This is a genomic window from Demequina sp. NBRC 110055 (genome assembly GCF_002090135.1).
GTDB lineage: Bacteria > Actinomycetota > Actinomycetes > Actinomycetales > Demequinaceae > Demequina.
The window spans coordinates 1-113,284 of the sequence record NZ_BBRL01000006.1; the positions used below are offsets into that span (position 1 = coordinate 1).

The window sequence follows — 113,284 nt, forward strand, 5'->3', positions numbered from 1 at the left end:
CCCCTCTGGTGTGATGTGAGCATGGCATCAACGCCCGCCCCGATCGCCGCTCCCGGCGCAGCCCAGGAGCGCGAACAGAGGCGTGCACAGATTCGCCAGCACGTGTGCGAGGCGCTGCTGCGAGGTGACTCACTTACGAGCGCGATGATCGACCCGATGGATGATGTCGCGTTGTCTGACCTCGTGTGGGCGATCGGCGCGGTTTGCCAGGACAGTCAGCGGATGATGGCCGTGGCCGCGGCGGCTGAAGCGGAGCGCTCTCGCGCGAAGGCACGCGACCTCGGTCTGGCCCGCCGCCAGGGGCACAAGGACGCGACGGAACTGATTGAGAAGCAAGGCGGTGTTTCCGGCCCGGAGGCACGCCGACTCATCGAGTTGGGCGAAACGCTCGCCAATGCGGAAAGGGCGCGCAAGCCTCCGCAGGAGCCGGCGGCGCGACCTGACGGACACGACGCCGCGCCAGCGCCAACGCCAGCCGAGTTGCCGGTGTTCGGGCATGTGGCCGATGCCGTCAATGCCGGCCACCTGGGCACCGACGCCGCGACCGCCATCACGAGAATGCTGCGCCGCGTGGCGGACCGATGTGAGCCCACGGAACTCGAGGCTGCCGAGAAGGACTTGGTCTTCTCGGCTCGACACATGCGCTCCCAGCGATTGCGCCAGTTGATCAACCGCTATGAGGCACGGCTTGACGCGGCGCACATCGAAGAGCTCGCGCAATCGCGTCGTGAACGGCGCTACCTGCACATCGGCGAGAACGCCGACGGCATGATCCGGATCAACGGCCAGCTCGACCCAGAAAATGGTGCCCCGCTGGTGACGGTCATGGATGCGATGGTGAATCAGCATTTCCGGCTCCGCAAGAGGGCAGAGGACGCCAGGAAGGCCGGGAAGGTCGTCAGCATTGACGAGCGCACGCCCGAGCAGGTGCGGGCCGACGCGATGGGCGACTTCGCGCGCCATCTCGCCGGATGCGACGTCGACATCCTTCCCCAGACCGGTGTCAAGGTCATCGTGCGCATGGACGTGGACACGCCCAAGGGCATGGCGAATGAGGCCTCGATCGATGGGCTGTCGACGACGCCGGACGCCGGAGAACTGCGGCGCTTTGTCGCCCGCGCCGGGCTGATCCCACAGGTGTTGGGAGGAGGTTCGTGCACGCTCGACTTCGGTCACGAGCGGCCCGGCTTCACACCACAGCAGAAGCTTGCTCTGCTGGCCCGCGACGGCGGTTGCGCAAAGTGCGGTGCCCCGCCGGCCTGGTGCGACGCCCACCACGTCGTCCCCGTCGAATTCGGCGGGAAGACCGATATCGCCAACGGAGTCATGCTCTGTGTGCGTTGCCACCACGACGTCCACCGCGACGGCTGGGTCATCGAGACCACCTCGACTGAGGTGTGGTTCATCCCACCGGAGCATCTCGACCCCACGCGAACACCTCAACCGGGAGGCCGGGGCCTGTTTGATGCCGTTGCGACGCCGACGGAACTGCCCGGGCCATCCGAGATTCTCACTGAAACTCCAGTAGCGGCCACCAAGGTAGGCGACCATCGGCGACGGTCATCGGCACGACCGGGAGAGTCGTCGCGACGAGGTTCGCCGCCGCGTCATAAGACCCTGTCGTGTGCCAAGCCCGGAACTCCCTCGATCAGGTCGGCCCCCATGGAACCCGAAGAGCTACGCCAGGCCGTGCCTGATGTCGCCTGGAACGGGGCGCACTCGACGGCAAAGCATGACCGGCCACCCCGCTACCGCAACGTGACAGCACGCTTCCGAGCCCGACGCGTGAAGATCCATCCGTCCACCTTCAGCCACGCCCCACCGTGACCGGAGGTGGCGAGGTGAAGGACACCAACGTGTGCCGCCGGTTGCCTCGTTGCGTTGCGACGCGGCGCGGCCGATCTTCGGTCCGCGCCACCCCGCCCGACCGGGTACGCTAACCAGCGAACATCGACATCCTTTAAGGACCGTCCAGAGAGGCGGGGAAGGAGGTCGCCAGGATGACTGGGACCATTCTCGGTGCGTCTGATATCGGACGCGCCCTCACACGCATCGCGCACGAGATCCTCGAGCGCAACGAAGGCCACGAGGACATCGTCCTCCTCGGCATCCCGACCAGGGGAGTGCCGCTGGCCCATCGCCTCGCCGCGAACATCGCCGAGGTCGAGCCCGGGTTCGACGCCAAGGAGCGCACCGGCTCCCTCGACATCACCATGTATCGGGACGACCTACGTCACCAGCCCACGCGGACCCTTGGCGCCACCACGCTGCCGGCCACCGGCATCGACGGCAAGGTTGTGGTCTTGGTGGACGACGTCTTCCACACCGGCCGCACCATTCGCGCCGCCCTCGACGCCATCAAGGACGAGGGCCGCCCCGCCGCGGTCCAGCTCGCCGTCCTCGTAGACCGCGGTCACCGCGAGCTGCCTATCCGCGCCGACTTCGTGGGCAAGAACATCCCCACCTCGCGCACCGAGCGCGTCGACGTGCACCTAACCGAAACCGGCGACGGCGAAGACGCCGTGATCCTGACGGGAGGCCGCGCATGAAGCACCTGCTCGGCACCCAGAACCTCTCGCGCGAGGACGCCGTCCTCATCCTCGACACCGCCGGCCAGATGGCCGCCACGCAGGAACGAGAGATCCGCAAGTTGCCCACCCTGCGCGGCCGCACCGTCGTGAACCTCTTCTTCGAGGACTCCACCCGCACGCGCATCTCGTTCGAGGCCGCGGCCAAGCGCCTGAGCGCCGACGTCATCAACTTCTCCGCCAAGGGTTCGAGCCTGTCCAAGGGCGAGTCCCTCAAGGACACTGCCCTCACCCTGCAGGCCATGGGGGCCGATGCCGTTGTGGTCCGCCACTGGGCCTCCGGAGCCGCCCAGCGCCTGGCCGAGTCCGGCTGGCTGCACGGCTCCGTGTCCGTCCTCAACGCGGGTGACGGCACCCACCAGCACCCCACGCAGGCCCTGCTGGACGCGTTTACGATGCGCCGCCACCTGATGGCAGCCAACGTGGGCGACAGCGTCGACGGCAAGGGTCTCGACGGCCTCACCGTCGCGATCGTGGGCGACGTCCTGCACTCGCGCGTGGCCGGCTCCAACATCGCCCTGCTGCGCACCCTCGGCGCCAAGGTCGTCGTGGTCGCCCCGCCCACCCTGCTGCCCTACGGCCTTGAGCGCGACGGGGGAGTGTCCGTCCACTTCACGCTGGACGACGCCCTCGAGGCGCACGACCTCGACGCCATCATGATGCTGCGCGTCCAGCGCGAGCGCATGACCGGCGGCGGCTCCGGGTTCTTCCCCAGCCCCGAGGAGTACACGCGCCTTTTCGGACTCGACCGTGCCCGCATGGACCGCATGCCCGGCCACGCCATCATCCTGCACCCCGGCCCCATGAACCGCGGCCTGGAGATCTCCGCGGAGGCGGCCGACTCGCCGCGCTCCGTCATCGTCGAACAGGTCAGCAACGGCGTCGCCGTCCGCATGGCCGCCCTGTACCTGCTGCTTTCCGGAGAGGAGGCCTCCGCGTGAGCGCCCCCATCGTCATCACCAACGTCTCGCTCTACGGCGACACCCCGTCCGACATCGTCATCGTCGACGGACAGATCTCTTCCCTGACGGCGGCCGATGTTCCAGCCGACGCCCGCACCATGGACGGTTCCGGTCTGGTCGCCCTTCCGGGCCTGGTCGACCTCCACACGCACCTGCGTGAGCCCGGCCGCGAGGACGCCGAGACCATCGAGACCGGTTCCCGTTCGGCCGCACGCGGCGGCTTCACCGCCGTCCACGCCATGGCCAACACCACGCCCACCGCGGACACCGCCGGCGTGGTCGAGTTGGTCGCGAGCCGCGGCCGTGAGGTGGGCCTGGTCGACGTGTACCCCGTGGGCGCGGTCACGGTGGGCCTGAACGGCACCCAGCTGTCCGAGATGGGCGCCATGGCCAACTCGCGCGCCCAGGTGCGTGTCTTCAGCGACGACGGCAAGTGCGTGCACGACCCGCTGCTCATGCGCCGCGCCCTCGAGTACGTGAAGACCTTCGACGGCGTCATCGCCCAGCACGCCCAGGAGCCGCGCCTGACCGAGGGCTCGCAGATGCACGAGGGCCTCGTCTCCGCCGAGTTGGGACTGGCAGGCTGGCCCGCCGTCGCCGAGGAGTCGATCATCGCCCGCGACGTGCTGCTTGCCGAGCACGTCGGCTCGCGCGTCCATATCTGCCACCTGTCCACCGCCGGCTCCGTGGACATCGTCCGCTGGGCCAAGGCCCGCGGCATTCAGGTCACGGCCGAGGCCATGCCTCACCACCTGCTCCTGACCGACGAGTCCGCCCGCGGCTACGACCCGCGCTTCAAGGTCAACCCGCCGCTGCGCACCCAGGAGGACGTCGACGCCCTGCGCGCCGGCCTCGAGGACGGCACCATCGACATCGTGGCGACCGACCACGCGCCGCACCCGGACGAGGACAAGGACTGCGAGTGGGGCGCAGCCGCCTTCGGCATGATCGGCCTCGAAACCGCCCTCGGCATCGTCCAGAAGACCATGGTCGACACCGGCCGTCTCACCTGGCGCGACGTGGCCCGTATCCTGTCGGAGACCCCGGCCAGCATCGGCCGCGACGAGGCCCACGGCCGCCCCCTCGCCGTCGGCGAACCCGCCAACATCACGCTGGTGGACCCCGCCGCCGCCTGGACGGTGGACCCCGCGGGCACCGACTCGCGCAGCAACAACTCGCCGTTCGGCGGGATCGAGCTTCCCGGACGCGCCGTCGCCACCTTCCTGCGCGGCACGCCCACCTATCTTGATGACCGTTTCACCGCACTGACCGAAGGAGCCCCCGCGTGACAGACACGACCGCGCTGCTCGTCCTCGAGGACGGCCGCACCTTTGAGGGCAAGGCGTACGGCGCCACCGGCCAGACCCTGGGCGAGATCGTTTTCAACACCGGCATGACCGGCTACCAGGAGACCCTGACCGACCCGTCGTATCACCGCCAGATCGTCGTGATGACCGCGCCCCACATCGGCAACACCGGCGTCAACGACGAGGACGACGAGAGCCGCAAGATCTGGGTAGCCGGGTACGTGGTGCGCGACCCCGCACGGAGGCCCTCGAACTGGCGCAGCCAGCGCAACCTCGAGGACGACCTGCGTGACCAGGGCATCGTCGGCATCTCCGGCATCGACACCCGCCAGCTGACGCGCATCCTGCGCGAGGGCGTCATGCGCGCCGGCATCTTCTCCGGCGAGGCACTCGCCCCAGGCGGGGCGCGTGTTGACACCGCGGAACTGGTGGAGCGCGTCAAGGGCGGCGAGTCCATGGCCGGCGCCCACCTTGCCGACGATGCGTCGACCGACGAGGCCTACGTCGTCGAGCCCCCGGCCGGCGTCGAGACCGTCGCCAACGTGGTCGCGGTCGACCTGGGCATCAAGGCGATGACCCCGCAGATGATGGCCGAGCGCGGCATCCGCGTCACCGTGGTGCCCTCCGACTGGACCGCCGAGCAGATCCTCGAGTCGCAGCCCGACGGCGTCTTCTACTCGAACGGCCCCGGCGACCCCGCCGCCGCCGAGCGCTCCGTCGCGACCCTCAAGCAGATCCTCGACACCAAGACCCCGTTTTTCGGCATCTGCTTCGGCAACCAGCTGCTGGGCCGGGCCCTCGGCTTCGGCACCTACAAGCTGCAATTCGGCCACCGCGGCATCAACCAGCCCGTGATGGACCGCACCACCGGCAAGGTCGAGGTCACCGCGCACAACCACGGCTTCGCCGTCGACGCGCCCCTCGAGGGCGACACCGACAGCCCCGCAGGCTACGGCCGCGTCAAGGTCTCCCACGTGTGCCTCAACGACGACGTGGTCGAGGGGCTTGAATGCCTAGACCTTCCCGCCTTCTCCGTCCAGTACCACCCCGAGGCCGCTGCCGGCCCCCACGATGCGGCATACCTGTTCGACCGCTTCGTGGACGTCATGAAGGGAGTGCGCGCCTGATGCCCAAGCGCGACGACATCAACTCCGTGCTGGTCATCGGGTCCGGCCCGATCGTCATCGGCCAGGCTTGCGAGTTCGATTATTCCGGCACCCAGGCCTGCCGCGTCCTCAAGTCCGAGGGCGTGCGCGTGATCCTGCTCAACTCCAACCCCGCCACCATCATGACGGACCCCGAGTTCGCCGACGCGACCTACGTGGAGCCCATCACCACCGAGGTGATCGAGGCGATCATCGCCAAGGAGCGCCCCGACGCCCTCCTGCCAACCCTCGGCGGCCAGACCGCGCTGAACGCCGCCATCTCCGCGGCCGAGGCCGGCATTCTCGACCGTTACGACGTCGAGCTCATCGGCGCCAACCTCGAGGCCATCAACCTCGGCGAGAACCGCGAGCTCTTCAAGGGCGTCGTGGAGCGCTGCGGCGCCGACTCGGCGCGCTCCGCCATCTGCCACACCATGGACGAGTGCCTGGCGGCCGCCGAAGACCTGAACTACCCGGTCGTGGTGCGCCCCTCGTTCACCATGGGCGGCCTGGGCTCCGGCTTCGCGTGGAACGAAGAGGACCTGCGCCGCATCGCCGGCGCCGGCCTGCACTACTCGCCGACCACCGAGGTGCTCCTCGAGGAGTCCATCCTCGGGTGGAAGGAGTACGAGCTCGAGCTCATGCGCGACCGCAACGACAACGTCGTGGTGGTCTGCTCCATCGAGAACGTCGACCCCGTGGGCGTGCACACCGGCGACTCCGTCACCGTGGCCCCCGCCATGACCCTGACCGACCGCGAATACCAGCGCATGCGCGACGTCGGCATCGCGATCATCCGCGAGGTCGGCGTCGACACCGGCGGCTGTAACGTCCAGTTCGCCGTGGAGCCCGACACCGGCCGCCTCATCGTCATCGAGATGAACCCTCGCGTGTCCCGCTCATCGGCGCTGGCGTCGAAGGCCACCGGCTTCCCGATCGCCAAGATCGCGGCCCGCCTGGCGCTCGGCTACACGCTCGACGAAATCCCCAACGACATCACCGGCTCCACGCCCGCGTCCTTCGAGCCCACGCTCGACTACGTCGTGGTCAAGGTGCCCCGTTTCGCCTTCGAGAAGTTCCCCGCCGCCGACCCGATCCTTACCACCACCATGAAGTCGGTGGGCGAGGCCATGGCCATCGGCCGCAACTTCACCGAGGCCCTCGGCAAGGCGCTGCGCTCGATCGACAAGCGCGCCGCCAACTTCCACTGGGAGGGCGAGGCACCCGATGCCGCGGCCGTCAAGGAGCTCCTCGAGAAGATCACGATCCCCACCGACGAGCGCTTCATCCAGGTGCAGCAGCTCCTGCGCGGCGTCCTCGCCGGCACGGTGACCATGGAGGAGGTCTTCGACGCGTGCAAGATCGACCCCTGGTTCCTCGACCAGATGCTGCTGATGAATGAAGTGGCAGCCGCCACGGCATCGGCCCCCGAGCTCACCGCCGACGTGCTGCGTGAGGCCAAGCGCCATGGCCTCGCCGACACCCAGATCGCGCAGCTGCGCGGCCTCACGGTGGAGGACGTCTACGCCCTGCGCGGCGAGCTGGGCGTGACCCCCGTCTACAAGACGGTCGACACCTGCGCCGCCGAGTTCGCGGCCCGCACCCCGTACCACTACAGCTCCTACGACGTCGAGAACGAGGTGGCCCCGCGCGAGCGCGAGGCGATCATCATCCTCGGCTCGGGCCCCAACCGCATCGGCCAGGGAATCGAGTTCGACTACTCCTGCGTCCACGCGGCCCTGAGCCTCAAGGACCAGTACGAGACCGTCATGGTCAACTGCAACCCCGAGACCGTCTCGACCGACTACGACACGGCGAACCGTCTGTACTTCGAGCCCCTCACGTTCGAGGACGTCATGGCCGTCTACGAGGCCGAGAAGGCCGCGGGACCGGTCAAGGGCATGTTCGTGCAGCTGGGCGGCCAGACGCCTCTGTCGCTCGCACAGCGGTTGGCCGATGCCGGCGTCCCGATCCTGGGCACCTCACCCGAGGCGATCGACAACGCCGAGGACCGGGCGGCCTTCGGCCGCGTCCTCGACGAGGCCGGCGTCCCCGCGCCCGACTACGGCACCGCACACGGCATCGACGAGGCCATCGAGATCGCGGGCCGCATCGGCTACCCCGTCCTGGTGCGTCCCTCGTATGTGCTCGGCGGCCGCGGCATGGAGATCGTCTACGACAAGGCGCAGCTCGAGGACTACGGCACCCGCATGGACTCCATCGGCGACCACGCCACGGACGCCCCGCTGCTGATCGACCGCTTCCTCGACGACGCGATCGAGATCGACGTGGATGCGCTGTACGACGGCGAGGAGCTGTTCCTCGGCGGCGTCATGGAGCACATCGAGGAGGCCGGCATCCACTCGGGCGACTCCGCCTGTGTGCTGCCCCCTGTCACGCTGTCCTCGGCCGAGCTCACCCGCATCCGCGAGGCGACCGAGGCGCTGGCCAAGGGCATCGGCGTGCGCGGCCTCATGAACGTCCAGTACGCGCTCGTGTCCGACGTCCTGTACGTGCTCGAGGCCAACCCGCGCGCCTCGCGCACCGTGCCGTTCGTCGCCAAGGCCACCGGCGTGCCGTTGGCCAAGGCCGCGTCGCTGCTCATGGCCGGCACGTCGATCGCTCAGCTAAAGGCCGACGGTGTGCTGCCGGCCGAGGGCGCCGAGAAGCTCGACATGTCGCAGCGCCTCGCCGTCAAGGAGGCCGTGCTGCCGTTCAAGCGCTTCCGCACCCATGAGGGCAACGTCGTGGACTCGGTGCTCGGCCCTGAGATGCGCTCGACCGGCGAGGTTATGGGCTTCGACTCGACCTTCCCGCTCGCGTTCGCGAAGTCGCAGGCCGCCGCGTTCGGAGGGCTGCCCACCGAGGGCAAGGCGTTCGTGTCGGTCGCCGACCGCGACAAGCGCGAGATCTCCTTCCCGGTGGCACGCCTGCACCAGATGGGCTTCGAGATCCTCGCGACGGCCGGCACCGCTCAGGTGCTGGCGCGCTACGGGATCCCCACGACCATCGTCCGCAAGTACTCCGAGGGCGTGGGCCCGAACGGGGAGCCCACCATCGTGGACCTCATCTCGACCGGCGAGGTGCCGCTCGTGGTGAATACCCCCGAGGGACAGGGCGCGCGTGCTGACGGCTACGAGATTCGTGCGGCCGCCACGGCCCACGACGCCGCCATTGTCACGACCACCCAGCAGCTCGCCGCGGCCGTCCAGGCCATCGAGGCGCGCCGTCAGGGCCCGTTCGAGGTGCTGAGCCTGCAGGAGGCCACGGCTTAACCGTCGTGGTGCGGGACGTTCGGTCCTCGTGCAGAAAGCGTCATCCCAGGTAGCATGGCAGTAACGAGGGCGGCTTAGCCGCCGGCAAGGAGACTCGGATGCGTTTCGGAGTGCGGCTGGCGGCCGCCATGGAGCGGCACGGACCGCTGTGCGTGGGCGTCGACCCCCACACGGCCCTGCTGACCCAATGGGGCCTGCCCGACACCCCGGATGGCCTCGCGGCCTTTTCTGACACGGTCGTGAAGGCCGCGGCGGGGGAGGCTGCGGCGATCAAGCCGAACATCGCGTTCTACGAGCGCCACGGTTCGGCGGGCATCGCCGTCCTCGAGCGGCTGCTGGCCGACGCCCGCTCGGCGGAGTTGCTGACGGTGATGGACGCCAAGCGCGGCGACATCGGCTCGACCATGGCCGGCTACGCGGACGCGTTCCTGCGTCCCGGCTCGTCCCTCGAGTCGGACTCGCTGACCGTGTCGCCGTACCTCGGCTTCGGCTCCCTGCAGCCGGCGCTTTCGCTCGCGGCGGAGCACGGCAAGGGCATCTTCGTGCTCGCGCTGACCTCCAACCCCGAGGGTCCCGAGGTCCAGCACGCGCGCGGCGCGAACGGCGAAGCCGTCGCGGCGGCGATGGTGCGTCAGGCATCGGCCCTGAACGATGGTGCAGAACCGATGGGTGACGTCGGCCTCGTGGTGGGGGCGACGGTGGGCTCGGCGGTGTCGGATCTCGGCATCGGCCTCGACGGTCTGAATGGACCGATCCTCGCGCCGGGTGCAGGCGCTCAGGGAGCGGGGCCGGCGGAGTTGTCCCAGGTATTCGGGAACTCCAAGCGCAACGTACTCGTCAATCAGTCGAGAGGTGTTCTCGCTGAGGGACCCTCCCTGGACAAGTTGCGTTCCGCGGTGCGAGAGGCATCGGACGCGGCACAGGCGGCCCTGCAGGGGTAACCCTCCTGCCGGACCCGTTTCGAGAAAAGGAAGTGGGAAAGTGGCGACACCGGAACTCACGGACGAGCAGCGCGCACAGGCGCTGGTGAAGGCGACCGCGGTGCGCAGCGCGCGCCGCGTGTTCAAGGAGGAGCTCGCACGCGGCGAGATGAGCCTCGCGGAGGCCATCGACCGCGCCAAAGCTGACGATGCCCTCGCCGGCATCCGTGTGCGTGACCTCCTGCAGTGCCTTCCCGGCATCGGGCCCAAGCGTGCCGAGACGGCCATGGAGGAAATCGGCATCTCGCAGGCACGTCGCATCCGAGGGCTCGGAGCCCATCAGGTGTCCGCGCTGGTCGAGCGCGAGGGTTGATGAGTCGACTCGTTGTCCTCGCGGGTCCGACTGCAGTAGGCAAGGGCACGCTGGTGCGCGCGCTGAAGGCGCGCCACCCTGATGTGTGGCTGTCCGTGTCGGCGACCACCCGCGCCCCGCGACCGGGGGAGACCGACGGGGTCGAGTACCACTTCGTGACGCCCGCCGACTTTGACCGCATGATCGACGGCGGCGAGCTGCTCGAGTGGGCGACCGTCCACGGCACGCACCGCTACGGCACCCCTCGCGGTCCCGTCCTCCAGCACCTTGAGGCGGGCGACCCGTCGCTGCTGGAGATCGACCTCCAGGGCGCGCGGCTCGTGAAGGAGTCGATGCCGGAGGCGCTGTTCGTGTTCGTCGAACCGCCGTCGTGGGACGAGCTGGTGCGCCGGCTGGTGGGCCGCGGCACCGAGACGTCCGAGGAGCGCGAGCGTCGCCTCGAGACCGCTCGCGAGGAACTCGCGGCCGTCTCCGAGTTCGATCGCGTCATCGTCAACGACGAACTTGACCGCGCCGTGGACGAATTGGAAGCCCTCGTGAGGGACCCGCGCTAGACTAGTGCGCTGGACTTGAAACGCAGCATCAACGTAAGGAAGTAACCGTGGCTGGAACCGTCGCACACCCCGAGGGCATCACCAACCCGCCCATCGACGAGCTGCTCGAGAAGGTCGACTCCAAGTACGCCCTCGTCATCTACGGCTCGAAGCGCGCACGCCAGATCAACTCGTACTACGAGGCGCTGGGCGAGGGCCACTTCGAGAACGTGGGCCCGCTCGTCGAGGCCGACTCCACCGACAAACCCCTCTCGGTCGCGCTGCGCGAGATCAACGAGGGCAGCCTGCTCGAGCTGGGCGACTCCGCCGAGAAGTAAGACTCTCCTCGATGCGCGTCCTCCTGGGCGTCACCGGCGGCATCGCGGCCTACAAGGCTGCGCTGGTGCTGAGGCTGCTCAAGGAGGGTGGGCACGACGTCCGCGTCGTACCCACAGCGGCATCGCTGAACTTCGTCGGACGCGCCACCTGGGAGGCGCTGTCCGGACACCCCGCACCGACGGACACGTTCGAGAACGTGCCGTCGGTGCAGCATGTCCGGCTCGGTCAGCGGGCCGATGCCGTGCTGGTCGCCCCCGCCACCGCAGACTTCCTCGCGCAGATGGCCGCCGGACGTGCGACGGATCTGCTCGGCAATGCGCTGCTCGCGACCGAGGCACCCGTGCTGGTGTGCCCCGCGATGCACACCGAAATGTGGAACGACCCCTCGGTGGTCGCCAACGTCGCGACGCTACGCTCGCGCGGGGTGAGCGTGCTGGAGCCGGCCGTCGGGCGCCTCACGGGCCCCGATTCTGGACCAGGCCGCCTGCCGGATCCCGAGGTGATCGTCGAGGCGCTGTACGCCATGGTCGGCTCCGGCCCTTCTGGCGCTCTGTCCCCTGGCGCACACAATGACACTCGCGCCACCCACGGCTCCTGGGGCGACCTTGATGGTGTCAGCGTCCTCATCTCCGCAGGCGGGACGCGCGAGCCCATCGACGCCGTGCGCTACCTGGGCAACCGTTCCTCGGGACACCAGGGCTTTGCCTTGGCCGAGGCCGCCCGTGAGCGCGGCGCGGTCGTCACCGTCGTCGCCGCCAATGTGGATCTCCCTCTCGGTGAGGGGATCGACCGTGTCGACGTCGCGACCGCCGCCGAGCTCGGCGCGGCCATCCGTTCACGGGCCGATGACGCCGACATCGTCATCATGGCCGCGGCCGTCGCCGACTACCGCGTCGCCGAGGTCGCGGCAACCAAGCTCAAGAAGGACGGCGAGTCCGGCATGACGCTCGAGCTTGTCCAGACCGAGGACATCCTCGCAGGGCTCGCCGCGTCAAAGTGTGAGGGGCAGGTCGTCGTGGGCTTCGCGGCCGAGACCGGCGACGCCTCCGGCACGGTCCTTGAGCACGGCGCCGCGAAGGCCCGGCGCAAGGGCGCCGACCTGCTCGTCGTGAACGAGGTGGGGGAGTCGAAGGGGTTCGGAGCCCCCGACAACGCCGTCGTGATCCTCGACGGAGCCGGGGAAACGGTGGCGCAGGCGAGCGGGACGAAGCTCGCCGTGGCCCACGCGGTCCTCGACAGCATCGGCCGACTGCTCGGTCCGGAACGCTAGAACCCTCCGCCCACGCGCAGCACCGCGCCTGTGGCATAGCCGGCGTCGTCCGACAGCAGCCAGGTGACGGCGCCCGCGACCTCGTCCGGCTCGCCCGGGCGGCCCCAGGGGATCGCGGAGGCGACCTTGTCGGGGCGGTCCGGGTCGGCGTGGAACTCGGTGCGTACCGTGCCAGGTTCGACGCACGCGACACGGATGCGTGCGGGACCGAGTTCGCGAGCCAGGCCCTGGGCGAGTATGCCGACGCCCGCCTTCGCCGCCGCATAGTGGACATAGGTGCCTGGCGAGCCCTGCTGGGTGGCGGCGGAGCCGATGAGCACGATGCTCGCGCCGGCCTCGAGAAGGGGAAGGGCGGCCCGGCACGTCAGCACCGCGCCGGTCAGATTGACCTCGACGTCCCGCGCCAGCGCGGCCGGGTCCTGCTCGAGGAGCGGCCCCACGGCCGTCGCGGCGCCCGCATTGGCGACCACGCCGCGCAGCGAGCCATACTGTGCGGCCCCGGCGAAGAAGCGGTCGAGCGACGCCGCATCGGTGATATCCACCGGAAACGCCCACGCACGGCGGTCGAGCGCCTCGATGTCGGCGACCACGGCATCCGCCGCCGTCTTGTCGGACCTGTAGCCGACCGCCACCTCCCAGCCCTCGGAGGCTGCGCGCAGGGCGATCCCGCGGCCGATGCCGCGAGACGCCCCGGTGCTGGCGAGGATGCGTGGGGTGTCGGTCATGGCCACGATCGTGGCACAGGTCGCGTTGGTGCCCGGCGGCCCTCAGCCCTTGTCGAGCTCCAGCAGTGCAGCGACGTACTGCTGGGCGACCTGCTGGGCGCCGGGCCACTCGGACTCGCGCGGGCCGACCACGTTGACGATAAGTTCGCGGCCCACCTCACTGAGGCCGGCAAACGCTGCCTCGGGGGTCGGGGGATTGACGAGGCAGGGCCGGCGCAGTTCGCCCGCCGTTGCGATCGCACGCGCGGACCCGGGAGAGACCTCGGGAGAGCCGATCACGAGCGTCGCGTGGGCGTCACGCACGTTCAGCCGGGTGCGGATGGCGGGGTCGTCGGACATGGTGGGCTTGAGGCCCGGGTAGTCGATCAGCACGCCGGGCGCGTAGGGCTTGTCCTCGGCGATCCCGCCCGCGGGGACCCAGCCGCCGTGGACCACGCAGCCCGCGATGGCGGCATCGAGCGCGCCACGGTCGACGCCGGTCTGCCCGCCGGAGATGATGCGCGCGATGACGCCCCCGGTGCCCGTGACCTTGTCCGCCCGTGTCCCTCCTCGCATGGTGACGAACCTAGTGGGAACGCGCGGCACGGGGAATGGGTCATGGGTCCCGGCGGGCCATCACGCGCACCCGGGTGTCGGGCCCGGCGGCTAGGCTGGCCCGCATGTCAGACCTCCGCCTGTTCACCTCCGAATCCGTCACCGAGGGCCACCCCGACAAGGTGTGCGACCAGGTCTCGGACGCGATCCTCGACGCGATGCTCGCGCAGGACCCGGCCGCCCGTGTCGCGGTCGAGACGATGGTGACCACCGGACTGGTGCACGTGGCCGGCGAGGTCACCACGGAGGCATACGTCGACATCCCCGGCACCATTCGCGACGTCGTCACGGGCATCGGCTACACGTCCTCCAAGGTGGGCTTCGACGGCGACTCGTGCGGCGTATCCGTGTCCATCGGCGAGCAGAGCCCCGACATCTGGGCGGGCGTGGGCTCCGCGACGGACACCGACGGCTCCGAGCTCGGCGCGGGCGACCAGGGCCTCATGTTCGGGTACGCGTGCACGGACACGCCCGAGCTCATGCCGCTGCCGATCGCGATGGCGCACCGCCTCACCCAGCGCCTCGCTCAGGTGCGCAAGGACGGCGCCGTCGCCGGACTGCGACCCGACGGCAAGGCCCAGGTCACCATCGGTTACGACGGTGAGACGGCCCGCACCGTCGACACCGTCGTCCTGTCCAGTCAGCATGAGGAGTCGTGGGAGACCGGGGCGCTGCGCGCGACGCTTGAGGAGGCCGTCATCGCGCCCGTCCTTGAGGCGTACGAGCTCGACGCCACGGGTCACCGTAGCCTCATCAACCCCACGGGTCGGTTCGAGATCGGCGGCCCTAAGGGTGACGCCGGCCTGACGGGCCGCAAGATCATCGTCGACACCTACGGCGGCATGGCCCGCCACGGCGGCGGCGCCTTCTCCGGCAAGGACCCGTCGAAGGTGGACCGCTCGGCCGCCTACGCAATGCGTTGGGTCGCGAAGAACGTGGTCGCCGCGGGCCTCGCGACGCGCTGCGAGGTCCAGGTCGCCTACGCGATCGGCACCGCTCACCCCGTGGGCCTGTACGTCGAGACCTTCGGCACCGCGACGGTCGACCCGGCCCGGATTGAGGCCGCCATCAAGGAGGTCTTTGACCTGCGTCCCACCGCGATCATCGACGCCCTGGACCTGCGCCGCCCCATCTACCGCGCGACGGCCGCCTATGGCCACTTTGGCCGCGAGCTTCCCGACTTCACCTGGGAGCGCACCGACCGCGCCGCGGCGCTCGCCAGCGCCGCGCAGTAGGAGGCGCGCATCATCGGCAGGAGTGGACGCCGTGGGTGAGTCGGAGCCCGGAGAGGACGCGCTGTTCGCGCTCCCCGAACCGGCCGGCGCCACCCCAACCGGCCCCGAAGCAGAGCCCGCGACGGGGCCCGTGGCGCGGGTCCGCGTCGATAGCCCGCTGCCGCATCTCGACAAGCCGCTGGACTACCGGATCCCCGACAAGCTCGTCGACACCGTCGCGGTGGGCTCGCGCGTGCGCGTGCCGATGGCGGGCCAGGTGCTCGCGGCCGTCGTGACCGACGTCGTCGTGGAGAGCGACTTCAAGGGGCGGCTCGCGTCGGTGACCTCGTCCTCGCTCGTGCCGTCGTTTTCGGCCGATGCGTTGACGCTCGCCCAGCGCATCGCTCGCCGGTACGGCGGCTCGACGTGGGATGTGTTGCGGCTCATGGCACCGCCTCGCGTCCTCGCGGTGGAGAAGCGGGAGTGGCCCGCGCCCGAGGCCGATCCTGCGTATGCGACGGCGCTTGACCAGGGTGCATCGGGAGGGCTGTCCCTGCGGCCAGGCCATCGGGTGCTCTGGCAGGGCCTTCCCGAGAATGAGCCCCGCACGTCCGTGCCAGCCCACGCCCTCGTTCAGGCGGCGCTCGGCGCCATCGGCGAGACGGCATCGGCCATCCTGGTGGTGCCCGATGCCCGCGGCATCCAGGCCATCCTCGCCGAGTGCGAGAGGCGTGGGCTGTCGCGGTGGACCGCCCGAGCGGGCGGCCAGGTCGCGGTGCTGGACTCGGACGACGGGCCCACGCAGCGGTTCGGGTCGTACCTCGCGGCGATGCGCGGCCATGCACGCCTCGTCGTCGGCACGAGGCCAGCGGTGATGCAGCCGGTCCCGCAGCTGGGGTTCCTCGCGCTGTGGGACGAGGCCAACACGGTGTACGAGGAACTCCACGCGCCGTACCTGCACGCGCGCACGGTGGCGGCGATGCGGGCGGACGGTCAGAAGGCAGACAGCGGCGCGGCGGTCGTGATCGGTGGCTATGCCCTGAGTGCCGACGCGATCGCTCTGGTGGAGCACGGCTGGGCGCGGGCCGAGATCCCCGCGCGCGACGCGGTGCGCGACGCCGTCCCCGCCGTCGACGTGCTGACCTCCGAGCGGCGCGACGCCGACGGGCCCAGCGGCTGGCATTGGATGCCGGGCAGCGCCTGGCGAGCCCTGATCAACGCTATGGAGAGCGGGCCGGTCGCTGTCATGGTGCCCCGCGCGGGCTATGTCCACGCCGCCGCCTGCGCCGCCTGCGACGCATGGGCCGTGTGCCGCCAATGCGAGTCTCCGCTCACGCTGCCCGGCGCGGGGGCGGATCCCGTGTGCCTGGAGAACGGCCATCCCCAGCCCGACTGGCACTGTCCCGAGTGCCATGGGCACCGGCTCAAGCACCTGCGCCAGGGCATCGAACGCATCGCGGAGCAACTGTCGCGCATGGCGCCTGATGTCACCCTCACCGTGTCGAGCTCCGCGACGGGCGTGGTGCCCGATCTCAGCGTCACGGACGGCATCGTCGTGGCGACCCCGGCCGCGTTGCCCGCCGTCGACGGTGGCTACGCGCACCTCGTGATCGTCGACGCCGGGGTGCCCGCGCATGCGGGGCTCGGCGCGGAGCTGAGGGCCGTGCGGTGGTGGCTGACAGCATCGGCCCTGGTGCGTCGCCGAGCCGACGGGGGAGCGGTGACCGTGGTCGGCGACCTGCCGGACCTTACCCGCCGGGCGCTGTCGACGTGGTCTCCCGTCGACGCCGCGCGCGACGAGTTCGCCGAACGCGCACCGCTTGGCTTCCCCCCCCACCGCCGTCACGTCCACGTCAGCGGGGACCCGTGGACGGTGGACAGTGCCGTGGGTGCGGCTGGCGTGCGCGACGGTGTGGACGGCGCCACCGTGATCGCGCGTCCCGACGGCGTCTCGCTGCTCCTGCCGCGCGGCCGCGCTCAGGCGGTCGTGGATTCGCTCCGCGCGACCCAGCAGCGGCTGTCAGCGGGCGGCGGCAAGGGCGGCGAGCAGTTGCGGCTCAAGGTAGACGGGCCGCTGGATCTGTAGCGCCGCAGGGAGGCTCGTCGGCGCCACCTACGATGGACCTATGCGCCTGATCTTCGCCGGAACCCCCGACGTCGCCGTGCCCGCGCTCGAGGCCCTCGTCGCCTCCGAGCACGAGATTGCCGCGGTCATTACCCAGCCCGACGCTCGCGGCAAGCGGGGAAAGACGCTCCACCCGAGCCCCGTCAAGGCGGCCGCGCGGGCGCACGGTCTGACCGTCCTCGACCCCGCCGATGCGAAGGACCCAGAGTTCATCGCGCAGGTGGCCGCCCTCGAGGCCGACGCGGCCGCGGTTGTCGCCTACGGCCAGATCCTCCGGCCGGCGCTGCTCGACGCCACCGCACACGGCTGGGTCAACCTGCACTTCTCGGTGCTGCCCGCATGGCGCGGCGCGGCCCCCGTCCAGCGCAGCCTCATGGCCGGCGACGAGATCACCGGCGCCACCACGTTCGTGCTGGACAAGGGCATGGACACCGGCCCCGTCATCGGCACCATGACCGAACGCATCCGTGCGATGGACACGGCCGGCGACCTGCTCGACCGCCTCGCCCAGGCCGGCGCGCCGTTCCTGCTGCAGTCCATCGAGGCGCTCGTGAGCGGCGCCGCTGTCCCGCAGGCTCAGCCCGAGGACGGCGTCAGCCACGCCGCGAAGCTCACTCGCGAGGACGCCTACGTCGCGTGGGAGCGCCCCGCACACATCGTCGACCGCCAGATCCGCGGCTGCACCCCCGCGCCCGGAGCCTGGACCACGCTGCCCGACGGCTCCGTCGCGAAGCTCGGCCCCGTCAGCCCCCTCGCCGACGGCCCCACAGGCACGCCAGGGCACGTCTTCGAGCACGAGGGCCGCGTGGTAGTCGCCACCGGCTCGACGCCCGTGGCGCTCGGCACCATCGCACCCGCGGGCAAGAAGCCCATGGCCGCCGCCGACTGGTGGCGAGGCGCTCGCCTGGGCGAGAACGCCATCCTCGGGGAGGCGTGATGGCGGCCAATGCCCAGGGTGGCTCCCGCCGGCCCTCTTCAGGAGGGCGCTCTGATGGCGGACGCCAGGGCGGCGGCGCCCCACGCGGTGAACGCGATCAGCGTCCTGCGCGCATCGACCCCGCACGCCGTGCGGCCTACGACGTCACCTACGCCGTCGAGACCGAGGACGGCTACGCCAACCTCCTCATGCCCGGCATCCTCAAGCAGCACCGGCTGAGCGGGCGTGACGCGGGCTTCGCGACCGAACTGGCGTACGGCGCCCTGCGCGGTCGCGGGCTGTACGACGCGATCATCGCGGACGCGGCCAAGCGCCGCACCGACACCCTGGATATCGACCTCGTCGTCGCCCTGCGCCTCGGCGTCCACCAGGCCCTCGCCATGCGCGTACCCGCGCACGCGGCCGTGTCCGAGACCGTGGACCTGGTCCGCTCCGTCAACGGGCGCGCTGCGGGGCTCGCCAACGCCGTCATGCGTCGCGTCACCGAGCGCGATCTCGACACCTGGCTCGCGCGTGTGGCCCCCGGGACGAGCCGCGAGTCCCAAGCCATCAGGCATTCACACCCCGCGTGGGTCGTGGGCGAGCTCGAGCACGCCCTGACCGCCGACGGGCGTCCCGGCGAACTCACGCAACTGCTCGAGGCCGACAACGCCCCGGCCTCGGTGACCCTCGTGGCCCGGCCCGGCCTCATCGACCGCGACGCCTTGCTTGAGCAGGCCGACGGCGCCGCCACGGTGTACTCGCCGCTGGGCGTGAGCCTCAGCGGCGGCGCCCCCGGCGACATCGAGGCCGTCGGCGAGGGCACCGCGGCGGTGCAGGACGAGGGCAGCCAGATCGCCGCCCTCGCGCTCGTGCATGCGGACGCCGCGATCCCGGGACGGGCCGATGCCGGCGTCGGCTCCAGGATCGACCCCGGCGAACGCTGGCTCGACATGTGCGCCGGACCCGGCGGCAAGGCCGCGCTCCTCGCCGCCGCGGCCTCCGAGGGCATGGCGAGCCTCGAGGCACTCGAACTCCACGAGCATCGCGCCGCGCTGGTCCGCCGATCCCTCAAGGCCATCCCCGAGGGCGTCGCCACCGTCCACCGCGCCGACGCCCGCACGTGGGAGCCCTCCGAGCCCTACGACCGTATCCTTCTCGACGCGCCCTGCACGGGCCTCGGCGCGCTACGACGCCGGCCCGAGGCACGCTGGCGGCGCAGCATCGACGACCTTGACGACCTGGTGGACCTGCAACACGCCCTCATCGCGCACGCCGGCAGCCTCCTCGCCGAGGGCGGCGTCCTTGCGTACGTCACCTGCTCACCGGTGCTCGCCGAAACCCTCGACGTGGTCCGCGATAGCGGACTGGCGGTGCTGGATACGCGACTCGCGGTGGCATCGGCCACCGGAACACAGCCCACCGAATGGGGTCACGGACCGCACGTGCAACTGTGGCCGCACGCCCACGGCACCGACGCGATGTTCATCCAGCTGCTGACCCGGGCGTGAGGCCGGCTGCCAGCGGCTACGCTCGGGGTATGGGTATGCAGATCGCCCCGTCCATCCTGTCCGCGGACTTTGCGAATCTCGAGCGCGAGATCGTCAAGGTCGACACCGCCGACTGGCTCCATGTCGACGTCATGGACGGCCACTTCGTGCCGAACCTGACGCTGGGCCTGCCGGTGCTCGAACGCATCGCCGAGGTCTCGCCGATGCCCATCGACGCGCACCTCATGATCGAGAATCCCGACCACTGGGCTCCTCGGTACGCGGAGGCGGGCGCCACGTCGGTGACGTTCCACTACGAGGCCGCGAACGACCCGAAGGCCATCGCGCGCGACCTCCGGAAGCTCGGGGCACGCGCCTCGGTGGCGCTCAAGCCCGGCACGCCGGTGGACGCGATCATGGACGACCTTGCCGAGTTCGACATGGTGCTTGTCATGACCGTCGAGCCCGGCTTTGGCGGCCAGGAGTTCATGCCGGACATGATGGATAAGGTGCGGGCGTTGCGCCACGCCTCGAACGAAGCCGGCAGGAACCTGTGGATCCAGACCGACGGCGGCATCGCGCGCGACACCATCGAGACCGTCGCGCGCGCGGGCGGCGACATCTTCGTGGCCGGCTCCGCCGTCTACAAGGCGGAGGACCCCGCAGCCGAGGTGGACACCCTGCGCTCCCTCGCCGCCGCGGCGGTGGCGCATGACTGACGTCGGCGGGCCGGACAGCGCCGGCCTCGACGCCGGCTTCCTGGCGCCGCCCACGGACCCCGCGGGCCTCACACCCGAGCAGGCCATGGACCTCGCCGTCGTCCTCGCCGGCAACGGCCCCGCGTTCGGGCCCAACCCGCGCGTGGGCTGCGTCATCACGGACGACTCCGGGCGCGTCCTCGGCCAGGGCTGGCACAAGGGGGCCGGCACCCCCCACGCCGAGGTCGCCGCGCTGGCGAACGCCCGCGAGCGCGGCGCGAACGTTGCAGGCGCCACCGCGCACGTCACCCTCGAACCGTGCAATCACACGGGACGAACCGGACCGTGTGCGGATGCGCTCACCGACGCCGGCATCGGCCGCGTGTACTACGCCGTCGCCGACCCCGGCGACGCGTCAGCGGGAGGGGCGGCCACGCTCAACTCGCGCGGCATTCACGCCGAACACCACTCGCACGGCGGCGCGCTCGCCATCACCGCTCGCTGGCGCTACGCCATGGAGCGCGGGCGGCCGTATGTCATCGCCAAGTGGGCCTCGACCCTGGACGGCCGCATGGCCGCCGCGGACGGCACCAGCTTCTGGATTACCGGCGAGGCCGCTCGTGAGCACGCCCACCAGGTGCGCGGCTGCGTCGACGCGATCGCCGTGGGCACCGCGACCGTGGAGATCGACGACCCGTCGCTGTCGGCCCGGCCCGGCGGCACCGAAGGCGGGCACCAGCCCCTGCGGGTGGTGGTCGGCTCGAGGGACACCTCGTCCGCGAAGGTGTGGCGCGACGACAACGTCGTGGGGATGGCCACCCACAAGCCCGAGGAGGTCCTCGCGGCCCTGTGGGAGCGCGAGGTCCGCACGCTCGTCGTGGAGGGAGGGCCTACACTGCTGAGCGCCTTTCTTCGCGCCGGACTCGTGGATGAGGTCAATGCCTACATCGCGCCCGCCCTGCTCGGATCGGGTCCGTCGGTGGTGGCGGACCTGGGAATCGACACTATGGCCCACGCGTTGAGGGGTGAGGATGTGACCGCGACGCGCCTGGGCGCGGACACGCTGGTCACCGCGCATCTTTCTGGAGGAATCTGATGTTCACCGGCATCGTCGAGACCGTCGGCACGGTGGTCTCCGTGGTCGAGAATGGCTCGACCGCTCAGCTCACCATTCAGTCCGCTCTTGACGGCGACTACGTGCACGGTGAGTCCATCGCCGTCAACGGCGTCTGCCTCACGGTCGCGGCGTCCGAGGGCGAGGCCTGGACGGCCGATGTCATGCGCATCACCCTCGAGACCACGGCGCTGTCCGGCGTCGCGGTGGGCGACCGCGTCAACATCGAGCGGGCCCTCAGGGCCGATGCCCGCCTCGGCGGCCACATGCTGCTCGGCCACGTCGATGGCACGGCCACGCTCGTCGCCGTCGACAAGCAGCCCGAGTGGACCGACCTCACCTTCGAGATCCCCGCCGACCTCGAACGCTATGTGGTGCGTAAGGGCTCGATCGCGCTCAACGGCACTTCGCTGACGGTCGCCGAGCTGGAGGGTCGACACGTCACCGTGTCGCTCATCCCCACGACCCTGGTCGAGACGACCTTTGGCGACCTGACCATCGGCGACCGCGCGAACGTCGAGGTCGACGTGATCGGCAAGTACGTCGAGAAGATGCTGGGGGAGCGGGCATGAACGCCGACGTGACCGCGCGCATCGAACGCGCCCTGCAGGACCTGCGCGACGGCAAGCCCGTCCTCGTCGCGGACTCGCACGCGCGCGAGAACGAGGCCGACTTCATCATGGCCGCCCAGACCTCCACCACCGAGTGGATCGCCTGGGGTATTCGCCATTCGTCGGGCTACCTGTGCGCGCCCATGCCCGGTCCGAAGGCCGATGCCCTGAACCTGCCGCTCATGGTTCCCAACAGCCAGGACCCGCGCCGCACGGCGTACACGGTGTCCGTGGACGCGGCGTCCGGTGTCACCACAGGCATCTCTGCGGCGGACCGCCACCGCACCCTCCAGGCGCTCGCCAAGCCCGACGCGAGCCCCGACGACGTCATCCGTCCCGGCCACGTGCTGCCGCTGCGCGCCGTCGCCGGGGGAGTGCTGCATCGGCCCGGCCACACCGAGGCCGCCGTCGACCTGTGCCGCCTGGCCGGACTCGAGCCCGTCGGCATCATCGCGGAGATGGTCAACGACGACGGCACCATGATGCGCTACGGCGACGCGACAGCGGTCGCCGAACGCGAGGGCCTCGTCTTCATGACCATCGAGGAGCTCATCGACTACCGACGTGCGCAGGGCGACGAGCCCATCGCCGTCGAGCCGGCCCCGCATCGCGTGGTCGCACTCGGTGAGGCGCGCCTGCCCACCCGCCACGGCGTGGTGACCATTCACGGCTACCGCGACGCCCGCACGGGCGAGGAGCATGTGGCACTCACCGCGCCGGTGCCCGAGGGCGGGACGCCGGTGGTGCGCGTGCACTCGGAGTGCCTCACGGGCGACGCCTTCGGCTCATTGCGCTGCGACTGCGGCCCCCAGCTGGACGCGGCCATCGCGCGCGTCGCCGCCGAGGGCGGTGCCGTGGTGTACCTGCGCGGCCACGAGGGCCGCGGCATCGGCATCGTCGCGAAGATCCAGGCGTACGCGCTGCAGGATCAGGGCCGCGACACCGTCGACGCGAACACCGAACTAGGCTTCCCGGTTGACCGGCGCGAATACGGCGCCGCCGCGGCCATCCTGAACCAGTTGGGCCTCACCGAGGTCCGGCTCATGACCAACAACCCCGCGAAGGTCGAGGCGATGAAGGCCTCGGGCATCTCCGTCACGGAGCGGGTGCCGCACCACTACGGCGAGCACCCCGAGAACGCCCAGTACCTGCTGACCAAGATCGAACGCATGGGACACCTGCTAGGAGACAACGCATGAGTGGAGACGGTGCACCCGAACTCACGGTCGACGGCCGCGGCCTGAAGATCGAGATCGTCGCGAGCCTGTGGCACACCGACGTCATGGACGGCCTCGTGGCCGGCGCCGTGCGCGCGGCCCAGGAGGCCGGAGCCGACTACCGCGTCACCCGCGTGGCCGGCGCGTTTGAGCTGACCGTGGTCGCCGAGAAGTTGGCCCGCGCGGGCGCCGACGCGATCGCCGCGCTCGGCGTGGTCGTCCAGGGCGAGACCCCCCACTTCGAGTACGTCTGCGCCTCCGCCACCGACGGCCTCACCGCCGTCGCGCGCGAGCACGCCGTGCCCGTGGGCTTTGGCCTGCTGACGGTCGACGACGTGCAGCAGGCCCTCGACCGCGCTGGCCTCGAGGGCTCGAAGGAGGACAAGGGTGCCGAGGCCGTCGAGGCCGCCCTGTCCACCGCGCTGATCCTGCGCGGCCTGTAGCCGTCGGGTCGGCGCCTGGGTTGCTCCGGGCCGCCGCGACCCCACTAGGCTGGCCGCGTGAAGACGTTCGAGAGCCTGTTTGAGGAGTTGCAGCGTCGCGCCGAGGAACGCCCGGAGGGTTCGGGCACGGTAGCGATGCTCGACAAGGGAGTCCACGCGATCGGCAAGAAGCTGGTCGAGGAGGCTGCCGAGTCCTGGATGGCCTGCGAGCATCAAAGCGACGAGGAGGCGGCTGAGGAACTCTCCCAGCTGCTCTACTGGGCCCAGGTGATGATGGTCGCCAAGGGCATCTCTCTCGACGACGTCTACAAGAACCTCTGAGGTAAACCCGTGCTGCGCATTGCCGTCCCCAACAAGGGATCCCTGTCCGAACCCGCCTCCCAGCTGCTCAAGGAGGCCGGCTACAAGCAGCGTCGCGACGCCCGTGAACTGGTGCTCCACGACGCCCGTAACGACGTCGAGTTCTTCTTCCTGCGCCCGCGCGACGTCGCCGTCTACGTGGGCGCCGGCACGGTCGACGCCGGCATCACCGGACGGGACCTGCTGCTCGACTCGGGCGCCGAGGCCGTCGAGCACCTCGAGCTCGGCTTCGGCGGCTCGACCTTCCGCTACGCCGCCCCCGCGGGCGAGATCGGCGACATCCAGCAGCTCCAGGGCAAGCGCGTTGCCACCAGCTACCCGCGCCTGGTCAAGCACCACCTGAAGTCGTTCGGTGTCGAGTCGAAGGTGGTGCGCCTTGACGGCGCCGTCGAGTCCTCGGTGCGCCTGGGTGTGGCCGATGCCGTGGCGGACGTGGTCTCGACCGGCACCACCCTCCGGGCCGCCGGCCTGGACATCTTCGGCGATCCGATCCTGAAGTCCGAGGCCATCTTGATCCGCGGAACCGACACCTCCGAGGACGACATAGCGGTCCTCACCGGGCGCCTGCGCGGCGTGCTGATGGCCCGCCAGTTCATCCTCGTGGACTACGACGTGTCCAACGACAAGCTCGAGGACTCGATCGCGGTGAGCCCCGGCATGGAGGCGCCCACCGTGACCCCGCTCCACGGCAAGGACTGGCACGCGGTGCGAGTTATGGTCCCGCGCAGCGAGATGAACCAGATCATGGACAAGCTCTACGCAGCCGGCGCCCGCGCCATCCTCGCCACGGAATTGTTGGCGGTGCGCGTCTAGATGGCGATCCCCGCCGAGGAGCGGCTACTGAACCTCATCATCGCCCTCATGCACGCGCGAGTGCGCATGACGAAGGACGAGATCCGCGCGTCGGTCGAGGGCTATGAGCGCGACGACCCATCCTGGGACGAAGCGACGCGCGCCCGCCGCAAGGCGACTTTTGAGCGCATGTTCGAGCGTGACAAGGACAAGCTACGCCGTCTGGGGGTTCCCGTCGTCACAGTGCGTCACCAGGCCTACGGCGACGACATCGGCTACCGGATCGACCCGGCGCAGGCCAAGCTGCCGCCGCTCGACTTCACGGCCGCCGAGCGTGCCGTCCTGGCACTGGCCGCCGACTACTGGCACGGCGTGACGCTCGGCGACGATGCCCGTCAGGCCCTCGTGAAGGCCGCGTCGGAGTCCTCGCACGCGGCCCCGGAGGCGCTGCCGTTCGCCGCGCTGTCCACGCGCCTGACGGACGCCACCGCGCTCGTGCTCGAGGCCATCCAGCTGCGCCAGGCGGTCACCTTCGAGTACGCCTCGGCTTCCTCGGGCACCGCGACCCGGACGGTGCAGCCGTGGAAGATTCTGCTGAGCGGGGGAGCGGAGTATCTCATCGGTCACGACGCCGCCCGCGACGCCCCGCGCACCTTCCGCCTCAGCCGCGTCCTGGGTGACGTGGCGCTCACGGGCGAGCCAGGCGCCTTCACTCCGCCTGCCGACATCGACGCGGCCTTGCTGCCCGACGCCAACCCCGGCACAGCCCGGCTCGCCATCCGTCCCGAGGCCGCTCACGCCCTGCGCAGCCGCGGCCGTGTCACAGGCACCGAGGGCGACTGGGACATCGTCGAGGTCGACTACCGCCACCTCGACCAACTGCGCGACGAGGTGCTGGCCCGCGGTGGCGCCGTGCGTGCGCTTGAGCCCGCTGAGCTCGCCGATGCGGTCCGCGCCCACGCGCTCGCCGCCCTGGAGGTGGCACGTGGCTGACAAGACCCTGGCCCGGCTCACGCGCCTGTTGGGGCTCGTGCACTACCTCGAGCGCCACGGCGAGACCGAGTTCACCGAGCTTGCCGACCACTTCGGCGTGAGCGTCAAACAGATCCGCGCCGACGTCGAGACGCTGTGGGTGTCCGGACTTCCCGGTCACCAGCACAACGACCTCATCGACTTCAACGCCGACCTGTTCGACGCGGGCATCGCCGACCTCACCAACGGCCAGGGCGTGTCCCAGGTGTCGTTCTCGCCGCGGGAGGCCGCGGCCCTCATCGGCGCCCTGTCCGCGCTGACGGCCTCGGGCGCCGCACCCCAGGCCGCCGAGTCCGTGCTGACGAAGCTGCGTGGCGCCGTCGGCCCTGTGGGTCTCGACGTGGTCCCGGACACCGCCGTCGATCCCAAAGTTCGGGAGGCGCTCGAGCACGGCATCGCCACCGACACGGCCGTGGCGTTGGACTACGTCGACGCTCACGACCGGCGCACCGAGCGCACCGTCGAGGCCCACCGCATCGTCCTCATCGACGCCGCCGCCTACGTCGAGTGCTGGTGCCGCCGGGCCGGCGACTACCGCACGCTGCGCCTGGACCGCGTCACCTCGGCGACGACCACCACGAGCCCCACCGAGCACCCGCCCGCCGACTCGCACGGCTTCGCCCTGCAGCCTCACTACGAGGCCACCGTCGTCTTGGGCCGCGTGGCGCGGTGGGCCGTGGAAGACATGCCCGGCGTGAGCCTCACGACCGGGGACGACGGCACCGTCACGGCGACCTTCGGGGTCGCCAACCCCGCCTGGACCGCGGGCCGGCTCCTGGCCATCGGCCCCGACCTCGTCTCCGTCGAGCCGCAAGCCCTGCGCGAGGAGATCGCGACCCAAGCGCAGGCCGTCCTCGACGCGCAGGCCCGGTAGGCATCGGCCTCACCACCGCGACTACACTGGACGCCAGTTCCCGACGCAAGGAGTCAAACCATGGGTGCACGCGAATGGATCATCATCGCGGTAATCGTGTTGTTGCTGTTTGGTGCGCCCAAGCTGCCCGAACTCGCGCGCAGCATCGGCAAGTCGCTGAACATCCTCAAGGACGAGACGGCGAACCTGCGCTCGGACAAGAACGCCACGGGCAAGCAGGACGCGCCCGCCGCTGACGGCACCGGCACCGCCCAGGGCGCCCCCGCCCCGCGCGACACCACCACGCCGGCCGCCGCGCCCGAGGCGCCGCAGCAGAGCCAGATTCCCGACTCGACGGTGGACCTCCCCTCGGACGATCAGGGGCGTGGCAACTAGTCGCTCGCGGCGGGCCAATCCCGAGGCTCGCCAACCGCTGAGCGCGCACCTGAGGGAGTTCCGCAAGCGCCTGTTCCTTGCCGCGATCGGCATCGCGCTGGGCTCGGTCGCCGGCTGGTTCCTCTACGAGCCGGTCTTCGAGGCGATCCAGGGCCCGATCCTCGAGGCAGCCGAGGACGTCGACGGCATCGTCACCGTCAACTTCGCGGGCCTCGTCACGGCCCTCGACATGCAGCTCAAGGTCGCGATCTTCGTCGGCGTGGTCGTCTCCGCGCCCTGGTGGCTCTACCAGCTGTGGGCGTTCGTGGCGCCCGGGCTGAAGAAGCGCGAAAAGTGGTACACCGTCGGCTTCCTCGCGACCTCCATCCCGCTGTTCGCCGCGGGCCTCGCGCTCGCCGCGTGGGTCTACCCCCGCGCCGTGGTGATCCTCACGGGCTTCACGCCCGAGGGCGGCTCCAACGTCCTCGACGCGCAGATGCTCATGACGTTCACCCTGCGCCTGTTCATCGCCTTCGGCCTCGCGTTCGTCTTCCCGGTCGTGATGGTGTTCCTTACGTGGGCCGGGATCGTCCGCACCCGCACGTGGCTCAAGGGCTGGCGCTGGGCCGTCCTCATCATCTTCATCCTCGCCGCCGTCCTCACGCCCACGCCCGACGTCTTCACCATGATGACCATGGCGCTGCCCATGTGCGCGCTGTACTTTGCGGGCATCGGGGTGGGCTGGCTGCGCGAGCGCAAGCGCCCCACCCTCGAGGCCCTGTGAGCAGGCTCGGGGTCGTCACCAACCCCACCGCGGCCTCGGGACGGGGCGCCCGTTGGGGCGCTGAGGCGCTCGACCGCCTCGCCTTCCACGGCCACGACGTGGTGGACCTCACCCGTGAGTCCTGGCGCGCGGCACGAGACGCGGCCGAGGACGCCGCCGGCTCCCTCGACGCCCTCGTCGTCGTCGGCGGGGACGGCATGGCTCACCTGGGTGCCCAGGTGTGCGCCGAGCGCGACCTCCCTCTCGGCGTCATCGCCGCCGGCTCGGGAAACGACCTCGCGACCGCCTTGGAACTGCCGGTCCACCACATCGTTCAGGGGGCCGATGCCGTGGCGGCCGCCCTTGCGGCCGGCACCGTCCGTACGATCGACCTGGGCAAAGTCACGGCGCCGGGCCTGGCCGGCCGCCCTCGGTATTTCGCCGGCGTGCTGTCGGCGGGCATCGACGCCGCGATTGCGGCGCGCGGCATGCGGATGACGTTCCCGCGCGGACCGCTCAAGTACAAGGTCGCCATCGGGCTCGAGCTGCCGCGCTTCCGGCCCTACGGCGCGCGCGTGTCGCTGGACGGGGCGCACGCCGAGGAAGAGCAGTACACGCTGGTGGCGATCGCCAACGGCACGACCCTGGGCGGCGGCATCCCGCTCGCGCCGGGAGCGTCGCTCGAGGACGGCGTGCTCGACGTCGTGACCGCCGAGGCGCTCACCCTGCCTCAGATCGCCGCGATCCTGCCCAAGCTCCAGCGCGGCGAGCACGTCGATCATCCGGCCGTCACGGTCCGCACCGCACGCGAGGTGACCCTCGCCCCTGGTGAGGCGGGCGGGAGGCTGCCCACGGCATCGGCCGATGGCGAACTCGTGACGGATGCCCCGCTGAAGGTCTCCGTGGTGCCGGGCGCGCTGCACGTGGTGGTGCCGCCGCACGATTAGCCTGGCCACATGACCTCTCCCGCCGAACGCTATGCGGCCGCCCGGGCGCGGGCCAAGCGCAGCGACCTGACCGACTTCGAGGCCTCGCTGTCCTTCCCCCTGGACCCATTCCAGCGCGAGGCGTGCGAGGCGGTGGCCGATGGCCACTCGGTGCTGGTCGCGGCGCCCACGGGGGCGGGCAAGACGCTGGTCGGCGAGTTTGCGGTCCGCCACGCGTTCGACCGTGGCGAGAAGGCGTTCTACACGACGCCCATCAAGGCGCTCAGCAACCAGAAGTTCGGTGACCTGCGCCGGGTCTACGGCGCCGAGAACGTCGGGCTGCTGACGGGCGACACATCCATCAATCCGCACGCGCCGGTGGTCGTCATGACCACCGAGGTGCTGCGCAACATGATCTACGCGGGCTCGCGCGACCTCGACAACCTGGGCGCCGTCATCCTCGACGAGGTCCACTACCTCGCCGACCGCTTCCGCGGCTCGGTGTGGGAAGAGGTCATCATCCACCTGGGCCAGCGCACCGCGCTGATCTGCCTGTCCGCCACGGTGTCCAACGCCGAGGAGTTTGGCGCCTGGCTCACCGAGGTACGGGGCGACACCCGCGTCATCGTCTCCGAGCACCGGCCCGTCCCGCTGTGGCCGCACGTGCTGGTGCGCGAGGGCCTGTTCGACCTGTATTCGCCCGGCGTGGACCCGCAGGATCCGGGCCCCCACCCGCGCCTCAACCCCGAGCTCGAGGCGATCACGCGCCGCTCACGCTCGGGCGAGGGATACGGGGGCCGCGGTGGTCGTCCTACCCGCGGCGGGCGCCGGCCCGCGGGGCGCCGCGCGCCGCCGCGCTTTGCCGTCATCGACCAACTGGATCAGCAGGGGCTGCTGCCCGCGATCGTGTTCGTGTTCTCACGCGCCGGGTGCGAGGACGCCGTGGACCAGGTGCGCGCCTCGGGCCTGCAACTGACGACGCCCGAGGAGGCCGCAGAGATCGGTCGCATCGTGGACGAGCGCTGCTCGGGCATCCCCACCGCGGACCTCGGAGCGCTCGGATATCTCCGATGGCGCGACAGCCTCGAGGCCGGACTCGCCGCCCACCACGCGGGCCTCATCCCGCTGTTCAAGGAGGTCGTCGAGGAGCTCTTCGCGGCGGGCCTGCTCAAGGTGGTCTACGCCACTGAGACCCTGGCGCTCGGCATCAACATGCCCGCGCGATCCGTCGTTCTCGAGAAGCTCGTCAAGTGGGACGGCCAGGGTCACAAGGACCTGACGGCGGGGGAGTACACGCAGCTCACCGGCCGCGCGGGTAGGCGTGGCATAGACATCGAGGGGCACGCCGTCGTGGTCGAGCACCCGGGCTTCGACGCGCCTCAGCTGGGCCGCCTCGCGTCTCGTCGCACGTACCCGCTGATCTCGAGCTTCACGCCGTCGTACAACATGGCCATCAACCTCGTGTCCCAGTCGGGAGTCGACCAGGCGCGCGAGCTGCTCGAGCTGTCCTTTGCCCAATTCCAGGCCGACCAGAACGTGGTGGGCAAGGCACGCCGCGCGCGCGAACTGGAGACGACGCTCGAGTCTTACCGTGCATCGGCCACGTGCGACAAGGGCGACTTCATGGAGTACGCGGCGCTGCGTGAGCGCATCTCTCGCGCCCAAAAGGACACCTCCAAGTCCGTCAAGCGGGCCCGGCGCGAGGCAGGCGTGGACACCCTGTCGGGGCTGAGGCGCGGCGATGTGGTGCGCATCGAGTCCGGCAAACGCCAAGGCTTCGCGGTCGTCGCGCAGCCCGACCCTCACGAATCCGCCCCGCGGCCCACGGTGGTGAGCGACGAGGCCAGGTTCTTCCGCCTCTCCATCGCCGACCTGCAGGCGGGCATCGAGCACGTGGGCGGGGTGCGCGTCAAGAAGGGTGTAGACGTGCGCAACGCGCGGGTGCGCCGTGAACTCGCGCAGCAGATCGAGGCCGCCCGCCACACCTTCGACGCCCCCAGTCGGCGCAAGGAGCGGCCTGAGCAGGATCATCACCAGCGCCGCGTGGATGCGCTGCGCCGCGAGATGGCCGCCCACCCGTGCCACCAGTGCCCCGACCGCGAGCAGCATGCCCGCTGGGCCGAGCGGTATCACCGCACCCTGCGCGACCGCGACCGCCTGACCCGGGAGATCGCTCACGCGACGGGCTCGATCGCCACGATCTTCGACCGCCGCTGCGCCGTGCTGCGCGAACTGGGCTACCTCGCGGGCTCCGGACCGGACACGGCCGTCACCCACGAGGGCACCATGATGAAGCGCCTGTACTCCGAGAACGACCTGGTCATCGCGGAGTGCCTGCGTACAGGCGTCTGGAGCGAGCTTCACCCGCCGGCGTTGGCCGCGGCCGTCTCGACGCTGCTCTATGGGGGCCGGCGCGAGGACGACACCCGCACGCCCCACATCCCCGGCGGGCCCGGTGGCGTGCTGGGCCGGGCGCTCAAGGACACCGTCCGCGTCTGGTCACGGGTCGACGATCTGCAGCACGCGCACAAGCTTCCCGACGCCCCCGCGCCCCAGTGGGGCATCGTCTCCGCGATCCACGCATGGGCTCAGGGCAAGAACCTCGACCAGGCGCTCAAGGACGTGGAGATTGCGCCGGGCGACATGGTGCGCTGGTGCAAGCAGGTCATCGACGTCCTCGACCAGGTCGCGCAGGTCGCGCCCACCGAGCAGATGCAGGACCGCGCCCGCACCGCCATCGAGTCGATGCGCAGGGGAGTGGTGGCCTACTAGAAGTGGGGCCAGCCCGGCCACCTTGCATGCCGTCCGGTGAGGCTGTCCCGTGCACGCCTGAGCCGAAAGTAGGCTGAGCGCGTGCCCCGCTTCCTGACGACCATGGTGCTCGCCGTCGGCGGCGGACTGGTGATGAATGCCGGCTTCCCGGATCTGGGCTGGTGGCCGCTCATCTACGTCTCGCTCGCCATGTTGTGGCTCGCCCTCGCGCAGGCCACTGTGTGGCGGGGCTTCCTCATCACGTGGGTCTTCGCGATCAGCTTCCTGTTGCCGCACCTGACGTGGGCCGATGCCTCCGTAGGCTTGGTCCCCTGGGTTGCCCTCTCGATCGCCGAGGGTGCGTTCATCGCCCTGTTCGGCGCAGGTTGGGCCGCCGTGAGGCGCTCGCCCCTGATGCATGGCCGTGCCACGTGGTGGTCGCCCCTCGCCTTTGGCCTGGTCTGGGTGGGCATGGAGCAGCTGCGCTCGATGATCCCGTTCGGCGGCTTCCCCTGGGGACGTATCGCGTTCTCCCAGGTCGACGCCCCCATCGCACGCATCGCATGGCTGGGTGGCCTTCCCCTGACCACCCTCGCGGTGGCCACCGTCGGCGCGCTGCTGGGCCTCGCCATCGAGGCGATGCTCACCCGCCGCCTGGTCCTCGCCGGCGTCGCGCCCATCGCGGGCGCCGCACTGTTCATCTCGGGCCTGTTCCTCCCGCTCGATACCCAGGCCACGGACGGCACGCTGCGGGTGGGCGCGGTCCAGGGCAACGTCCCCAACGCGGGCCTCGACGCGTTCTCGCAGGCGCGCCAGGTCACCACGAACCACCACGACGGCACCATGGCGCTCGTGGAGTCGGAACCGGGTCCCATCGACCTGCTGTTGTGGCCCGAGAACTCCTCGGACTACGACCCGCGTGCGGACGAGGAGTCCCGTGAGCTCGTGACGTCCTCGGCCCAGGCGGCCCAGGCGCCGCTGCTACTGGGCACGAATGACTATTCTCCGGAGGTGGGCCGCTACAACTCGATGCTGCTGTGGTCCACATCGGGCCAGGTGCTCGACACCTACAACAAGCAGCGCCCCGCGCCGTTTGCCGAGTACATCCCCCTGCGCAGCTTCGTCCGCAACTTCTCCGACGCCGTCGACCTGGTGCAGACCGAGGTGCTCGCGGGCGAGGGCAAGGCCACCATTCACGTGCCCGTCGCCGCTCTTGACCGCGTCGTTACGGTCGGCACGCCCATCTGCTTCGAGATCGCCTACGACACGATCGTCACCGACGCGGTGGCCGACGGCGCCGAGGTGTTGCTCGTGCCCACCAACAATGCGAGCTTCGGCCTCACCGCCGAGTCCACGCAGCAGCTCCAGATGACCCGCTTCGCCGCTATCACCACGGGTCGGGCGGCCATCCAGATCTCCACGGTGGGTGTCTCGGGCGTCGTCGCCCCCAACGGGCGCCTCCTCGAGGAGACCGACCTCTTCACTGCCGAACAGATCTACGCGACCATGCCGCTGCGCACCGAGACCACGCCCGCGGTGGGCCTGAGGTACCTGTGGCACTGGGGTTTCCTGCTGGTGCCGGTCATCCTCGTCGCCTCGGCCGCCGGCCGGTCCCTTCGCGAAAGGTACGACTGGTGACCCGCACCCTCGTCATCATCCCCACCTACAACGAGCGCGACTCGCTCCCGGTCCAGGTGAACGCCGTGCGCGCCGCCGCTCCCGACGTCGACATCCTCGTCGCGGACGACAACTCACCCGACGGCACGGGCGACTGGGCCGACGAGCGGGCTGCCTCGGACGACCACGTCCACGCGCTGCACCGGCCGGGCAAGGCCGGGCTCGGGGCCGCATACCTGGCCGGCTTCGCGTGGGGGCTCGAACGCGGCTACGACGTGCTCGTGGAGATGGATGCCGACGGCTCCCACCGCGCCGTGGATCTCCCGCGCGTGCTCTCCGCGCCCGGACAGTGGGACCTCGCGATCGGCTCGCGCTGGGTCGACGGGGGCGCCGTCGAGAACTGGCCAATGCATCGGCGCGCGTTGTCGACCGGCGCCAACACGTATGTGCGGCTGATGCTGGGTCTGGGGGTGCACGATGCCACCGCGGGCTTTCGCGCCTACCGCGCCGCGACGCTGCGCTCCCTCGACCTGGGCGGCGTGGAGTCGCAGGGCTACTGCTTCCAGATCGACATGGCGTGGCGCGTCGTGCGGGCGGGTGGGACGGTCGTCGAGGTGCCGATCACATTCGTCGAGCGCGAGCAGGGTCAATCCAAAATGAGCGGCGCGATCATCCGCGAGGCGCTGGTCAAGACGACTGCTTGGGGCATAAAAGAACGCGCGACGCAGGTGCGTCGCGCGTTCTCGAAGAAGTAGGGCTTAGCTGCCGATTCTTCCGGCCCGCAGCAGCTCGAGGCGCTCGTCGAGGAGTTCCTCCAGCTCGGGGATGGTGCGGCGCTCCAGCAGCATGTCCCAGTGGGTGCGCTGCTGCTTCACCTCGTTGTCGGCGGGGCGGTCGCCGTCACGCAGGAGGGCGAGGGCGCCGCAGTGGCATTCCCACGACAGCGGGACGTCGGCCTCGACGGAGAACGGCAGTGTGACGATGTGCCCGTTGGGGCAGTCGTAGTGGACGTCGCGGCGCTCCGCGAGTTCGGCGTTGCCCGGCGCCTCCATGCTCTGGGTTCCCAGGCGCATTCCGCGCAGTGCTCGATCAGCCATGTCAGCCTCCCTAGGTCGTGTGCAGGCGGGGGTGGTGCCTGCTTCCAGGAGGGAAACGACCCTGCTAGCGGGGATGTTCCCGCCTCACGTTTTTGTTCCTGGGAATGGCCGATGCCGTGGCTGGCTTCCCGCCCTAGGTGCGGCTGGGGGAGAGGGTAGCTGTCGCATCGGCCGGGAACAGGCGCGGGCGCAGCCATAAGCTGACATAGACGAGCGCCACCAGGACCGGCACCTCGATGAGTGGTCCCACGACTCCCGCGAGGGCCTCGCCGCTGGTGGCGCCGAAGGTGCCGATCGCGACGGCGATGGCGAGTTCGAAGTTGTTGCCGGCCGCGGTGAACGCCAGGGTGGTGGTGCGGGCGTAGCCGAGTCCGAGCGCGCGGCCCGTGACTATGCCGACGGACCACATGACCGCGAAGTACGCGAGCAGCGGCAGCGCGATGCGGGCCACGTCCCACGGGTGGGCGACGACCTGTTCGCCCTGCAGCGCGAAGAGCAGCACGATCGTGAACAGCAGCCCGTAGAGGGCGAAGGGGCCGATGCGCGGGAGGAACTCGTCCTCGTACCACTCGCGGCCCTTGGTCCGCTCGCCGATGGCCCGGGAGGCGAAGCCCGCCGCGAGCGGGAGCCCTAAGAAGATCAGCACGTTGAGCGCGATGGTGCCGATCGAGGCGTCGAGGCCTTGCGTATCGAGTCCCAGCCAGCCGGGCAGGACCGTGAGGTAGAACCAGCCGAGCAGCGAGAAGGCGACGACCTGGAAGACGGAGTTGATCGCGACGAGCACGGCCGCCGCCTCGCGGTCGCCGCACGCGAGGTCGTTCCAGATGACGACCATGGCGATGCACCGGGCGAGCCCCACGATGATGAGGCCGGTGCGGTAGGCCGGGAGGTCGGGAAGGAAGATCCACGCGAGGGCGAACATCACCGCGGGGCCCACGAGCCAGTTGAGCACCAGCGACGAGGTCAGGAGCCTCTTGTCGCCGGTGACGGCGGCGACCTTGTCGTAACGCACCTTCGCGAGCACCGGGTACATCATGATGAGCAGGCCCAACGCGATGGGAATCGAGATGCCGCCGATCTCCATCGACTCGAGCAGGTCGCCGATGGCCGGCACGAACTGACCGAGCAGCACGCCGCCGACCATCGCCAGGCCGATCCACAGCGGCAGCCACCGGTCCAGGGTGGACAGCCGGCCGGGGACGACCTCGGGTGCGGCGGCCGTCACTTGACGAGGTCCGCGAGGAGGGCCTCGACGCGGCCCTTGATCTCGTCGCGGATGGGACGCACGGCCTCGATCCCCTGGCCGGCGGGGTCCTCGAGGACCCAGTCCTCGTAGCGCTTGCCCGGGTAGTACGGGCAGGCGTCGCCGCAGCCCATGGTGATGACGGCATCGGATGCCTGGACGGCGTCGGGGGTGAGAACCTTGGGCTGCTCCTCGCGGATGTCGATGCCCTCCTCGAGCATCGCCTCGACCGCGGTGGGGTTGATCTGGTCGGCGGGCATGGAGCCGGCCGAGCGCACCTCGACGGCGCCGCCCGAAAGGTGGCGCATGTATCCGGCGGCCATCTGGGACCGGCCGGCATTGTGGACGCAGACGAAGATGACGGAGGGCTTGGAGTCGCTCATGCGGCCAGGATGGCGCGTATATTGATGGCTGTCAATATTGATAAGTCTCGATGTTCCGGCTAGCCTGCCGGAATGTCCCTGCGCGAGAATCTGCTGGCCGATGCCGACGTCTGCACGCCCGGCACCGTCTTGTCGGTGCCCGAGGGCGACGATGCGACCGACGCGGCGCTGCTCAAGGTGGTCGCCGACCCCACACGGCTACGGATCCTGCGCATCCTCGCCGCCAATGGGGCCGTGTGTGCGTGCGACCTGGAGGAGCCGCTGGGGATCAGCCAGCCCACGGTCTCGCATCACCTGCGACAGCTGCACGAGGCCGGCCTCGTGACACGCGAGAAGCGCGGCACGTGGGCCTTCCATGCGATCGATCGCGACGCGGTGGCGGCCGTGGCGAACTCGCTCGCCGCGCTGACGGCCTGATCTAGGGCGCGGCGGTCAGGAAGCGCGGCAGAGACGCGAGGGCGCTGACGTGGCCCTCACCCTCGAGTTCCACGAGACGCGCGTCGGCGAGGGCCCCGGCGAGCCACCGCCCGTGAGTGACCGGCACAATCCTGTCTGCGGTGCCGTGCAGGAGCGTGACCGGGCAGCGGATGTCCGCGAGCGCCACGCCCCAGCTGTGCACATACGCGAGGTCGTCGTCGACGGGCCCGTCGGGGAAGCCTCCGGCCTCGCCGAGCCAGCCCAGGCCGTCCCGCAGAGCTTCCCAGTCACGCTCGGTGAACTCGGGGTCATAGTCCTCGTCGGGGAGAGCCCGGCGCTGTTCCTCGCCGCTCTCCGCCGCGCCCAGCGCGGCCACACCGGACGGGATCATGCCCGCGAACCAGTCGAGCCCCTCGGCGTGCCGGGGAGCGAGCGAGGCGACGGTGATGGCCCAGGCGACCCGGGCATCGGCCGCCGCTGAGGCGAGCGCGTGCGGACCGCCACCCGAATACCCGACGACCGCATAGCGCTCAAGCCCCCACTCGTCGGCGACCGCCGCCACATCCCGTGCGACGTCCGCGGCGGAGCGGCCCGGCAACCGAGTGGAGTCGCCGTAGCCCGGGCGGTCGACGCCCGCCCACGCCCAGCCGTCCGGGAGCGCGAACGGCGGCGGCGCTCCCGTCCCCGGCGTGCCGTGATGCCAGAACACGGTGAGCTCGCTTCCCGGGGAGCCGTACATCGCGAGGCCGCGCCCGTCGGGGAGCGTGAGTGTCTGCGTCATGTCCCGAGGCTACGTCGCGCGCCGCACATCGGCATCATGAAGTGGCACCATGAAGCCGTGACGACTCCCGCCGAGCAGCGCCTGCGCGACCTCGCGCTGCTGCGCCGTGCCCGCGACCGGATGGACCGCGACCACGCTCAGCCTCTGGACGTGGAACAGGTGGCCGCGGGCGTCGGGATGTCCGCCGGGCACTTCTCCCGCTCCTTTCGTGCCGCGTATGGGGAGACGCCGTACGCATACCTCATGACGCGACGCATCGAGCGCGCCATGTCGCTGCTGCGCCGCGGAGACCTCAGCGTCACCGACGTGGCCCTCGCCGTCGGCTGCCAGTCGCTCGGCACGTTCACCACCCGCTTCACGGAGTTGGTGGGCTTGTCGCCCGGCGCCTACCGCCGTCAGATGGCCGATGCCGTGGCGGGCCTTCCCACGCTCGTCACCCGGGAAGCCGCCAGACCGGTCAGGAATCGAGAAGCCGCGGCGCACCTCACCGTCCTACGGTGAAGCCATGGACATCACCATTCACTCGTCGTTCCTGCCGCTCACCGACCCCGAGGCATCGCTCGCGTTCTACCGCGACGTGCTCGGTTTCGAGGTGCGCCTCGATGTGGGCCAGGGCGCTATGCGCTGGATCACCGTCGGCCCCGCTGGCCAGGCCGACACGAACATCGTGTTGTACCCGCCGCAGGCCAACCCCGGCGTGACGGACGAGGAGAAGCAGACCATCGCGGAGATGATGGCGAAGGGCACCTTCGCATCACTTCTCCTGGCGACGCCCAATGTCGACGCGGCCTTCGAGCAGATCGAACGCCACGACGTCGAGGTCGTCCAGGAACCCACGGACCAGCCCTACGGCGTGCGCGACTGTGCGCTTCGCGACCCGGCCGGCAACCTGATCCGCCTCCAGCAGCGTGGCTAAGGCACCTGGCAGACTGGGCGCACAGGCAGACCGACCCTGCCGCCGCATCGGCCATCTCGAAGGAGTCTCCCGTGACCGAGGCTGACAGCCACGACCTCATTCGCGTGCGCGGAGCGCGCGAGAACAACCTGCGCGAGATCTCCGTCGACCTACCCAAGCGGCGCCTCACGGTCTTCACGGGCGTCTCGGGCTCGGGCAAGAGCTCGCTGGTCTTCGGCACCATCGCCGCCGAGTCGCGCCGCCTGATCGACGAGACCTATCCGGCGTTCGTGCAGGGCTTCATGCCCTCGCTGAACCGGCCCGACGTCGACTCTCTTGAGGGTCTGACCACCGCGATCATGGTCGATCAGGAGCGCATGGGCGCCAACGCCCGCTCCACGGTGGGGACCGCCACGGATGCGAATGCGCTGCTCAGGATGCTGTTCTCGCGCGTCGCCGAACCGCACATCGGCTCGCCGCAGGCGTACTCGTTCAACGTCGCGTCCATCTCGGGGCAGGGTGCGGTGCAGATGGAGAACAGTCGCGGCACCACCACCAAGGAGGTGCGGTCCTTCTCGATCCAGGGCGGCCAGTGCCCCCGGTGTGAGGGCATGGGGTCTGTCTCAGACATCGACCTGGCCCAAGTGTTCGACGAGAACAAGTCGCTGAAGGACGGCGCCATCACCGTGCCCGGCTATACCGCGGACGGCTGGTACGTGCGCATCTACTCGGAGTCGGGCTTCCTCGACGGCGACAAGCCCATCAAGGACTTCACCAAGCGCGAGCGCGAGGATTTCCTGTACAAGGAGCCCACCAAGGTCAAGTTCTCCAATATGAACATGACCTACGAGGGGCTCATCCCGCGCATCCAGAAATCGATGCTGAGCAAGGACAAGGACGCGATGCAGCCGCACATCCGCGCCTTCGTCGAACGCGCCGTGACCTTCCAGACCTGCCCGGAGTGCGACGGCACGCGCCTGAACGAAACCGCGCGTTCGTCCCTCATCGCAGGCGCGTCGATTGCCGACCTGTGCCGCATGCAGATCACGGACCTGGCGACGTGGTTCGACGACGTCGAGCTACCCGCCGCCGGCCCACTGGTGGACGGCATCCGCGCGGTGCTGCGCGCCTTTGTGGAGATCGGGCTCGGGTACCTCTCACTCGAGCGGCCCACCGGCACCCTGTCGGGCGGCGAGTCGCAGCGCACCAAGATGATCCGCCACCTCGGCTCCGCGCTGACCGACGTCACGTACGTGTTCGACGAGCCGACCATCGGGCTCCACCCACATGACATCGGCCGTATGAACGACCTGCTGTTGCAGCTGCGCGACAAGGGCAACACGGTGCTGGTGGTCGAGCACAAGCCCGAGGCGATTCGCATTGGCGACCATGTGGTCGATATGGGGCCGGGCGCGGGCAGCGACGGGGGAGAGGTGGTCTTCGAGGGCACGCCCGCCGAGCTCGCCGAGGCCGACACCCTCACCGGGCGTCACCTGCACGACCGCGCGTCGCTCAAGTCCTCGGTCCGCACGCCCACGGGCGTGCTCGAGGTGCGGGGGGCCGATGCGCATAACCTGCGGGCGGTCGACGTCGACATCCCGACGGGAGTGTTGGTCGTGGTCACGGGCGTGGCGGGCTCGGGCAAGTCGTCACTCATTCACGGCTCGATCACGCCGCGCGACGAGGTAATCGCGGTGGACCAGAGCCCGATTCGCGGCTCGAGACGTTCGTCTCCGGCCACCTACACGGCCCTGTTGGAGCCCATCCGCAAGGCGTTCGCGAAGGCCAATGGCGTGAAGCCCGCGCTCTTCAGTTCGAACTCCGAGGGAGCCTGCCCCGTGTGCAAGGGCGCGGGCGTGGTCGTGACCGACCTCGGCCCGTTCGACTCGGTCGAGACGGTGTGCGAGGAATGCGAGGGCAGGCGCTTCCAGGCGTCCGTCCTCGAGCACACGCTGGGCAGCAAGAACATCGCCGAGGTGCTTGAGATGTCCGTCGCCGCCGCCGAGGAGTTCTTCGCCGCGGGTGACGGGAAGGTCCCCGCCGCACACAAGATCTTGGACCGCATGCGCGACGTGGGGCTGGGCTACCTCAAGCTCGGTCAGCCGCTGACGACCCTGTCCGGCGGCGAGCGCCAGCGCCTGAAGTTGGCCGCACGCATGACCGAGAAGGGCGACGTGTACGTCCTCGACGAGCCCACCACGGGCCTGCATTTGGCCGACGTCGAGAACCTCCTGGGGCTCTTGGACCGGCTCGTGGACTCGGGCAAGTCCGTCATCGTCATCGAACATCACCAGGCCGTGATGGCGCACGCCGACTGGATCATCGACATGGGGCCGGGCGCCGGCCACGACGGTGGCTCGGTGGTGTTCGAAGGTACGCCCGCCGACCTCGTGGCCGATGCCTCGACGCTCACCGGGCAGCACCTCAAGGAGTACGTCTCATGAGCGCGCAGCAGGTGGCGTTCGAGGCCGTCATCGGTGTCGAGGTCAAGGGCGAGACGTGGGCGTGCGTCGAGATCCCGGACTCGGCGGAACTCTTCGGCACCGGGAAATCCGTGAGGGTCGATGCGATGGTCGACCAGGTCGAACTGTCCAATGTGGGGGCGATGGTCACGGGCCGCGGCGGGCACATGATCTCGCTGAATGCCAAGGTGAGAAACGCGCTGGGCAAGGACATCGGCGACGTCGTTACCGTGAGCGTGACGCGCCGCTGAGTGCAGGCAGTGGCGTGGCCGACGGCGGGGTCGCGGGCCGGCGGCCCGCAAGTGCGCCGGCGCCGACCGCGCCCAGGACCACGGCGCCTCCCACGAGCTGGACGAGAGTGAGCGACTGACCCAAGAGCCACCAGCCCAGCGCCGCGGCCGTTAGCGGAGTGAGGAAACTCAACAGGCTGACGCGAGCGGCGGGGAGGCGGAGGACCCCGCCGAACCACAGCACATATGCGAGCGCCGTGCCTGGCAGCGTCAGCCACAGGTACCCGGCGATGTTCTGCGCCGTGAGCGCCGGTGGCAGGCCCTCCACCAGCAGCATCGGGATCAGCAGCACGAGACCTCCGGCGACCAGCTGCCATCCGGTGAACGTGATGAGCGGCACGGGCCGTCCCCATCTCTTGGTCAGCATCACCCCCGCGGAGGTGGACGCGGCCGCGGCGAGTCCTGCGGCGATGCCCCACGCGTCCAGGTGCGCCGAGGGTGTGATCACGAGCATGGCGACACCCACCAGCCCTGCGACCGCGGCAAGGCGTGCGACGCGCGAGACGCGTTCCGACAGCACGGCGCCGGCGAGCACCGCGGTGATGAGCGGGTTGATGGCCGCGAGCGTGGCCGCGATGCCTCCGGGAAGGCGATACGCGGAGACGAACATCAGGGCGAAGAACGCACCAATGTTGAGGGTGCCAAGCACGGCGGCCTTCCACCACCAGTCGCCGCGGGGGAGGACTCGAGTCGCGGCGAGGATCGCAAGCCCTGCGGGCAGGGCGCGGATGGTCGCGGTGAGGAGGGGGCGGTGATCGGGAAGGAACTCGGTCGTGACGAGATAGGTGGTGCCCCAGGTGAGGGGTGCCAGTGCGGTCACCGCGACCGTGCGGGTCGTGTTCATTTTGGCCTTCTTCGGGAGATATTTTGATATCAAACTATCTGACATATCTCGACGTCAAGATATTCCGCTGGCAGGATGAAGCCATGACAGAACGCCATCCGGATGCGATCGACGCGATCGTCGACGCGTGGGCCGCCGAGCGTCCCGACCTCGACCTTGAGGCGCTGCCCACCATTGGGCGGCTGTCGCGTTTCGCGGGCCTGGTTCAGGTCCGCCTCGATGCCGTCTTCGCGCAGCACGGCTTGCAGGGGTGGGAATTCGACGTGCTCTCTGCGCTGAGGCGCGCGGGAGCTCCGTACGAACTGAAACCGGGGGAGCTCGACCGCGCCTTGCTCATCTCGTCCGGCACCACCACTCATCGCGTCACGCGTTTGGAGGCCCGCGGGCTCGTCACGCGCGCCCGCGATGACAGTGACCGTCGAGTGGTGCGCGTACGACTCACTCGAGAGGGACGAGCGCTCCAGGAGGCAGCGCACCGCGACCATGCCGCGAATGGATCGCGCATCCTCTCCGGGCTCACCCGCGACGAGCGCGCGGCACTCCTGACGGGCCTCGTGGCACTCGGGCGCACCTTGGGCGACGCCGAGGGAATGCCGACCGCATCTCATTAGTTGAACCCTCAAGTGAATGGCCCTACGATGGGGCCATCCGACTGAGGAGTGACCATGACCGCCACCATCGTTGCCCACCCCACCACGGCATCGGCCGTGCCAGACGCGACCGTACGCACGAGTGTGCGAGTGCCGCTGAGCTTCGCCGACGGCTACGCGACCGAGGCGGATGTCATGACGTTCATGGGGCTCGTCGACGGCAAGGAGCACCTACTCCTGGGCCTGGGCGACTGGCGCGGAGCGCTGGAGACGGCACGCGCCGGGGGAGAGGCGCCGCTCATGCGTCCGCACTCCGAATGCCTCACGGGCGACGTCTTCGGTTCGGAGCGCTGCGACTGCGGTCCCCAGGTGCGCGAGGCGGTCGAGCGGATCGCCGAGACCGGCGGCTTCCTCGCCTACCTGCGCCAAGAGGGTCGCGGGATTGGCCTGTACGCCAAGCTCGACGCCTACGCGCTGCAGGACACGGGCCTCGACACGTACGAGGCCAACCGCGCCGTGGGCCATGCCGACGACGAGCGCGACTACTCAATGGTCGCGCAGATGCTCGGCGCCGTCGGAGCGGATCGCGTTCGACTGCTGTCGAACAACCCCGACAAGGCCAGTCAGCTCGAGGACCTCGGCGTGCACGTCGAGGCACAGGTACCGACGGGGGTTCACCTGACCGCCGCCAACGCCCGCTACCTCGCCGCGAAGCGCGACGTGACCGGACACCTGCTGGAGCTCGCATGACGACCCAGCCGGCGCATCGGCCCGACTCGCTCGCCGCAGCCACCGGCATGGGCGCCGTGACGTTGAAGGTCGCCGACCTCGACGCGATGGTCGCGTACTACCGCGACGGCGTGTTGCTCGAACTGATGTCCCTGGTAGACGGGGTGGCCGTGTTAGGACGCGGGGGAGTACCCATCGTCATTCTTGAGCACACGCCCGACCTTTCCTGGGCCGCACGTGGCTCCGCCGGGCTCTTCCACACTGCGATCGTGTTCGACACGCGCGCAGAGTTAGCACGCTCGCTATATTCGATCGCGCGCCGCTTCCCGGGGACCTACACGGGCAGCGCGGACCATCTGGTGTCCATCGCGTTCTATATGAACGACCCCGAGGGCAACGGCGTCGAGCTGTATTGGGACCGCGACCGCACCGAGTGGTCGTGGACGCACGGCCAGGTCGAGATGGACACGCTGTTCGTGGACCCGAACGCCTTCCTCGGCGAGCACCTGGTCGTCGAGACGGCCGATGCGACAGCTGACTTGGCGCCGGCGACGGTGGGTCACGTTCACCTGTCCGTGGGCGACGTCGACACGGCGCGGACGTTCTACGTGGACGCACTCGGATTCGACCAGACGTTCGCGATGCCGGGCCAGGCGCTGTTCGTCTCCGCCGGGGGTTATCACCACCACATGGCGATGAACGTGTGGAACTCACGGGGCGCGGGGCTGCGGGCGCCCGCGTTGGGACTAGGGCTCGTGCGGATCGGCGTGCCGAGCGCCGACGAACTCGGCGAGGCGGGGGAGAGGCTGCGCTTCGCGGGCGTGTCGCTCGCCGATGATGGACGTACGGTCAGCTTCGACGATCCGTGGGCGAACAGGATCGAGTTGTCGGTCACTCCGTGAGGGAGTACCCAGTGTTCAGTGCGGGAGTGCTCGGGGATCCCTCGTTGACTCTGGAGCCTCTTCGCGTGTCGCATGCAGCGGAAATGTCCCCGGTGCTCGCAGATCCGATTCTCTACGAGTTCACGGGTGGAGAGCCGCCATCACTCGAGACGCTCCGGCAACGTTATGTCAGACAATCCCGCGGCATGTCGCCAGACGGCACCGAAGCATGGCTCAACTGGATCATCAGGGTTGTCGACACCCGAACGGCTGTCGGCTTTGTCCAGGCCAGCATTCGGGTTGAAACCGTGCCAGTGACCGCCTCGCTGGCATGGCTCATCGACCCGACACACCAAGGACGCGGCTATGCGAGACGTGCATCGTCGCTGGTCATTGACGCATTGCGCGCTCAGGGCGTCACGGAGTTCCGTGCAAGCATTGCTGACGGTCACGTCGCATCGGAGCGCGTGGCAACGCGGCTCGGCATGCGACGCACTGAGGAACGCGACGACGACGAAGCCGTGTGGCGACTCTGAACGCCCGCGGTGCGTGACTGGTAGCGGCTGCCCGCTCACCTTCGCATAACGCCGATAATGTGCAGTTCGGTAAGGTGCCTGGTAACTGGCCAGTTTCTTCCGAGAAAAGCGTTGCGAGAATCATCGAAACGCATTGCACACAATGTGGTTATTGCGACCGTGTTATTTCTTCACCCCTTTTTCGTGATTCACGGTGGGGTGTTCTTGAACTGACGTGCCCGCTGTGCGAGACCGCGCAGCTGCACACGGTGAACGTGTCGCTGCTGGCTGACATGCCTGCTCCGGTCAAGGTTGAGCGGGGGTAGCGGTGTGGGACGTCTTTGGTTCAACCTTCTCCGCGTTCGTCGCTGGCTTCGGTACGCGGTGGTGGGTCTTGCCGTTGGTGCTGCTGCTGGTCTTGGTAGCGAAGCTCAAGCCGTGGAGACTCCTGGGGGCGAAGTGGAGCCGGTGACCTGCTCCGACAACGTGACGCTCTCCATCGCGGACACGTGCGAGTGGCAAGAAGCGGAGCGCGGCGACAAGTTCGACGCCCTCGCGGATCTGCTGCTGTACGGCTCGACCGGCGTCGCGTTCCTCGGTGGCTGGAGGTTCGCACGATGAACGGCCACAACGTCAAGTGCACGCACGCCGACGAGCACCGACGGATCACCGCGACCTGCACGTGCGGCTGGACGCTCTACGCCGCGTCACAGACCGCGCTTGAGGCGGCGGTGGACCACGCAACGATGTTCGAGCTCGAGCGCCACGAACGCACCAGGCGGGCCGTCGCATGATCGGCGACCCGGCAAGCATCGTCCTCGACGCCGACGAGGCCGAAGCGCTTCGCGAGGTTGTCTCCGAAGCGATTACGGCTGCTGTCGCTGTCGGTCTGGGGATCGGCGTCGCCTTCGTCGCCGCGCTCTGGATCGGCTCGGAGGGCGTCGCGTGGCTGTGGACTCGTGCCCGTGCTCGTCGCGCTCGCCGTGAGGTGACCGCATGAGCGCCCTCGAGCTCGTGGCCGTAGTGCCCGCCGTCGTCGGCCTGATCGTTCTCGCCGCTGGCTCCCTCCTGGGGGTTGCGCGGTGAGCCTCGTCATGCCGTTCCTGGGGTTCGCTGCCGCAACGCTGATCACGGTGGAGATCTTCAACGTCGCGATGGCGTGGCTGTCGGATGCGATGGACGCATGATCGGCGAAATCGTGGCGATCTGGATCCTCGCGTTTAGCGCCGGGGCCGGTATCGGCCTGGCATCAAAGCTTCTGCGACGGCATGTCGCAGAGAACGAAAACTGATTAGGAGGAGGTGAAAAAGGATGGAGACTCTCGACCCCGCGATCTCCGGCGCGTTCACGGACGGTGCCGCGCTGATCGGTCTGCTTGCCGTCGCTGCGGTGGCCGTCGTCGTTGCCGGTATCGGCATCCGCGTCGGCATCAAGTGGCTGCGCCAGACCATGAACAAGGCGTAAGCCACTTGCAGTACCGATCTGTGCCGGCCCTCCACCACAACCCCCGGGTGGGGGGCCGGCACACTGGCGAAAGAGGACAACGTGACTAGCTCGAAGGCCCGCCGCATCAGCGGCTACGCGAGCCTCGCTGTCGCGCTATCTCTCGTCCTCACCATGTTCACGCCCGCGACTACCGCGCCTGCCGTCGCCGCCGACTTGGACGGCGTGGGTTGCATGGATGTGGTTGGCACGTCGGAGTGGTCCGACTGCATGAGCGCAGCTCTCGCGGGCCTGTTCTCTTTCGGAACCTCGGGCCAGTCAGATGAGTACGTCGATCCCGACACGGGCGAGATTAAGGACCTCGAGTCTTTGGCTGGACTCGGCGTACTTATGCTCGGCAAAGGCAAAGGAGCGACCGCAACCGGCGCCGCTTCCGTGGGCGCGGGCGTGTCCGGACTAAGCGCGACGGGTACCGCAGCCGGTGTCATGGCTGCATCGGCCACGGGAATCTATTTGGGTGGCGAGGTTCTCGGCGATGCCGTCACGAGCGCGAAGAACTTCTTCGTTGACACGGATGAGGCGGGTCTTCCGATGTCGGAGGGCACGGAGCCGGGCTGGAATCCTGCGCCGCCCGTGACGCCGAACTCGCAGGCGGTTTACACGGGTTTGGTGTGGACGGGTCCGAATACGGTCGTGGTGACGGCTTCGACTAGTTGCGTTGATATCGGGGTCTCGCAGTTTCGCCCCTGCTTAGGCTCTCCGTCGCATACTGGCCTCATTTCGGTGCACCTGTACGACGTCGATGGTGACTCCGCGGGGTCCTCTGGCGTGGTTGATGTGACTCAATGCCGGCATGATGGCGAGTTCACGGGTGAGTGCTTTACTCAGCCGTTGGATGTCACCGATAGGTACTTGATGCTGAGGGTGCGTGAGCGCAATAGCGATGGATACGCCGATTACTTTTGGTATCCGCAGCAGCATCCGGACTATCTCCCTGGGCAGCCGGGTGGTTTGACTGGTCAAGTCGTGTCCACGATGGAATGCATCGGCGCTGACGACACTGAGGTCGTCACGAGCACGGTCGATATCGCGGGCTCCGTTGGCGATGTACCGGTCGAGCTCGGAGACTTGAACTGTGGTCCTGGCCGCGTTCTCGGCGCTTACTCGGTGAACTTCATTGACCCTGATGGCGGGGTCCACGAACTGTTCTCTGGTGAGAATGATCAACTGATTCAGCGCATTCCGACGGAGTTTGACCGGTGCATGACGCGCGGTGAATGTGATCTACAGCTGTGGCGTGTGTTCAGTGAGAATCCGGCTCAGTTTTGCGGCCCTACGGCGGCGGGATGCCCGAACTGGTGGAACGATCCCGCGAAGCTCGACAACTACGAGTGCACGTTCTCCGGTCAACCGGTGGACCTCGGGTACTGCTCGCTGTACCGCAAGCCCGGCCAGATCAGCCCCAACGTCGGGGTCGAGGGCAAGCCAGACGGGACGGTCTCGGTAGGCACGATCACCAAGACGCTTGACCAGTCCGATTACGACGACTTGAAGAAGGTCAACCCCTCAACGGGCACGGGCTCGCAACCTGACACGGGCGAAACCACGATCCCCGTTCCCTGCGTCGGACTAACCTGCGGCCCCATCGCCCCGCCCATCGATGACGTGATCGAGCACGACGAGGACACGGACCGCTGCTGGCCCAACGGGCTCGGCGTGTTCAACCCCTTGGAGTGGGTGTTGCGGCCCCTCAAGTGTGCGTTCATGCCCCGCGCCGGATTCGTGGACGGTCTCATGGCCACATGGCGCACTGAGATCTTCGACAAGCCGCCGTTCGTGATCGTCACCACCGGCACCGCTGTGGTGTCGGGACTGATCGGCGGCTACTCGTCCGGCTCGTGCGCGTTCCCTGACTTCATGCCGCTCAACGCTGACGTGGATCTCGAGATCCCGTGTGAACAACCGCAAGGCTGGGACACCGTCTACTCGATCATGACCGTCGCTATCTGGGCCGGTGGGCTTTGGATGGCTGTCCGTATGGTCGCGGCCGCGCTGGGCAACCGGGAACCGCAAGCATGATCACTGAATGGCTGTTGCAGCTCGTCGGCGGGATCGCCGCCGCACTCGTGTCGCTGCTACCTGCCGTCAACTGGGACGTGGACGACTTCTCGGGCGCGTCAATGCAGTGGGGCACGTCTTTGTCTGCGTTCAACGTGTACGTGCCCCTTACGGCGATCTTTGCTGTCGCCGGTCTCCTGCTGGCCGTGTGGCTCACCACGGCGGCATGGAACGGTCTTGTGTGGGTCTATCACCAGTTCTGGGGGTCCAACTAATGCATGAAAGAAGCTTCATTCATCGCGTACGTGCGCTCGAGTCACTCGCCGACAAGCTCGAGCCGCTGCTGTGCACCTGGTGCGAGGACTGCGTGCCCGCACTCGACTCGGTGCGTGCCGTACGCGCTCACCGGTATCGCAAGCCCGTGGAGATGAAAGCGCTGTTCACGATCATGTTCGCTCGCCAGCGACTCAAGGGCGAATGCGAGCACAAGCGCGACGCCTGGGACGTGCTCGGGGCTCGAGCATGATTGAGGGCTACGTCGGCCGTCCTGGCTCGGGGAAGACGTACACGCTGACCAAGCGTGTGTTGAAGATCGCGAACAAGCGGCCCGTGTTCTCCAACTATCCGATTGATCATCCGAATGTGACGGTGTTTGAGCCCAAGGACCTGATGCGGCTCCCGTCCGGTGTGATCGTCCTCGATGAGGCGCACCTGTACTTTCCTGCGCGTGGTGCTCTCAAGCTGCCGATGTCGTGGCTGACGATGCTGTCGCAGACGCGCAAGATGGGTTGGGATCTGATCTGGTCCACTCAGCACGAACGTCGCATTGATGCGGTCGTGCGCGACGTCACCAATCTGATGTGGTGGTGCAAGACGTACGGCCTGGGGGAGAAGCCCTGGCTGTTCACCGCGCGTGCGTATGAGCCGGAGTACTTCCGCAAGCCGAAAATGGCGATGCTTCGCTCGTATCACCGGTTCGATCAGAAGGTCGCGGACGCGTACGACACGTACGGGTTCGTGCAAGAAGCGGATCACCTGCGCACGGTGGACGCCTACAGGAAGGAGGGTGAGGGTGTTTCGGATGTTCGCGGTAGTAGCGGCGGTGGTGATCGTCGCGGCGACGGGTCACGCGATGGTGGCGGGGCAATCGAACGCGCCGCCACTGACGGCGGGATCGACGGCGCTAGCGGCGGTGCTGATCGCTGGGCTCGCGTTTTGGCTGGGACGGAAGTTCGCTCAGGCGGGAGCGATAGCGAAGGCGACAGCGATCGCGGAAGCGAAGGCAGCAGCACAAGCTCGAGCCAGCGTGACGGCGAATCAGGCGGTCGCGTTCAACGTGTTGGTGGACGGTCAGCAGAGCCGTTCTGAGGTCATCGGCTCGGGGTATAAGCGGGGCGAATTGGAAGATTCGTACGGCGATGAGGTCGAGCTGCTGGAAGATTCTGGCGATGACATTGAAGTAATCAGTTTTGATGGTGGTCAGCGCTTCTAGCGTCCACTATTTTTGAGAACGTAACCCAAGCCACTGCAATGGCTAGATACCGGGGGTGCGCGTGCTGACGAGCACGAAGCGTTGCCACCCACTGACCGACTACAGCGCGGTCAGTGGGTGGCTTCGTGACGCTTCGGACTGGACCGAGGTCGAGACCCTTGCCCGTGAGATCGACGGCGCGCGCCCCGTGCTTCCCGGCGCGGCTGACCTCGAGGCCGTCGCGCACCATGTGTCAACGCTGCTCGAGCGCCCGTATTCCGCGCCGATGTGGTCACCCAAGGCGTCTCTGTGGGACGACTCCGAACCGGCCTACGAGCTCGAAATCTCGTTCGGCACGCTGCGCGCGCGTCGCCGTCACCAGTGGGTGCTGCCCGATGTGGCCGACGACTGGCACATGGTTGAAGGCGATGAAATCACACTGTTTGAGCTCGTCGACGAGCTCGCAGACGACAGCAGCCAGGGCACGCGCGGGCAGATCACGGGATGGTCTAAGCGTTCACGTGCACGCATGGCCGAAGCGTGCGCGCAACTCGACCTGGGGGAGTGGCTCGACGAGCCCGGCGCCCTGGCGATGCTCACGCTGACGATGCCCGGCAACTGGAAGAGCCTGGCGGGATCGGGTGCGGAATTCAAGAAGATCATGAAGCGCTTTCGCGACCGGTGGGCGTACAAGCTCGGCGAACTGAAATGCGTGTGGAAGCTCGAGTTCCAAGAGCGCGGCGCACCACACCTGCACCTGCTCGTGCGGGTGCCCGACGAGATCGACGGGCGCAAGCCCGAGCTGTGGATCGCTGACCAGTGGATCGCCGCGTGCGGTACGGTCGGCGCTGACGCTCGTAAGCAGCGCGCCGCACACTATCCGTCCGCGAACCGTCCACGCGGGTGCCTCGACATCGTGGACCAGTGGTCCGATCACCGGCGCATCGCGTCGTACTTCAACAAGCATGCCGCCAAGACCGGCGACGGCAAGGAATACCAGCACGACGTGCCCGAGCTGTGGCAGCGGCCGGGCAAGGGGCCGGGGCGGTTCTGGGGCTACTGGGGCCTCGAGCGTGCCCGCGAGGTCGTGCCGGTCACGCGTAACGCATGGATGAAGATTCGCCGCGAGCTGCGCAAGCTTGCGGAAGCGCGCAACGCGGCGGTGCAGTTGCGCCGCCTCGAGCACGCTGGGATCCCCGTCGCTCGTGCGCGCCTGTCACGCATCAACGCGGGCCGCATGTCGTCCATCGAGCGCCGCGAGCTGCGTCGCCTGCGCTATCGCGGCGACCGCCTCGAGGCGCAAGGCCTCGAGCTCGCACCGGACCAGGCCGCGCGGCTGGACTACCTCGAGCGGCTACGCGCGCAACCGGCGTCCAACGTCGGCGGCATGTGGGTCCTCGTCAACGACGGGCTGGATCTCGCGGTGCGCCTGGCGTCGCTGTATACCGGCGTACGCTGACGCCGCGATATCCGCGCACCACAACGCCCCTTGAAGGTCGTTGTTCGCGAGCAGTGTCGCGCATCGGCGCGCGTAGTCCGCTGCGGTGAGCTCTTCGCACTCGTCCAACGTGTCGTGCGTGAGCCGTTTGACGTGGCACGCTTCCTGGAACTCGAGCAGCTGCGCGCCGCTCATGCCGTGCCACGGGGATCGCTCTAGTCGCTTCATGCCGCGATTATCGGCGTGCTCGCGCTCGACCCTGAGTTGCGCGGTTCTCGCGCTCGGTCTCGCGCTACGCTCACTGGGCAGCGTCGAGCACCCGCCGGCCTTTACCTCGACTTGACTGTCTTTACCCGTGCGTTGCCCCATAGCACACCCTGTCAACTTGTGCAACATTTTGCTTAATATTGCGTGCGCTTTACCTGTGGTTCTCGACCGTCTCCGAGCTCGACGACCCGCGCGGCCCCACCCCGTCGTCCATGCCCCATCGGGCACAAGCTGACACCCAGATGGGTAGCGTCTGGGGCGCGAGGGGCCCCGCAGTCGAGTCCGAAGGACGCGCGCAGCGCGCCGCGAAGCGGATCGACGGAGCCAGCGGGGACGCGGGGGACCCCAGGCAGCGACCGCACGTCGGCGCGACAGCCGCCGACAACCGGCGAAAACTCGACCACGCGGCCCGAAGGGCCACGGAAGAAGCCCCAGGAGGCCGGAATACCAGGCTAAATACCACGTCGGCCCGGCTGGCTCGTTCTGATAGCCATAACTGTGGAAAGGCTGGAACGGGGGCGCGCGGGGCGCGCAAGCGAAGCGGCGGCCCGCCGCCGCCGTCCCACCTGATCGCGGGGGAGACCTACCAGAGCTTCCCGTACTTGAGATAGAACGCCCAGTTGCTCATCTCACGAGACTCCTCGGTGCATACGGCTTGACTCCCGTGCTTGTTGGCGCATCGCGTATTGGCCTCGACAAGATCCCAGTAGTCAGGCTCGAGCATCTTGTACGCCACGATCACGGCAACGATTACGCTCAGAATTACCAGCCAGTTTCTTCTCACGGTGACCCCCTCAGTCAGTCGTACATAGCCTAGCGACACGCCTTTTGACTCTGAGTGCTTGCGCGGTGTAGGGCGCGGGTGTATGTTCGCCGCATCGGCCTACCCGGGCCGGACCCGACTGCAATCGGGGAGATACTGAACAAGGGATTCATCATGGCTGACGCCACTTCTGACTACCTGGTGCTGAACCGCACCAAGAACACTTTCACGCCCAAGGACGAGAGCGAGCCGGTGACCTTCTTCCAGGCGCTCCTGTTCGACGTGACTACCAAGGCCCTCGCGGTGTTCCGCTCCAAGGAGATCGGTGATTTCGACACGCTGATCGCCGGTGAGGTCGTCCAGGACTTCGAGGCCCGCGTCGACACGCCCACCCAGATTCAGGCGACGATGCTGCGGCCGACCAGCGCCGGTGGCTTCGGCGGCGAGTCCTTCTAGAAAAGGGTCAGCCCCGGGCGGCTGCAACCGGCCCGGGGCCTGACCTCCTCAGCGGAGATACCTTACGCACAAGGAGATCTAGAAATGAGTTTACGCCGTAAGCGCCCCGTGATGCCACAAGCATCTACCAGGGAAAACCCGTGTAACGCCGATAATGTGCATTATGTCAGTTTGAGTGCGAATGGCCCGCTCGCACCATCGCCCCCACCGAACGCCACGACAACACCGACGCCACAGACAGCGCGGATAACACGGAGCCGACCGACAGCCACGAACCGATCGACAGGATCGAGCCCGACGAGCCGATGCTCAGCACAGAGTCCGTGGAGCCAATGCTGAGGATCGAACGGTTGCTGCCGATGGACAACACGGACCGATGCGACGCGATCGACTTCCAGGACCGGTGAGACATGCGCGGGGTCACGAGGTCGACTCTAGGACGCGCGTCACGCTTGCGCGAGCTGACGGCGCCTGCCAGGCTCGATGCAACACCTAGGGGGAAAGATGTCGTGGCGACTCACCGTTGTGGGCGCGCTCGTCGTGCTTGGCGCGACCGGCTGTGCGGATCCCGGCGAGCCGAATCCGACGGCATCTCTCACGGCCGTCGTCGCCACACCCGTTCCCGATCTCATGGGAATGACTCTCGACGAGGCTGCCGACGAGATCGAGGCCGTCACCGGCTCACGGCCAGAAATCATGATGGAGACGGACGGCGTGGTCGTCGATCAGTCGCCAGCTCCCGGCGAACCGATCCCCGAAAACGGCACGATCGGCATGGAGTTCTCTCAGTGAGTGCGTCACCGGCTTTCGCCGGCCCGCGCGGGCGGAGGTTCCTGCTCGCAGTGGCGACCCGGATGTCCGATGCCGTACGCACCATGGTCTTTCACGTCGGCTACGACCTCGACCCGGGCGCGGGAACGTCGACGGTCATGTTTGGCTGGACCGACGCTAAGGGGCAGACCGTGGCGCCTCCCGACATGCCTCACTACCAGGTAGCGGATGTCGCGCGCGAGATCAGTGACCTCGACCTCATGGCGATGACCACCGCCGATGTCTGGGAGTCACTCGTCGAGGCCGTCGACGAGGCCGCCTACTGGCAGCCTCCACGAGGCGAGGACATTCTCGCGTCTCGACCCGAACTCGACGGCCCGTTGGCGCGCGTCGGCGCCGCGGTAATCGGACACGGCCTCCTCCCCCGGCCCGACGGTGCCGCATACGCGGTGATCCACGTCCGCGACGGCGAGGCGAACGCGCGCTGGCCCACGGCATCGGCCGGCCACGACCTCCTCGAGGGCTGGATCACCGGCACCCGCGAGGACGAGCGGGGCGCTGAGCGCGACTGGCCGCGTGACCCTCGCGCGAGCTACAGCGGCGCCTGGTGGTCCACTCCCCCGCACGGCCTGGTGGTCTCGACTCCCTCCTCGACAGGCATCGGCCCCTGGGGCCTCTCCCTCGTGGAGGACGCGTTCGGCGAGACGGAGGCGATGACCGCTCCCGTCCTCGCCAAGCCTGAGGCGCGCGTGCGCGTCATCGAAACACGCGACGACTGGGTGGCCCTGTGCCGCGCGGCGCCCCTGGAGGTGACCGCGTCCAAGCGACACGACTGGTTCCACACCACCGGCCGCGATGACGTGCGTTGGGTCGTCCCCGATTGGTCGGCCATCGCAGCAGACTGGGACGCCGTGCACCTCACCCTCGCCGCATACCTGGACCTCGCGGGGCGCCCGCTCGACGTGTTCGAGGGCGTCGCAAGCGTCATCGCCGGCTGGAACCCCGGCTCCACGTATTGGTTCCGGGGCGCGAGCGTGGACCATGCCGCCTACGCGAACTGGGTGCGGGCCGATCAAGGCGCGCCATGGCAGCCGGCTGACATCGGCTGACCTCCCGCCCTTGTCCGCGCGCCTGCCCGGGGCGGCACCGACGCGACGATATGCTCTCTACCAGCGCCGATGTACGCGCCACCCTGAGAAGGCTGGAGGAGCGATGACCGAGACTATCGACACGGCAGACATCACGACGAGGTGGCGCGAGCTCCATGACGAGTTTGGCACGGCCCGCGCCCACGCACGCGGCGCCGATCCCGCGCTGCTCACCGATCGGGGTAGCGCCGTCGTTCTGACCGCGCCGCATGCCACCAAGCACTACCGTGCCGGCGCTCTGAAGCAGGCGGACTTGCACACCGGGTCACTCACGATGTTGGCCGGCGAGGTGGCCCAGGTGTCCACGGTGGTCGTCACGCGGGCACGCCACGAGTGGGAGACGTGGGACGAGCGAGACGACGAGTTCACGCGTCACTTGCGCGACCTCAGGGCTCCCGCCCGCATGGTCGTGGACATTCACGGCATGAGTGACCGCCACGGCCCCGACTTCTGCCTGGGAACCGGACCCCAGCCGGGCGCTCTCGAGGAGATGGCGGTCGACATCCTGCGCGAGGAGCTCCAATCGTTCGACGTGGCCGTCGATGCGCCCTTCGATGCCAGCCCGCACTACACGGTCACGAGCCTCGCGCAGCAGCATCTCGGACTCGCAGGACTCCAGATCGAGGTCGCAGCGCGCTGGCGCAGCCCCCACGACGATGCCGCCGCCCCGGCGGTCACGGCCCTGTCGAGCGCCCTGACGGTGGTCGACGAGGCCCTGCGCCTCGCGGCGTAGCCTCCGGTCTCGTCGCCGCTACAGCGCCGCGACCGCCCTCAGCTCGGTCGCCACGCCGTGAGCCCAGTCGCGGATCTGTGCGAAGTCGCGGAAGTCGCCCTTGGGCGGGTTGAGGGCGCGGATGATGGCCTTCTCCCCTGCGTTGAGCTTCTCGTAGTCGAGGGCGCCGTCAAAGGTCTTGTGCTCACGAGCGGCAATCAGCGAGGTCAGTTCCTTCGCCTCGTTGAACTCCTGATGCGGCTGCTTCACGGTGGCCATCCCCACGGAGAACAGCCACACGTCTCGGTGGCGCAACTCCTCGGCGTTTTCGCGGACGAGGCCGGAGGCATCGCGGCGCCACAGGCCGCCGTACACCGCGGAACCCACGATGATCGCGTCATAGAAGTGCACGCCGCCCACCTCGAAGGCCTCGGCGACGTCGACGTCGAAGCCGAGCGCCGTCAACTCTTCGGCGACGGCGACACCCACCTCGCGGGTGGATCCGTACTTTGAACCCGTAGCGACGAGAACCTTCATGATGACCTCCTCCTGTGCTCACTCCAGTGTCACAGGCGGACGGTCGGATGTCGGGGGACCTACGTCCTCAAATCGTTTACCAGGCGCTTCTCACCACCGCCCGGCTGCCCCGCCACGCTCACCCCGTCACTCGACGACCAGGATCAGGTCTCCCCCATGCAGGGCCTGAGCGCCGTCGATCGCGATCCGTGACACGGTGCCGCTGACGGGCGCCGTGATCGAGGACTCCATCTTCATCGCCTCGATCAACGCGATGGTCTGACCACTCTCGACGGTGTCGCCCTCGGCGACGGTGACGGTGACCATCCCCGAGAAGGGCGCGCCGATCGAGCCGGCCGAGGCATCGGCCTTCTCTCGCTCGACGATGTCGACGGAGGCGGCCTCGTCACGGATCTGAACCGGGCGCAGGGAGCCGTTGTAGTTGAACATCGCGGTGCGCTCGCCGTGGTCATCGGGCTCGCCCAGCGCCTCGAGCGAGACGATGATCTCCTTGCCCTCGTCGAGCCGGACGGTGACTTCCTCACCGGAGCCAACGGTCATGCCGTAGAGGTAGTGGAAGGTGTCCACCACCGAGATGTCGCCGTACGTGTCGACCGCGACGTCGAAGTCGTCCGCGGGGCCGGGGAACAGCAGGTGGTTGAGGCGCCTGCGGCGCTCGGGCCCGGCCGATGCGAGGGATGCCTTGTCGTCCTCGCTTAGCTCGGCGCGGGGCTTGGATCCGCCCCGGCCCTCGAGAGCCTTGGAACGGAACGGCTCCGGCCAGCCCGCGGGCGGATCGCCCAGTTCGCCCTGGAGGAAGCCGATGACCGAGTCGGGCAGGTCGTACTCCTGAGGGTTGGCCTCGAAGTCCGCGGGGTCCACTCCCCCGGCAACGAGGTTCAACGCAAGGTCACCGACCACCTTGGAGGACGGCGTGACCTTGACGAGGCGGCCGAGGATCCGGTCCGCGGCGGCGTACATGTCCTCGATCTGCTCGAACTTGTCTGCCAACCCCAGCGAGATCGCCTGCTGGCGCAGGTTCGAGAGCTGCCCGCCAGGGATCTCGTGACGGTACACACGTCCCGTCGGCCCTGGTAGACCGGACTCGAACGGGCCGTAGAGCTTGCGTACGGCCTCCCAGTACGGCTCGAGGTCGAGCGCCGCGTCGAGCGGGATCTCGGTCTGACGCGTCGTGTACTCCATCGCGGCGATGAGGGCGCTCATGGGCGGCTGAGACGTGGTGCCCGCCATCGCCGAGTTGGCGACGTCGACGGCGTCCACGCCGGCCTCGGCCGCAGCGAGCAGGGTGGCCACCTGGCCTCCCGTCGTGTCGTGAGTATGCAGGTGCACCGGCAGGTCGAAGCGCTTGCGCAGGGCGTCGACCAGCACGAACACCGATGCGGGGCGCAGTAGGCCCGCCATGTCCTTCACCGCGAGGATGTGCGCTCCGGCGTCGACCAACTGCTCCGCGAGGCGCAGGTAGTAGTCGAGCGTGTAGATCTTCTCGTCGGGAGAGATGAGGTTGCCGGTGTAGCACAGCGTCGCCTCGGCGACCGATTGCCCCGTGTCGCGCACCGCCTGGATGGCCGGACGCATCTGGTCGACGTCGTTGAGGGCGTCGAAGATACGGAAGATGTCGATGCCGGTGGAGGTGGCCTCCTCGACGAACGCATGTGCGACCTCGTCCGGGTACGGCGTGTAGCCGACGGTATTGCGCCCACGCAGGAGCATCTGGAGGGCGATGTTGGGCATGGCCTCGCGCAGGTCCGCGAGGCGCAGCCATGGGTCCTCCGAGAGGAACCGCATGGCGACGTCATACGTCGCTCCGCCCCAGCATTCGATCGAGAACAGCTCGGGCATCATGCGGGCGGTGTGGCCCGCGGCGCCCAGAAGGTCGTAGGTTCGCACACGCGTCGCGAGCAGCGACTGGTGGGCGTCGCGCATGGTGGTATCCGTGAGGCGCAGGCGCGTCTCGGCGCGCAGCGCCTGGGCAAAGCCCTCGGGGCCTAGTTCGATCAGCTGCTGGCGTGTGCCATCCGAAGGTGCGGCGTCGAGGTCGATGGATGGCAGCTTCGTGCGGGGCGACACCATGGCGGTCGGCGGCTCCCCATGGGCGCGGTTCACCGTGCGGTGGCCGAGGAACGTCAGGAGCTTGGTAGAGCGCTCGGCGTTCTCGGGCACCTCGAGCAACTGCGGGTTGTTCTCGATGAAGGCGGTGGTCACTCCCCCGGCACGGAACGACTCGTCGGCGAGCACCGCGCGCAGGAACCGAATGTTGTTGGTGACGCCGCGGATGCGGAACTCCGCCAGCGCGCGCGAGGCCCGCCGCACGGCCTGGTCGAAGTCGTGACCACGACACGTGAGCTTGACGAGCATCGAGTCGAAATGCCCCGTGATCTCGTTGCCGGCCATACCCGTCGCGCCGTCGAGGCGCACTCCAGCGCCGCCAGGCGAACGGTAGGCGACGATCTTCCCCGTATCGGGAAGGAAGCCATTGAGGGGGTCCTCGGTGGTGATGCGGGTCTGCACGGCGAAGCCCCGCGTGGCGATCTCCTCCTGACGGATGCCGATCTGCTCGAGCGTCTCGCCCGCGGCGATCCTGAGCTGGGCTGCGACGAGATCGACGCCCGTGACCTCCTCGGTCACCGTGTGCTCCACCTGGATGCGCGGGTTCATCTCAATGAAGACGTGCTGGCCCGCGCGCTCGCCCTCGGTGGCGAGCAGGAACTCCACGGTGCCCGCGTTGACGTAGCCGATGGAGCGGGCAAACTTCACGGCGTCGGCGCACAGCGCCTCGCGGATGGCCGGGTCCAGGGCGGGCGCCGGGGCGATCTCGACCACCTTCTGGTGGCGGCGCTGCACGGAGCAGTCGCGCTCGTACAGGTGCACGATGTTTCCGGTGCCGTCGGCGAGGATCTGCACCTCGATGTGGCGCGGACCGAGCACGGCCTGCTCGAGGAACACGGTCGGGTCACCAAAGGCGGTCTCGGCCTCTCGCATCGCGGACGCGAGCGACTCGGGCAGCGCCTCACGGGTCTCGACGCGGCGCATGCCTCGGCCGCCGCCCCCAGCGACCGCCTTCACGAAGACGGGGAAACCGATGCGGTCGGCGGCATCGATCAGTTCGTCCGCATCCCGCGAGGGCTCGGACGAGTCCAACACCGGCACGCCGGCCTCGCGCGCGGCCTTGAGTGCGGCCACTTTGTCGCCTGCCTTGGCCAGCACCTCGGGCGGCGGGCCCACGAAGGTGACGCCCTCCTCGGCGCAGCGACGGGATAGCTCGACGTTCTCGGACAGGAAGCCGTAGCCGGGATAGATGGCATCGGCGCGAGCGTGCTTTGCCACGCGCAGCATCTCGTCAATATCCAGATACGCCTTGACGGGGTGGCCCTCTTCGCCGATCCGGTAGGCCTCGTCGGCCTTCACACGGTGCTCGGACATGCGGTCCTCGTGCGGGAACACGGCCACGGTCTTGGCTCCATGCTCCACGGCCGCGCGGAAGGCCCGCACGGCAATCTCTGCACGGTTGGCGACGAGCACCTTAGAAAACATTGACTCCCCTTCGAACCTGTCTTGACTGAGGCTCACACTATCGCGGCCCCACTTAGAGGTTTGGCCCATGCTTGTGACGCATGAGGCTGATGTGACCGATGGTCACGTCACGGATGCCACACCAGGCCTCATCAGCCACAACTGTGGGCTAAACCGATGGGGAGGGCGCGGGTAGGTCCTCGGGTGTGCCGCTAGGACGCGGTGCGCTTCGCCCTGCGCTGGGCGAGCTCGTCCGTGCCGTCGGAGACGGGCTCGGCCTCGCCGCGGTCGGCGGGCAACTCGGACAGCGAGCCCTCGAGCTCACGCCAGACCTTGCCTAAGGCGATGCCGAACACGCCCTGGCCGCCCTGGACCAGGTCGATGACCTCGTCGTCGGACGTGCACTCATACACCGAGGCGCCGTCGGACATGAGCGTGATGTGGGAGAGGTCCTCCACGCCGCGCTCGCGCAGGTGGGAGACCGCGGTGCGGATCTGCTGGAGGGACACGCCGGAGTCGAGCAGGCGCTTCACCACGCGTAGCACGAGGATGTCGCGGAAGCCGTAGAGGCGCTGCGTGCCCGAGCCACCGGCGGAGCGCACGGTGGGCTCGACGAGGCCGGTGCGGGCCCAGTAGTCGAGCTGGCGGTAGGTGATGCCTGCGGCCTTGCACGCGGTCGGACCGCGGTATCCGGCGTCCTTGTCGAGGTCGGCCAGGCCGTCGTCGAAAAGAATCCCCTGATCGCTCACGACGCGGACGTCGCGCGAGCTGCTGTCGGCCATGAGCCCTCCTCATTCCCTCTCGACCTTCAACCTACGGTTGAAGCTTGACTCGGTCAACGCACCACGCGGCACGTCCCAGGTCACGATGTCTTTACTTATCGACCTCGGCGTGAAGCCAGGCGGAAAACAGTGCGACGGCGGCGTCCATGCGGGCACGCGTGGCCTCGTCGGCGGCCTTGTCGTCGCCCCGGTGCCGATCGGCGCGACCGGCGGTCACGGCAGCGTCGGCCTCTCGCGACACCGCACGTCCCAACAGGCCCAGATCGCGGCTCGCTCCCCCAGCGGCGAGGAAGGCGCCGCAGGCAACAACTAACGGCACGACAGCGCGGTCGAACCGCCCGGGCACCGCCTGAGCGATGATCCCTTCGGCCTCGAGCAGCGACACCACCGACGCCTCCACCGACGCGGCCCGTGCGAGATCGCCGTGGTCCACATAGGCGTCCTGGTCGGCGACGGCATGCGGCGCGATGGCCTCGTGCATGCGGCCCTCATCCAGAGCCTCCAGGTGCGAGGCGATCACGGACAGCGGCCGGTAGTGATCGCGCTGCTGGCGCAGCACGAAGCGCACGCGCTCGACGTCGGCCGGCGAGTACTGCCGGTAACCCGAGGGCGTGCGGTGAGGCGTCACGAGCCCGTTGGAGTCCAAGAAACGCAACTTGGACGGCGTCAACGCAGGGAACTCCGACTGGACCAGGCCAAGGACGTCGGAGACCCGCAACAGCGGCTCGTGGGACAGGGCATGCGGCCATGTCCCCTCGAGTGGTGCCGCGGGCGCACCCTCGGGCGCGGAGGCGGCGGCGCGAAGCGCTGCCATGGGGTCAGGCGGCCGTTCCGGGGTGGAACGTCATGCGGTACTTGCCGATCTGAACCTCATCGCCGGCCGCCAGCACCTTCTCGGTCACCAGCTCGCGATTCACATACGTCCCGTTCAGCGAGCCGGCGTCCTTCACGGTGAACGTCGAGCCCGACCGGACAAACTGCACGTGCTCGCGGCTCACCGTGACGTCGTCGAGGAAGATATCGGCCGAGACCGACCGACCCGCGGTCGTCACGTCGACGTCCAGCAGGAAGCGTGCGCCCTGGTTCGGGCCGTGATGGACGATCAGCAGCGCGCAGGTCTCGTCGAGTGCGTCGATCGCGGCGTCGTCCTGGGTGGACAGTCGCGCGGGAGCGTCGTCGCTGGTGATCTGGGCGTCGAGGGACATGGTCCGCTCGACAGGACTCTCGTCGTAGGTCATGACGCCTCCTCGCTGTCTCGGATCTGAGTCTCCATCCTAGGCCCGTCGGCCGACATCCGGGGCGCCCGCCGCGCCGCCGCGGCGCGATGGCGAATGTCTTGCACGTATCCCACTCCCGACACCCAGTACAGGACTGCGGCGCCCAGCGACAGCACAATCGCGAGGGTGTTGAGCCACGTCGCTACCGCATACCCGACGTATGCCAACGGCAGGGTGATGTAAAGGCAGAAGGTGGCCGCCTTGCCCACGAGCGTGACATGGGGGCTGCGGATGCGCCGCGCGCGGCCCCACACCAGCGCCGAGGCCACCATAGCGTCGCGCGCGAGCAGGATGACCACGAGCCACCACGGGATGATGTCGCGCACGGCCATGCCGATCACGACCACGAGCGTCAGCAGGCGATCGGCCGCGGGGTCCAGCAGGCGACCAAGCGCCGTGACCTGGTTCCAGCGCCGCGCGAGGAAGCCGTCAAGGAAGTCGGACAGCCCCGCGCAGGCCAGCACGACAATCGCGGCGACATCGCGTTCGGCCATGAAGAGCCCACCGAAGACCGCGATGAGCAGGATGCGCACGAACGAGATCACGTTCGGCGCTGTCCACACCGCGTGCGATACCTCGGCGGGCCGCTGCTCGGGTGTGATGCTCACCCGAGCGATGCTACCGGACTACTTGTCTGCGGCTTCCTGGGCGAGAACCTTGTCGACGGTCTCTGCGGCGATGCGCGAAGCCTCGTCCTCGGACGCGCCACGCGCGAGCTCCTTCGCCTTGATCTGCTCGAACTTGTAGTGGCGGGTGTCGGTGGCCGACTTCTCGGTCATGGTGCTCTCCTCTCGGGTCACATCCGGGTTCCTCCAGCCTATGCCGGAGCGTCGCGGCGCGCGCGTCAGCGCCCCACCGCGTCGAGTAGTTCCTTCTTGTTCATCGACGAGCGGCCCTTGACGCCCTTGCGCTTGGCCTCTTCGTACAGTTGCGCCTTCGTGCGGCCGCCGGGACCGTGGCCCGAGCGCTTGCCGCCGCGATGCCCGCTCGAAACGTCGTTCGTGGACGTCGTGGACGCCTGCTCCGACTCCCCCGCGCGGGCCCGCTCCTTGTTGACCGTGCGGGCGGCGATCTCCTCCGCCTCGTCGCGGCTTGCTCCGGCATCGAGCTTGCTGTCGCGAATGTGCTCGTACTGACGTTCTCGCTTCTTGCTCCAGGCCTCCTGCGGCATGGCGCTCACCTCCGTCGGTCGGTTGCGTCGAGCGTCAACGCACCTCCACACGCAGGTGTTCCCGAGGACGGCCGATGCCACACGCATCGGCCGTCCTCGACCTCCCCGACGTACGGGTCGGGTTAGTAGGTGAGGATGTAGTACGGGTCGTACGTGGCGATGATCTCCTCGATCCGCGTGCGCGCCTCGTCGGACAGGCCGGCGTCGCCGGTGACGGACTCGAAGGCGTAGACGGCGATGTTGCCGTACTTGTGGCCGGCGTCCTCGGGCACGCCCTGAGACAGGATCAGGTCAATCACGCCCTGGAAGGCCGTGACCCCGGGGATCCAGAACATGTCGTCGCTGACCATCGGAGAGCGCTGTCGGTCGCGCAGCCATTCGGGGTGTGACCAGATCACCGAGGGGCCGATCCACACGATGGGGTCGTCGCCGTGCTGCAGGTAAGCGATATGCGGCTCGTTCCACTGTCCGTCGAGCGCCTCGAGGTCGCCGCGCTGTTCGGCCCACCGAATGTTCTCGCCTTCGTCGAGGACGGGCCGGAAGATCGGCGAGCCCGCGTCGCGGCGCGCGTTCAGGTCCTTCCACAGCGCCGTGAAACTCGGCGTGCCCGCGAGGACGGCGCCGTCGGTCTGGGTGAGGAGGTCCTCCTCGGTGTCGAAGGCGGCGTTCATGCCGTACGAGCCGAGCGACAGGCCATAGACGGTGAGTTCCGGGCGGGAGTCCTCGGGCAGCTCCGACCACCATGCGTAGACGGCGTCGAAGAGGGCCGAGGTGCCCTCCGGCGCAAGCTCGGGGGTCAGCAGCGCCGAAACGGGGCTCGGGGTAGACCCGTACTGCATCGTCACGAGTGCGGTGTCGCCGGCGTGAAGATACTCGAAGCCGTCGATCGCCGCGGGATCGAGCCAGCCGGTGCCCGTGGTGCCCGCGACCAACAACTGGGAGCGTTCGGCCGCGCCGGTGCGCTCGAGCTCGGCCACCGCCAACTGCGCGCGCTCCTCGACGGTGCCGGGCGAGTTGATGCCGACGTAGATGCGGATGGGTTCGGTGGCCTCGAGGTCGGTCACCGCAGCGATCTCCTCGACGGTGGGGCCGTCGCCCACGATCTTCACGCCTGCTTGGCCCACGTCCTCCCACTTGACGAGGCTGTCGGGGCTGCCCGAGCGCAGCGCGCTGGTGGGCTGCGCAAACGCGGGGTCGTAGTTGTTGTTGCGCTGGTTATACAAGCCCGTGAGGAGCAGGGACAGCACAGTGGTGCCGACCGCGACGATGACGATGACGCCGAGAGTGGTGGCCAGTCCGGCGCTGAGGCTCACCGCCGCGGGCCGCGCTCCCGCGTCGCGACGCGAGACGGCGGACACGGCGCGTGCCGCCCACGGTCGCAGGCGGTTGTGCAGGCGGCGGATGCCGCGGCCGATGCCCATGCCGAGCCACACGCCGAGCAGCGCCGCGATCAGTCCGGCGAGCCACTGGATCCCGTCCGCGTCGGGAAGGCCGACGGCCTCGCGCACGTCGTTTTGCCAGCGCACGCCCAGGGGCAGCACCGCCAGGAACGCGAGGAGCGTGGCGACGGCGACGATCCAGCCGGGGGCGGACGCGTCCCAGCGCACCCGGCCGCCGGTCACGAGCCGCAGCACGCGCCACGTCAACACGCCGAATCCGTACCCGACGGCGAATGACAGACCGGTGACGAGCCCCTGGCCCCACGACGGGCGCGGCAGCAGCGAGGGCGTCAGTGACAGGACCACGAAGAAGACACCGAAGGCCGAGCCGACGACGTCAAGGCGACGGATACCCCACGAAAGCATGCGCACGGCGCCACAGTAGCGGGTCGCCCCTCGTGTCCACCGGCTAACCGCGCGCGGCGCCGAGCGCGCCCGTGGTGACGTCGTGAGCGACCCGTGCGCTGGTCGCCAAGGGAGTGCCGTAGCGATGCGCGAGGATGGAGACGGCCTGCTCGCGCAGGAACGGCAGCATCTCGAGCCACGCGCCGGTGGGCTCGTCCGCATACACCGCGAGGTCGGCGTGGCCGATGAGTCCGTCCTCGACGGCGCCCACCGCCCGAAGACGGCCGTGGGCCGTCCCCCTCTCGCGGGCGGCGTCGCCGTCCTCCACCACGCAGGTCACGCCCGCGACGTTCAGGCGCGCCGCGAGATCGTCTCCGATGGCCGATGCCGTACTCACCGTCGCGTGCTCCGTCACCGCCAGCGCGGCGGCCACCACCCGCACGAGCGCGTCCGCATCGTGCCCGTCCCAGCGGATCGGGGTGTCGACGGGCGTGTGGCGCAGCACGTTGTACTCCGAGGCCAAGGCACTCGGGTCGTGCCCCACACCCAGCTCCGTTGCCCACGCGTGCGCGTCGCGCGCGGCGGCGTCGCGAACCCACGCCGCCGCGTCGGCCGTCAACGCGGCCACCTGGCCCGTCGGGGTGGCCGCCCCCTCCTTAGGTGCGACGGACGGGGAGCCGGCCACCGCATCGGCCGATCGCACCCACCCGGTGAGCGAGGCCACGTAGTGGGGCCCGCCAGCCTTGACGGTGGTCCCCACGACGGAGCGCTTCCAGCCGCCGAAGGGCTGGCGCTGCACAATCGCGCCGGTGGTGCCGCGGTTGACGTAGACGTTGCCGGCCTGGACGCCGGAGAGCCACGTGCGGATCTCCTCCTCGTCAAGGCTGTGGAGCCCGGCGGTGAGGCCGTAGTCGACGGCGTTCTGGACGGCGAGTGCCTCCTCGAGCGTGTCGACCCGCATGATGCCCAGGACGGGGCCGAAGCACTCGGTGAGGTGGAACCACGAGCCGGGCTGCACCCAGCCGCGCACGCCGGGGGTCCACAGGTCGGCCTCGATCTCGCGGGGCTCCACCCACCAGGACTCGCCCGGCTCGAGGGTCGTGAGCGCGCGGCGCAGCTTGCCAGAGGGAGGGAGGATCACGGGGCCCATCTGGGTGGCCGGGTCGCTGCCGCGGCCCACCATGAGGGACGTGGCGGCGTCGATCAGTTGGCCGCGCAGGCGCTCGGAGTCCGCGGCGGATCCCACGAGGATCGCGAGCGACGCCGCGGAGCACTTCTGCCCGGCGTGCCCGAAGGCGGACTGGACGAGGTCGCGCACCGCGAGGTCTACGTCGGCGCTGGGAGTGATGACCATCGCGTTCTTGCCGCTGGTCTCGGCGCGCAGGTCGAGCCCTGGCCGGGTGTCGAGGAACCGCTGCGCCGTCTCGTAGGCGCCGGTGAGGATGACCTGGTCGATGCGCTCGTCGCCGATGAGCTGGTCTCCCAGGACCTCGGGGTCGATGTCCAGGAGCATGACGAGGTCGGCTGGGACACCGGCCTCGGTGAGCAGTTCGCGGATGACGGCCCCGCAGCGGGCGGCCTCCTCAGCGGGCTTGAGGATGACGGCGCTGCCGGCGGCGAGGGCGGCGAGGGTGGAGCCCAGCGGGATCGCGACCGGGAAGTTCCACGGCGGAGTGACGAGCGTCAGGGTGCGGGGCTGGGGCGTCGCGCCCTCGATGGCATCCAGGCGCTCGGCGCTCATGGCGTAGTAGCGCGCGAAGTCGATCGCCTCCGAGACCTCGGGGTCGGACTGCTCGAGGGTCTTGCCGCACTCGTCCGCCATGACCTCGTGGAGGACGTCGCGGTGGCTCTCTACGGTGTCGGCGACGGCGCGGAGCAGGCTTACCCGCTCGGAGGCGGGGACGGCGCCCCATGCCTTGCCTGCGGCGTGAGCCGTGGCGATGGCCGCGTCGAGCGCGGAGGGGTCCTCCACGCGTGCCGCGGCAAGCGTCTGAGCCCCTGCTTCGGTGGCGGGGTCGGCGGCGCGGGCGAGGGCCGCGCGTCCGGCGTCGCGCACCTCGGGCACCGCGGGGTCCGAGTCGGACGTGTTGACGAATCCGTCGTGCGCGGCGCGGCGCCGCTCCTCGCCGCGTCCGCGCTCGCGGGCGGGCAGGCCCCTCGAGGCCATAAGGGAGCGACGGAAGGCCCGCTCCTGGGCCACGAAGGCGGTGTCGCCATCGGCCAGGTCCCCGGCATCGGCCAAGAAGTTGCCAGGGCTCGCGACTTCTTCCAGGCGGCGGGCCAGGTAGGCCAGGGCCACGTCGAAGTCGCCTGGAGCGACGGCGGGCGTGTAGAGCCTCACACCGCCCATGTCGTTCGCGACGGTCGCGGCAAGACCGGGTGCCATGCCCAGCAGCATCTCCAGGTCGACGCCCTCGGTGATGCCGCGTTCGGCGCAGCGGATGCGGGTCAGGGCGATGTCGAAGAGATTGTGCCCGGCGACGCCCACCCGCAGGCTCGGGAGGCTGTCGGGGTCGAGGGCGCGATCAAGCAGACGCTTGTAATGCGCGTCCGAGAGCACCTTCGAGTCCCACGTCGCGAGACGCCAACCGTGTTGCTCTGCCTCGATGCGTTCCATCGAGAGGTTGGCGCCCTTGACGATGCGCACCTTGAGAGGCGCTCCCCCGTTCTTCACTCGCGAGCGCGCGAGACGCTGAATTTCCTCGAGCGCCGCGAGCGAGTCGGGCAGATAGGCCTGGAGGACGATGCCCATGGGAAGGCCTCGCAGCTCCTCGCGCGCCGTCAGGTCGCGGAACACCGCAAGCGTGAGGTCGAGGTCGCGGTACTCCTCCATGTCGAGATTGATGAACACGCCGCCGTGGGACAGCGCGGTGCGGTACATCGGCAGGAGTTCGTCGACCACCGCGGCGACGGCCTCGTCGAAGGCCCACACGGGGTGGGGCGCCACCGCGGCGGAGACCTTGATGGAGACGTAGTCGACGTCGGGGTGCTTGATGAGCGCGGTGGTGCGCTCCACGCGGCGGCGCGCCTCGGCCTTGCCGAGCACGGCCTCGCCCAGCAAATTGAGGTTGACCTCGGCGCCGTGACGGCGCACATGTGCGAGCGCAGGCCCCAACTTGTCGGGGCGGGCATCCACCACCAGGTGGCCCACCATGGCCCGCACCACGGCGCGCGCGACGGCGACGGTGGGGCGGGGCGCGATGCGGCTTGCCGCGCCGCCGAGCGTCAGCGCAGGTCGCAGGCCCGCGGGCATGTCGCGCGGTGCGATGGCGACCGCCGCCCTCAGCCCCGCGGCGGCCACACGCGCGTCCTCTGGGCGCATAAGTCCATCGAGCAACGCGGTGAGGAAGCCCAGGCCACCCTCCCGGCGCAGCATGTCCTCCATGAGGCGTGCCGCGGCGCCGCCACGCTCGCCGTAGGAGTCGGCGAGCCAGGTGCGCACCTGCGCAATCGCGGCATCGGCCTCCGTGCTGGAGGCGCGCGTCGTCATCGTGTCCGGGGTCATAGCGATCAGTGTGCGACCTCGTCTGGCATTAGCACTAGCGCGGCATTCTGCAGGATTTGATTCAGCGATGCTTAACTGTGGAGATGTACGACGCGACGCAGTTGAGGACCCTCAGGGAGTTTGCCGTGCGCGGCACGCTCCAAGAGACGGCCGATGCGCTGGGCTACACCCCGTCCGCCGTCTCCCAGCAGCTCGCGGCGCTCACCCGCGAGGCCGGCACGGCGCTGACGCGGCGCGTGGGACGTCGCTTGGTCCTGACCTCCGCGGGCGCCGCCCTCGCCCGCGCCGCCGAGGACGTCCTCGCGGCGCTTGAGCGTGCCCGCGCCGACGTGGCGGCGACGCAGGACTCCCCGCACGGCACCGTCAGGATGGCGATCTTCCAGTCCGCGGCCCTCGCGCTCATGCCACGCACCCTGTCCATGCTGGCAGAGACGACCCCCGAGGTGCGGGTCGAGATCACCCAGGCGGAACCCGCACAGGCACTCGAGGACACCTGGGCCCGTGAATATGACCTGGTGGTAGCCGAGGAGTACCCGCACCACAGCGCGCCTCACCACCCCGAACTGGTGCGCGAGACGCTGGTGCGCGACGAGATCCAGGTGGCATCGGCCGCCTTCGCGCCCGTGGCCAGTGTGGCCGCTGCCGCGGCCCTCCCCTGGGTCATGGAGCCGACCGGGGCGGCCTCCCGCCACTTCGCCGAGCAAACCTGTCGCGTGGCCGGGTTCGAGCCGGACGTGAGGTTTCAGACCGCCGACCTGCAGACGCACATGGCGCTGATCTCCGCAGGGCATGCGGTGGCCTTGATGCCGGGCCTCATGACGAGCACCGCACCGCAGTCCGTGGCGCTGTCTCCTCTTGATACGCCCGCATTCCGGACCGTGTTCGCCGCGCTACGTGTCTCCTCGCGCACCGATCCGGCCGTCACCGCCGTCCTCGACGCACTCAGGCGCGGCGCGCGCGATCTGCGGGAAGCGACCTGACCAGCGCCGTTCCTCCCGCGGCCGCCGCTGGCATCATCGCCACCACGCCGCCCGGGATGAGGAACACCAGGAAGACGGCCGCACCAAAGCCCACGGCGCGGGCGCGGTGGCCACGGAGGGCTCGCCGACGCTGAGCCAGCGACACGATGCCGCGCCGGCTGAGCGGATACGACGTCAGTTCGAGCGTCAGCAACCAGCCTCCCAGTCCGGCAGACAGCGCGAAGGCCGATGCCGTCCCGACCACAGGGATCAACCCCACCAGCAGCGCGACGAGGCCCAGCGGCACGGTCAGGAGCAGCAACCGCGCCCACTCGGCGATGCCGCGCAGGGCGGCGCGCCACCAGGGTTCGGGGTCCTCGCCCTCGAGAGCTGGGTCGTGGGCGTCGAGCTCGCGCGAGATGCGCTCGAAGAAGGGCTGGCCCACGAGCAGCGCCAGCGCGGTGAACGTGTAGATCGAGATCAGGGCGGCGGCGCCGACGACGGCGACGGCGACCAGCAGGCGCAGCGCACCATGCGGGAACGAGCCCGGCTCGAACGCTAGGTCAGCGGTCCACGTGCCCAGGGGGAACGCCCCCGCGAGGGCCGCCACCACCACGAATCCCAGGATGACGGCGGACAGCGCGGCGGGAAGGAGTCCCCATGCCATCGTGCGCGGCGCGGTGCGCCAGGTGGCGAGCCCGCGTACCAGCATGCGCGCGCCGATCGCGGCCTCCTTGATGGCCGAGCCTGCGGCGGCGATGGGAACGACCGGTGAGACAAGCGCCATGGCGCGATGCTAGCGGTGGGGCTCCTGCATCGGCCCTATGCTGGCGCGACACCCACCCCACGAGGAGGCCGCGCGTGTCCGATGTCCTGCTGACCGATGCCCGCCTGCCGGGCTCGCCCACCACCACGCGCCTGCTGCTGCGCGACGGCGTGCTTGCCGACCCCACGACGGCGGGCGCCGATGCTCAGCGCATCTCGCTCGAGGGCCGCTGGGTCATCCCCGGGCTCTGGGATCAGCACGTGCATTTCACCCAGTGGGCCATCGTGCGCCGTCGACTGGACCTCTCCAGTGCGACGAGCGCTGCCTTCGCGGCGCAGATCGTGGGCGCGCGACTGCTCGCCGAACTCGACGTCCCTGCGGCGCTGATCGGCAACGGCTATCGCGACGCGCTGTGGGAGGACGAACCCACGGCCGAGCTGCTCGATGAGGTGTCTCCTCACCGACCCGTGGTGTTGCTCTCGGGCGACCTGCACGCGGTATGGGTGAACACGGCGGCACGGTACGCGTACGGACTGCCGCACGCCGGGGTGTTGCGGGAGGCCGACGCCTTCGACCTCCAAAAGCGCCTGGACCAGGAGGCACCCGGCGACGAGGACGTCGCGATCTCGGAGGCGGCGGCGGAGGCGGCGGCCTTGGGGCTGGTGGGACTCGTCGACCTCGAGATGGCGCGCAACCTCCACGGCTGGACGCGACGCATGTCGCAGGGGCTGCGCGCCTTCCGGGTGCGCTCGGGCTTCTACCCCGATGAGTTCGACGAACGGCTCGACATGGGCCTCACCGGGGGCGACGTCATTCCCGACACCGGTGGGCTGCTGACGGTGGGTCCGCTCAAGGTGCTGACCGACGGCTCGCTCAACACGCGCACGGCGTACTGCCACGAGCCCTACGCCTCCGGCGAATACGGGGTGCTCAACTACTCCCCCGACGAGACGGTCGCGTTGCTGACTCGGGCCGTCGCGGAGGGCTTCGACGTCGCGGTGCACGCCATCGGCGACGCGGCCGTCACGTACGCTCTCGACGCCTTCGCCGCGACCGGCGCGCGCGGCACCATCGAGCACGCCCAATTGGTGCGCGAGGACGACCTGGCGCGGTTTGCGGCGCTCGGGGTGGTGGCGTCCATGCAGCCTGAGCACCTGTGGGACGACCGCGACGCGTCGGAGAAGATCTGGCCGGGTCGCTCGGGTCGCACCTTCCCCTTTGCGTCCCTGCGCGATGCCGGGGCCTCCGTGGTGCTCGGCTCCGATGCCCCGGTGTCGCCGCTGAACCCTTGGCGTGCCATCGCGGCCGCGGTGCACCGTAGCGCCGACGACCGCGAGCCGTGGCATCCGGAGCAGTCGCTGACGCGCGCGCAGGCGCTTGCCGCCTCGACCGATGGGCGCAGCCTCGCGGTCGGCGAGGCCGCCGACATTGCGGTCCTCGATGCCGATCCGCTGACGTGCGACTACGACGAGCTCCTCGCCATGCCCGTCGCGGCCACGCTCGTGGGCGGACAGTTCACGCATTGGGCGATCTAGTGAGTTCACTTACTGCTTAACGCGTTAACGGCCGATGCCGTACGCGGGGTGCGTACGACATCGGCCGTCGTGACGCTTTAGTCGAGCAGCGTGGCGCTTTCGAGCGACAGATGGACGCCGCCCAGGGCCTTCGAGATGGGGCAGTTGTCCTTCGCGTCCTCGGCAATCTCGCCGAACTTCACCTGGTCGATGCCCTCGACGGTGGCGGAGACGGTAAGCACCGAGGAGCGGACACCCTCACCGGGCACAAACGTCACCTCCGCGGTGACGTCGATCTGGGTAGGCGGGGTGCCGTTCTCTCCGAGCGCGTGAGACAGCGCCATCGAGTAGCACGAGGCGTGAGCGGCGGCGAGGAGCTCCTCGGGCGTCGTGGTGTCGGCCGAGCCCTCGGCACGTGCCTTCCAATTGACGCCGACGGTGGCGACTCCCGAGGCCAGAGCGGTGGTACCCGAGCCGTCCGCGAGACCGCCCTTCCACGTCGTCGATGCCTTGCTGTGCACTGCCATGGTGGCCTCCAAAGGTGGTGTGCGACGGGCCTTCCGTCGCCCTGGCCAGTCAAGCACGCCCGGCATACTGACGCCATGAGGATCACCACCGCCGTGCCCGGGCCCGAAGTCTCCGGCTCCCCCACCGCGCCCGTCGTCCTGCTCCTCCATGGGTACGGCTCCCACGAGCGCGACCTGGTGGGACTGACGTCGTGGCTGCCCGCGGGACTGCGGTGGGTGTCGCTGCGCGCGCCGGGCGACATGGGGTTTGGCGGCTACGAGTGGTTTCCGCTGTCACTGCCCGACGAACCCTCGCAGGCCGGGGCCGACGCCGCCGTCGAGGCGGTATGGGAATGGGTCGATGCGTCGCTACCTGATAGCGCGCCGGTAGTGCCGCTCGGGTTCTCCCAAGGAGGGCTGATGGCGCTCGAGTTGCTGCGCACGCGACCCCAGCGCGTGCCGGCGGCCGTATGTCTGTCCGGCTTTGTGACGGCGTCACGGGCACAGTCGGCCGATGCCGCGTTCGCTTCCGCACGCCCGCCCGTCTTCTGGGGCCGCGGGCTGCTCGACCAGGTCATCTGGCCGGCAGCTGTCGCGCGCACGGCGACGTGGCTCGAGGCACATACAACGCTCACGCGACGCGAGTATCCCGAACTGGCGCACGGCGTCGATCCGGGCGAGATGGACGAGGTGGCGGCGTTCCTGCGGGAGACGGTGGCTGCGCCGAAGTAAAGCCTCTCCCTGCACTGACGTGCGATGTCAGAGGGTGGTGATGTGATGGAGTCATGGCCGTCGACACCGCCCGCATGACCGCCGCCGAGGAGCGCGCGGCGCTCTGGACGGAACGCGCACTTGCGACGGTGACCTCAGACCGGAAGCTGGAACTGAGCCATGTGAACGTGTTGCAGCAGGACGATCTGCTGGCCTTCGGGTACGCGCTCGGCCAGATCATCCGGAGGGCCTCGCGGTCAATGTCGCTCGTCGCAATCGTCGAGGACGAGTTGTCCGGCAAAGAGCGGGGCTTCGGCGCCCTCGCACGATCGCGCGGGTTTGCATCCGCGCGGGCGCTGGTCGCGGACCAAACCGGCAACACCAACGCCGACGCGCAACGCCTTATCGAGGCCGGGCGCGTGCTTCTGGAGGTGCAGCGGGCCGCTGAGCGTGCGGCGGCTGCCCTAGAGACGGCTGCGGAGGATGCGGGGATGGAGCCGGGCGGGGCTGGGGATGATGCGCCAGAGACTTCCGACATGCCCTCGCCCGGATCGTCAGAGCCGGATGCAGCCGACGGGGACGGGCTTCTGCTCGTTCCTGACCAGGCCTCAGGCGCGGCTCCGGCGACCACGGTTGCGCCATCGCCCTCCGACGACGAGCCGGTCTTCCCGATCGTCGCCGCGGCCATCGACGACGCGAGCCTGGCCTCCCCCGCCGCGTATGCGATCACCCGGATGCTGCGGCGCGTCTGGCCCTACTGCGACCGCGAACGCTCGCGCAAGGCCGAGCAGGCCCTCGTCGCGTGCGCGAGCCGGCTGACCTACGACAGCCTCGTCAAGGCCGTCCTGCGGTGGGAGTCGGACCTGGACCCTTCCCACGCGGAGGAGCGGGCCGAGGCCCAGCGGATGCGCCGCTACTGCATTATCAAGGAGGAGCACGACGGGATGTTCCACTTCGATGCGCGCCTGGACCCCGAGAGCGGGCTCGCGATGAAGGCCGTGCTCGACGCCATGGTGGATCAGCACTTCCGCACCAAGCGCGACACCGAAGAACTCGCTCGCCAGGGTGTCGCCGTCACCGTCGACAAGCGCTCACCGGGGCAAGTGCGCGCCGACTCCCTCGGTGACTTCGCACGCCATCTTCAAGGGTGCGATGTCGATGTCTTGCCCCACCATCAGGCAAAGATCGTGGTCCGCGTCGACTTCGATCCGCTCAAGCAGGCCCTCGTCAATGCGGGGCTCGTGGACGGCGCGGACGGCACCCTCGACCCCGCGACGTGCCGACGCATGGCTGCACGTGCAGGAATCATCCCGGCGATTCTCGGGGGCGAGAAGGAAACCCTCGACCTGGGTACCGCGCGCTACTTCTCCCACATCCAAAAGCTGGCGTTGGCGGAACGCGATCGCGGTTGCGCCAAGTGTGGAGCGCCGCCCTCCTGGTGCGACGCACACCACATCATCCCGTGGTCAGAAGGCGGCAAGACTTCGCTCTCTAACGGCGTGCTGCTCTGCGTTCGCTGCCACCACGATGTTCACCACCAAGGTTGGGTGATCATCGCGACCCGCAGCACTGTGACGTTTATCCCGCCTAAGTCCATCGACCCTCACCAGCGGCCCCGTCCTGGCGCGCGTGCGTTGTATGAGCTTCCCAACAATCCCATGGCGGCGCTACGTCCCTCCACAACGGACGCGGATCGCACTGGTCATGCCCCCGGCGACGCGACCCCCGTCGCCTTTCCCCACTCCGACGACGACGGAAGAACTCCACCCGGCGACACCTCCCTCGCATGTCGCATCGAGAGCGATCCGTCCCGATCACTGGCGTCCGACGACACGCAAACGCGGCCTGAACACGCGCCACGTCGCAAACGCGTGCCAGAAGCGCGCTTCCACCCCCGAGTCGATAGTTCTCCCCCGTGGCACTCGTCGCGGCCGCGCCGTCGCCGCCACGGGATCGCGCCGACACCACCGCTGGCGAGACCTCCCCGTCCGCGTCCGCCACGTCACACCGTGGCAGCGGTGCCACGCATCTGTGCACGGCGCCGACCTCATTCGCTGGTGGTGACCCGCGCGACATGGACCATGCCCGTATGGCGCATGACGAGGGGCGGCGCTACTCCCCGTGGTCCCTAAGATCCGAATCCAGCCCGTCGAGTTGCGTGAGCAACCACCGCGCACCGGCAGCCCGTGCGCCGGCGTCGCGAACGCGCGCTTGAAGCTCTCGATCCGAAGTAACCACCACGACGTCGATATTGCGTTCGTCGCCTTGCTCGCGGGCCTCGTCGACGACCGCCGACCTCACCTCATCGACAATGGCATCATCGCCAGACCCGGCTGCCGGCACGACTCCGATACCGGAATGCCCCGGCTTTTGCCCGCCCCTGCGGGCGGCCGCGCCGCCCCGCACCGCTTCGCGCGCCTGGCCCTCGACCACCACGACGATCCGTGGCAGGACGCGCACGGAGAGTCCGGCATCGGCCGCTCGTGCTGCCGTGTCGACGGGTGTCGCGCCACGTGCGCCTTCGACTGTGAGCCCGTCTGCATCGACGCGCGCCCAGTCGGCGAGGGCAATGCCCGACGCCGTGACGTCACGCAGCCGCTCTAGCAACCGGGATGTGGCTCCGGCGCGGTCACGCCACCAGCCGTCCGGCCGCGCTCCCACGACGTTCGCGGCATCGACGATGAGGACCCGATCGGCCGCGAGTAGCGCGCGGTGGAGCTCCCATGCCGCCCCGAAGCTCGGATGCAGAGGCAAGCGCGCCACCTCCTTGAGCGGCACCCAGCGCAGTTCGTGGGACTCGGCATCAAGCGCGCGGGCCTCGAAACGCTCCGTGGCCCGACCGAGCACCGTCGTGTAGCGCCACACCTCACGGTCGAGGACCGCCATCGCCACCGGCGCGACAGCGTCGCGCGGCACGTCGCCCTCCTCTGCCGCCTCCCTGCAGGCCCCGTCAAAGGCGGTCTCACCCTCGTGCAAGGCACCGCCGGGGATGCCCCAGGTGTCGCCGTGGTGGCTCCAGGTGGCGCGGTGCTGCAGCAGCACGCCTCGGGAAGGATCGTGTACCAGCAATCCCGCCGCGCCAAAGCGACCCCAATACCGCGCGCCGTCCGCGCCCTCGACCCACGCGTCGCCCGCGTCTCGACGTCCCGGCAACGCCGGAGCTCGACGGCTACGCGACGTCAGGGTCGCGTCAGGAGTGTGGTCCTCACGGCCGCTGTCCTTGGTCACGGTGTCAGCCTCGCACACACCTTGCGGCGCTCGTGCTTCACACCACCTGTGGCGCAAGGACGGCACCGGTGGTTGCGCAGGTTCCGATAGAACTTCCCCGGCGAGCCGGACCGCAGACAACGGAATGCGTAGACCGGCACCGCGCACGCGGGCACCCGGGCACACGAGCCCGCGCGCGCCCGTGCACCGGGTACCGCGTACCCGGGAAACTAGATCGTGACGGTGACGCCGATGTCGTCGCCGACCCGGGGAATCCCCCGGCCCTCCAACGCCCACGGCAGACCCATCGCGATGTACGGCGAGGCGATGTCCTGGCGCTGCACATGGACGTGCGGCTTCGCTGAAGATCCCGAGTTGCCGCAGGCCGCCAGCAACGCACCCGTTGCGACGCCGTCACCCTGCTGCACGCGCAAGGATCCACGGCGCAGGTGTGCCACCAGCACATGGGTACCGTCGGCGAGGCGGATCACCACATGATTGCCGAAGACGGCACGCGGGCCGCCCGCCGCACGAAAGGGGCATTCGATCAGGTACCAGGCACGTCCCCACAAGGATGTGCGCGCGCGGTGGTCACGGGCGCCATCGGCGACATGCACCACGATCCCGTCCACTGGCGAGTACACCGGCTGACCGAATCCCAGATACCGGCCAGGCCGCGCGAACCCGCCGGCGACATGGCCACCCACATCACCCTTGCCCGAGCCATACACGAAGTCGATGCCGTACGTCCGGCCCCACGTGTGCGTGCCGTGGCTGGGCCGCCGCGTTGCGGGCGAGCGTCGCACCAGCCACATGCCACGTACCGGGGCGGCGTAGACGTCCGCGTCCACGCCGGCCCCAGGAGAAGCCACGGCCGTCACCATGGCCGCGGCCCAAAGAATCGCGCCCGTCTCCCACATCTCGGCGCCCCATGACGGCACCGCAAGTCCCATGGTGAGCGCGACCTCGAGCGCTGCGCCGAGCACGACGAGAACAACTCCGGCATAGAGCGCGGGCGTGCGAAGGCGGGCAAGGGCGACAGGCATGGCGGATACCTTAAGCCGAACCGCCACGGCTCGTGCAACATCCACGCCTACTCGTACGTTGAACACCCGTCAGCGACCGGTGGTGCGCCGCTCCTTGACCGTGGCGGATCCCCCGTCCGCCCCTTTGACGTCACACCACATGACGCGGTGTGTCGGCTGGTCGGCTCCTGAGAGCCGTCCTCGGCGCACGCCTGTTCGCCCCCCGCGCAGAGTCACTTTGCCGTCACCTGGGCATGCTTCTGCGTGCCTGGACGCCTGTCACCTGACCCCCCTCCTTCATGTTCAATTTGCCCCACCCCCACCGTCCGTTCTTCGCCACCGTGGCCCTCGTGTGCTTCGGCGCCGGCATCGTCGGCGCCCACGGCGCACACGCGGTCGACCGCCACGTGGCCGTCACCGAGGCTCAGGCCGCCGCCAAGGTGTACGAGGAACGCAAGCATGCCCTCGCGACGACCTTGTCGGAGGCCGAGGCCGTCTCCCAGCAGGCAGCGAGCGTCACCGATTCCGACGATGTCGCAGCCGCCGTCGACAGCCTCGAGGACGCCACCGTCCTCGCCGCCTCGACAGCGCGTACCGCGGAATCCGCGGCAGCGGCCGCCGCGGGTACCGGCGGTGGGACGGATGTGGTCGCCCCCGTCACCGCTCAGACGACGTCGCCGGGGGCGTCCGGACAAGAGTCGACGGCATCCGACGCCGAGTCCGGGCAGGCCCCGAGCCAGGCCGCGGACGCGGACGCGACGGGCGAGGCGGACGCCGACACGGAGATCGCCACCGACGACGTCACCGTGGCGGGCAATGAGATGACCACCGAGGATCTCCTGGGGAAATCCTCCGCGACCCCCTCTGCGACCCCGTCCGTAGACGCCGCAACCGACGCCGAGGCTGCCACGGACCCCGAGGCAGACGCCTCCACTGACGCCTCCGAGACGACCGCCGATGGCGACGACGCCGGCGCATCGGGCACGTCGGGAGAGGCCGCCACCGATGCCACGTTCGTCGTCGACGGCGCTGCCTTTGACAACCCCGACGAGGCTCGCGCGGCTGCAGCATCGCTGACCGCCGCATCCGAGCGGCTCGAGAACGCCACGGCAACGGTAGAGGCCGAGGCACGGCACCTTGAACAGATCGCCGAGGACGCCCTGCTCACGAAGGCGCTGAGCGACTTCGCGAAGGCCGTGAACGATGCGCACGACGCTGCGACGGATGCCGACGAGCGCGTGAGCGACGTCGGCGACCGTGTCACGGATGCCACCGTGCTCTCCCACTACGCGGCCGCACGTGCGAACCTCCGAGCCTTGGTGTCGTCCCAGCTGGAGCCCAGCGACAGCGGCGCCGCTCTCGCCCAGCTCGAGGCGCTTCAGGGCGCCGTGACCGCGCATGCCGACGCCCTCGCCGCGGTGCGTCGCTCCCACGAGGAGTGGATCGACGCCGAGAACGCCGAGCAGGCCGTGCAGAACGAGGCCGCGCTCGAGGAGTACGACGACGAGGTCGCCGCCGCTCGCGAGGACTATGCCGACGCCAACCGCGCCGCCGTCGCCGCACGCCAGAACGGTTGGTCGGGACAGCCCTCGGGAGTGTCGGGATCGAACGGGCGCCTCACGTCCGGGAGCCTCGCCTCCCTCGACTTCGCCTCGGGCCACTACCTGCAGGACGATGCCGCAGCAGCTCTCGAGGCCGCCGACGACGCCTACTACGCCGAGACCGGCACGCACCTGTCGCTGACGGATTCGTACCGGTCGTACGCCCTGCAGGTGCGCACACGCGCGGCGAAGCCTGGCACCGCGGCCGTGCCGGGCACGTCGAACCACGGCTGGGGCATGGCGGTCGACATGGACTACGCCTCCGCGCGGTGGCTTGCCGCCAACGGCGCCGAGTTCGGCTGGGTCCACCCCACCTGGGCGCGCCCGGGTGGCTCGAAGCCCGAGTGGTGGCACCTCGAGTACGTCGCGACCGAGGTCGGCTCCTTCGTTGCGCCCGAAAAGCCGACGCTCCTTGAGGACGTGGTCAGCGTCTTCGACGACCTCGACGACGCGAGCGGCGGCGACACCGACACGGCCGCCGACGAAAGCGCCGACGACGAGTGACCGGCGCGGCGTTTGCCCTGGTCCTAGGCCTCAGTGCCCGCGACGGCCTACCCTTGTCCTATGACGACTGAGAATCCAGCACCGGCCGACGACATCGCGCCCGACCAGGGACCCACGTTCGCCGACCTCGGACTGGGTGACTCCGTCCTGAGGGCGGTCAAGGCGATGGGTTACGAAACCCCCTCCGCCATCCAGGCCGCGACCATCCCCCCACTCCTCCAGGGCAACGATGTGATCGGTCTCGCGCAGACCGGAACCGGCAAGACCGCAGCCTTCGCGCTGCCCATCCTCGACCGCCTCACACCCGGGCGCAAGAAGCCCCAGGCGCTCGTCCTCGCCCCGACGCGCGAACTCGCGTTGCAGGTCTGTGAGGCCTTCGAGCAGTACGCGAACCACCGCACCGGCGTGCACATCCTGCCCGTGTACGGCGGTCAGGGCTACGGCGTTCAGCTGTCGGCGCTGCGCCGCGGCGTCGACATCGTGGTGGGCACACCCGGCCGCATCATGGACCACCTCGACAAGGGCACCCTCGACCTGTCGGAACTGCAGTACCTGGTGCTTGACGAGGCCGACGAGATGCTCAAGATGGGCTTCGCGGAGGACGTCGAGACCATCCTCGCCTCGACTCCCGAGGACAAGCAGGTCGCCCTGTTCTCCGCGACCATGCCCGCGCAGATCCGTCGCCTGTCGCAGAAGTACCTGCGCGACCCGCAGGAGATCACGGTCAAGCGCAAGACCGCGACCTCGGCCTCCATCACACAGCGCTACCTCGTCGTGGCCTACCAGCAGAAGATGGACGCCCTCACCCGCATCCTCGAGGTCGAGAACTTCGACGCGATGATCGTCTTCACGCGCACCAAGAACGAGACCGAGACGGTCGCCGAGCGCCTGCGTGCCCGCGGGTATGCCGCCGCCGCCATCAACGGCGACATCGTCCAGGCGCAGCGCGAGAAGACCATCCAGCAGCTGAAGGACGGCAAGCTCGACATCGTCGTCGCCACGGATGTCGCCGCCCGCGGCCTGGACGTCGAACGCATCAGCCACGTCGTCAACTACGACCTGCCCATCGACAACGAGTCCTACGTCCACCGCGTGGGCCGTACCGGACGCGCGGGTCGCACGGGCGACGCGATCGCGTTCGTGACCCCGCGCGAGCGCGGCCGCCTATCCTCCATCGAGAAGGCCACCAAACAGCCCATCACGCCCATGCCGCTGCCGAGCGCCGAGGACGTCAACGCGACGCGCCTGACCCGCTTCGACGCCTCGATCACGGCGGCCCTCGAACAGCGTGAGCGCATCGACCGCTTCCGCGACATCATCGCCCACTACGTGGAACACCACGACGTGCCGGAGGCCGATGTCGCCGCCGCGCTCGCCGTCGTGTCCCAGGGCGAGACTCCCCTCCTTCTCGACCCCGCGCAGGAAAGGCCCGCCTCCGTGGGCTTCCAGGAGCGCAAGGGTCGCGACCGCGACGAGCGTCCCGACCGCGGTCCCCGCGGCGGCGGCGACCGCATCACCTACCGCATCTCGGTGGGCCGCCGTCAGCACGTCGAGCCGCGCCAGATCGTCGGCGCCATCGCCAACGAAGGCGGCCTGGATCGCTCCGCCTTCGGTCGCATCACCATCAAGCCCGACTTCTCCCTCGTCGAGCTTCCCGCCAACCTCCCCTCCGAGGCGCTCGAGGCTCTCAAGCGCACGCGCATCTCGGGTCAGCTCATCGAGCTTCAGGTGGACCGCGGTCCGACACCCCGCCGTCAGCGCGACGGCGGCTACGACTCGCGTCCGCCCGGCGGGGGCGGTAGCGGCTCGTATGACAAGCTGCGCTCCGGCGGCCGCAAGTCCGACTGGAACGACCGGGGCGACGGCGGCGGCAAGCCGTTCCGCAAGCCGCGACACAAGTAGTGACTGACGGCCGATGCCGTGGCCGGGCCTCGTAGCCCAGCCACGGCATCGGCGTCTCACCTGAAGGCGAGCGCGAGGTCGCCGATGTCACCGTCCTCGCGGAAGCTACCGCGAACGACGACCCCCGAAGACAGTCGCGAGTAGCGGGACCATAGAGGCCACCATCAGCGTGGTCCCGAGGCCGGGAGACTCAGCGTGCACCAGTGCTCCGGCGAGCAGCGTCGCCGCGAAGACGATGCCGCTCACCAGCCGAGACGCCGTGCGCTCTAACCGCACTACCACGGCCTCGAGTCGAGGCGCCGTGACCGGCAGGTTGCCCGATTCGACCTGCGCGAGGATACCGTCGAGCCTGCCAGGCAGACCCCACGCAAACCGCAGGATGTCGACCGCCTCGCGTCCGGCATCGGCCGCAAATGAGCGAGTCTCGTCGCGGAGGAGGCGCTGGGCGTACGGCTCGACCGTGTCCCACACGTTGTAGCGCGGGTCGAGCGCTGTGGACACCCCTGACGTCAGCGACAGGGCACGGATAATGAGCAGGAAGTCCTCGGGCATTTGGAACGGCAGGTCGAGCACGAGCACGCCGAATTCCTGGGCAAACTCCCGGAACTCGCGGGGGTCGACCTCCTTGAGTTCCGCGAAGCCCATGCCGCCAAAGCGGCCGAAGAGGGTCGACAGTGCCTTTTCCAGTTCGGCCGTGTCGGCGGAAGGCAGCAGCACCCCCGCCGTCCCCATGGCCTTGACGAGGCCGGCACCGTCGCGGCTCGCGACCGCCACGACGAGGGCGCGCAGGGCGGTGCGCAGCGACTGCGGCACCTCGCCCATCATCCCGAAGTCGACGATGGTGAGGCGCCACCCCAGCGAGGCCTCGGGGTCGGGCGTCACGAAGAGGTTGCCCGGGTGCGGGTCGGCGTGAAAGTAGCCGTGCACGAAGAGCTGGTCGAGCATGATCTCGGCGTAGACGCGCGCGACGGCCGCGGGCGGGATCTCGGCCTCGCGCAGCGCGGCGTGATCCGTGATCTTGATCGCGGAGACGTCTTCGAGCACGAGCACGTGGCGGGTGGTGCGCTCCCAGGCCACTTGCGGCACGCGCACGCGATCGTCGCCCTCGAAGAGCGCGGCGAAGCGCTCCGACGCCGCGGCCTCGTGAAGGTAGTCGACCTCCTCGCGGCTGACCGCGCCGAACTCCTCGATCAGGGCGGGCATGTCCACGCGCCGGCGCACCGCGCCGATCTTCATGGCCCATCGCGCCACGCGCCGCAGCGCCGCGAGGTCGACCTCGACGATGTCGCCGATTCCCGGGCGCTGTACCTTCACGACGACGTCGACGTATCCGGTGACCTCGGCATCGGCCTCACGCAGGCGCGCACGGTGCACCTGGCCGAGCGAGGCGGCGGCCACGGGGACGGGATCGAAGTCCTCGAAGATCGACTCGAGTGTGCCTCCGAGGTCCGCCTCGGCCGCAGCCCGAAGCTGCTCGAAGGGCACCGCGGGAACCTCGTCTTGCAGGTCCTCGAGTTCCTTGGTGATCTCGGGCGGAAGCACGTCGAGCCGGGAGGACATGAACTGCCCCATCTTGATCATCAGCCCGCCCAGCTCGACCGCGAGGCCGCGGAAACGCTGCGCGAACGTACGCATGCGGCGGGCGCGCGTCCGCTCGGCGACGCGGCGCAGCCCGATGACGGGTAGGGCGATCTCGTACCACCACTGCACCGCAAAGTGCCACGCGGCAAAGCGCAGGATCCGTCGATAGCGGGCGCGATCACGGGGGACGTCGGGCATCGGCTCTCCTCGATCCCGACCGGGCTGCGGACCTCCCGTCAGTCCTCCGCCAGGATCGAGTAGATCTTACGTCGCGCTTCGGTAAGGATCTCCGTCGCACGCTCCTGCTGCGCCGCGGTTCCGGTGCGCGCCATCTGCGCGACGGCCTGAGCAAGGTCGAGCCCCGCCTTCGCGGTGGCGCCGTACGCGTGACCATCCTTCTCGACACTCACCCAAGGGGCCGATGCCGCGGCTGAGGCCGCTTCGGCCTCACCTTCCGCGGTCAGCGCGTAGGTCTTGCGGTCGGCGCTCTGCTCGGCCTGGACGAGGCCCTCGTCGGCAAGCAGCTGCAGGGTCGGGTAGACCGATCCGGCGCTGGGCTTCCACCGACCGTCGGTGCGCTCGGTGATCTCGCGGATGATCTGGTATCCGTGCATGGGCTCCTCGTGAAGCAGTGCGAGGACGGCGGCACGCACGTCTCCCCTGCCCATCCGGGTGCCGACCTTGCGGTCGAACTGGGTGCGTAGCTGCTCCATCGCGTCCCACATGGCCTCCGAGGCCTGCGACGGGGTGAATCCGGTGTGTCGTCCCATGGTGTCCTCCGGGTGACGGGCCCGAACGAGACGTTCGAGCGATAGTGAACGATATATCGCTATTCGAACACAGGATGCGCGTCGGGGCAAGGCCCCGTCCATGACAGGATGGGTCCAACGGCTCACCGGCGAGCCGCGAGGAGGTCTCGTGTCAGCATCCATCCGCCTTAGCGTGTCCGACGGCATCGCGCACCTCACGTTCGCGCGCCCCTCACGGCTGAACGCGTTCGACTTCGCGATGGGGGACGCCTATCGCGACGCGTGTCGCGAGGCGACCTCATCCGGGGCGCGCGCCATCGTCCTCGACGCCGAGGGGCCCGCCTTTTGCGCCGGCGGAGACGTCCTGGCGATGGCGGCCGCGGGCGTGACGGGCGCAGAGGTGACGCGCGCCGCCCGCGTGATTCACGAGGGGCTAGCTACCCTCGTCGACTCCCCCGTCCCGGTGGTCGCGGCGGTACGCGGTGCGGTCGCCGGCGGCGGCATCGGCCTCATGCTCGCCGCGGACCACGTCGTGGCCGCGCCGACGCTGCGCATCGCGGGGCGCTACGCCGACGTGGGCCTCACTCCCGACCTCGGCGTCAGCACATTGCTCGCGCGCGCGATCGGCGAACGTCGCGCCCTGGCGGTGCTGCTCACCGGGGTCGAGCTCGACGCTGCCACGGCGCTCGCGTGGGGCGCCGTCGAGGAGGTCGCCGACGACCCCGAGGCGAGGGCGGTCACCATCGCACGCGCATGGGCCGACGGCCCACATCATGCTCTTGGGCAGGCGAAGCGCCTGGTGCGCGCGGGAGCCTCGCGGCCGTGGCGCGACAGCCTCGACGACGAGGCCGCGACGATCGGCGCCGCATATGACGGCGCCGAGGCGCGTGACCGCATCGCCGCCTTCGCCGACTCGCACGGCGAACGTGGGGGCGCACGATGAGCCTCGCGGGACGCACCATTCTCATGTCCGGCGGCAGCCGTGGCATCGGCCTCGCGATCGCCCTTCGCGCCGCCCGCGACGGCGCCAACGTGGCGATGCTCGCCAAGACCGACGCGCCGCACCCCCGCCTCGAGGGCACCGTCTTCACGGCGGCCGATGCCGTGGTCGCCGCCGGCGGTGAGGCTCTCCCCCTCGTCGGAGACGTCCGCAACGACGACGACATCGCGCACGCGGTCGCCGCGACACTCGAACGCTTTGACGGCATCGACATCGTGGTCAACAACGCGAGCGTCATCGACCTCACGGGGACCGCCGACCTTGCGGCACAGAAGTACGACCTCATGCAGGACGTCAACGTGCGCGGCACGTTCATGCTCACCCGTGCGGCGCTGCCCGCACTGCTGCGCTCCGATCACGCCCACGTGCTCTCCCTGTCGCCACCGCTGAACGCGTCGCCGCGCTGGCTTGGCGCCCACACCGGGTACTCCCTGGCCAAGTTCGGTATGACGATGGTGACGCTCGGCATCGCGGCGGAGTTCGGCCCGCGCGGCCTCAGCGCCAATACCCTGTGGCCGCGCACCACCATCGCCACCGCCGCCGTCCAGAACATCCTGGGCGGGGACAGGCTCATGAAGGTCAGCCGCACGCCCCAGATCTATGCCGATGCCGCGCACGCCGTGCTGACGCGCCCGCCCGGCGAGGTCAGCGGCCAGACGCTCATCGTCGAGGACGTCCTCGCCGACGCCGGCGTGACCGACTTTTCCGACTATGCGGCGGTGCCCGGCACCCCGGACGAGGCGCTCTTCCCGGACATCTTCCTGGACGAGGTCGAGGCCGGTCTGACGCTCCCCCGGGAATAGCAGCGCTCAGCACCAGGGTTTCATCGGTACAGACCCGCACCGACGCCGCACTGGAGGCCCGACCGATGAGCAACGAGCCGTCCACCCCCTCCGCCGAAGGTGCCGACACGGCCGGCGCACTCGCGTGGCCCTTCGGCACCGAGGACGCCCTCGCCGCAGCCCCGGCGCCGGACGGAGACGCCCCGCGGGTGCTGGTGCTCGGCGCCACGGGGTACATCGGCGGACGTCTGGTGCCCCGCATGCTCGCCGGGGGTTACCGCGTGCGCGTTCTCACCCGAACGGCGGCGAGGATCGCGGCCATGCCATGGGCCGACGACGTCGAGGTGGTCGAGGGCGACGCCGCCGACGAGGAGGCGATGCGGCGCGCCGTCGCCGACGTCCATTCCGTCGTGTACCTGGTGCACTCGATGTCGAGCGGCAAGGACTACGGACGCCTGGACCGGGCCATCGCGCTCGCGGTCGCGCGCGCCTGCGCCGACGCCAGCGTGCGGCGCATCATCTACCTGAGCGGCCTGCACCCGCCCGGCGAGCTGTCCGCGCACCTGGCCTCGCGCAAAGAGGTCGGCGACATTCTGCTCGCCTCCGCCACTCCCACGATTGTGCTGCAGGCCGGCGTCGTCATCGGATCGGGCTCGGCGTCCTTTGAGATGGTCCGCCACCTCACCGAGGTGCTGCCGTACATGCCCGCACCGCGCTGGGTCCTCAACCGGATCCAGCCGATCTCCGTGCGCGATGTGCTGTACTACCTGCTGGCGGCGCTGCGCGTGCGCGACGAGGTCAATGACGCCTTCGACATCGGCGGACCCGATGTCCTGCGCTACACGGAGATGATGAACGGGTACGCGGAGGTCGCCGAACTTCCCCACCGCGCCATTACCGCGTTGCCCGTGTTTACTCCGAGGCTGGCGTCGCACTGGGTAGGACTGGTGACGCCGGTGCCGCGGCGCATCGCGGTGCCGCTGGTCGAGTCCCTCCTGCACACGTGCGTGGTGCGCGACGGCGGAGCCATCGACACGCTCATCCCTCCCCCGCCACACGGGCTCACCGGGTACCACCGGGCCGTACGGATGGCGCTCGGCCGCATAGAACTGGACGATGTCGAAACCAGTTGGGCCGATGCCCGCGTCCCCGGCGCTCCGAGTGACCCCATGCCGTCGGACCCCGAATGGGCCGGCCGCACCGTCTTCCAGGACTCACGCAGCAAGCGAACCTCAGCCACGGCATCGGCCGTCTGGGATGTCGTCACCCAAGTGGGCGGGGCGACCGGTTGGTACTCGGCCTCCGTGTTGTGGGCGACGCGCGGGCTCATGGACCGCGTCGTGGGAGGCGTGGGCCACCGGCGTGGCCGGCGCACTCGCGAGGGCGTGCGGGTGGGCGACGCCATCGACGTGTGGCGTGTCGAGGCCGTCGAGGACGAGAGCCTCCTGCGCCTGCGCGCAGAGATGCGCGTGCCGGGCAAGGCATGGCTGGAATTGGGGGTGGAGCCACGCGACGACGGCTCTGTCTACCGGCAACGCGCCGTGTTCTTCCCCCGCGGGCTCACCGGCCGTTTGTATTGGCTCGCGATGCTGCCGTTCCACGGCCTCGTCTTCAGCGGCATGGTCAACAGGATCGTGGCGGAGGCTGAGGGGGACGACTTGGCGCGCCGTCGCGGCAATTAGCCTTCACGGTCGCCAGCGAAGCGCGCGCGAGCCTGGCCGAACGCCCAGTGCCGCATGCTGACCACAACAACGCACTACCTCGCGGCGTCCCCCTCGGCCTGCTCCTCTTGCTCCGCACGCACCTGGGCATGGACGGCATCCATGTCGAGTGCACGGACCTGTGAGATGAGGTCCTCGAGCTGCGGCGCCCGCAGCGCCCCGGCCTGCGCGAAGACGATGACGCCCTCACGGAACGCCATGAGCGTCGGGATCGAAGTGATTCCGAACGTCGCGGCCAATGCCTGCTCGGCCTCGGTGTCGACCTTGCCGAAGGTGATGTCCGTGTGGCGCTCGGAGGCGGCCTCGTAGACCGGCGCGAAGGACCGGCACGGGCCGCACCACGCCGCCCAGAAGTCGAGGAGGACGATGTCCTTGTCCTCGATGGTCGAGGCAAAGGTGTCAGTAGTCAGATCGGTAGTAGCCATAGGCCAATGGTATACCCCCCAGGGTATAGATCTTTCGTGACTGTGAGCGTTGCGCCTGGCAACGACACGCCGGCACCGACACGGCCGCCCATCACCTGTAGCGGTACCCGTCGACCCCGCAGGCCTTTCGGGACGCCCCGCCCTCTCGCGGGCGCGCCCTGGTGATCAGACTGCCCGCACGGGGACGCCGCGTCTTACGCATCCCTGGTGACACGATCCTTGCCAACGAGGAGTCCCCTCCTACCCTTCGCGGCCGTGATACTGCCGCGCCGCTGAGGCCTGTGGCACAGTGTGCGAATGACAGGCTCCTCTCAGGATGAATGCGCCGAAGCCGTCCGGGTTGCTGGCGCCGCGCGCGCTCGCCATCAGCGCCTCACTGCGCAACTGAAGACCACCGCAAACCTGGTGGGGAGGCGGCGCCAAGAACTGACGGACCTCGAGTCGCAGCTTCAGGCAGAGCGGGCGGAAGTCGACCGCTTGGCGCACCTGTCCCCGGCGAAGGTGTGGGCGACGTTGCGGGGCAACGTGTCCGACCGTCTAACGGTCGAGCGCGCCGAGGTCACCGCTGCGGAGCTCGCGGTCGCGGCCGCACGGGCGCGGCTCACCAGCGCCGACGCGGACAACGAACGCGTGCGGCGAGAGCACGACCTGCTGCGCGGCGCCGAGGGCGCATATGTTGAGGCGCTCGCCGCCTATGAGCGGGCACTTCACGCCGCTGGCAGTCACCAGACAGCGGAACTCACCGAGATCGCCGTCGGTGTCGGTCAGGCCGAGTCACACCTCCGGGAACTCGCCGAGGCGCGGGACGCCTTGGCCGCGACAATCGCCGCCCTCGACCAGGCCCTCGCCAAGCTCGACAGTGCGGGCGGCTGGTCGACCTACGACACGTTCTTTGGCGGCGGCATCGTCGCCGACGCGATCAAGCACTCGAGGATCGGCGAGGCCACCGATGCGTTCGTCGAGGTCAACAGGCACCTTGAGAGGCTTTCCGTCGAGCTCGCCGACATCGGCGCCTCAGCCCTCGACGGCGTCACCATCTCCGACACGCTCGCGGTGTTTGACGTGCTGTTCGACAACATCCTCAGCGACTGGATGGTGAGGGACCGCATCGCCCAGGCCCGCACAAGCGCCGCGAAGCTCCACACCCGCCTCGAGGCGCTCGCGGTCGAACTGGAGGACGATGCCCGGCGAACGGCCGCGCGTGTCGCCGCATTCATGCAGCGTCGCGAAGAGATCGTCACGGCTGCCTAGCCACGCACGCGACGCACCTCAATGTGGTGACGCTAGTCGGCGAGCTCGTCTCGGTACCTGTCCCGTAGGCCCTCCCAGCCATACGCCAGCGACCGCTGGCCGGTGGGGCGCTCGCGGGCAGCGCCATCCTCGGCGGCGAGCCGCGCGAGGCAGACGTGCCAGCCGGCGGCATAGACCGGTGAGTCGGTGCGGTCGGCAATGCGGTGCCTCAGTTCGAGCACGGCGCCCGTGGCGTCGGGCGTGATCGTCCACCGCAGCACGTCGTCGCGCCAGCGATGCACGAGCGAGTGCGGAGCGTCGGCGCTGAGGACCTCGGTGTCAACCGGATCGTCATCGGGGTTCTCGCGGCTCGTCGCGGGCCCGGGCGTGGTGAGCGGGCGGTCCGGCACCACCGGAGACCAGCAGGCCAGCCGGTCGGGTTCGGTCAGCATCCGCCATAGGAGATCCGCTTCCTGGGTGAAGTGGCGCCGCATCACGAGAGTCCACCGCCCTGCCTCGTGCTCGAGAAGCACCTCGGTGTGGGCGCGGATCGCCGCGACAATCGCCGCATCGGTCGGCCGTTCCGTCATGAGGGTTCCTCCCCATCCATCGCGTAGGCGAGCCTGTCAAAGCTCGCCGTCCACTGCGCAATGTAGGGCGCGAGCCAGGTCATCACATCGGGAAGCGGACGGTCGGTGAGACGGTAAACCCGACGCTTGCCGATGGCCTCGACATCCACGACACCTGCGTCCCGCAGGATCCGCAGGTGCTTTGAGATGAGCGGCTGCGAGAGATCTAGAGCACTGACCAGTGCCCCGACGTCATGGTCGTGGATGCGCAGCCGGTCGACGATCGCGCGCCGTGCAGGTTCGGCAATCACGGTGAATCCGTCCATGCGCATCATATGAACATGTCGTCATATGAATGTCAAGACATGTGTATCATCACTGCGGTAGGGCTGGCGCCCGTGGGCTACTCGGGAAGGCGGGGGCGTCGTTGCGGACGCGGCGGCACCTGCTTCGCGGCGACGATCGCATTGACGGGGATGCGCGCGACTCCGCGCACACCGTCGACCACGACCTCCTGATCGTCCGCGCCGAGAAGCTCGCCGAGTGCGTCCGTGGCCTCGCCGGTGGCGATCAGGTAGCGCACCACCACGCGCGCCCCGGGTGCTGGAAGGCGGATCAGCCCCTGGCGAGCACTCTGGTCAACCATGCCCCCATCCTCGCAGACGGGGCTCCCGTAGCACCCACGGCCAGGGTTTCGCCGTGACCGCACTGATCGACGACCTGCGCCGCTGGCCCGACATCGAGGTCCCCGGCCTGGTCGCCGTCGACACCACCGCACCGGTGATTCTGAACGAGTCCGCCTTCGTCACGCCACACCGCAGTGAGTGACGCAATTGCCTCACGCCACGTCTTGCTCGCTACCATGACGGCATGGCAGACGGTGCGGGATCAGGGCTCCGTGCCGACGCCGAACGGAACCGCCTCCGGCTCCTCGGCGCGGCCCAGGAGCTCTTCGCCGAGCGTGGTTTGGACGTGTCGATGCGGCAGATTGCCCTCCACGCTGGCGTAGGGGAACCGACGTTGAGGCGAAGGTTTCCGACCAAGGAAACTCTTATCGCGGCAGCCTTTCAGGCCAAGATCACCTCCTACGCCGAGACGGCCGAACACGCATTGCGCGAGGTTAACCCGTGGGACGGGTTCACCAGTTTCGTGCGCGCGTTGACAGCGATGCAGCTCGGCGACCGTGGGTTCGCTGATGTGCTCACGATGACCTTTCCGCCATCCTTGCGCGCGGAGAGCGAGCGACGCCGCGCGTACGCGGCGCTGTCAGCGCTGGTCACGAGGGCGCAAGACGCGGACGCGCTGCGGAAGGACTTTACTCCCGAGGATGTCGTGCTGATCCTCATGGCGCATGCAGGCGTGGTCGCCGGGGCAGGCCCCCTGGCACCCGTGATGTCGGCGCGGCTCGTGGAGTATTTCTTGGAAGCCTTCGCGGCACCCGGCGCTCGTCGTCTGCCCGCCGCACCGTCGCCTGCTCAGACATACCGGGCGATGCTTCGTCTCCACGGTGGCGCTAGCTCCAGCGCCACCGAGCCGAGCTGAGCGCCACGACAGGTCGCCAGCGCGCCTCGCTTGTACGCCGCGTCGGGGCATGGTGAATGGCGCAACCGGCAGTGCCGGCCGCTGGCGCCTCACACGAACACATCCCGTGCCGCCCGGTGTTACGGGCGGCACGGGACGTGGAGCGGTGTCTACTCAGCGCGTGTCGCGTATCGAAGGCCCGCAGGCCGCCGTCCCCGCCCGAGTACGCACCCCACACGTAGGTGAGCTGTCGCGTTACTCGCCCGCACCCTGCGGACCACGCGCATCGAGTTCGAGGCCGTGCCCGAACGTGAACAGCGGATCCGCCGTGTCGAAGGGCACGTCGGGACGGTTCGCCTCCACGGCGTGCATGCTCGAGGGGACATCGAACGGGAGCTTGCCGAGAGGGGTAGCGTCGCCCACGACGACATCGAGCACTGCGGAGGCATCCGAACCCCAGTTGGCCACAATCGCCGCGACGTCCTCGACGAAGGGCGTGAGAATCGCGGGCCGGTCCAGGTAGAGGTCGACAACGGTCGGCACCTGCGCTGCGACTTCTTTCACGTGCGCGATCATCTCATCCGGAAATTCGAGCGATCCGTTGTGGAAGAAGTTTTCAAAGGTCGTCGACCGCTGTTCGTACGGTGCCTGAATGCGCAGCACGGCGATCTCTGCTTCTGCCGGGTCGCTGACAACTGTGCCGTACAGCCGGGCAATCTCGGCGTCGATGCCCTCGACATAGATGCGGCGTCCGCGTCCCGTCGGCAAGACGGCGCTGCCGTCGACCTCGCGGTTCGTCAACACGGCGATAGCCGCCCGCTGTGCAGCCAACCCTGCCGAGACGAACTCCGGAGATCCCACAATCTGCGCCGCGCGTTCAGGGTCGACGTGTCGGTTCTCGAAGAGCCCGAGGACGAACTTTTCACGCAGGATGCGCCGCGCAGAAACATCGATGCGCTCCTCCGAGATCTCTCCCGCTTGAACAATGTCCACGAGCAGGTCGGGGCAGGCCTCACCGCCGAACTGGTCGACGCCTGCGTTCAGGATCTTGATCATGCGCTCGCGCCGCGAGAGGTGCTCGACTCCCCACGCGCGCGCAGGGAAGGGTTCGCCGAAGGCTTCGGCGTCGGTGATGAGGCCCCAGTCCGTGCACACGAGCCCGTCGAATCCGTAGCGATCGCGCAGAATCCCGGTGATGACCGACTTGTTGAAACCGAAACCGACCTCTTCGTATTCGGTGCCGACGGGCATGCCGTAGTAGGGCATGATCTGGCTCGTACCGGCCTCAAGCGCCGCCTCGAACGGCTTCAGATGAGTCTCGAAGGCACCACCCGGGTAGACCTGCTCGCGGCCGTGCGGGAAGTGAGGGTCCTCGCCGTCCTTCTGAGCGCCACCGCCGGGGAAATGCTTCGTCATCGTTGCGACCGAGTGGGCATCCAGGGCGTCTCCCTGGAATCCGCGGACATATGCGGCGCCAAGACGCGAGGTCAGCTCCGGATCCTCGCCGAAGGTCTGGAGCGCACGGCTCCAGCGGGGATCCGTGGCGAGGTCCACCTGGGGATGGAGCGCAACGCGGATACCCACGGCGAGATACTCCTGACGCGCAATCTCGGCGAACCGCTGCACCAGGGCCTCGTCTCCGACTGCCGCGAGTCCCATCGTCTCCGGCCAAACAGAGAACGATCCGGCCTGTAGCGATGCCAGCGGGTTGTCGTCACTTGACGAGTGGCGAGGATCCGACGAAATGGTGACGGGGATCTGGAGCCTGGACTGGGCGGCGAGGTCCTGGATCCGGTTGTGCCAGATCGCGATGTCGCGCGGCTGCTGTCCCCCGCCCAGCAGGTTGAAGTGATTCATCGCACGGCCGTTGACATACTCATCCGTGGACGGGATGCCCATGCTCGAGTCAGCGCCGGAGAGGCCGCCGCCCTCCCCCACCATGATCATGGCGTGGAAGAAGAGTCCAGCCTTCTCCTCCAGCGTCATCTGGCCCAGAAGGATCTCGACCCTCTCCTCCACGGGAAGAGAGGCATCAAGATAGCGGCGGTCGACCCCGTCGGTCGATACGTCGGCGTGGTGCGTGGTCATCGGACTCCCTTGATCTGGTAGACGAGGATGGCGCCGGCAAGCGTCACGACGGCGCCGGCAAGGTAGAAGAGTGCGTACCCGCCCAGCGCGGTACCTGCACCCGCGGCGATGACGACGGGTGCAATCAACGGGGCAATGGAGCCCGGCAACGCCGCGGCGATGTTGAGAACGCCGAGGTCCTTGGCGGCGTCCTTTTCGTCGGGTAGCACCTGCGTGGCCAAGGCGAGATCAACCGACAGGAACGAACCGGCTCCAAGCCCGATAATGCCCTGGCCCACGACGACGATCATCGGTGCGGGTGCGAACGCGACGACGACCAGGCCGACGACGATGACGAGGCCAGCAATGGTGACGAACGGTCGCCGACGCCCAATGCGGTCGGAAATCGCTCCACCCAACGGACCCGAGATAGCCATGGCTCCGAAGGAAACAATGTTGGACAGCAACACGATTTGGATCGCGGCGTCCTCAGCAAGGTCGAATCGGTCGGTGAGGTAGAAGGGCAGGAACGTCGCCACGCCCGCGTATCCGAACATGATCAGGAACTTGGTGAGCCACGTCCACCCAAAGTCGCGGTACTTCACCGGGTTGAACACGAACGATCCGAGGAATTCCTTCCAGTCGTAGCGCTCCACGGGACCCGTGTGCTGTCGGTCGCGTAGGACAACCGCGAAGCCGATGAGGAGAATTGCCGCGATCGCGCCGGGCACCACGAAGCGGCTGAAGTCGTCGTTGAGCACGCTCACAAGAACGCTTCCGCCGAGGATGCCTAGCGGCGTCATCAGGCCGATGAGACCCGAGACCTTACCTCGACCATCGACGGGCACCTGGTCGGGAACCGTGCCGAAGAGCGCGGCGAGCACTCCATTCAGGGCCACCTGCACCACCGACCAGCCGATGAACACCATCCAGACCTCAGTGGCTGCTCCGATGAGCGCGAACGCCGCCAGCGCGGCCAGCGCACCGCCCACGATCCACGGCCGACGCCGGCCAAACCGCGAGGTCGTGCGATCGGACAGTCGGCCCACAAGCGGGTTGGCGATCACCGCGAAGAACGAGCCGATGCCCATCACCAATCCGAGGGTGACGGTCGCCTCCGCCTGCGTGTCGGTGATGCGGGTCATCTTGAACGCCATCGACACCAGCACCGGCGTGAGCAGCGCCAAGTACACGCCGAACGTTCCGCCGGCGAGGCCGACGACGTACGACGCGCGAGTGCGCGTGGGCTCGCCTTCGGGCGAGGTGGCCGGTGTCTTCTGCGGCGGGGCGGCTGACTCTGACATGTTGTCTCCTTTGACGTGAAGGATGGCGCTCCTCTGTGCGCAGCGCCACTGTACACGGAATTAGACCGATTGGTACGCAAACATGGTCCACGCGGTACACGCCGAGCAGTGTTACACGCCGTGCGACTCCTGGATGAGATGATGGGCGCTGGTCGGGAGGAACTCAGACATGACCGAGGCAACACCCTCGTTAGCGCCTGCGCTGCGCAACGGAGATCGGCGAGCACGGGCGGCCGCCGACACTCGGCGACGGATCGTAGAGGCGGCGCAGAAGCTGTTCGTTCAGCGCGGATACCAGGCAGTATCTTTGCGCGACATCGCTGGTGAAGCCGGCGTGGCACACCCCACTGTGCTGCGGCACTACGCCAACAAGTCAGAGCTCCTCGAGGCTGTGGTGACCGCCGTCGAGGGAGCGCTCCCCGTCGGTCCGGCCACGCCCCGACTCGACGACATTGTGGCCGTCGCCCGCAACCACGCGTCCACTCCCGGATACACCGCGCTCTTCTCGTCACTCGCCGGCCTCGCGGCGAACACCCAGAGCCCTCACCTGGAGCGATTCCGCGATCGGTACGCGCTCGCGCGCACCTTGACCGCTCAAGCGCTCGTCCCGCTTCGCGAGGCGGGAACCGTCGCCGACACCCACGGTGAGGCGACGCGGCTTAACGCCGCCTGGGACGGGCTCCAAATCATGTCGCTCTACGTTCCCGAGATGGTCGACGTCGCACGGGAACTCGCCGACAGGGTGGCGCGCCTACAGGGAACGCCGCCTGAGACCGTCGCTCTTGCGCGCCCGTCGCAGCGCACGGACGGTATCGCGCCCACGCCAGCGCTCCCCACCGGCTACGCGTCCGGTCGCGCCCAACGGGAGCATCTCATCGAGCGAGCTACCGACCTGTTCTCTCGAGAGGGCTACCACGCCACGTCGCTGCGCGACCTTGCGAGCTTCGCCGGCGTTTCCAAGACCGCGGTGCTCCACCATTTCGGGTCGAAGGAAAACCTCTTACTGCAGGTGCTCCAGCGCCGCGACGAGCTTGTGCGTGGACGCTACGGCAATGTCGACGATGCGCCCGCCGAGCAATTGCGCGCCCTGTCCGCCGGCGCACGCGCGGACGCACGCGATACCCCCGGCCTGGTGAGGCTGTACGTTCGCCTGTCGACCGAATCTGCCACGCCCGGACACCCGGCGCATGATTTTTTCGCCGAGCGCTACCGCAGCAGCATCGATGCCGTCGCACGCCTGGTAGATGCCGCCGCCGGCTCCGGGCCGTCCGGAACCTCACGCGCCCGCCATGAAGCCATCTGGCTACTCGCCCTCTGGGACGGCCTGCAAATCCAGTGGCTGTATGACCCCGCCCGGGTGGACATTGGCGATCATCTCGAGGCGCATATCGATGCGCTGTGTCATACGCTGCCCCGGCAGGCCGATGACACTCAACCCGCGACGCACGACCACGCACCCTAGCGGCGAGTCGCACCGACGACAGTCCACCCGGCACCCCGCGCGGCGCTAGCCACGCCCCGTTCGTTTTCACCGCGCCGAATCGCGCGTGCCGCACCGCACCGCACCGCGCTCCCTTGCCATCTGGCCCAGGCCTCCGCGCCCGACCCGCACGGACAAGTGGCTTATCTGCGTCACTTATCATTGTGCGAAGGCCATCGGCGTCGAGAAGGGTTGGGTCTCATGGAGATCGGTGCGTTTACATTCGCTGATATCGCGGTGCGCGGAGGCGTGCGCCCACCGCAACGCATCCCGGAACTTATCGAGGAAATCGTCCTGGCCGATGAGGTGGGGCTGGACGTTTTCGGGATCGGAGAGCATCACCATCCCGGCTTCTCGGCTCCCGCTCCGCCCGTCATCCTTGCTGCCGCCGCGGCGCGCACGCACAGGATCCGTTTGACCAGTGCGGTCACGGTGTTGAGTTCGGACGACCCTGTGCGCGTGTTCGAACAGTTCACCGCCCTCGATCTCGTTTCGCAGGGTCGCGCGGAGGCCATGGTGGGTCGTGGCGCGTTGCTGGACTCGTTCCGACTGTTCGGCCACGATCTTCAGGACTACGACGCACTCTTCGACGAGAAACTCGACCTCCTCATCCGTCTGCGAGGCGACGAGCCAGTGACGTGGCAGGGCCGTTTCCGTCCACCGCTCGACGAGGAAGTCATCTTGCCCCGCCCAGTACAAACCCCGCTCCCGGTGTGGGTCGCGGTGGGAGGAAGCCCGAACTCTGTGATCCGCGCGGCAGCGCACGGATTGCCGATGGTGCTCGGCACCGTCGGGGGCGTTGCAGCACAGTTTGCACCGCTCGCGGACCTCTACCGGCAGGCCCTTGACCACTACGACAAGCCGGCCCAGCCCGTGTCCATGACCCTTCATGGATTTGTCGCCGACACCTCTCAGAAGGCCGCGGACGTGTACTTCCCGGCGGACGCTGAGTTGTTCAACACCGCAGGAGCCTCGCGAGGCATCGCCGGCATGACCGCGGAGCACATGGCGGCAAAGAACGGGCCCGGATCTACCTACGCCGTCGGATCACCCCAGGCGGTGATCGACAAGCTTCTTCATCACCACGAGGTCATCGGACACCAGCGCACCATGCTCCAGCTGGCGGTCGGTCCGCTGCCTCACGCCGACATCATGCGCGCAATCGAACTGCTTGGCACCGAGGTCGCCCCCGTGGTCCGAGCCGAAATTGCCCGCCGTGAAGGCGGCGGCGATTCAGCGACGGGCGTGGGCGCGCGATGACCGCCCTCGCCGAGCGCACGGTGGGGATCTTCGGCGCGGGAAAGTCGGGTGTCGCGATCGCGCGCCGTGCCCTCGACGCTGGTTATGGGGTTGCGGTGGCGACGTCCGGTCCGGCCTGGCGGACGGATCTGGTCACGCGGGTCCTCACCCCGGGAGTACGAGCCGTCGACGCCGCGGAACTCGCGAGCGTCGCTCCCATCGTGGTCTTGGCGGTGCCTCTGCGACGACTGCGAGAGCTACCACTGTCCACCTTGGCGGGACGGATCGTCGTCGACATCATGAATTATTGGGAACCCACCGATGGCGTCCTGCCCGACTTCGCTTCACGCGCTCACGCCTCAAGCCTGATCGTCCGCGCTGCCCTTCCCGCCAGCGCACGGCTGGTCAAGACGTTCAACCACATCGGCTATCACGAAATGGAGCAGCTTGCTCGACCGTCAGGCACCGTCGGTCGAGTTGCTCTCGGCGTCGCGGGAGACGATCTCGATGCGGTAGCAACGATCGCACGGTTCGTCGACGACCTCGGTTTCGATCCCGTCTCGACCGGGACGCTGGCCGATAGCCACTGTCTTCAGCCGGGATCGCCCCTCTTTGGCGCCGACATGGAACCGGCGGCCTTCCGCGAAGCGCTCTCTCAGCTCGCCTCACGGGAAGTTCCAGCATGACGGCGACGGTGCAGTTCGACGTCTTCACCTCGGCATTCTGTGGCGCATGCACACGCACACGCGCCGTACTCGCTCGGGCCGCCGAGTACATCCCCGGCAGCACCGTCGTCGAGCACCCGATCGAGACCGAGCCCGACCTCGCAGAGTCGCTGGGCATCGCCTCAACTCCGACCGTCATTGTCCGTGACTCGACCGGCGCCGAAGCCTTGAGGCTCACCGGTGTGCCCAATGTTCACCACGTTCTTGCTGCTGGAGTCAGGGTGCTTGAGCAAGCACCGCCCCATGTTCCGAGCCCCTAATCCGCGGCCACTCGTCCTTCCCCCCGCTCCGCTTGTCCGCCGTGGGCCCTGAGGCCCCGTCCGCGATGACCGGCGGCGCCGCACGCGCGACACCAAGCGGAACGTGCGAGAGCGAGCCGGTCCTCACCGCACGTCGATCACTGCGGGTCAGCACGACGACGCGTGCCCGGCTGCCGCCAGTGCGCCACATCGGGGACTACCGCGGAGACTCGAGGCTAGGCTTCGATCGTGATCGGCTCTCATTCGCGCCTCCTGACGGCTGGCGTCCATACCCGTCCCCCGGCCTGGGCCCACACGCCGCAGCGCGTCCTTGGCGCTGTCACGCGATGAGCGGCGCGTTTGAGGCCTTGCGGCGTTGGCCCGATGTCGAGGCGCCCGGGCTGGTCGCCGTCGACGCCGCCGACCGGTTGATTCTGGACGAGTCCGCCGACATCCGCGAGGCCTCGCAGCGGGGTGACATCGTGGTCATCAACGATGCGTACGGCGCGCTCACCCTCGGGGCGGCCGATGCCGGCGCGACGGCCGTACGAACGCACATCGACTCGCTCACGGGCGAACGTGCGCTCGAGGCTAATGCGAGGCGCGCGAGCCTTTCGGACAGTTTTCGCGTCCTGCCGCTCCGCGCGGAGCTTGTCCGCGGGGCGAGGGTCGTCTTGCTACGGCTCCCCCGCTCGCTCGACTCCCTGCGTGACATCGCCGGCCTCATCGCCGCGCACGCACACCCGGACGTCATCGTGGTGGCGGGCGGACGCCTCAAGCACATGTCGGTGTCGATGAACGCCGTACTGAGCGAACACTTCGGCAGGCTCGACGTCAGCCACGCCCGGCAAAAGTCTCGCGTGCTGATTGCCCGCGAACCGCACGACGGCGTCGACCCCGCGCCGGCCGCGGCGCAAGCCGAGGGGCTTGAGGTGCGCGCGTACGGCGGCGCGTTCGCGGGCGCAAGGCTCGATATCGGAACCCGGCTGCTGCTCGAGAGCCTGCCCATCGCATCGGCCGGCGGAACCCCCAGCGATCCCCTCATTGACCTGGCCTGCGGCACCGGGATCGTCGGAGCGTGGATGGCGACGCGATACCCCGACGCGCACGTCTACGCGTGCGACCAGTCGGCCGTCGCCGTCGAGTCCGCACGGGCGACGATGCTCGCCAACGGCATCCAGGACCGCGTCGCGGTAGCGCGGGACGACATGCTGAGCGCCAGGCCCGACGCGAGCGCGTCGTTCATCGCGCTGAACCCGCCGTTCCATTCCGCCGCCGCGGTGACCGATCTCCTCGCGCCTCGCATGTTTGCCGACGTCGCCCGGGTGCTTCGCCCGGGCGGCCAGCTGTGGTGCGTATGGAACTCTGGCCTGAAATACCGCCCGCTGCTTGAGGGCGCTATCGGCACGACGGAGCAGGCCGCGCGCAACGCCAAGTTTACAGTCACGGTCTCGACGCGACGTTGATGCGGACCTCGCCGGACCTCACACCGGGCCCTCGTCCGTAAAATAGAGCGAGTGTCCACACCGCCCGCACCCGCCGACCGCCAGCACCGTATCGACCCCACGGACCTCGAGACGACGCTGCGTGTCCTCGGTTCCCTGAGCGACGTCGACGAGAGCGACCCCGACTTCGTGGCGGTACGCAACGCAACGGCTCACATGATCAAGGCCGTGAAGCAGAGCCGGCGACGTGAACGGCGCGCGACAATCGCGGCCAACGACACTGCGGTCGTCGCCGCCACGGCGACGGGGGCATCGGACCGCATCGACGACGAGACGCGCGGACTCACTCTCGAGGCGCGTGCCGCGACCCCGACGGCGGGCGAGTACCTTAAGGCGCGCCCGTGCTACATCTGCAAGCAGAAGTACACGTTGGTCGACGCGTTCTATCACCAGCTCTGCCCGTCGTGCGCGGAGACGAGCCACGCCAAGCGGCACGCAAGCACGGACCTGCGAGGACGGCGTGCACTGCTCACTGGCGGCAGGGCGAAGATCGGAATGCACATCGCGTTGCGGCTGCTGCGCGACGGCGCCGACCTCACGGTCACCACGCGCTTCCCTCGCGACGCCGTGCGCCGGTTTGCGGCCATGCCCGATGCTGCCGAGTGGCTCCCCCGCCTCACTGTTGTCGGCATCGACCTGCGCGACCCCGCCCAGGTGGTGTCCCTCGCAGACTCCGTCGCCGCAGCCGGCCCCCTCGACGTCCTCATCAACAACGCCGCCCAGACGGTGCGCCGCTCCCCCGGCGCCTACGCGCCGCTTGTCGACGCAGAGTCCGCGCCGCTCGAGCACGGACTGTGGCCCGAGGGCAAGGGCCCCCAGTTGCTCACCCTTGGCCGCACCACCGACGCGCATCCCGTCAGCATCGAGGCCTCTGCGGCCACGCACCCACTGCTTGCTTCCGCCCACCTGGCCGAGATGGGATCCCGCGAGGCACAGCGGCTCACGGACCAGGCCCTCGCACCAGGGTCGTCATCCTTGGCTCGGCTTGCCGATGGCACCGCCATCGATGCGGGCGGCCTGGTGCCCGACCTCCACGACACGAACTCGTGGGTGCAGGCGGTCGGCGACGTCACGCCTTTGGAACTGCTCGAGGTGCAGTTGTGCAACTCGACCGCCCCGTTCATCCTGATTAACCGCCTGCGTCCAGCGCTCGCGGCGGCTGCCACGGCATCGGCGTCGGGGCGTTCCTACGTGGTGAATGTCTCCGCGATGGAGGGAGTCTTCGAGCGCGGCTACAAGGGCCCGGGCCACCCCCACACCAACATGGCGAAGGCCGCGCTCAACATGCTCACGCGCACCAGCGCCCGGGAAATGTTTGAATCCGAGTCGATCCTGATGACCAGCGTCGACACCGGCTGGATCACCGACGAGCGCCCGCACCCCACCAAGGTGCGGCTGGCCGAGGAGGGTTTCCACGCCCCGCTCGATCTGGTCGACGGTGCGGCACGCGTGTACGACCCCGTGGTGCGCGGCGAGACCGGCGAGGATCTCTTCGGGGTTTTCCTCAAGGACTACGCACCCTCGAAGTGGTGACCCTGTACTGAGCCACGCGCGGCCCACGACAGGGCGCCTTCCGCCACCCCAGGTGCCGAATGCCGACCTACGCATGCCTCGAGGCCCGTGCGGTCGCGCCGTGCGACACAGCAGCCGTGGCCATGGGCCCGCTTGCACGAAAAAGAGCCGCCCCTCCTGGCATTTACCAGGAAGGACGGCTCAGTTTCTCGGTCGGGCTGACAGGATTTGAACCTGCGACCCCTTGACCCCCAGTCAAGTGCGCTACCAAGCTGCGCCACAGCCCGAAACTGGCCTGCTGCGAGGATCGGAACCCTCGTTTGGACCGGGAAACAGTCTACACAGCGCCCGGACCGTTTTTGACCATGACGGCCCGGTTCACCCGAAATAACGGCCAGGCCGGTGGTTGATCGCGAGCGTCAGGTTCAGCAGCACCGCGCCAAGGATCGAGCACAGCAAGATCGGCAGCGGCACCAAGGCGAGCGATGCGACCACCACCACGAGATCGAGGGCCCCCTGCACAAAACCGGCCCGCCACCCGCGTGTCTCCTGCAGCCACGCGGCAAGGATGCCGAAGCCTCCCGCAGAGGCGCCGTGACGGAAGATGATGAGCATCCCGACGCCGATGGACAGCCCGGCAAAGACCGCGCCATAGAGCGGATTCACGTCTGAGACGTCCATGTACAGCCCGTGCACCGAGGTCAACACCGAAATCAAGGTCACGGCAATGAGCGTCTTGAGGGTGAAGGTCCACCCCATGCGCCGCACCGCGAGCCAGTAGAACGGCAGGTTGATGACGAAGAACACCACGCCGAACCCCAGGCCCGTCCAGTAGCTCGCCAGGATCGCCACACCTGCGAGCCCGCCCGACACTCCCCCAATCTGGTCCAGCAGGAACAGCCCGAAGGACATCATCAGCGCTCCTGTGGGGATCGCGAGGGCATCCTCCCACACGGCGTGCTTTTCTGCGATGGGCGGGTCGACGACAGACATGGGAAGACCTCCAGGATGGTGAGGTGGGAAGGGCCGATGCGCGGGTCGCGCGCCGCACTATGGTGCCAGACCCGTATGTCGGCCCGGTTTCCGCGCGCCCCTGGCGCCGCTCACGCGACACGCGTGGCCGGGTCCCGGCACAGGCCCCCGACACACCAACGGCGCCGGTCCCCCATGGCGAACCGGCGCCGTCAAAAAGACAGAAGTTAGCCGCCGATGCGCTGCGCAGCGATGCGCGCGCCCTCGCCGAGCGACGCGAGCTTGGCCCACGCGATCTGCTGGTGCACGCGCCCGCCCAGGCCGCAGTCGGTGGAGCCGACCACGCGGTCGGGACCCACGATGTCCACGAAGCGCTCGATGCGGTCAGCGACCAGTTCGGGGTGCTCCACGACGTTGGTCGCGTGGCTCACGACGCCGGGCACCAGGATGGTGCCGTCGGGGATCGACACGTCGCGCCACGCCTTCCACTCGTGCTCGTGACGCACGTTGCCTGCCTCGAACGAGAACTCGCCGGCGTTGATGGTCAGCAACAGGTCAAGGATGTGGCGCAGCTCGAGGTCGGTGGTGTGGGGGCCGTGCCACGAGCCCCAGCAGATGTGAAGACGCACCTGCTCGCGCGGGAGTCCCTCGATCGCGTGGTTGATGGCGTCGATGCGGGTCTGCAGGAACGCGCGGTAGTCGGCGACGGACGGCTCCGGGTTGATCTGGTCCCAGCTCTCGGCGAGCGACGGGTCATCGAGCTGGACCGTGAGGCCGGCCTCCGTGATGGCCTTGTACTCCTCGCGCATCACGTCGGCCCACGCCCAAATGTGCTCGGCCTCGTCCTTGTAGTGGACGTTGCCGATGCGGGCGGCGGAGCCGGGAGCGAGTGACGTGAGGAAACCGTGGGTCTGGCCTGTGGCGTCCATCGCGTTCTTGAGGTTCGCGATGTCGGTCGCAATGAGGTCCTGGCCGCGGTACGAGATGTCGGAGACGGTGAGCGGCCAGAACGGCGGCTCGCCTAGCAGCACGCCGGACGACGGGTCCTGGTATGCCTCGGCGAAGGCCACCCAGTCGCGGCGGTCGTTCATCGAGGTGAGCTGCACGTTGCCGGGGCTCGAGCGGACGGGCTCGGGCATGGGGGCATCGGCCGGCGGCAGCGCCAAACCCTCGGTGCGCTGGAACGAGTACGACCACCAGGCGCCGAAGTCGTGCGAGGCCGTCATCGCCTTGCCGTACTCGCCGTCACCCACGCGCGTGATACCCGCGTCGAGCTGGCGCTTCACGAGGGCGGTCACGGCCGCTGCGGCGGCTTCCTTGTATTCGTCGGTCTGGACGAGGGTGAAACCGTCCTCGGCGACGGTGAGCGACTTCGTCGCCTCGACGAGCTCGGGCGAACGCGGGAGCGACCCGGCCGTCGTGGTCTCGATGGTGACGTCGGACATGCATCCTCCAATAACGATGGGCGCGCGAGCGCACGCCTGGGTTCAGGTGGTCTCGCGCCAGCAATGTCCGCGTCTGCCGCGGATCCGAGGCCTCGTTTGATGCATGGCGACGGGCACCATTGTGCCCGCTTCTCGCCCTGGCCGCGGCCATGACCACCGCGCCCCACGCCATGAGCCCACCCGTCCCGGACAAAACACCACGACACGGACATGCCTTGTTCAGGTTTTCGTAAAGTTCCGGTAATGTGCGACGCGTGAGCAACGGAGCCACACTGAGAATATTGCGCCTCGGCGCCGCCCTCGCGATTGCGGTCGCGCTGGGCTTTCAAGGCTGGGCAGACCTCACCCACGGCACGTTCACGTGGGGCCAGCTTCCCGGCTACTTCACTCCCCTGGCGGCGATCGCTGGCGTGGTGGCCCTCACCGCATCGGCCCTCGCCGGCCCCTCGGAGCGGGTGTGGCTGTCGCTGCTGCGCGTCAACGCCGCGACCTACCTCGTGATCGCGGGCATCGTCTACTGGGCGGTCCTCGCCCAGCACGCGAACCCCCTGTTTCCCTGGGCCAACGCCATCCTCCACGGAGGTGCGGGCGCGATCCTGGTACTCGATTGGCTCATCGTCGGCCGGCGCCGGCGGCTACCGGTGTCGACGTGGTGGACCGTGCTGCTGGTGCCAGCCGGGTGGGCGGCCTTCCTCCTCGTCCGGGCCGCCCGCGATGGCTGGGTGCCGTACCCGTTCCTCGACCCCGCGCGTGGTGCCGCCGCCATCGCCACGACGCTGTCCATCATCGCGGCGGTGGGCCTCGCCTCTGTCGCCGTGCTGCACTGTGCCACCGGCCTGCGCGTGGTGCAGCCGGCCCGCCCAGATTTGCCTCAGCAGGAGCACGACGCGTAAACCTGAGCCGTGACCCACTCGACCGCGCCCGTTCTCGTCATCGGCGCGGGCCAGGCAGGGCTTTCGGTTGCCCACCACCTGGTGCAACGCGGCATGGTGCCCGGCTCCGACTTCGTGATCGTCGACCGCGGTCCAGGACCCGGCGGGGCGTGGCAGCACCGCTGGGACTCACTGCGCCTCGGCGACGCGCACCGTATCGCCGACCTGCCCGACATGGCGGCCGCGGGCGTCTCGTTCGCGGATGCGCCGACGGACCCACCCGCCTCGGCCGTCGTCTCCGACTACTACGGACGCTACGAGCGCCACCTCGACCTCCACGTGCGGCGCCCGGTCGCGGTCACCTCGGTCGCGCGCGCCGCCGACGGCGGCTTCGACGTCACGACGGCCGATGCCGCCGCCACCTTCCGTCCACGGGTGGTCGTGGCGGCGGTGGGAACCTGGGGCAGCCCACGGCTGCCAGAGATACCTGGTCGCGACTCGTTCCGCGGCGCGCAGATCACCACCCCCGAGTACCGCCGCGCCGAGGACTTTGCCGGAATGCGGGTCGCGGTCGTGGGTGGCGGGGCCTCTGCCCTCGGCTTCCTGCGCGAACTCGATGGGGTCGCGAGCCGCGTGACATGGTTCACTCGCCGCCCGGTGGTGTTTCACGAGCGCGACGAGATGCTCCGCACGGAGCTGGGGCGCGCATCGGTGCGGCTCCAGGACGACGCCGCTCGTGCGGGCAAGCCACTTCCCAGCATCGTCTCGACCACGGGGATGCCGATGACTCCACCCATCGCCCGCATGCGTCGCGCCGGGCTGCTCACTCGCGTGCCGATGTTCACACGACTCACGGCCGACGGCGCGGTATTGCAGGATGGCGGGTTCGAGCCCCTCGACGCGATCATCTGGGCCCTCGGGTTCGACGCGGACCTCGGTCCGTTCGCCCCCGTCGGCCTCAGCGCACGCGACGGTGTGCGCGTCGCAGACGGCCACGCCGTGGACGTCCCCGGCTTGTTCCTCGCGGGGTACGGCCCTCAGGCGTCGACCATCGGCGCCGACCGCGGCGGGCGACGCACGGCGCGCGACGTCGCGACCTACCTCCGTGACGGCGTCTGGCCACCCACGCCGGGGGCGCGTCGTACGGCGGCGAACTGACGCATCGGCGGCCCCAAGCAGCCGATGTCCCCCTACACGGCGGCCGGAACGGACTCGGAGGCGGTGGCGGTGCGAGCGGCGGCGCGGCGCGTGATCGCCAGACCCGCCAGCGCACACAGCACACCGGGGACGCACAGCACGAGGCCCACCCAGGTGGGCGCCAAATATCCCAGCCCGGCCGCCAGCACAGCGCCACCGAGGGCGGCGCCAATCGAGTTGCCGATGTTCAGCGCCGAGTGGTTGAGCGCCGCCGCCATGGTCTGGCTGTCGCCGGCGACGTCCATGAGGCGCGTCTGGATGGCCGGCGAGAGCGCGGCGGCCGAGGCCCCCACGAGGAAGAGTCCCACCAGCAACCCCACCACCGACGCCGCGGTGACGATGAGGAACACGAGCGACAAGGCGAACGCGGCAAAGAGCCACAAAATGGCGCGGATGGCGCCCGTGTCCGCGAGGCGGCCGCCGGCGAAGTTGCCGACAGTCATGCCGACGCCGACGATCATCAGCGCCAGCGGCACGAAGCCCTCGCTCGTCCCCGTGATCTCGGTCGCAAGCGGCGACACGTAGCTGTAGACCGCGAAGAAGCCGCCAAAGCCGAGCGCGCCCGTGAGGAGCGCGAACCACACCGCCGGCCGGGCGAGTGCCCCGACCTCGCGCCGCATGGTCGCGTGCGGGTCGCCAGGCGTCACGGGAAGCGACACAGCGATGGCGGCCGTCGCGACCGCAAACATGCCGGCGACCACGAGGTACGCCACCCGCCACCCGGCCGACTGGCCCAGCGCCGTGACGGCCGGCACGCCCACGATGTTCGCGATCGTCAGGCCCGACAGCACGAAGGCGGCGGCCTGCCCGCGCTTGTCGGGCCCCATGAGGCGCGCGGCCACCAGGGCGGCAATGCCGAAGTACGCGCCGTGCGGCAGTCCGGCAATGAAGCGCGCGGCGATGACGGTGGCGAAGGTGGGGGCGAGGGCCGATGCGATGGTGCCGAGCGTGAAGACCGCACTGAGGACGGTCAGCACCGTCTTGCGCGGAAAGCGAGCCGCGGCGGCCGCGATGGTCGGCGCTCCGACCACCACGCCGGCGGCGTACGCGGATACCACCCAGCCCGCGCGGGCAAGCGCCTCCTCCTGGTTGGCGTCCCACAAGCCGGGCAACAGGTCGCGCGCGATGTCGGGCAGCAGCCCCATCGCCACGAACTCCGTGGTGCCAATGCCGAAGCTACCGATCGCCAGCGCGAACAGCGCCACGCGGGTGCGGGAGGGAGACACTACAGGGGACATGGGCGGACCTCGCGTCGAGCGGAACGGGGCAACACGCTCAACGGCGAGCGTTGCCAGGATAATCCCTGGCAACACTCGCCGTTTCTGACCCCTAGTCGGAGATCTGGGGCGACTTCAGTCGCGCACGATCGCCGCCCCCAGCCACGCCTGGGGAATGCCCATGCCCTCCACGAGCGCGAGCGTGTGTGGGCGCAGGCGGCGACAGAGGTCGTCGACCTGCGACCCGATGGCCTTGGAGCGCGCCGAGCTGATGCGGTTGTGCTCGAGGAACCACGCCCGCTGCTCGTGGATGGACGTCAACGCGAAGAGGCTGCACAGGTCGTCGAGAACGCTGCGCGCTTCGCGATCCTCGCACGCGTCGATCGCGTCGACGAAGGCCTGCAGCACGAGCCGCTCCAGGTGGGCGCGCGCCACGAACTGCACGTGCTCGCCGAGCGCGTTGAAGGCCTCGAACGAGTCGCCGTGGTCCTTGGCGGCCGCGCGCATGCGGCGTGCGAGCGACTCCAGGGAGTGACGCGCTCGCTCCTCGAACATCAGCGCGTGCCAGCGGCGGTCGGTCAGGGTGGTCTCCTCGGGCTTACGCCGCACGGCATCGGCCAGGCGCTCAAGGACGAGGTTCGCCGAGGTGGCCTCGACGAACTGCTCCCCCGCCACACGCGCCGTGGCCTGCACCACCCCGGTGCGGTCGAGCTCTCCCCATTCGCGTCGGAAGTCGGTCAGCAGCGCCTTCGTCACCGACTGAAGCAGCACGGTGTTGTCGCCCTCGAAGGTCGCGAAGATGTCGACGTCGCGGCGCATCTCCACCAGCTGGTTCTCGCTGAGATATCCCGCGCCGCCGCACGCCTCGCGCGCCTCCTGCACCGCATCGTTCGCAAACCACGTCGTGATGGCCTTGAGCCCGGCGGCGCGGGTCTCGAGGTCGCGCTGCTCGGCTTCGGTGGACTCCTCTGGCCCCTGGACGTGCACGAGGGCCTCGATCAGCTCGTTCTGCGCGAATCCCAGGCCGTAGGCCCGCGCGATGCGGGGCAGGATGCGCTTCTGGTGCACCAGGTAGTCCATGAGCAACACGCCACCCTGGCGCCCCGCGGCGGGGAACTGTCGGCGCGTGAGGCCGTAGCGGGCCGCGATCGACAGCGCCCTGCGCGCCGTGATGCCGGCACCGCCGCCGACGCACACGCGGCCGCGCACCAGCGTCCCGAGCATGGTGAAGAAACGCCGGTTCGGGTTGTCGATGGGCGACGCATAGGTGCCGTCGTCCGTGACTCCTCCGTAGCGGTTGAGCAGCATACGTCGCGGCACGCGCACATGGTCGAACCGGATGGTGCCGTTGTCGACTCCCAACAGGCCGCCCTTGTGCCCCTGGTCGCCCGTGGTGACCCCGGGAAGATCACGCCCGTCGTCGTCGCGCAGCGGCACCAACACCACGTGGACGCCGTGACACTTGCCGCCCACCCACAACTGGCCGAACACGGCGGCCATCGTGCCGTCCTTCGCGGCGTTGCCGATGTAGGCCTTGGTGGCGCCAGGCGTGGCCGAGTGCACCTCGATCTCGTCGCTGTCCGGCACGTACGTGAGCGTGGTCTCGAGGCTTTGCACATCGGAGCCGTGGCCCAGCTCCGTCATCGCGAACCCGCCGAGCAGGCTGAGATCGGTGATACCCGGGAGGAAGGTCTCGTGGTGCCATTGAGTCCCCAGGTTCGTCACGGCGCCGCCGAACAGTCCGAACTGGACGCCGGACTTGATGGTGACGGACAGGTCGCCGTGCGCGAGCATCTCGAAGGCCATCACGGCGGTGAGCGGGTCCGACACAGAGTTCTTGCCGTCGGGTACGCCCGCGTGACCGAACCCGTGCTCCTCGAGTTCGCGGAGCCGGCCGAGGGTCCACTCGCGCGACTGGGCGACGTCGAGCTCGGGGTCGCGCAGCATGTCGTCAGCGGGGAAGGTCGCGCGTCCGACAGCGCGCTCGCTCGCGTACGGCCCGTCGAGCACGCGGCGCAGGTTCGAGCCGAGTGCGGTGAGGCTTTCGTGATGGACGGGCGAGGCCGTCTGGTCGGTCAACGTCATTGTCGATCCTCCTGGGGTGTGGCGGGTATCAGGTCACGGGGTTGCTTGTGGCGAGGGCCGATGCCGTCACTGGCTCGGCCTGCGAGGTATGGGTGGCCGCGGCAAAAGCGGGGGCGAAGAGCGCGCCGACGCGGTCGACCACGGCGCGGCGAGGCTCGCGGTCGGGGTCGTCCATCCAGCGATCGGCGACCGCCTGGATGAAGCCGACGAGGCCGTGTGCCCAGGTCTGGGACGTGGCGGCCGCGATGCCCTGGTCGCCGGCCCGCGCGACGATCACGGCGGCCACGGATGACGCGATGACGATCGGCACGCGGCCCGCGGGGTCGACCGCGCCTGCTCCCCCAGCGCCGTTCATCACGAAGCGGTAGATGTCGGGATCGCGCTCCACGAGGGCCAGGTAGCCGTCGGTGAGTGTCGTGGTCAGCTGCGCAAGATCGCGCGCCTGGGACATGTCGAGTGCCGCGGTGAGATCGGCGCGAATGTACGCGTGGACCGAGTCGACGACGTCGGCGTAGAGACCGGCGCGGCCCCCGAAGTGGCGGTACAGCACCGTCTTGGACGTGCCCGCCCGTGCCGCGATGTCCTCGAGGCTGACCCCGGGGCCGTGGACGCGGATGGCGCGCAACGCATGCGAGACGAGCTCGCGCTTCCTGTCGACGCGATGCTGATCCCAGCGGGCGTCCCTGCCATCGGTGGCCATGCCGCCACCATACCCGGTACTGCGAGTATCTGCTACCTTGGGTATCACGTACATCGGCACTGCCGAGTTCCCGCCAATGATGGAGGCACGTGTGACCCACAACGCTGTGGTGCTCGGGGGCAACAGGATCCCCTTCGCGAAGGCCGGCGGCCCCTACGCCGAGGCCTCGAACCATGACCTACTGACGGCAGCCCTCGACGGGCTCGTGGCCCGCTTCGGGCTCGCCGGCGAACGCCTGGGCGAGGTCGCCGGAGGCGCCGTACTCAAGCACCCGAAGGACTTCAACCTCACCCGGGAGGTCGTGCTGAGTTCGGCGCTGTCCCCCTCCACCCCCGCCTGCGACCTCCAGCAGGCCTGCGGCACGGGTCTCGAGACCGTCGTCTACATCGCGAACAAGATCGCGCTAGGACAGATCGATGTGGGCATCGGCGCCGGCGTCGACTCGGCGTCGGACGCCCCCATCACCGTGAGCGACGGTCTCAAGCGGGCCCTCCTCAAGGCCAACCGGGCCCGCTCGGCGGGCGCACGCGTCAAGGCGCTCGCGGGCATCCGCCCCCGCCACCTCGCTCCGCAAGCGCCCGGAGTCGCCGAGCCGCGCACGGGGCTGTCGATGGGCGAGCACCAGGCGCTCACCACCGCACGCTGGGGCATCGGCCGCGCCGAACAGGACGAGCTTGCCGCCGCGAGCCACCACCACCTCGCCCAGGCCTGGAAGGACGGCTTCTTCGACGACCTCGTCACGCCGTATCTGGGGGTCGCCGCCGACGCGATTATGCGGCCCGACACCACCGTCGAGAAGCTCGGGGCGCTCAAGCCCGTCTTCGGCGGCCCCGAGGGCACCATGACCGCCGGCAACTCCACGGCGCTGTCCGACGGCGCCGCGACGGCGCTCATCGTGAGCGAGGAGTGGGCCGCGGCGCGGGGCCTGACCCCGTTGGCCCGGATCGTCGACGCCGAAGTCGCCGCCGTCGACCACCCTGGCGGCGCCGACCTGCTGCTGGGGCCGGTGGCGGCCACCGGACGCATGCTCGCCCGGCGTGGCCTGACCCTGGACGACGTCGCCCTCGTCGAGATCCACGAGGCGTTCGCGTCCACCGTGCTCGCCACCCTCAAGGCGTGGGAGGACGCCGAGTACTGCCGCTCCGTGGGACTCGACTCCCCCATCGGCTCGCTCGACCGCTCGCGCCTCAACGTCACCGGCTCGTCGCTCGCCGCGGGCCACCCGTTCGCGGCCACGGGCGCGCGGCTCGTGCCCACGCTCGCAAAGCTGCTGCACGAGCGCGGGCCCGGCACCAAGGGACTCATCTCCATGTGCGCCGCCGGCGGGCAGGGCGTCGTCGCGATTCTGGAGGCGGTGTGATGAGCGCGCTCGAGAAGGCCTTCACGTCCAAGCCGGGCAAGGCCATCGCCGCCAAGGCGGGGCTCAAGGAGCCACCGCGCCTTGCCCGCGGCCGCACCTGGCCCGAAGGTGCCATCGTGCTCGCCGAGATCGGCGAGTCGACGCTCGCCCGGGAGACGCTCGCACTGCTGGGACGCTCGGTCGAATCCCCCATCGTGGACGACGGCCAGGAGCCGGCGCCCGGCTACGGCAGCCGCATCGGCGCGCTCGTGGTCGACGCCACGGGCGTGACCACCATCGACCAGCTCGAGCAGCTGCGCGCGGTGCTCCGTCCCGCGGTGCGAGGATTGGCGAAGTCGGGGCGCATCGTCACCCTTGCCCGACCCGCCGAGGGCGACTGGGAGCAACGGTCCGTCGCACGCGCCCTGGACGGCATTAACCGCACCGTGGCCAAGGAACTGCGCGGCGGCGCGACCGCCACGCTGGTGCGCGTCACCCCCGACACCGTCGCCGGCGACCTCGTGTCGACCCTCGGCTTTGTGCTGCAGGGCCGCTCGGCGTTCGTCGATGGCCAGGCCTGGTCCGTGGGCCACACTGACTCCCCGGCGACCGCACTGGACGACCGGCCGCTCGACGGGAAGGTGGTCGTGGTCACGGGCGCCGCCCGCGGCATCGGCGCCGCCATCGCTCGCACCCTTGCACGGGACGGGGCGCACATCATCGCGGTCGACATCCCCGCCGCGGGTGAGTCTCTCGCGGCGGTGGCCAACGAGGTGGGCGGCTCCGCCCTCCAGCTCGACATCACCGCGGCCGATGCGGGCCGCCGCATTGCCGAGCACGCCGCCCGCGCCGGTGGCATCTACGCAGTGGTGCACAACGCCGGCATCACGCGCGACAAGATGCTCGTCAACACCGACGCCGCACGTTGGGCCTCCGTCCTCGACGTCAATCTCGCCGCCCAGATACGGATCAACGACATCCTGCTCGACCCCGCGACCGACGGCGGCCTGGTGGACGGCGGGCGACTCGTCGGGATCGCCTCTACCTCGGGACTCGCCGGCAACAAGGGCCAGACCAATTACGCGGCCTCCAAGGCGGGCGTTGCCGGGCTCGTCGAGGCGATGGCGCCCGACCTCGCCGAACGCCTCATCACCGTCAATGCGGTCGCGCCGGGCTTCATCGAGACCGAGATGACGGGAAGGATCCCCTTCGTCCAGCGCGAGATCTTCCGCCGCTCCAACTCGCTCAGTCAGGGTGGCCGGCCCGTCGACGTCGCCGAGACCATCGGCTACCTGCTCGACCCCGCGTCGAAGGCCGTGACAGGCCAGGTCATTCGCGTGTGCGGGCAGAACCTCGTGGGTGCCTGATGACCGCCGTCGTCACCCTTGACTCGCCACCTGGCATGGGACGCAGTGTCGCCCGGGCACTCCTGCCCAGCCGGGCGTCGGTGGCGCGTGTGCCCGAGCACGTGGTGCGGCTCGCGGGCGTGATCCAGGACCGTGCCCGGCTCGCCGACTACTCACGAGTCACCGGCTTGACCCTGCGCGACACGGTCCCGCCCACCTGGATCCACGTCCTGGCGTTCCCGCTGCACGTGCATCTCCTGAGTGACGCGCACGCCACGGTGCGACTCGTCGGCGCCGTCCATGTCAGCAACACCATGCGCCTTCAGCGTCCCGTGAGCGCGGACGAGGCGCTCGACCTGGCGGTCCATGCCACCACTCCCCGTGCCCACCGTCGCGGCGCCCTAGTGGACCTGGTCGCGCGCGCGGAGGTCGGTGGGGACGTGGTCTGGCAGGGCACGAGCACCTACCTGGCCACCGGGATGCGCGCAGAGGGCACCCCGCAGGACGCTCCCCACGAGCCCTTCGAGCCACGCGCGCTGCAGGGCCGGTGGCGGCTGTCGTCCACCCTGGGACGCGACTACCGGCGGGTGTCGGGCGATCCCAATCCCATCCACACGTCCCGGGTCGCCGCCAAGGCGTTCGGCTTCGCCAGGCCGATCATTCACGGCATGTGGACGCATGCACGCGCACTCGCGGCGCTCGAACAACGGTTGCCGTCGACGTATGGAGTCGAGGTGGACTTCGCCAAGCCCATCCTGCTGCCCGGCACGGTGGGATTCCGCGCGGCCGATGCCCCCGGCGGCTGGGACGCCGACGTCACCACCCCCGACGGCGCCAAGCCACACCTGAGGATGCGGGTGCGGCCGTGAACCTCTGGTGGCGGCTGTTGTGGCTCAGGCTGCGCCTGAAGCGATCCCCTCGTCGCGGCGCGTCGGCCTCGCTGTGGGACGAGTCGGTCACGTCCTTCCGCGTGGCCCCCACCGACCTCGACGTTCTCGGCCACATGAACAACGGCCGCTATCTCACCCTCATGGATCTGGGCCGGCTCGACCTCATGGTGCGCTCGGGGTTCTGGGCCGACCTCAAGCGGCGCGGGTGGTTCCCGGTCGTCGCGGGCCAGACCATCACGTTTCGCAAGGAGCTGAGGCTGGGCGCCCGCTTCGACCTCCACACCCGCATCGTCGGCCTCGACGAGCGCTGGGGCTACCTCGAACAGCGCTTCATGGTCGGTGACACCGTGCACGCCCATGCGCTGGTGCGCACCCGTTTTCTGCGTCGCACCGGCGGCAGCGTCGACCACGACGAGCTGGAGGCCGCCGTGGGCGGGCTCCCGCCCCATCTGCGTGTCGACGACTGGATGCGCGAGTGGACGGCCCATACTCGCGTACCCTCATCCCACACCTGAGACAGTCCCCCATCGACATCAATGGAGATGCAGATGCCTACCCCCGCCCCCGTCCCCGCCGACATCGACCCCGTGGGTGACGCCACCCGGCCCTGGTTCGCGCACTACCCGCCCGGTGTCGAGCCCCGCATTCATGCGCCCGCGGAGCGCTCCCTCGGCGAGCTCGCGCGCTCGGCCGCGCAGCAGTTCGGCGAGCGCACCGCGTTTTCCAACCTCGGCGGCACCCTGTCGTTCCGCGAGGTGGACGACATTGCGACGCGCATCGCCTCGTACCTGCAAAACGAGCTGGGGCTCGTCAAGGGCGACCGCATCGTCGTGCAGATGCCGAACCTGCTCCAGTACCCGGTGGTGCTCTACGGCGCCCTCCGTGCCGGGCTCATCGTCGTCAACGCGAATCCTCTCTACACGACCTCCGAACTCGCGGCCGTCGTCAAGGACGCCGAGCCCCGCGCCATGATCGTGCTGGCCAACTTCGCCGACAAGGCCGCGCAGGTCATCGCGGACTCGACCATCGAGCACATCATCGTTACGCAAGCGGGCGACATGCTCAGCCAGCCCAAGCGCACCATCGTGAACCTCGTCGCGAAGCACGTCAAGAAGATGGTGCCGGCCTACTCGCTGCCGCAGGCGGTGCCGTTCCGCGCCCTCCTTTCCGGTGACCCTGCCCGCTTTGCCGACCCGGGCATCGGCCCCGAGGACCTCGCGTTCTTGCAGTACACGGGCGGCACCACCGGCGGCACCAAGGCCGCGATGCTCACCCACTGGAACCTGCTGGCCAACCAGGAGCAGTTCATCGGCCAGATGCGCGCGGTGC

At 69.2% G+C, this 113,284-nt stretch carries 112 protein-coding genes and 1 tRNA gene (1 of these 113 cut by a window edge); 77 read left to right on the forward strand and 36 right to left on the reverse strand.

Features of this window, described 5'->3' with window-relative positions; all coding sequences use genetic code 11:
• The 11 genes from B7K24_RS06990 to B7K24_RS07040 form a co-directional block, all read left to right on the forward strand.
• Positions 1-1,827: HNH endonuclease signature motif containing protein (locus B7K24_RS06990; RefSeq protein WP_234986613.1), on the forward strand; the 1,827-nt coding region annotated here is incomplete at its 5' end.
• Between the two features lie 173 nt (positions 1,828-2,000).
• A complete protein-coding gene (gene pyrR, locus B7K24_RS06995; protein WP_084129518.1) occupies positions 2,001-2,549 on the forward strand; it encodes a bifunctional pyr operon transcriptional regulator/uracil phosphoribosyltransferase PyrR in 549 nt (182 codons plus the stop codon).
• Complete coding sequence (locus B7K24_RS07000; RefSeq protein WP_084129519.1) at positions 2,546-3,529, forward strand: aspartate carbamoyltransferase catalytic subunit; 984 nt, start codon at positions 2,546-2,548, stop codon at positions 3,527-3,529. Before pyrR ends, B7K24_RS07000 begins: the two co-directional genes overlap by 4 nt.
• Positions 3,526-4,839 (forward strand): dihydroorotase, encoded by a 1,314-nt coding sequence (locus tag B7K24_RS07005; protein WP_084129521.1) that lies wholly within the window; start codon positions 3,526-3,528, stop codon positions 4,837-4,839. The genes B7K24_RS07000 and B7K24_RS07005 overlap by 4 nt, the downstream gene beginning before the upstream one ends.
• Positions 4,836-5,984: a glutamine-hydrolyzing carbamoyl-phosphate synthase small subunit gene (gene carA / locus B7K24_RS07010; RefSeq protein WP_234986614.1), complete on the forward strand. Its 1,149-nt coding sequence runs from the start codon at positions 4,836-4,838 to the stop codon at positions 5,982-5,984. Before B7K24_RS07005 ends, carA begins: the two co-directional genes overlap by 4 nt.
• Positions 5,984-9,277 (forward strand): carbamoyl-phosphate synthase large subunit, encoded by a 3,294-nt coding sequence (gene carB / locus B7K24_RS07015; RefSeq protein WP_084129523.1) that lies wholly within the window; start codon positions 5,984-5,986, stop codon positions 9,275-9,277. The genes carA and carB overlap by 1 nt, the downstream gene beginning before the upstream one ends.
• 98 nt (positions 9,278-9,375) lie before the next feature.
• Entirely contained in the window at positions 9,376-10,218 is an 843-nt protein-coding gene (pyrF, locus tag B7K24_RS07020) for an orotidine-5'-phosphate decarboxylase (RefSeq protein ID WP_084129524.1), read from the forward strand.
• Between the two features lie 40 nt (positions 10,219-10,258).
• On the forward strand, positions 10,259-10,570 hold the full coding sequence (gene mihF / locus B7K24_RS07025) for an integration host factor, actinobacterial type (RefSeq protein WP_084129526.1): 312 nt from the start codon (positions 10,259-10,261) through the stop codon (positions 10,568-10,570).
• The gene (gmk, locus tag B7K24_RS07030; protein ID WP_084129528.1) at positions 10,570-11,124 is read left to right on the forward strand and encodes a guanylate kinase; all 555 of its coding nucleotides are present in this window, start codon (positions 10,570-10,572) and stop codon (positions 11,122-11,124) included. The genes mihF and gmk overlap by 1 nt, the downstream gene beginning before the upstream one ends.
• Before the next feature lie 47 nt (positions 11,125-11,171).
• Positions 11,172-11,441: a DNA-directed RNA polymerase subunit omega gene (gene rpoZ / locus B7K24_RS07035; RefSeq protein ID WP_084129530.1), complete on the forward strand. Its 270-nt coding sequence runs from the start codon at positions 11,172-11,174 to the stop codon at positions 11,439-11,441.
• A gap of 11 nt (positions 11,442-11,452) precedes the next feature.
• Positions 11,453-12,712: a phosphopantothenate--cysteine ligase family flavoprotein gene (locus B7K24_RS07040; RefSeq protein WP_084129532.1), complete on the forward strand. Its 1,260-nt coding sequence runs from the start codon at positions 11,453-11,455 to the stop codon at positions 12,710-12,712.
• Here B7K24_RS07040 and B7K24_RS07045 read toward each other — a convergent pair.
• Positions 12,709-13,437, reverse strand: coding sequence for an SDR family NAD(P)-dependent oxidoreductase (locus B7K24_RS07045; RefSeq protein WP_084129534.1), 729 nt, complete (start codon positions 13,435-13,437; stop codon positions 12,709-12,711). The two genes, B7K24_RS07040 and B7K24_RS07045, sit on opposite strands and share 4 nt — an antisense overlap.
• A 42-nt stretch (positions 13,438-13,479) precedes the next feature.
• Positions 13,480-13,992 carry a YpsA SLOG family protein gene (locus B7K24_RS07050; RefSeq protein WP_084129536.1) on the reverse strand — a complete coding sequence of 171 codons (513 nt, stop codon included), beginning with the start codon at positions 13,990-13,992 and terminating at the stop codon, positions 13,480-13,482.
• Positions 13,993-14,096: 104 nt separating this feature from the next.
• On the opposite strand from B7K24_RS07050, the gene metK reads away from it, so the two are divergent.
• The 19 genes from metK to B7K24_RS07145 all read left to right on the forward strand — a co-directional run bounded on the left by metK (position 14,097) and on the right by B7K24_RS07145 (position 34,083).
• Positions 14,097-15,266, forward strand: a complete 1,170-nt coding sequence (gene metK, locus B7K24_RS07055; RefSeq protein WP_084129538.1) for a methionine adenosyltransferase — start codon at positions 14,097-14,099, stop codon at positions 15,264-15,266.
• Positions 15,267-15,297: 31 nt separating this feature from the next.
• Positions 15,298-17,331, forward strand: a complete 2,034-nt coding sequence (locus B7K24_RS07060) for a hypothetical protein (RefSeq protein WP_144268195.1) — start codon at positions 15,298-15,300, stop codon at positions 17,329-17,331.
• Between the two features lie 40 nt (positions 17,332-17,371).
• Entirely contained in the window at positions 17,372-18,307 is a 936-nt protein-coding gene (fmt, locus tag B7K24_RS07065) for a methionyl-tRNA formyltransferase (protein WP_084129540.1), read from the forward strand.
• Positions 18,307-19,797, forward strand: a complete 1,491-nt coding sequence (locus B7K24_RS07070) for an RsmB/NOP family class I SAM-dependent RNA methyltransferase (RefSeq protein ID WP_084129541.1) — start codon at positions 18,307-18,309, stop codon at positions 19,795-19,797. Before fmt ends, B7K24_RS07070 begins: the two co-directional genes overlap by 1 nt.
• A gap of 29 nt (positions 19,798-19,826) precedes the next feature.
• On the forward strand, positions 19,827-20,495 hold the full coding sequence (rpe, locus tag B7K24_RS07075; RefSeq protein WP_084129543.1) for a ribulose-phosphate 3-epimerase: 669 nt from the start codon (positions 19,827-19,829) through the stop codon (positions 20,493-20,495).
• Positions 20,488-21,570 (forward strand): bifunctional diaminohydroxyphosphoribosylaminopyrimidine deaminase/5-amino-6-(5-phosphoribosylamino)uracil reductase RibD, encoded by a 1,083-nt coding sequence (gene ribD / locus B7K24_RS07080; RefSeq protein ID WP_084129544.1) that lies wholly within the window; start codon positions 20,488-20,490, stop codon positions 21,568-21,570. The genes rpe and ribD overlap by 8 nt, the downstream gene beginning before the upstream one ends.
• A complete protein-coding gene (locus B7K24_RS07085) occupies positions 21,570-22,160 on the forward strand; it encodes a riboflavin synthase (RefSeq protein ID WP_084129546.1) in 591 nt (196 codons plus the stop codon). Before ribD ends, B7K24_RS07085 begins: the two co-directional genes overlap by 1 nt.
• Entirely contained in the window at positions 22,157-23,398 is a 1,242-nt protein-coding gene (gene ribA / locus B7K24_RS07090) for a GTP cyclohydrolase II (protein WP_084129548.1), read from the forward strand. The genes B7K24_RS07085 and ribA (B7K24_RS07090) overlap by 4 nt, the downstream gene beginning before the upstream one ends.
• Positions 23,395-23,859 (forward strand): 6,7-dimethyl-8-ribityllumazine synthase, encoded by a 465-nt coding sequence (gene ribH, locus B7K24_RS07095; RefSeq protein WP_084129550.1) that lies wholly within the window; start codon positions 23,395-23,397, stop codon positions 23,857-23,859. The genes ribA (B7K24_RS07090) and ribH overlap by 4 nt, the downstream gene beginning before the upstream one ends.
• A gap of 57 nt (positions 23,860-23,916) precedes the next feature.
• Positions 23,917-24,180, forward strand: a complete 264-nt coding sequence (locus B7K24_RS07100; protein ID WP_084078272.1) for a phosphoribosyl-ATP diphosphatase — start codon at positions 23,917-23,919, stop codon at positions 24,178-24,180.
• Between the two features lie 9 nt (positions 24,181-24,189).
• On the forward strand, positions 24,190-25,032 hold the full coding sequence (hisG, locus tag B7K24_RS07105; RefSeq protein ID WP_084129552.1) for an ATP phosphoribosyltransferase: 843 nt from the start codon (positions 24,190-24,192) through the stop codon (positions 25,030-25,032).
• Positions 25,033-26,004, forward strand: a complete 972-nt coding sequence (locus B7K24_RS07110; RefSeq protein WP_084129554.1) for a YafY family protein — start codon at positions 25,033-25,035, stop codon at positions 26,002-26,004.
• A complete protein-coding gene (locus B7K24_RS07115) occupies positions 25,997-26,917 on the forward strand; it encodes a YafY family protein (RefSeq protein WP_159449174.1) in 921 nt (306 codons plus the stop codon). The genes B7K24_RS07110 and B7K24_RS07115 overlap by 8 nt, the downstream gene beginning before the upstream one ends.
• 60 nt (positions 26,918-26,977) lie before the next feature.
• The gene (gene tatA / locus B7K24_RS07120; RefSeq protein ID WP_084129557.1) at positions 26,978-27,292 is read left to right on the forward strand and encodes a twin-arginine translocase TatA/TatE family subunit; all 315 of its coding nucleotides are present in this window, start codon (positions 26,978-26,980) and stop codon (positions 27,290-27,292) included.
• Positions 27,282-28,055, forward strand: coding sequence for a twin-arginine translocase subunit TatC (tatC, locus tag B7K24_RS07125; RefSeq protein ID WP_084129559.1), 774 nt, complete (start codon positions 27,282-27,284; stop codon positions 28,053-28,055). The genes tatA and tatC overlap by 11 nt, the downstream gene beginning before the upstream one ends.
• Positions 28,052-28,981 (forward strand): diacylglycerol kinase family protein, encoded by a 930-nt coding sequence (locus B7K24_RS07130; RefSeq protein WP_159449175.1) that lies wholly within the window; start codon positions 28,052-28,054, stop codon positions 28,979-28,981. The genes tatC and B7K24_RS07130 overlap by 4 nt, the downstream gene beginning before the upstream one ends.
• A gap of 9 nt (positions 28,982-28,990) precedes the next feature.
• Positions 28,991-31,732 carry an RNA helicase gene (locus B7K24_RS07135; RefSeq protein ID WP_084129562.1) on the forward strand — a complete coding sequence of 914 codons (2,742 nt, stop codon included), beginning with the start codon at positions 28,991-28,993 and terminating at the stop codon, positions 31,730-31,732.
• Between the two features lie 81 nt (positions 31,733-31,813).
• Entirely contained in the window at positions 31,814-33,349 is a 1,536-nt protein-coding gene (gene lnt / locus B7K24_RS07140) for an apolipoprotein N-acyltransferase (RefSeq protein ID WP_084129564.1), read from the forward strand.
• Positions 33,346-34,083, forward strand: coding sequence for a polyprenol monophosphomannose synthase (locus B7K24_RS07145; RefSeq protein ID WP_373994161.1), 738 nt, complete (start codon positions 33,346-33,348; stop codon positions 34,081-34,083). Before lnt ends, B7K24_RS07145 begins: the two co-directional genes overlap by 4 nt.
• A 3-nt stretch (positions 34,084-34,086) precedes the next feature.
• Here the strand turns inward: B7K24_RS07145 and B7K24_RS07150 are convergent, their stop codons facing one another.
• The 3 genes from B7K24_RS07150 to B7K24_RS07160 form a co-directional block, all read right to left on the reverse strand.
• Complete coding sequence (locus B7K24_RS07150; RefSeq protein WP_084129566.1) at positions 34,087-34,425, reverse strand: RNA polymerase-binding protein RbpA; 339 nt, start codon at positions 34,423-34,425, stop codon at positions 34,087-34,089.
• Between the two features lie 133 nt (positions 34,426-34,558).
• Positions 34,559-35,650: an ACR3 family arsenite efflux transporter gene (arsB, locus tag B7K24_RS07155; RefSeq protein WP_084129567.1), complete on the reverse strand. Its 1,092-nt coding sequence runs from the start codon at positions 35,648-35,650 to the stop codon at positions 34,559-34,561.
• On the reverse strand, positions 35,647-36,051 hold the full coding sequence (locus B7K24_RS07160) for an arsenate reductase ArsC (RefSeq protein ID WP_084129569.1): 405 nt from the start codon (positions 36,049-36,051) through the stop codon (positions 35,647-35,649). Before B7K24_RS07160 ends, arsB begins: the two co-directional genes overlap by 4 nt.
• Before the next feature lie 72 nt (positions 36,052-36,123).
• Here B7K24_RS07160 and B7K24_RS07165 point away from each other — a divergent pair, with 72 nt between their 5' ends.
• Positions 36,124-36,468, forward strand: coding sequence for a helix-turn-helix transcriptional regulator (locus B7K24_RS07165; protein WP_084129570.1), 345 nt, complete (start codon positions 36,124-36,126; stop codon positions 36,466-36,468).
• 1 nt (position 36,469) lies between these two features.
• Here B7K24_RS07165 and B7K24_RS07170 read toward each other — a convergent pair whose 3' ends face one another.
• Positions 36,470-37,249 (reverse strand): alpha/beta fold hydrolase, encoded by a 780-nt coding sequence (locus B7K24_RS07170; protein WP_084129572.1) that lies wholly within the window; start codon positions 37,247-37,249, stop codon positions 36,470-36,472.
• A 36-nt stretch (positions 37,250-37,285) separates the two neighbouring features.
• Between B7K24_RS07170 and B7K24_RS07175 the strand changes: the two genes are divergently transcribed.
• From B7K24_RS07175 to B7K24_RS07190, 4 genes are all read left to right on the forward strand, one after another.
• Positions 37,286-37,750, forward strand: coding sequence for a helix-turn-helix transcriptional regulator (locus B7K24_RS07175; RefSeq protein WP_084129573.1), 465 nt, complete (start codon positions 37,286-37,288; stop codon positions 37,748-37,750).
• A 4-nt stretch (positions 37,751-37,754) separates the two neighbouring features.
• A complete protein-coding gene (locus tag B7K24_RS07180) occupies positions 37,755-38,165 on the forward strand; it encodes a VOC family protein (protein ID WP_084129575.1) in 411 nt (136 codons plus the stop codon).
• A gap of 71 nt (positions 38,166-38,236) precedes the next feature.
• The gene (locus B7K24_RS07185) at positions 38,237-40,588 is read left to right on the forward strand and encodes an excinuclease ABC subunit UvrA (RefSeq protein ID WP_084129577.1); all 2,352 of its coding nucleotides are present in this window, start codon (positions 38,237-38,239) and stop codon (positions 40,586-40,588) included.
• Positions 40,585-40,857 carry a DUF1905 domain-containing protein gene (locus tag B7K24_RS07190; protein WP_084129579.1) on the forward strand — a complete coding sequence of 91 codons (273 nt, stop codon included), beginning with the start codon at positions 40,585-40,587 and terminating at the stop codon, positions 40,855-40,857. Before B7K24_RS07185 ends, B7K24_RS07190 begins: the two co-directional genes overlap by 4 nt.
• On the opposite strand, the gene B7K24_RS07195 is transcribed toward B7K24_RS07190, so the two are convergent.
• Positions 40,832-41,740, reverse strand: a complete 909-nt coding sequence (locus tag B7K24_RS07195; RefSeq protein ID WP_084129581.1) for an EamA family transporter — start codon at positions 41,738-41,740, stop codon at positions 40,832-40,834. The genes B7K24_RS07190 and B7K24_RS07195 overlap by 26 nt on opposite strands.
• Positions 41,741-41,823: 83 nt before the next feature.
• On the opposite strand from B7K24_RS07195, the gene B7K24_RS07200 reads away from it, so the two are divergent.
• The 14 genes from B7K24_RS07200 to B7K24_RS07250 all read left to right on the forward strand — a co-directional run bounded on the left by B7K24_RS07200 (position 41,824) and on the right by B7K24_RS07250 (position 52,351).
• Positions 41,824-42,351 carry a MarR family winged helix-turn-helix transcriptional regulator gene (locus B7K24_RS07200; RefSeq protein ID WP_084129582.1) on the forward strand — a complete coding sequence of 176 codons (528 nt, stop codon included), beginning with the start codon at positions 41,824-41,826 and terminating at the stop codon, positions 42,349-42,351.
• A 54-nt stretch (positions 42,352-42,405) separates the two neighbouring features.
• On the forward strand, positions 42,406-43,080 hold the full coding sequence (gene ribA, locus B7K24_RS07205) for a GTP cyclohydrolase II (protein WP_084129583.1): 675 nt from the start codon (positions 42,406-42,408) through the stop codon (positions 43,078-43,080).
• Positions 43,077-43,961: a VOC family protein gene (locus B7K24_RS07210; protein WP_084129585.1), complete on the forward strand. Its 885-nt coding sequence runs from the start codon at positions 43,077-43,079 to the stop codon at positions 43,959-43,961. Before ribA (B7K24_RS07205) ends, B7K24_RS07210 begins: the two co-directional genes overlap by 4 nt.
• Before the next feature lie 26 nt (positions 43,962-43,987).
• Positions 43,988-44,476: a GNAT family N-acetyltransferase gene (locus B7K24_RS07215; RefSeq protein WP_255372783.1), complete on the forward strand. Its 489-nt coding sequence runs from the start codon at positions 43,988-43,990 to the stop codon at positions 44,474-44,476.
• A 417-nt stretch (positions 44,477-44,893) separates the two neighbouring features.
• Positions 44,894-45,076: a hypothetical protein gene (locus B7K24_RS13295; RefSeq protein ID WP_144268197.1), complete on the forward strand. Its 183-nt coding sequence runs from the start codon at positions 44,894-44,896 to the stop codon at positions 45,074-45,076.
• Positions 45,073-45,249: a hypothetical protein gene (locus tag B7K24_RS13430; RefSeq protein ID WP_159449176.1), complete on the forward strand. Its 177-nt coding sequence runs from the start codon at positions 45,073-45,075 to the stop codon at positions 45,247-45,249. Before B7K24_RS13295 ends, B7K24_RS13430 begins: the two co-directional genes overlap by 4 nt.
• Positions 45,246-45,455, forward strand: coding sequence for a hypothetical protein (locus tag B7K24_RS07220; protein ID WP_084129589.1), 210 nt, complete (start codon positions 45,246-45,248; stop codon positions 45,453-45,455). Before B7K24_RS13430 ends, B7K24_RS07220 begins: the two co-directional genes overlap by 4 nt.
• 311 nt (positions 45,456-45,766) lie before the next feature.
• Positions 45,767-45,919 (forward strand): hypothetical protein, encoded by a 153-nt coding sequence (locus B7K24_RS13435; RefSeq protein WP_159449177.1) that lies wholly within the window; start codon positions 45,767-45,769, stop codon positions 45,917-45,919.
• A gap of 81 nt (positions 45,920-46,000) precedes the next feature.
• Positions 46,001-47,977 (forward strand): hypothetical protein, encoded by a 1,977-nt coding sequence (locus B7K24_RS07225; protein WP_084129590.1) that lies wholly within the window; start codon positions 46,001-46,003, stop codon positions 47,975-47,977.
• A complete protein-coding gene (locus B7K24_RS07230) occupies positions 47,974-48,231 on the forward strand; it encodes a hypothetical protein (protein WP_084129592.1) in 258 nt (85 codons plus the stop codon). Before B7K24_RS07225 ends, B7K24_RS07230 begins: the two co-directional genes overlap by 4 nt.
• On the forward strand, positions 48,231-48,482 hold the full coding sequence (locus tag B7K24_RS07235) for a hypothetical protein (RefSeq protein WP_084129594.1): 252 nt from the start codon (positions 48,231-48,233) through the stop codon (positions 48,480-48,482). The genes B7K24_RS07230 and B7K24_RS07235 overlap by 1 nt, the downstream gene beginning before the upstream one ends.
• The gene (locus B7K24_RS07240) at positions 48,479-49,324 is read left to right on the forward strand and encodes a zonular occludens toxin domain-containing protein (RefSeq protein WP_159449178.1); all 846 of its coding nucleotides are present in this window, start codon (positions 48,479-48,481) and stop codon (positions 49,322-49,324) included. Before B7K24_RS07235 ends, B7K24_RS07240 begins: the two co-directional genes overlap by 4 nt.
• A gap of 185 nt (positions 49,325-49,509) precedes the next feature.
• Positions 49,510-50,886: a hypothetical protein gene (locus B7K24_RS07245; RefSeq protein ID WP_144268198.1), complete on the forward strand. Its 1,377-nt coding sequence runs from the start codon at positions 49,510-49,512 to the stop codon at positions 50,884-50,886.
• A 1,183-nt stretch (positions 50,887-52,069) separates the two neighbouring features.
• Entirely contained in the window at positions 52,070-52,351 is a 282-nt protein-coding gene (locus B7K24_RS07250) for a hypothetical protein (RefSeq protein ID WP_084129599.1), read from the forward strand.
• Positions 52,352-52,517: 166 nt separating this feature from the next.
• On the opposite strand, the gene B7K24_RS07255 is transcribed toward B7K24_RS07250, so the two are convergent.
• Positions 52,518-52,775 (reverse strand): hypothetical protein, encoded by a 258-nt coding sequence (locus B7K24_RS07255; protein WP_200808305.1) that lies wholly within the window; start codon positions 52,773-52,775, stop codon positions 52,518-52,520.
• An 80-nt stretch (positions 52,776-52,855) separates the two neighbouring features.
• On the opposite strand from B7K24_RS07255, the gene B7K24_RS07260 reads away from it, so the two are divergent.
• The 3 genes from B7K24_RS07260 to B7K24_RS07270 all read left to right on the forward strand — a co-directional run bounded on the left by B7K24_RS07260 (position 52,856) and on the right by B7K24_RS07270 (position 55,003).
• The gene (locus B7K24_RS07260) at positions 52,856-53,143 is read left to right on the forward strand and encodes a PASTA domain-containing protein (protein WP_159449179.1); all 288 of its coding nucleotides are present in this window, start codon (positions 52,856-52,858) and stop codon (positions 53,141-53,143) included.
• Positions 53,140-54,231 carry a hypothetical protein gene (locus B7K24_RS13440; RefSeq protein WP_159449180.1) on the forward strand — a complete coding sequence of 364 codons (1,092 nt, stop codon included), beginning with the start codon at positions 53,140-53,142 and terminating at the stop codon, positions 54,229-54,231. The genes B7K24_RS07260 and B7K24_RS13440 overlap by 4 nt, the downstream gene beginning before the upstream one ends.
• A 103-nt stretch (positions 54,232-54,334) precedes the next feature.
• On the forward strand, positions 54,335-55,003 hold the full coding sequence (locus B7K24_RS07270; protein WP_084129607.1) for an N-formylglutamate amidohydrolase: 669 nt from the start codon (positions 54,335-54,337) through the stop codon (positions 55,001-55,003).
• An 18-nt stretch (positions 55,004-55,021) separates the two neighbouring features.
• Here the strand turns inward: B7K24_RS07270 and B7K24_RS07275 are convergent, their stop codons facing one another.
• The 10 genes from B7K24_RS07275 to B7K24_RS07315 all read right to left on the reverse strand — a co-directional run bounded on the left by B7K24_RS07275 (position 55,022) and on the right by B7K24_RS07315 (position 67,548).
• Complete coding sequence (locus tag B7K24_RS07275) at positions 55,022-55,519, reverse strand: flavodoxin domain-containing protein (RefSeq protein ID WP_084129609.1); 498 nt, start codon at positions 55,517-55,519, stop codon at positions 55,022-55,024.
• A gap of 126 nt (positions 55,520-55,645) precedes the next feature.
• Positions 55,646-59,119, reverse strand: coding sequence for a pyruvate carboxylase (locus tag B7K24_RS07280; RefSeq protein WP_373994162.1), 3,474 nt, complete (start codon positions 59,117-59,119; stop codon positions 55,646-55,648).
• A 122-nt stretch (positions 59,120-59,241) separates the two neighbouring features.
• Positions 59,242-59,811, reverse strand: a complete 570-nt coding sequence (locus tag B7K24_RS07285; protein WP_084101961.1) for a MerR family transcriptional regulator — start codon at positions 59,809-59,811, stop codon at positions 59,242-59,244.
• Positions 59,812-59,902: 91 nt separating this feature from the next.
• A complete protein-coding gene (locus B7K24_RS07290) occupies positions 59,903-60,625 on the reverse strand; it encodes a MerR family transcriptional regulator (protein WP_084129612.1) in 723 nt (240 codons plus the stop codon).
• Positions 60,626-60,629: 4 nt separating this feature from the next.
• Positions 60,630-61,049: an FHA domain-containing protein gene (locus tag B7K24_RS07295; RefSeq protein ID WP_084129613.1), complete on the reverse strand. Its 420-nt coding sequence runs from the start codon at positions 61,047-61,049 to the stop codon at positions 60,630-60,632.
• On the reverse strand, positions 61,046-61,696 hold the full coding sequence (locus tag B7K24_RS07300; protein ID WP_159449181.1) for a CDP-alcohol phosphatidyltransferase family protein: 651 nt from the start codon (positions 61,694-61,696) through the stop codon (positions 61,046-61,048). Before B7K24_RS07300 ends, B7K24_RS07295 begins: the two co-directional genes overlap by 4 nt.
• An 18-nt stretch (positions 61,697-61,714) precedes the next feature.
• Positions 61,715-61,867: a hypothetical protein gene (locus B7K24_RS13445; protein ID WP_159449182.1), complete on the reverse strand. Its 153-nt coding sequence runs from the start codon at positions 61,865-61,867 to the stop codon at positions 61,715-61,717.
• Between the two features lie 65 nt (positions 61,868-61,932).
• Complete coding sequence (locus tag B7K24_RS07305; RefSeq protein WP_084129617.1) at positions 61,933-62,259, reverse strand: plasmid stabilization protein; 327 nt, start codon at positions 62,257-62,259, stop codon at positions 61,933-61,935.
• A gap of 122 nt (positions 62,260-62,381) precedes the next feature.
• Positions 62,382-64,064: an alpha/beta-hydrolase family protein gene (locus B7K24_RS07310; RefSeq protein WP_234986632.1), complete on the reverse strand. Its 1,683-nt coding sequence runs from the start codon at positions 64,062-64,064 to the stop codon at positions 62,382-62,384.
• A 43-nt stretch (positions 64,065-64,107) separates the two neighbouring features.
• Positions 64,108-67,548: a bifunctional proline dehydrogenase/L-glutamate gamma-semialdehyde dehydrogenase gene (locus B7K24_RS07315; RefSeq protein WP_084129620.1), complete on the reverse strand. Its 3,441-nt coding sequence runs from the start codon at positions 67,546-67,548 to the stop codon at positions 64,108-64,110.
• Positions 67,549-67,631: 83 nt separating this feature from the next.
• Here B7K24_RS07315 and B7K24_RS07320 point away from each other — a divergent pair, with 83 nt between their 5' ends.
• Entirely contained in the window at positions 67,632-68,528 is an 897-nt protein-coding gene (locus B7K24_RS07320) for a LysR substrate-binding domain-containing protein (protein ID WP_084129622.1), read from the forward strand.
• On the opposite strand, the gene B7K24_RS07325 is transcribed toward B7K24_RS07320, so the two are convergent.
• On the reverse strand, positions 68,491-69,294 hold the full coding sequence (locus tag B7K24_RS07325) for an EI24 domain-containing protein (protein ID WP_084129624.1): 804 nt from the start codon (positions 69,292-69,294) through the stop codon (positions 68,491-68,493). The genes B7K24_RS07320 and B7K24_RS07325 overlap by 38 nt on opposite strands.
• 74 nt (positions 69,295-69,368) lie before the next feature.
• On the opposite strand from B7K24_RS07325, the gene B7K24_RS07330 reads away from it, so the two are divergent.
• Positions 69,369-70,808 (forward strand): amidohydrolase, encoded by a 1,440-nt coding sequence (locus tag B7K24_RS07330; protein WP_084129626.1) that lies wholly within the window; start codon positions 69,369-69,371, stop codon positions 70,806-70,808.
• A 77-nt stretch (positions 70,809-70,885) separates the two neighbouring features.
• Here B7K24_RS07330 and B7K24_RS07335 read toward each other — a convergent pair whose 3' ends face one another.
• On the reverse strand, positions 70,886-71,314 hold the full coding sequence (locus B7K24_RS07335; RefSeq protein ID WP_084129627.1) for an OsmC family peroxiredoxin: 429 nt from the start codon (positions 71,312-71,314) through the stop codon (positions 70,886-70,888).
• A 75-nt stretch (positions 71,315-71,389) separates the two neighbouring features.
• Between B7K24_RS07335 and B7K24_RS07340 the strand changes: the two genes are divergently transcribed.
• Both B7K24_RS07340 and B7K24_RS07345 read left to right on the forward strand, forming a co-directional pair.
• Positions 71,390-72,025, forward strand: a complete 636-nt coding sequence (locus B7K24_RS07340) for an alpha/beta hydrolase (protein ID WP_084129629.1) — start codon at positions 71,390-71,392, stop codon at positions 72,023-72,025.
• Between the two features lie 53 nt (positions 72,026-72,078).
• Positions 72,079-74,136, forward strand: a complete 2,058-nt coding sequence (locus tag B7K24_RS07345) for an HNH endonuclease signature motif containing protein (RefSeq protein WP_084129630.1) — start codon at positions 72,079-72,081, stop codon at positions 74,134-74,136.
• On the opposite strand, the gene B7K24_RS07350 is transcribed toward B7K24_RS07345, so the two are convergent.
• Together B7K24_RS07350 and B7K24_RS07355 are read right to left on the reverse strand one after the other, a co-directional pair.
• A complete protein-coding gene (locus tag B7K24_RS07350) occupies positions 74,117-75,232 on the reverse strand; it encodes an NUDIX hydrolase (protein WP_307182132.1) in 1,116 nt (371 codons plus the stop codon). The two genes, B7K24_RS07345 and B7K24_RS07350, sit on opposite strands and share 20 nt — an antisense overlap.
• A 209-nt stretch (positions 75,233-75,441) precedes the next feature.
• Entirely contained in the window at positions 75,442-76,257 is an 816-nt protein-coding gene (locus B7K24_RS07355; protein ID WP_084129633.1) for a M23 family metallopeptidase, read from the reverse strand.
• 278 nt (positions 76,258-76,535) lie between these two features.
• Between B7K24_RS07355 and B7K24_RS07360 the strand changes: the two genes are divergently transcribed.
• Entirely contained in the window at positions 76,536-78,341 is a 1,806-nt protein-coding gene (locus B7K24_RS07360; RefSeq protein ID WP_084129635.1) for a M15 family metallopeptidase, read from the forward strand.
• 60 nt (positions 78,342-78,401) lie between these two features.
• Positions 78,402-80,243, forward strand: coding sequence for a DEAD/DEAH box helicase (locus B7K24_RS07365; RefSeq protein WP_084129637.1), 1,842 nt, complete (start codon positions 78,402-78,404; stop codon positions 80,241-80,243).
• A 105-nt stretch (positions 80,244-80,348) separates the two neighbouring features.
• Here B7K24_RS07365 and B7K24_RS07370 read toward each other — a convergent pair whose 3' ends face one another.
• Together B7K24_RS07370 and B7K24_RS07375 are read right to left on the reverse strand one after the other, a co-directional pair.
• The gene (locus B7K24_RS07370; protein WP_084129639.1) at positions 80,349-82,022 is read right to left on the reverse strand and encodes an AarF/ABC1/UbiB kinase family protein; all 1,674 of its coding nucleotides are present in this window, start codon (positions 82,020-82,022) and stop codon (positions 80,349-80,351) included.
• 38 nt (positions 82,023-82,060) lie between these two features.
• Complete coding sequence (locus B7K24_RS07375; protein ID WP_234986616.1) at positions 82,061-82,594, reverse strand: PadR family transcriptional regulator; 534 nt, start codon at positions 82,592-82,594, stop codon at positions 82,061-82,063.
• A 148-nt stretch (positions 82,595-82,742) separates the two neighbouring features.
• On the opposite strand from B7K24_RS07375, the gene B7K24_RS07380 reads away from it, so the two are divergent.
• From B7K24_RS07380 to B7K24_RS07390, 3 genes are all read left to right on the forward strand, one after another.
• Positions 82,743-83,516: an enoyl-CoA hydratase/isomerase family protein gene (locus tag B7K24_RS07380; RefSeq protein ID WP_084129641.1), complete on the forward strand. Its 774-nt coding sequence runs from the start codon at positions 82,743-82,745 to the stop codon at positions 83,514-83,516.
• Complete coding sequence (locus B7K24_RS07385) at positions 83,513-84,376, forward strand: NAD(P)-dependent oxidoreductase (protein WP_084129642.1); 864 nt, start codon at positions 83,513-83,515, stop codon at positions 84,374-84,376. The genes B7K24_RS07380 and B7K24_RS07385 overlap by 4 nt, the downstream gene beginning before the upstream one ends.
• Before the next feature lie 65 nt (positions 84,377-84,441).
• Positions 84,442-86,037 (forward strand): SDR family oxidoreductase, encoded by a 1,596-nt coding sequence (locus B7K24_RS07390; protein ID WP_084129644.1) that lies wholly within the window; start codon positions 84,442-84,444, stop codon positions 86,035-86,037.
• Between the two features lie 74 nt (positions 86,038-86,111).
• On the opposite strand, the gene trxA is transcribed toward B7K24_RS07390, so the two are convergent.
• Positions 86,112-86,501 carry a thioredoxin gene (trxA, locus tag B7K24_RS07395; RefSeq protein ID WP_084129645.1) on the reverse strand — a complete coding sequence of 130 codons (390 nt, stop codon included), beginning with the start codon at positions 86,499-86,501 and terminating at the stop codon, positions 86,112-86,114.
• 297 nt (positions 86,502-86,798) lie between these two features.
• On the opposite strand from trxA, the gene B7K24_RS07400 reads away from it, so the two are divergent.
• Complete coding sequence (locus tag B7K24_RS07400; protein ID WP_084129647.1) at positions 86,799-87,752, forward strand: hypothetical protein; 954 nt, start codon at positions 86,799-86,801, stop codon at positions 87,750-87,752.
• Positions 87,753-87,784: 32 nt separating this feature from the next.
• Here B7K24_RS07400 and B7K24_RS07405 read toward each other — a convergent pair whose 3' ends face one another.
• The 3 genes from B7K24_RS07405 to B7K24_RS07415 form a co-directional block, all read right to left on the reverse strand.
• Positions 87,785-88,321: an SRPBCC domain-containing protein gene (locus B7K24_RS07405; RefSeq protein ID WP_084129649.1), complete on the reverse strand. Its 537-nt coding sequence runs from the start codon at positions 88,319-88,321 to the stop codon at positions 87,785-87,787.
• Positions 88,318-88,626 (reverse strand): helix-turn-helix transcriptional regulator, encoded by a 309-nt coding sequence (locus B7K24_RS07410; protein WP_084129834.1) that lies wholly within the window; start codon positions 88,624-88,626, stop codon positions 88,318-88,320. The genes B7K24_RS07405 and B7K24_RS07410 overlap by 4 nt, the downstream gene beginning before the upstream one ends.
• Before the next feature lie 77 nt (positions 88,627-88,703).
• Positions 88,704-88,946 (reverse strand): hypothetical protein, encoded by a 243-nt coding sequence (locus B7K24_RS07415; RefSeq protein ID WP_084129651.1) that lies wholly within the window; start codon positions 88,944-88,946, stop codon positions 88,704-88,706.
• Between the two features lie 53 nt (positions 88,947-88,999).
• On the opposite strand from B7K24_RS07415, the gene B7K24_RS13725 reads away from it, so the two are divergent.
• Both B7K24_RS13725 and B7K24_RS07420 read left to right on the forward strand, forming a co-directional pair.
• On the forward strand, positions 89,000-89,128 hold the full coding sequence (locus B7K24_RS13725; protein ID WP_255372782.1) for a hypothetical protein: 129 nt from the start codon (positions 89,000-89,002) through the stop codon (positions 89,126-89,128).
• A 42-nt stretch (positions 89,129-89,170) separates the two neighbouring features.
• On the forward strand, positions 89,171-89,842 hold the full coding sequence (locus B7K24_RS07420; RefSeq protein WP_084129653.1) for a TetR/AcrR family transcriptional regulator: 672 nt from the start codon (positions 89,171-89,173) through the stop codon (positions 89,840-89,842).
• A 234-nt stretch (positions 89,843-90,076) separates the two neighbouring features.
• Here the strand turns inward: B7K24_RS07420 and B7K24_RS07425 are convergent, their stop codons facing one another.
• Entirely contained in the window at positions 90,077-91,909 is a 1,833-nt protein-coding gene (locus tag B7K24_RS07425) for a glycoside hydrolase family 3 protein (RefSeq protein WP_084129655.1), read from the reverse strand.
• Positions 91,906-93,192, reverse strand: a complete 1,287-nt coding sequence (locus tag B7K24_RS07430) for an MFS transporter (protein ID WP_084129657.1) — start codon at positions 93,190-93,192, stop codon at positions 91,906-91,908. Before B7K24_RS07430 ends, B7K24_RS07425 begins: the two co-directional genes overlap by 4 nt.
• A gap of 169 nt (positions 93,193-93,361) precedes the next feature.
• Here B7K24_RS07430 and B7K24_RS07435 point away from each other — a divergent pair, with 169 nt between their 5' ends.
• The 6 genes from B7K24_RS07435 (at position 93,362) to B7K24_RS07460 (ending at position 99,913) form a co-directional block, all read left to right on the forward strand.
• The gene (locus tag B7K24_RS07435; RefSeq protein WP_084129659.1) at positions 93,362-94,654 is read left to right on the forward strand and encodes a TetR/AcrR family transcriptional regulator; all 1,293 of its coding nucleotides are present in this window, start codon (positions 93,362-93,364) and stop codon (positions 94,652-94,654) included.
• Positions 94,655-94,873: 219 nt separating this feature from the next.
• Positions 94,874-95,932, forward strand: a complete 1,059-nt coding sequence (locus B7K24_RS07440) for an LLM class flavin-dependent oxidoreductase (protein WP_084129661.1) — start codon at positions 94,874-94,876, stop codon at positions 95,930-95,932.
• Complete coding sequence (locus B7K24_RS07445; RefSeq protein ID WP_084129663.1) at positions 95,929-96,597, forward strand: NADPH-dependent F420 reductase; 669 nt, start codon at positions 95,929-95,931, stop codon at positions 96,595-96,597. Before B7K24_RS07440 ends, B7K24_RS07445 begins: the two co-directional genes overlap by 4 nt.
• Entirely contained in the window at positions 96,594-96,896 is a 303-nt protein-coding gene (locus tag B7K24_RS13450; RefSeq protein ID WP_159449184.1) for a thioredoxin family protein, read from the forward strand. The genes B7K24_RS07445 and B7K24_RS13450 overlap by 4 nt, the downstream gene beginning before the upstream one ends.
• A gap of 326 nt (positions 96,897-97,222) precedes the next feature.
• Positions 97,223-98,341 (forward strand): class I SAM-dependent methyltransferase, encoded by a 1,119-nt coding sequence (locus B7K24_RS07455; protein WP_084129665.1) that lies wholly within the window; start codon positions 97,223-97,225, stop codon positions 98,339-98,341.
• Positions 98,342-98,392: 51 nt separating this feature from the next.
• Positions 98,393-99,913, forward strand: a complete 1,521-nt coding sequence (locus B7K24_RS07460) for an SDR family NAD(P)-dependent oxidoreductase (protein WP_084129667.1) — start codon at positions 98,393-98,395, stop codon at positions 99,911-99,913.
• A gap of 192 nt (positions 99,914-100,105) precedes the next feature.
• On the opposite strand, the gene B7K24_RS07465 is transcribed toward B7K24_RS07460, so the two are convergent.
• The 3 genes from B7K24_RS07465 to B7K24_RS07475 form a co-directional block, all read right to left on the reverse strand.
• Positions 100,106-100,179, reverse strand: a tRNA-Pro gene (locus tag B7K24_RS07465).
• A gap of 91 nt (positions 100,180-100,270) precedes the next feature.
• Complete coding sequence (locus tag B7K24_RS07470) at positions 100,271-100,885, reverse strand: YitT family protein (protein WP_084129669.1); 615 nt, start codon at positions 100,883-100,885, stop codon at positions 100,271-100,273.
• A 206-nt stretch (positions 100,886-101,091) separates the two neighbouring features.
• Positions 101,092-102,309, reverse strand: a complete 1,218-nt coding sequence (locus B7K24_RS07475; RefSeq protein ID WP_084129671.1) for a cobalamin-independent methionine synthase II family protein — start codon at positions 102,307-102,309, stop codon at positions 101,092-101,094.
• A 254-nt stretch (positions 102,310-102,563) separates the two neighbouring features.
• Here B7K24_RS07475 and B7K24_RS07480 point away from each other — a divergent pair, with 254 nt between their 5' ends.
• Both B7K24_RS07480 and B7K24_RS07485 read left to right on the forward strand, forming a co-directional pair.
• Positions 102,564-103,202 carry a Pr6Pr family membrane protein gene (locus tag B7K24_RS07480; RefSeq protein ID WP_144268201.1) on the forward strand — a complete coding sequence of 213 codons (639 nt, stop codon included), beginning with the start codon at positions 102,564-102,566 and terminating at the stop codon, positions 103,200-103,202.
• A 9-nt stretch (positions 103,203-103,211) separates the two neighbouring features.
• On the forward strand, positions 103,212-104,339 hold the full coding sequence (locus tag B7K24_RS07485; protein ID WP_084129674.1) for an NAD(P)-binding domain-containing protein: 1,128 nt from the start codon (positions 103,212-103,214) through the stop codon (positions 104,337-104,339).
• Positions 104,340-104,371: 32 nt separating this feature from the next.
• Here the strand turns inward: B7K24_RS07485 and B7K24_RS07490 are convergent, their stop codons facing one another.
• The 3 genes from B7K24_RS07490 to B7K24_RS07500 all read right to left on the reverse strand — a co-directional run bounded on the left by B7K24_RS07490 (position 104,372) and on the right by B7K24_RS07500 (position 108,380).
• Complete coding sequence (locus tag B7K24_RS07490) at positions 104,372-105,616, reverse strand: MFS transporter (RefSeq protein ID WP_084129675.1); 1,245 nt, start codon at positions 105,614-105,616, stop codon at positions 104,372-104,374.
• A gap of 114 nt (positions 105,617-105,730) precedes the next feature.
• Positions 105,731-107,680 carry an acyl-CoA dehydrogenase gene (locus B7K24_RS07495; RefSeq protein ID WP_084129677.1) on the reverse strand — a complete coding sequence of 650 codons (1,950 nt, stop codon included), beginning with the start codon at positions 107,678-107,680 and terminating at the stop codon, positions 105,731-105,733.
• Positions 107,681-107,708: 28 nt separating this feature from the next.
• Positions 107,709-108,380, reverse strand: coding sequence for a TetR/AcrR family transcriptional regulator (locus B7K24_RS07500; protein ID WP_159449185.1), 672 nt, complete (start codon positions 108,378-108,380; stop codon positions 107,709-107,711).
• A 76-nt stretch (positions 108,381-108,456) separates the two neighbouring features.
• Between B7K24_RS07500 and B7K24_RS07505 the strand changes: the two genes are divergently transcribed.
• The 5 genes in view from B7K24_RS07505 to B7K24_RS07525 are tightly spaced (at most 33 nt apart) and all read left to right on the forward strand, a layout consistent with a single transcriptional unit that may run on beyond the window.
• A complete protein-coding gene (locus B7K24_RS07505) occupies positions 108,457-109,740 on the forward strand; it encodes an acetyl-CoA C-acetyltransferase (protein ID WP_373994163.1) in 1,284 nt (427 codons plus the stop codon).
• On the forward strand, positions 109,740-111,086 hold the full coding sequence (locus B7K24_RS07510; protein ID WP_084129681.1) for a 3-oxoacyl-ACP reductase: 1,347 nt from the start codon (positions 109,740-109,742) through the stop codon (positions 111,084-111,086). The genes B7K24_RS07505 and B7K24_RS07510 overlap by 1 nt, the downstream gene beginning before the upstream one ends.
• Complete coding sequence (locus B7K24_RS07515; protein ID WP_084129683.1) at positions 111,086-111,934, forward strand: MaoC/PaaZ C-terminal domain-containing protein; 849 nt, start codon at positions 111,086-111,088, stop codon at positions 111,932-111,934. The genes B7K24_RS07510 and B7K24_RS07515 overlap by 1 nt, the downstream gene beginning before the upstream one ends.
• On the forward strand, positions 111,931-112,470 hold the full coding sequence (locus tag B7K24_RS07520; RefSeq protein WP_084129685.1) for a thioesterase family protein: 540 nt from the start codon (positions 111,931-111,933) through the stop codon (positions 112,468-112,470). Before B7K24_RS07515 ends, B7K24_RS07520 begins: the two co-directional genes overlap by 4 nt.
• A 33-nt stretch (positions 112,471-112,503) precedes the next feature.
• Positions 112,504-113,284, forward strand: partial view of an AMP-binding protein gene (locus B7K24_RS07525; protein ID WP_084129687.1) — the 5' portion only. Its footprint extends 950 nt past the window's final position; 781 of the gene's 1,731 nt are visible here — the first part of the coding sequence; it begins with the start codon at positions 112,504-112,506; its stop codon lies beyond the right edge, outside the window.

Excerpts from the sequence above, each read along its gene's own strand:
- B7K24_RS07360 (WP_084129635.1), top strand. The coding sequence starts at position 76,536 with ATGTTCAATTTGCCCCACCCCCACCGTCCGTTCTTCGCCACCGTGGCC.
- B7K24_RS07505 (WP_373994163.1), top strand. The coding sequence starts at position 108,457 with ATGATGGAGGCACGTGTGACCCACAACGCTGTGGTGCTCGGGGGCAAC.
- ribA (WP_084129548.1), top strand. The coding sequence starts at position 22,157 with ATGAACGCCGACGTGACCGCGCGCATCGAACGCGCCCTGCAGGACCTG.
- B7K24_RS07390 (WP_084129644.1), top strand. The coding sequence starts at position 84,442 with ATGAGCAACGAGCCGTCCACCCCCTCCGCCGAAGGTGCCGACACGGCC.
- B7K24_RS07345 (WP_084129630.1), top strand. The coding sequence starts at position 72,079 with ATGGCCGTCGACACCGCCCGCATGACCGCCGCCGAGGAGCGCGCGGCG.
- B7K24_RS07420 (WP_084129653.1), top strand. The coding sequence starts at position 89,171 with ATGGCAGACGGTGCGGGATCAGGGCTCCGTGCCGACGCCGAACGGAAC.
- trxA (WP_084129645.1), bottom strand. The coding sequence starts at position 86,501 with ATGGCTACTACCGATCTGACTACTGACACCTTTGCCTCGACCATCGAG.
- B7K24_RS07200 (WP_084129582.1), top strand. The coding sequence starts at position 41,824 with ATGACAGAACGCCATCCGGATGCGATCGACGCGATCGTCGACGCGTGG.
- ribA (WP_084129583.1), top strand. The coding sequence starts at position 42,406 with ATGACCGCCACCATCGTTGCCCACCCCACCACGGCATCGGCCGTGCCA.
- B7K24_RS07230 (WP_084129592.1), top strand. The coding sequence starts at position 47,974 with ATGATCACTGAATGGCTGTTGCAGCTCGTCGGCGGGATCGCCGCCGCA.
- B7K24_RS13430 (WP_159449176.1), top strand. The coding sequence starts at position 45,073 with ATGAACGGCCACAACGTCAAGTGCACGCACGCCGACGAGCACCGACGG.
- B7K24_RS07415 (WP_084129651.1), bottom strand. The coding sequence starts at position 88,946 with ATGGTTGACCAGAGTGCTCGCCAGGGGCTGATCCGCCTTCCAGCACCC.
- B7K24_RS07340 (WP_084129629.1), top strand. The coding sequence starts at position 71,390 with ATGAGGATCACCACCGCCGTGCCCGGGCCCGAAGTCTCCGGCTCCCCC.
- B7K24_RS07170 (WP_084129572.1), bottom strand. The coding sequence starts at position 37,249 with ATGACGCAGACACTCACGCTCCCCGACGGGCGCGGCCTCGCGATGTAC.
- B7K24_RS07405 (WP_084129649.1), bottom strand. The coding sequence starts at position 88,321 with ATGACGGAACGGCCGACCGATGCGGCGATTGTCGCGGCGATCCGCGCC.
- B7K24_RS07500 (WP_159449185.1), bottom strand. The coding sequence starts at position 108,380 with ATGGCCACCGATGGCAGGGACGCCCGCTGGGATCAGCATCGCGTCGAC.
- B7K24_RS07180 (WP_084129575.1), top strand. The coding sequence starts at position 37,755 with ATGGACATCACCATTCACTCGTCGTTCCTGCCGCTCACCGACCCCGAG.
- gmk (WP_084129528.1), top strand. The coding sequence starts at position 10,570 with ATGAGTCGACTCGTTGTCCTCGCGGGTCCGACTGCAGTAGGCAAGGGC.
- B7K24_RS07195 (WP_084129581.1), bottom strand. The coding sequence starts at position 41,740 with ATGAACACGACCCGCACGGTCGCGGTGACCGCACTGGCACCCCTCACC.
- B7K24_RS07135 (WP_084129562.1), top strand. The coding sequence starts at position 28,991 with ATGACCTCTCCCGCCGAACGCTATGCGGCCGCCCGGGCGCGGGCCAAG.
- B7K24_RS07250 (WP_084129599.1), top strand. The coding sequence starts at position 52,070 with ATGGCTGACGCCACTTCTGACTACCTGGTGCTGAACCGCACCAAGAAC.
- B7K24_RS07495 (WP_084129677.1), bottom strand. The coding sequence starts at position 107,680 with ATGACGTTGACCGACCAGACGGCCTCGCCCGTCCATCACGAAAGCCTC.
- tatA (WP_084129557.1), top strand. The coding sequence starts at position 26,978 with ATGGGTGCACGCGAATGGATCATCATCGCGGTAATCGTGTTGTTGCTG.
- pyrR (WP_084129518.1), top strand. The coding sequence starts at position 2,001 with ATGACTGGGACCATTCTCGGTGCGTCTGATATCGGACGCGCCCTCACA.
- B7K24_RS07165 (WP_084129570.1), top strand. The coding sequence starts at position 36,124 with ATGTCCCTGCGCGAGAATCTGCTGGCCGATGCCGACGTCTGCACGCCC.
- B7K24_RS07085 (WP_084129546.1), top strand. The coding sequence starts at position 21,570 with ATGTTCACCGGCATCGTCGAGACCGTCGGCACGGTGGTCTCCGTGGTC.
- rpe (WP_084129543.1), top strand. The coding sequence starts at position 19,827 with ATGGGTATGCAGATCGCCCCGTCCATCCTGTCCGCGGACTTTGCGAAT.
- B7K24_RS07320 (WP_084129622.1), top strand. The coding sequence starts at position 67,632 with ATGTACGACGCGACGCAGTTGAGGACCCTCAGGGAGTTTGCCGTGCGC.
- carB (WP_084129523.1), top strand. The coding sequence starts at position 5,984 with ATGCCCAAGCGCGACGACATCAACTCCGTGCTGGTCATCGGGTCCGGC.
- fmt (WP_084129540.1), top strand. The coding sequence starts at position 17,372 with ATGCGCCTGATCTTCGCCGGAACCCCCGACGTCGCCGTGCCCGCGCTC.
- B7K24_RS07375 (WP_234986616.1), bottom strand. The coding sequence starts at position 82,594 with ATGGGACGACACACCGGATTCACCCCGTCGCAGGCCTCGGAGGCCATG.
- B7K24_RS07235 (WP_084129594.1), top strand. The coding sequence starts at position 48,231 with ATGCATGAAAGAAGCTTCATTCATCGCGTACGTGCGCTCGAGTCACTC.
- B7K24_RS07240 (WP_159449178.1), top strand. The coding sequence starts at position 48,479 with ATGATTGAGGGCTACGTCGGCCGTCCTGGCTCGGGGAAGACGTACACG.
- B7K24_RS07325 (WP_084129624.1), bottom strand. The coding sequence starts at position 69,294 with ATGGCGCTTGTCTCACCGGTCGTTCCCATCGCCGCCGCAGGCTCGGCC.
- B7K24_RS07400 (WP_084129647.1), top strand. The coding sequence starts at position 86,799 with ATGACAGGCTCCTCTCAGGATGAATGCGCCGAAGCCGTCCGGGTTGCT.
- B7K24_RS07110 (WP_084129554.1), top strand. The coding sequence starts at position 25,033 with ATGGCGATCCCCGCCGAGGAGCGGCTACTGAACCTCATCATCGCCCTC.
- B7K24_RS07365 (WP_084129637.1), top strand. The coding sequence starts at position 78,402 with ATGACGACTGAGAATCCAGCACCGGCCGACGACATCGCGCCCGACCAG.
- B7K24_RS07270 (WP_084129607.1), top strand. The coding sequence starts at position 54,335 with ATGACCGAGACTATCGACACGGCAGACATCACGACGAGGTGGCGCGAG.
- B7K24_RS07220 (WP_084129589.1), top strand. The coding sequence starts at position 45,246 with ATGATCGGCGACCCGGCAAGCATCGTCCTCGACGCCGACGAGGCCGAA.
- B7K24_RS13450 (WP_159449184.1), top strand. The coding sequence starts at position 96,594 with ATGACGGCGACGGTGCAGTTCGACGTCTTCACCTCGGCATTCTGTGGC.
- B7K24_RS07370 (WP_084129639.1), bottom strand. The coding sequence starts at position 82,022 with ATGCCCGACGTCCCCCGTGATCGCGCCCGCTATCGACGGATCCTGCGC.
- B7K24_RS07510 (WP_084129681.1), top strand. The coding sequence starts at position 109,740 with ATGAGCGCGCTCGAGAAGGCCTTCACGTCCAAGCCGGGCAAGGCCATC.
- B7K24_RS07160 (WP_084129569.1), bottom strand. The coding sequence starts at position 36,051 with ATGAGCGACTCCAAGCCCTCCGTCATCTTCGTCTGCGTCCACAATGCC.
- B7K24_RS07150 (WP_084129566.1), bottom strand. The coding sequence starts at position 34,425 with ATGGCTGATCGAGCACTGCGCGGAATGCGCCTGGGAACCCAGAGCATG.
- B7K24_RS07410 (WP_084129834.1), bottom strand. The coding sequence starts at position 88,626 with ATGGACGGATTCACCGTGATTGCCGAACCTGCACGGCGCGCGATCGTC.
- B7K24_RS07040 (WP_084129532.1), top strand. The coding sequence starts at position 11,453 with ATGCGCGTCCTCCTGGGCGTCACCGGCGGCATCGCGGCCTACAAGGCT.
- B7K24_RS07290 (WP_084129612.1), bottom strand. The coding sequence starts at position 60,625 with ATGGCAGCGCTTCGCGCCGCCGCCTCCGCGCCCGAGGGTGCGCCCGCG.
- B7K24_RS07050 (WP_084129536.1), bottom strand. The coding sequence starts at position 13,992 with ATGCGAGGAGGGACACGGGCGGACAAGGTCACGGGCACCGGGGGCGTC.
- B7K24_RS07445 (WP_084129663.1), top strand. The coding sequence starts at position 95,929 with ATGACCGCCCTCGCCGAGCGCACGGTGGGGATCTTCGGCGCGGGAAAG.
- B7K24_RS07440 (WP_084129661.1), top strand. The coding sequence starts at position 94,874 with ATGGAGATCGGTGCGTTTACATTCGCTGATATCGCGGTGCGCGGAGGC.
- B7K24_RS07295 (WP_084129613.1), bottom strand. The coding sequence starts at position 61,049 with ATGACCTACGACGAGAGTCCTGTCGAGCGGACCATGTCCCTCGACGCC.
- B7K24_RS07210 (WP_084129585.1), top strand. The coding sequence starts at position 43,077 with ATGACGACCCAGCCGGCGCATCGGCCCGACTCGCTCGCCGCAGCCACC.
- B7K24_RS07000 (WP_084129519.1), top strand. The coding sequence starts at position 2,546 with ATGAAGCACCTGCTCGGCACCCAGAACCTCTCGCGCGAGGACGCCGTC.
- B7K24_RS13435 (WP_159449177.1), top strand. The coding sequence starts at position 45,767 with ATGGAGACTCTCGACCCCGCGATCTCCGGCGCGTTCACGGACGGTGCC.
- pyrF (WP_084129524.1), top strand. The coding sequence starts at position 9,376 with ATGCGTTTCGGAGTGCGGCTGGCGGCCGCCATGGAGCGGCACGGACCG.
- B7K24_RS07280 (WP_373994162.1), bottom strand. The coding sequence starts at position 59,119 with ATGGGCCAAACCTCTAAGTGGGGCCGCGATAGTGTGAGCCTCAGTCAA.
- B7K24_RS13445 (WP_159449182.1), bottom strand. The coding sequence starts at position 61,867 with ATGACCGAGAAGTCGGCCACCGACACCCGCCACTACAAGTTCGAGCAG.
- B7K24_RS07175 (WP_084129573.1), top strand. The coding sequence starts at position 37,286 with ATGAAGTGGCACCATGAAGCCGTGACGACTCCCGCCGAGCAGCGCCTG.
- B7K24_RS07515 (WP_084129683.1), top strand. The coding sequence starts at position 111,086 with ATGACCGCCGTCGTCACCCTTGACTCGCCACCTGGCATGGGACGCAGT.
- B7K24_RS07310 (WP_234986632.1), bottom strand. The coding sequence starts at position 64,064 with ATGCTTTCGTGGGGTATCCGTCGCCTTGACGTCGTCGGCTCGGCCTTC.
- B7K24_RS07285 (WP_084101961.1), bottom strand. The coding sequence starts at position 59,811 with ATGGCCGACAGCAGCTCGCGCGACGTCCGCGTCGTGAGCGATCAGGGG.
- B7K24_RS07475 (WP_084129671.1), bottom strand. The coding sequence starts at position 102,309 with ATGTCCGACGTCACCATCGAGACCACGACGGCCGGGTCGCTCCCGCGT.
- B7K24_RS07470 (WP_084129669.1), bottom strand. The coding sequence starts at position 100,885 with ATGTCTGTCGTCGACCCGCCCATCGCAGAAAAGCACGCCGTGTGGGAG.
- ribD (WP_084129544.1), top strand. The coding sequence starts at position 20,488 with ATGACTGACGTCGGCGGGCCGGACAGCGCCGGCCTCGACGCCGGCTTC.
- B7K24_RS07435 (WP_084129659.1), top strand. The coding sequence starts at position 93,362 with ATGACCGAGGCAACACCCTCGTTAGCGCCTGCGCTGCGCAACGGAGAT.
- B7K24_RS07070 (WP_084129541.1), top strand. The coding sequence starts at position 18,307 with ATGGCGGCCAATGCCCAGGGTGGCTCCCGCCGGCCCTCTTCAGGAGGG.
- ribH (WP_084129550.1), top strand. The coding sequence starts at position 23,395 with ATGAGTGGAGACGGTGCACCCGAACTCACGGTCGACGGCCGCGGCCTG.
- metK (WP_084129538.1), top strand. The coding sequence starts at position 14,097 with ATGTCAGACCTCCGCCTGTTCACCTCCGAATCCGTCACCGAGGGCCAC.
- B7K24_RS07305 (WP_084129617.1), bottom strand. The coding sequence starts at position 62,259 with ATGCCGCAGGAGGCCTGGAGCAAGAAGCGAGAACGTCAGTACGAGCAC.
- B7K24_RS07430 (WP_084129657.1), bottom strand. The coding sequence starts at position 93,192 with ATGTCAGAGTCAGCCGCCCCGCCGCAGAAGACACCGGCCACCTCGCCC.
- B7K24_RS07260 (WP_159449179.1), top strand. The coding sequence starts at position 52,856 with ATGTCGTGGCGACTCACCGTTGTGGGCGCGCTCGTCGTGCTTGGCGCG.
- B7K24_RS07190 (WP_084129579.1), top strand. The coding sequence starts at position 40,585 with ATGAGCGCGCAGCAGGTGGCGTTCGAGGCCGTCATCGGTGTCGAGGTC.
- B7K24_RS07490 (WP_084129675.1), bottom strand. The coding sequence starts at position 105,616 with ATGTCCCCTGTAGTGTCTCCCTCCCGCACCCGCGTGGCGCTGTTCGCG.
- B7K24_RS07335 (WP_084129627.1), bottom strand. The coding sequence starts at position 71,314 with ATGGCAGTGCACAGCAAGGCATCGACGACGTGGAAGGGCGGTCTCGCG.
- B7K24_RS07425 (WP_084129655.1), bottom strand. The coding sequence starts at position 91,909 with ATGACCACGCACCACGCCGACGTATCGACCGACGGGGTCGACCGCCGC.
- B7K24_RS07355 (WP_084129633.1), bottom strand. The coding sequence starts at position 76,257 with ATGCCTGTCGCCCTTGCCCGCCTTCGCACGCCCGCGCTCTATGCCGGA.
- B7K24_RS07045 (WP_084129534.1), bottom strand. The coding sequence starts at position 13,437 with ATGACCGACACCCCACGCATCCTCGCCAGCACCGGGGCGTCTCGCGGC.
- B7K24_RS07315 (WP_084129620.1), bottom strand. The coding sequence starts at position 67,548 with ATGACCCCGGACACGATGACGACGCGCGCCTCCAGCACGGAGGCCGAT.
- B7K24_RS07455 (WP_084129665.1), top strand. The coding sequence starts at position 97,223 with ATGAGCGGCGCGTTTGAGGCCTTGCGGCGTTGGCCCGATGTCGAGGCG.
- B7K24_RS07275 (WP_084129609.1), bottom strand. The coding sequence starts at position 55,519 with ATGAAGGTTCTCGTCGCTACGGGTTCAAAGTACGGATCCACCCGCGAG.
- B7K24_RS07385 (WP_084129642.1), top strand. The coding sequence starts at position 83,513 with ATGAGCCTCGCGGGACGCACCATTCTCATGTCCGGCGGCAGCCGTGGC.